The sequence below is a fragment of the Planktothricoides raciborskii GIHE-MW2 genome (assembly GCF_040564635.1).
Taxonomy (GTDB): domain Bacteria; phylum Cyanobacteriota; class Cyanobacteriia; order Cyanobacteriales; family Laspinemataceae; genus Planktothricoides; species Planktothricoides raciborskii.
Genome location: NZ_CP159837.1, coordinates 2,886,563 through 3,001,905 on the forward strand (window position 1 = coordinate 2,886,563; position 115,343 = coordinate 3,001,905).

Annotated in this window: 69 protein-coding genes, 1 tRNA gene, 2 pseudogenes and 1 CRISPR repeat array (2 of these 73 running past the window's edge); of the genes and pseudogenes, 42 read left to right on the top strand and 30 right to left on the bottom strand. The window is 43.4% G+C overall.

Going from position 1 to position 115,343, the window contains the following annotated elements; translation table 11 throughout:
* Positions 1–97, bottom strand: partial view of a hypothetical protein gene (locus ABWT76_RS12315; protein WP_072160788.1) — the 5' end (the start) only. It extends 326 nt beyond the left edge of the window; the window shows 97 of its 423 coding nt (coding positions 1–97); the start codon lies at positions 95–97; its stop codon lies off the left edge, out of view.
* Between the two features lie 382 nt (positions 98–479).
* Here ABWT76_RS12315 and ABWT76_RS12320 point away from each other — a divergent pair, with 382 nt between their 5' ends.
* Entirely contained in the window at positions 480–1,724 is a 1,245-nt protein-coding gene (locus tag ABWT76_RS12320; RefSeq protein WP_054466972.1) for an MFS transporter, read from the top strand.
* A gap of 537 nt (positions 1,725–2,261) precedes the next feature.
* On the opposite strand, the gene dut is transcribed toward ABWT76_RS12320, so the two are convergent.
* On the bottom strand, positions 2,262–2,693 hold the full coding sequence (gene dut, locus ABWT76_RS12325; RefSeq protein ID WP_082348897.1) for a dUTP diphosphatase: 432 nt from the start codon (positions 2,691–2,693) through the stop codon (positions 2,262–2,264).
* A gap of 86 nt (positions 2,694–2,779) precedes the next feature.
* Here dut and ABWT76_RS12330 point away from each other — a divergent pair, with 86 nt between their 5' ends.
* Positions 2,780–3,340: a dCMP deaminase family protein gene (locus tag ABWT76_RS12330; protein WP_054466974.1), complete on the top strand. Its 561-nt coding sequence runs from the start codon at positions 2,780–2,782 to the stop codon at positions 3,338–3,340.
* Positions 3,341–3,549: 209 nt separating this feature from the next.
* Positions 3,550–5,307, top strand: coding sequence for a VWA domain-containing protein (locus tag ABWT76_RS12335; RefSeq protein WP_054466975.1), 1,758 nt, complete (start codon positions 3,550–3,552; stop codon positions 5,305–5,307).
* A 207-nt stretch (positions 5,308–5,514) separates the two neighbouring features.
* Here the strand turns inward: ABWT76_RS12335 and ABWT76_RS12340 are convergent, their stop codons facing one another.
* Positions 5,515–6,051, bottom strand: a complete 537-nt coding sequence (locus ABWT76_RS12340) for a P-loop NTPase family protein (protein ID WP_054466976.1) — start codon at positions 6,049–6,051, stop codon at positions 5,515–5,517.
* Positions 6,052–6,436: 385 nt separating this feature from the next.
* Between ABWT76_RS12340 and ABWT76_RS12345 the strand changes: the two genes are divergently transcribed.
* The 3 genes from ABWT76_RS12345 to ABWT76_RS12355 are packed head-to-tail and all read left to right on the top strand — an operon-like array spanning position 6,437 to position 8,240.
* Positions 6,437–7,003 (top strand): adenylate kinase, encoded by a 567-nt coding sequence (locus ABWT76_RS12345; RefSeq protein WP_054466977.1) that lies wholly within the window; start codon positions 6,437–6,439, stop codon positions 7,001–7,003.
* 58 nt (positions 7,004–7,061) lie between these two features.
* Positions 7,062–7,787 (top strand): ribonuclease PH, encoded by a 726-nt coding sequence (gene rph / locus ABWT76_RS12350; RefSeq protein ID WP_054466978.1) that lies wholly within the window; start codon positions 7,062–7,064, stop codon positions 7,785–7,787.
* A gap of 36 nt (positions 7,788–7,823) precedes the next feature.
* Positions 7,824–8,240 (top strand): hypothetical protein, encoded by a 417-nt coding sequence (locus ABWT76_RS12355; protein ID WP_054466979.1) that lies wholly within the window; start codon positions 7,824–7,826, stop codon positions 8,238–8,240.
* Positions 8,241–8,281: 41 nt separating this feature from the next.
* Here ABWT76_RS12355 and ABWT76_RS12360 read toward each other — a convergent pair.
* Positions 8,282–9,403 (bottom strand): annotated as a pseudogene (locus ABWT76_RS12360) (acyltransferase family protein).
* A gap of 392 nt (positions 9,404–9,795) precedes the next feature.
* On the opposite strand from ABWT76_RS12360, the gene ABWT76_RS12365 reads away from it, so the two are divergent.
* Positions 9,796–10,818, top strand: coding sequence for an endonuclease/exonuclease/phosphatase family protein (locus tag ABWT76_RS12365; RefSeq protein WP_054466981.1), 1,023 nt, complete (start codon positions 9,796–9,798; stop codon positions 10,816–10,818).
* 507 nt (positions 10,819–11,325) lie between these two features.
* Here the strand turns inward: ABWT76_RS12365 and hppD are convergent.
* Positions 11,326–12,363 (bottom strand): 4-hydroxyphenylpyruvate dioxygenase, encoded by a 1,038-nt coding sequence (hppD, locus tag ABWT76_RS12370; protein ID WP_054466982.1) that lies wholly within the window; start codon positions 12,361–12,363, stop codon positions 11,326–11,328.
* Positions 12,364–12,916: 553 nt separating this feature from the next.
* On the opposite strand from hppD, the gene bchB reads away from it, so the two are divergent.
* The gene (gene bchB, locus ABWT76_RS12375; RefSeq protein ID WP_054466983.1) at positions 12,917–14,443 is read left to right on the top strand and encodes a ferredoxin:protochlorophyllide reductase (ATP-dependent) subunit B; all 1,527 of its coding nucleotides are present in this window, start codon (positions 12,917–12,919) and stop codon (positions 14,441–14,443) included.
* Positions 14,444–14,627: 184 nt separating this feature from the next.
* Here the strand turns inward: bchB and ABWT76_RS12380 are convergent, their stop codons facing one another.
* The 4 genes from ABWT76_RS12380 to ABWT76_RS12395 form a co-directional block, all read right to left on the bottom strand.
* Positions 14,628–16,100 (bottom strand): N-6 DNA methylase, encoded by a 1,473-nt coding sequence (locus tag ABWT76_RS12380; RefSeq protein ID WP_354636192.1) that lies wholly within the window; start codon positions 16,098–16,100, stop codon positions 14,628–14,630.
* A gap of 266 nt (positions 16,101–16,366) precedes the next feature.
* Positions 16,367–16,609, bottom strand: a complete 243-nt coding sequence (locus ABWT76_RS12385; protein ID WP_354636193.1) for a hypothetical protein — start codon at positions 16,607–16,609, stop codon at positions 16,367–16,369.
* Positions 16,603–16,953: a Uma2 family endonuclease gene (locus ABWT76_RS12390; protein ID WP_354636194.1), complete on the bottom strand. Its 351-nt coding sequence runs from the start codon at positions 16,951–16,953 to the stop codon at positions 16,603–16,605. The genes ABWT76_RS12385 and ABWT76_RS12390 overlap by 7 nt, the downstream gene beginning before the upstream one ends.
* Positions 16,954–17,679: 726 nt before the next feature.
* Positions 17,680–18,774, bottom strand: coding sequence for a Photosystem Q(B) protein 1 (locus tag ABWT76_RS12395; RefSeq protein ID WP_054466985.1), 1,095 nt, complete (start codon positions 18,772–18,774; stop codon positions 17,680–17,682).
* 542 nt (positions 18,775–19,316) lie between these two features.
* On the opposite strand from ABWT76_RS12395, the gene ABWT76_RS12400 reads away from it, so the two are divergent.
* The 5 genes from ABWT76_RS12400 to ABWT76_RS12420 all read left to right on the top strand — a co-directional run bounded on the left by ABWT76_RS12400 (position 19,317) and on the right by ABWT76_RS12420 (position 25,663).
* Complete coding sequence (locus ABWT76_RS12400; protein WP_354636195.1) at positions 19,317–21,407, top strand: NACHT domain-containing protein; 2,091 nt, start codon at positions 19,317–19,319, stop codon at positions 21,405–21,407.
* A 291-nt stretch (positions 21,408–21,698) separates the two neighbouring features.
* The gene (locus ABWT76_RS12405) at positions 21,699–21,896 is read left to right on the top strand and encodes a hypothetical protein (RefSeq protein WP_156331817.1); all 198 of its coding nucleotides are present in this window, start codon (positions 21,699–21,701) and stop codon (positions 21,894–21,896) included.
* Between the two features lie 498 nt (positions 21,897–22,394).
* Positions 22,395–23,444 carry a glycosyltransferase family 2 protein gene (locus tag ABWT76_RS12410; RefSeq protein WP_354636196.1) on the top strand — a complete coding sequence of 350 codons (1,050 nt, stop codon included), beginning with the start codon at positions 22,395–22,397 and terminating at the stop codon, positions 23,442–23,444.
* 63 nt (positions 23,445–23,507) lie between these two features.
* Positions 23,508–23,864, top strand: coding sequence for a multidrug efflux SMR transporter (locus ABWT76_RS12415; RefSeq protein WP_054466988.1), 357 nt, complete (start codon positions 23,508–23,510; stop codon positions 23,862–23,864).
* A gap of 98 nt (positions 23,865–23,962) precedes the next feature.
* Positions 23,963–25,663 (top strand): hypothetical protein, encoded by a 1,701-nt coding sequence (locus ABWT76_RS12420; protein WP_354636197.1) that lies wholly within the window; start codon positions 23,963–23,965, stop codon positions 25,661–25,663.
* Positions 25,664–25,913: 250 nt separating this feature from the next.
* Here the strand turns inward: ABWT76_RS12420 and ppk1 are convergent, their stop codons facing one another.
* From ppk1 to ABWT76_RS12440, 4 genes are all read right to left on the bottom strand, one after another.
* Entirely contained in the window at positions 25,914–28,094 is a 2,181-nt protein-coding gene (gene ppk1 / locus ABWT76_RS12425) for a polyphosphate kinase 1 (protein ID WP_190879609.1), read from the bottom strand.
* A 287-nt stretch (positions 28,095–28,381) separates the two neighbouring features.
* A complete protein-coding gene (locus ABWT76_RS12430) occupies positions 28,382–29,380 on the bottom strand; it encodes an alpha-E domain-containing protein (RefSeq protein WP_054466991.1) in 999 nt (332 codons plus the stop codon).
* Between the two features lie 392 nt (positions 29,381–29,772).
* Positions 29,773–31,206: a circularly permuted type 2 ATP-grasp protein gene (locus ABWT76_RS12435; RefSeq protein WP_190879611.1), complete on the bottom strand. Its 1,434-nt coding sequence runs from the start codon at positions 31,204–31,206 to the stop codon at positions 29,773–29,775.
* 555 nt (positions 31,207–31,761) lie between these two features.
* Positions 31,762–32,310 carry a peptidase C15 gene (locus tag ABWT76_RS12440; RefSeq protein ID WP_199317421.1) on the bottom strand — a complete coding sequence of 183 codons (549 nt, stop codon included), beginning with the start codon at positions 32,308–32,310 and terminating at the stop codon, positions 31,762–31,764.
* Between the two features lie 61 nt (positions 32,311–32,371).
* Between ABWT76_RS12440 and hisH the strand changes: the two genes are divergently transcribed.
* Positions 32,372–33,001: an imidazole glycerol phosphate synthase subunit HisH gene (gene hisH, locus ABWT76_RS12445; protein WP_054466993.1), complete on the top strand. Its 630-nt coding sequence runs from the start codon at positions 32,372–32,374 to the stop codon at positions 32,999–33,001.
* Positions 33,002–33,898: 897 nt separating this feature from the next.
* Positions 33,899–46,314: a CRISPR direct-repeat array (repeat unit 37 nt; unit sequence GTTTCAATCCCTGATAGGGATTCTATATAGTTGCAAC).
* Between the two features lie 331 nt (positions 46,315–46,645).
* Here the strand turns inward: hisH and cas2 are convergent.
* From cas2 to cas5d, 5 genes are all read right to left on the bottom strand, one after another.
* On the bottom strand, positions 46,646–46,918 hold the full coding sequence (gene cas2 / locus ABWT76_RS12450; protein ID WP_190879613.1) for a CRISPR-associated endonuclease Cas2: 273 nt from the start codon (positions 46,916–46,918) through the stop codon (positions 46,646–46,648).
* A 412-nt stretch (positions 46,919–47,330) separates the two neighbouring features.
* A complete protein-coding gene (gene cas1d / locus ABWT76_RS12455; RefSeq protein ID WP_354636198.1) occupies positions 47,331–48,335 on the bottom strand; it encodes a type I-D CRISPR-associated endonuclease Cas1d in 1,005 nt (334 codons plus the stop codon).
* Between the two features lie 74 nt (positions 48,336–48,409).
* A complete protein-coding gene (gene cas4 / locus ABWT76_RS12460) occupies positions 48,410–49,009 on the bottom strand; it encodes a CRISPR-associated protein Cas4 (protein WP_054466996.1) in 600 nt (199 codons plus the stop codon).
* Positions 49,010–49,375: 366 nt separating this feature from the next.
* Positions 49,376–50,206 carry a CRISPR-associated endoribonuclease Cas6 gene (gene cas6 / locus ABWT76_RS12465; RefSeq protein ID WP_190879616.1) on the bottom strand — a complete coding sequence of 277 codons (831 nt, stop codon included), beginning with the start codon at positions 50,204–50,206 and terminating at the stop codon, positions 49,376–49,378.
* Between the two features lie 99 nt (positions 50,207–50,305).
* Positions 50,306–51,010: a type I-D CRISPR-associated protein Cas5/Csc1 gene (gene cas5d, locus ABWT76_RS12470; protein ID WP_354636199.1), complete on the bottom strand. Its 705-nt coding sequence runs from the start codon at positions 51,008–51,010 to the stop codon at positions 50,306–50,308.
* A gap of 414 nt (positions 51,011–51,424) precedes the next feature.
* Here cas5d and ABWT76_RS12475 point away from each other — a divergent pair, with 414 nt between their 5' ends.
* On the top strand, positions 51,425–51,688 hold the full coding sequence (locus ABWT76_RS12475; RefSeq protein ID WP_054466999.1) for a type II toxin-antitoxin system Phd/YefM family antitoxin: 264 nt from the start codon (positions 51,425–51,427) through the stop codon (positions 51,686–51,688).
* Between the two features lie 221 nt (positions 51,689–51,909).
* On the opposite strand, the gene cas7d is transcribed toward ABWT76_RS12475, so the two are convergent.
* Positions 51,910–52,911, bottom strand: coding sequence for a type I-D CRISPR-associated protein Cas7/Csc2 (cas7d, locus tag ABWT76_RS12480; RefSeq protein WP_054467012.1), 1,002 nt, complete (start codon positions 52,909–52,911; stop codon positions 51,910–51,912).
* Between the two features lie 127 nt (positions 52,912–53,038).
* Between cas7d and ABWT76_RS12485 the strand changes: the two genes are divergently transcribed.
* On the top strand, positions 53,039–53,272 hold the full coding sequence (locus ABWT76_RS12485) for a hypothetical protein (RefSeq protein WP_190879619.1): 234 nt from the start codon (positions 53,039–53,041) through the stop codon (positions 53,270–53,272).
* Between the two features lie 352 nt (positions 53,273–53,624).
* Here ABWT76_RS12485 and cas10d read toward each other — a convergent pair whose 3' ends face one another.
* The 3 genes from cas10d to cas3 form a co-directional block, all read right to left on the bottom strand.
* Positions 53,625–57,104 (bottom strand): type I-D CRISPR-associated protein Cas10d/Csc3, encoded by a 3,480-nt coding sequence (cas10d, locus tag ABWT76_RS12490; protein ID WP_354636200.1) that lies wholly within the window; start codon positions 57,102–57,104, stop codon positions 53,625–53,627.
* A gap of 468 nt (positions 57,105–57,572) precedes the next feature.
* Entirely contained in the window at positions 57,573–58,289 is a 717-nt protein-coding gene (locus ABWT76_RS12495; RefSeq protein WP_354636408.1) for a Uma2 family endonuclease, read from the bottom strand.
* A gap of 383 nt (positions 58,290–58,672) precedes the next feature.
* Entirely contained in the window at positions 58,673–60,850 is a 2,178-nt protein-coding gene (cas3, locus tag ABWT76_RS12500) for a type I-D CRISPR-associated helicase Cas3' (protein ID WP_354636201.1), read from the bottom strand.
* A 202-nt stretch (positions 60,851–61,052) separates the two neighbouring features.
* Here cas3 and ABWT76_RS12505 point away from each other — a divergent pair, with 202 nt between their 5' ends.
* From ABWT76_RS12505 to ABWT76_RS12515, 3 genes are all read left to right on the top strand, one after another.
* A complete protein-coding gene (locus ABWT76_RS12505) occupies positions 61,053–61,937 on the top strand; it encodes a WYL domain-containing protein (protein ID WP_054467005.1) in 885 nt (294 codons plus the stop codon).
* A gap of 795 nt (positions 61,938–62,732) precedes the next feature.
* Positions 62,733–63,347 (top strand): hypothetical protein, encoded by a 615-nt coding sequence (locus ABWT76_RS12510; protein WP_156331820.1) that lies wholly within the window; start codon positions 62,733–62,735, stop codon positions 63,345–63,347.
* Between the two features lie 524 nt (positions 63,348–63,871).
* Positions 63,872–65,719, top strand: coding sequence for a penicillin-binding protein 2 (locus ABWT76_RS12515; protein ID WP_082348895.1), 1,848 nt, complete (start codon positions 63,872–63,874; stop codon positions 65,717–65,719).
* A gap of 188 nt (positions 65,720–65,907) precedes the next feature.
* On the opposite strand, the gene hisD is transcribed toward ABWT76_RS12515, so the two are convergent.
* Entirely contained in the window at positions 65,908–67,209 is a 1,302-nt protein-coding gene (gene hisD, locus ABWT76_RS12520; RefSeq protein ID WP_054467007.1) for a histidinol dehydrogenase, read from the bottom strand.
* A 596-nt stretch (positions 67,210–67,805) separates the two neighbouring features.
* Here hisD and rpsT point away from each other — a divergent pair.
* The 8 genes from rpsT (at position 67,806) to ABWT76_RS12560 (ending at position 83,073) form a co-directional block, all read left to right on the top strand.
* Complete coding sequence (gene rpsT, locus ABWT76_RS12525; RefSeq protein WP_054467008.1) at positions 67,806–68,105, top strand: 30S ribosomal protein S20; 300 nt, start codon at positions 67,806–67,808, stop codon at positions 68,103–68,105.
* Positions 68,106–68,219: 114 nt separating this feature from the next.
* Entirely contained in the window at positions 68,220–69,023 is an 804-nt protein-coding gene (locus ABWT76_RS12530) for a TatD family hydrolase (RefSeq protein ID WP_054467009.1), read from the top strand.
* Between the two features lie 401 nt (positions 69,024–69,424).
* On the top strand, positions 69,425–73,396 hold the full coding sequence (locus ABWT76_RS12535) for a hypothetical protein (RefSeq protein WP_231636813.1): 3,972 nt from the start codon (positions 69,425–69,427) through the stop codon (positions 73,394–73,396).
* A gap of 2,085 nt (positions 73,397–75,481) precedes the next feature.
* Positions 75,482–75,628: a hypothetical protein gene (locus ABWT76_RS12540; protein ID WP_156331967.1), complete on the top strand. Its 147-nt coding sequence runs from the start codon at positions 75,482–75,484 to the stop codon at positions 75,626–75,628.
* Positions 75,609–76,058 carry an HNH endonuclease gene (locus ABWT76_RS12545; protein ID WP_156331968.1) on the top strand — a complete coding sequence of 150 codons (450 nt, stop codon included), beginning with the start codon at positions 75,609–75,611 and terminating at the stop codon, positions 76,056–76,058. The genes ABWT76_RS12540 and ABWT76_RS12545 overlap by 20 nt, the downstream gene beginning before the upstream one ends.
* A gap of 14 nt (positions 76,059–76,072) precedes the next feature.
* Entirely contained in the window at positions 76,073–78,088 is a 2,016-nt protein-coding gene (locus ABWT76_RS12550; protein WP_054469096.1) for a DNA-directed RNA polymerase subunit gamma, read from the top strand.
* A gap of 93 nt (positions 78,089–78,181) precedes the next feature.
* Positions 78,182–82,357: a DNA-directed RNA polymerase subunit beta' gene (locus tag ABWT76_RS12555; protein ID WP_369817794.1), complete on the top strand. Its 4,176-nt coding sequence runs from the start codon at positions 78,182–78,184 to the stop codon at positions 82,355–82,357.
* A 338-nt stretch (positions 82,358–82,695) separates the two neighbouring features.
* Positions 82,696–83,073 (top strand): metal-sensing transcriptional repressor, encoded by a 378-nt coding sequence (locus ABWT76_RS12560; RefSeq protein WP_082349001.1) that lies wholly within the window; start codon positions 82,696–82,698, stop codon positions 83,071–83,073.
* Between the two features lie 287 nt (positions 83,074–83,360).
* Here the strand turns inward: ABWT76_RS12560 and ABWT76_RS12565 are convergent, their stop codons facing one another.
* Both ABWT76_RS12565 and egtC read right to left on the bottom strand, forming a co-directional pair.
* Positions 83,361–84,584, bottom strand: a complete 1,224-nt coding sequence (locus ABWT76_RS12565; RefSeq protein ID WP_354636409.1) for an ergothioneine biosynthesis protein EgtB — start codon at positions 84,582–84,584, stop codon at positions 83,361–83,363.
* A gap of 106 nt (positions 84,585–84,690) precedes the next feature.
* Entirely contained in the window at positions 84,691–85,509 is an 819-nt protein-coding gene (gene egtC / locus ABWT76_RS12570; RefSeq protein ID WP_190880201.1) for an ergothioneine biosynthesis protein EgtC, read from the bottom strand.
* 234 nt (positions 85,510–85,743) lie between these two features.
* Between egtC and ABWT76_RS12575 the strand changes: the two genes are divergently transcribed.
* From ABWT76_RS12575 to ABWT76_RS12585, 3 genes are all read left to right on the top strand, one after another.
* The gene (locus ABWT76_RS12575; protein ID WP_354636202.1) at positions 85,744–85,905 is read left to right on the top strand and encodes a hypothetical protein; all 162 of its coding nucleotides are present in this window, start codon (positions 85,744–85,746) and stop codon (positions 85,903–85,905) included.
* Between the two features lie 30 nt (positions 85,906–85,935).
* Positions 85,936–86,556, top strand: coding sequence for a DNA polymerase beta superfamily protein (locus ABWT76_RS12580; RefSeq protein ID WP_354636203.1), 621 nt, complete (start codon positions 85,936–85,938; stop codon positions 86,554–86,556).
* 340 nt (positions 86,557–86,896) lie between these two features.
* On the top strand, positions 86,897–87,628 hold the full coding sequence (locus tag ABWT76_RS12585) for a hypothetical protein (RefSeq protein ID WP_054469100.1): 732 nt from the start codon (positions 86,897–86,899) through the stop codon (positions 87,626–87,628).
* A gap of 726 nt (positions 87,629–88,354) precedes the next feature.
* Here the strand turns inward: ABWT76_RS12585 and ABWT76_RS12590 are convergent.
* Together ABWT76_RS12590 and ABWT76_RS12595 are read right to left on the bottom strand one after the other, a co-directional pair.
* On the bottom strand, positions 88,355–89,713 hold the full coding sequence (locus ABWT76_RS12590) for an ATP-binding protein (RefSeq protein ID WP_354636204.1): 1,359 nt from the start codon (positions 89,711–89,713) through the stop codon (positions 88,355–88,357).
* A 564-nt stretch (positions 89,714–90,277) separates the two neighbouring features.
* On the bottom strand, positions 90,278–93,151 hold the full coding sequence (locus ABWT76_RS12595) for a response regulator (RefSeq protein ID WP_190880197.1): 2,874 nt from the start codon (positions 93,149–93,151) through the stop codon (positions 90,278–90,280).
* A 342-nt stretch (positions 93,152–93,493) separates the two neighbouring features.
* Between ABWT76_RS12595 and ABWT76_RS12600 the strand changes: the two genes are divergently transcribed.
* The 7 genes and pseudogenes from ABWT76_RS12600 to ftsH2 all read left to right on the top strand — a co-directional run bounded on the left by ABWT76_RS12600 (position 93,494) and on the right by ftsH2 (position 102,787).
* Positions 93,494–95,098, top strand: coding sequence for a TM0106 family RecB-like putative nuclease (locus tag ABWT76_RS12600; protein WP_072160886.1), 1,605 nt, complete (start codon positions 93,494–93,496; stop codon positions 95,096–95,098).
* A 173-nt stretch (positions 95,099–95,271) separates the two neighbouring features.
* Positions 95,272–96,441 (top strand): esterase-like activity of phytase family protein, encoded by a 1,170-nt coding sequence (locus ABWT76_RS12605; RefSeq protein ID WP_354636205.1) that lies wholly within the window; start codon positions 95,272–95,274, stop codon positions 96,439–96,441.
* A 190-nt stretch (positions 96,442–96,631) separates the two neighbouring features.
* Positions 96,632–96,705: transfer RNA gene (locus ABWT76_RS12610), tRNA-Asp, on the top strand.
* A 200-nt stretch (positions 96,706–96,905) separates the two neighbouring features.
* Positions 96,906–98,336 (top strand): annotated as a pseudogene (gene gltX / locus ABWT76_RS12615) (glutamate--tRNA ligase); the annotation flags it as partial.
* 30 nt (positions 98,337–98,366) lie between these two features.
* Positions 98,367–99,095 carry a CAAD domain-containing protein gene (locus ABWT76_RS30680; RefSeq protein WP_375341525.1) on the top strand — a complete coding sequence of 243 codons (729 nt, stop codon included), beginning with the start codon at positions 98,367–98,369 and terminating at the stop codon, positions 99,093–99,095.
* 573 nt (positions 99,096–99,668) lie between these two features.
* Positions 99,669–100,265, top strand: a complete 597-nt coding sequence (locus ABWT76_RS12620; protein ID WP_054469104.1) for a hypothetical protein — start codon at positions 99,669–99,671, stop codon at positions 100,263–100,265.
* Between the two features lie 635 nt (positions 100,266–100,900).
* The gene (ftsH2, locus tag ABWT76_RS12625; RefSeq protein WP_054469105.1) at positions 100,901–102,787 is read left to right on the top strand and encodes an ATP-dependent zinc metalloprotease FtsH2; all 1,887 of its coding nucleotides are present in this window, start codon (positions 100,901–100,903) and stop codon (positions 102,785–102,787) included.
* Between the two features lie 575 nt (positions 102,788–103,362).
* On the opposite strand, the gene ABWT76_RS12630 is transcribed toward ftsH2, so the two are convergent.
* Both ABWT76_RS12630 and ABWT76_RS12635 read right to left on the bottom strand, forming a co-directional pair.
* Entirely contained in the window at positions 103,363–105,090 is a 1,728-nt protein-coding gene (locus ABWT76_RS12630; RefSeq protein ID WP_054469106.1) for a diflavin flavoprotein, read from the bottom strand.
* A gap of 158 nt (positions 105,091–105,248) precedes the next feature.
* Positions 105,249–106,979, bottom strand: coding sequence for a diflavin flavoprotein (locus ABWT76_RS12635; RefSeq protein ID WP_054469107.1), 1,731 nt, complete (start codon positions 106,977–106,979; stop codon positions 105,249–105,251).
* Between the two features lie 545 nt (positions 106,980–107,524).
* Between ABWT76_RS12635 and ABWT76_RS12640 the strand changes: the two genes are divergently transcribed.
* The 4 genes from ABWT76_RS12640 (at position 107,525) to ABWT76_RS12655 (ending at position 112,900) form a co-directional block, all read left to right on the top strand.
* Positions 107,525–108,052 carry a tetratricopeptide repeat protein gene (locus ABWT76_RS12640; protein WP_054469108.1) on the top strand — a complete coding sequence of 176 codons (528 nt, stop codon included), beginning with the start codon at positions 107,525–107,527 and terminating at the stop codon, positions 108,050–108,052.
* Between the two features lie 357 nt (positions 108,053–108,409).
* A complete protein-coding gene (locus tag ABWT76_RS12645) occupies positions 108,410–109,093 on the top strand; it encodes a Crp/Fnr family transcriptional regulator (RefSeq protein WP_054469128.1) in 684 nt (227 codons plus the stop codon).
* A gap of 253 nt (positions 109,094–109,346) precedes the next feature.
* The gene (locus tag ABWT76_RS12650; protein WP_054469109.1) at positions 109,347–111,149 is read left to right on the top strand and encodes a M61 family metallopeptidase; all 1,803 of its coding nucleotides are present in this window, start codon (positions 109,347–109,349) and stop codon (positions 111,147–111,149) included.
* Positions 111,150–111,583: 434 nt separating this feature from the next.
* On the top strand, positions 111,584–112,900 hold the full coding sequence (locus ABWT76_RS12655; protein WP_054469111.1) for a site-specific DNA-methyltransferase: 1,317 nt from the start codon (positions 111,584–111,586) through the stop codon (positions 112,898–112,900).
* A 100-nt stretch (positions 112,901–113,000) separates the two neighbouring features.
* Here ABWT76_RS12655 and argJ read toward each other — a convergent pair whose 3' ends face one another.
* Positions 113,001–114,242 (bottom strand): bifunctional ornithine acetyltransferase/N-acetylglutamate synthase, encoded by a 1,242-nt coding sequence (argJ, locus tag ABWT76_RS12660; protein WP_054469112.1) that lies wholly within the window; start codon positions 114,240–114,242, stop codon positions 113,001–113,003.
* 658 nt (positions 114,243–114,900) lie between these two features.
* On the opposite strand from argJ, the gene ABWT76_RS12665 reads away from it, so the two are divergent.
* Positions 114,901–115,343 carry the beginning of a serine/threonine-protein kinase gene (locus ABWT76_RS12665; protein ID WP_354636207.1) on the top strand. It continues 1,183 nt past the right edge of the window, so 443 of the gene's 1,626 nt are visible here — the first part of the coding sequence; it begins with the start codon at positions 114,901–114,903; the stop codon falls past the right edge of the window.

The window sequence follows — 115,343 nt, forward strand, 5'->3', positions numbered from 1 at the left end:
TTTGCGGATCTTGCAACAGTTCAATTAAGGAAGCCGTAGCCCCCACCGCCACACGAAATCCAGTTTGCACCGTTTCCATCAAGTTATCAGTGTTCATCAGTTTTAAAATGATTCTTTGTGTTTCTTCTCATAGTTTAAAGGTTTTTTTATGGGGAAAGGAGGTGCGGGGTGCTCTTGAGCAGGGGAGCGGGGGCGCGGGGGAGCGGGGGCGCGGGGGAAGCCGCCGTCGTGTAGGGTGTAGGGTGTAGGGTGTAGGGTGTAGGGTGTAGGGTGTAGGGGAAGAGAGGATGCATAGGATGCATAGGATGCATAGGATGCATAGGATGCATAGGAAAATTCTCTATTCTCTTTTCTCTATTCTCTTTTCTCTCTTCCCCCCACACCGATGGCGGCCGATGGCGGCCGATGGCGGCCCCAACCAACAACCAAAGAATCCCTACCCAACAACTAACAACCAACAACTAACAACCAACAAATACATGAAATTGCATCGGCAAATTTTGGCTCATTTGCCCAAACTTAACCAAAAAATTTGGATTCTAATTTTTGGCAGATTTTTATCGGGAATTGGGACGGGATTTACTTTATTTTATGCCCCAATATTTTTTGCTAGTGATGAATTGGGATTAACTAACACTGAGGTGGGATTTGCCCTGGGGAGTATTTCCGTTTCTGGAGTGATTGGCCGTTTTTTGAGTGGCTCAATGAGCGATTCTCCTCGGTGGGGCAGAAGACGCACTTTACTTTTGTCTACTTTAGTTTCCAGTTTGGCTTCTTTTATTTTAGCCAATACTCAAGATTTTTATACGTTATTGGCCGGAAATTTAATGATGGGTTTAGGCATCGGTTTATATTGGCCTGCCACTGAAGCAGTGGTGGCTGATTTAAGCACTGGAGAACAGCGCCATGAAGCTTATGCCATTACTCGATTAGGAGATAGTTGTGGGTTAGGTTTGGGAATTATCCTGGGCGGAATTTTTGTCTCTTTAATGGGGTCTTATCGGCTTTTATTTGTGGTGGATGCGATTTCTTTTTTGGTATTTTCCGGGGTTATTTATCAAGCCATTCCTGAAACTTATCAGTTCGATCGCCATCAAAAGCAGAAATTAGAAAAAAATGGCTGGTTGGTTGCTATGGGCGATCGCGCCTTATGGATTTATTGTGTCGTAAATATTCTGTTTACTACCTATATCTCCCAAGTTCACACCGCAATGCCAATTTATTTTAGTCAGTTTGTTGGCTCAGGTTTGCCCACGATCTTAATTAGTGCTTTATTTACTTGGCACCTCGTCCTTTCGATTGTTTTACAATTACCAACCGCCCGGTTTCTCCGCCGCTTTAGTCATACAAAAGCATTGATTTTTTCTAGCCTATTATGGGGTACTGGTTTTATTTTCACTGGCATTACGGGAATCATCAATTCTGGTCAAATTGTGGTCGCTTTATTGGCTTCCGGCATTCTGGCGATCGCCACCGTTGCTTATTTACCTTCTGCCTCTGCTTTGGTGGCAGACTTAGCACCCCCCTCCGGTCGCGGGGTCTATCTTTCAATTAACTCTCAATGTTGGGCTGTGGGTTATTTTATTGGCCCAGTCTTAGCTGGTTGGACATTCGATCGACCCCGTCCTTGGGCAGATTTATTATGGCCAGGCTGGGCGGTTACAGTGCTAGGTGCGATCGCGATTTTGCAACTCTTAGATCGAACCTTAAAAAGTAATCATTAATAGACTTAAAGGTGCGTCTAGCTGCATTCTAAAAAACCCCAACCCCCCCCTTTTTAGCCCTAATCTTGTAGGGGTTTATAAACCACGAAAAATCCTTCAACAGAAGATCGTTATTTCGTGTAGGGGCGAAGCATTCCCGTACAAAACTTACGCCTTCAGAAACCGGGTTTCTTGTAGGCTCCTAAGTGGTCGTCCCGGTATGAAACCAGAAACCCGGTTTCTCTTACGGGAATGCTTCGCCCCTAAAAGCCCCGATAGAACCGACCAATATTTATGGCCTATTCACTTGAAAACCGCCGTAAAATAACGATTTTTCCCATCCGGGCTTTCAACCCTCACAATATTAGCCCTTAGCCCCCTTTTTAAGGGTGGTTGGGGGGTTCTATCCGGTTTCGGGAAAGCAATCTGGTCTAATATTTTGTCTAATATTCTAATATATTATATAATAATTTATATAATATATTTTCGATATTTACCCAGAGTAAATCCCGCGTAAATTCCGCCTAACACACCCTACCTAATTCTGACTAATTCCTCCTAAATTCCCGTCGAACCAAATCCCTTAGCGCCTCTGGTAGTGGCGCTGATTTCTCCGCGACAAACCTCCACCTTTGGGCGGAAAACAGGGGCAATCACCATTTGAGCAATTCTCATCCCTTTTTCTACCTGAAAATCCTGCGGGGAATGATTGATTAAAATCACTTTAATTTCTCCCCGATAGCCTTCATCAATCGTGCCTGGAGTATTCAACACCGTAATGCCATGCTTGGCAGCTAAACCACTGCGAGGGCGAACTTGCGCCTCGGTTAAATGGGGTAATTCTATGGCAATTCCCGTCCCCACTAACCGCCATTCACCGGCAGGGATTAAAATGTCTTCATACGCTAACAAATCCATGCCTGAATCGGTGTCATGGGCATAGGTGGGAACTTGGGCATCAGCATATAACAGATGAATCTTCATGTTGATTTTGACCATAATTGCGCTTGTCTATATATAAATCCTGGTAGGATTTTTTTAGCCTTTTGTAGCGAAACATAAAAATTTTGATTATGATGGAAAATAAACCCCAAGTATCCCAACTCGACCTTAGACCTACCTGGGATGAATATTTTCTCATGTTGGCGAAATTGGCGGCTACACGGTCGAGTTGCCTAGCGTTTCCCGTGGGGGCGGTGATTGTCAAAAATAAGCAGGTGTTAGCGACGGGCTACAATGGCGCCCCGGCTGGTTCCCCCCACTGTACCACCCAAGGATATTGCTATCCGGGATTAAGTAGTTGTGATGCTTCCACAACTTTGCCCTCTCGCGCTGTCCATGCGGAGGCAAATGCGATCGCCCAAGCCGCCAAACACGGCATTTCCACGGAAGGGGCTTGTATTTACGTCACCTTAGAACCTTGTCTCTCCTGCTTAAAACTGGTGATTTCCGCTGGAATTCACGAAATTTACTATGAAACCTCTTTTAATAGTGGGGAAAAAGCCTTAGTTAGAGACTCTTTTATTGCTGAGGGATTAGTCACCCTTAAACAAATTCACTTATCAGAAACCATTGCCCAAAAAGCGGCGTCATTTCTATTAAATCCCACGTCAATTCCTGGAAATAAAAATTTTTGATTGGGAGCATTTCATCTTTGTCAGGGCGAAGCATAAAGCCTGACGGCATAGCTTCGCTTACCGGGCAGTTAATTCTCGGTTTTCACAGTTAAGATAACTGTCCGAATGCTTCGCCCCTACTATCCTGTTTGCAAATATCGAATGCTCCCTTTTGATTTACCTTGGCAAATCATGTTAGATCATTTTCCTATTTTATTTCTAATAATACCATGAATAAACCAATTTTTTGCTTTAAAACCTTGACTGTCACCCTGTTAGCTGGGTTAATTCCCGTGCTATTTTTGGCAGCTTGCGCCCCCAATTCCCAACAAACAAGTAAACCCGCTTCAAGGGATAAAACACTGGGCAGTGACGCGACAATAACACCAGGAGCAAGCACACCAGCACCAGCAACAACCACACCGGGTACTCCAGCCCCCGCAACTCCCCAGGAACAAGTAGCAAATGCACCGCAAATGATGGCGGAAACCAAAGCGGAATCCTTAAAAATGTCGGAGAATATTGCTAAACCCGAAGAAGGGGAAATTGAAGACTTTAATACAGAACAATATAATCTGATCGTAGAGAATCCATTTCAACCAGTCACGGTTAGCCCACTGTCTACATTTTCCATTGATGTAGATACGGCTTCTTATAGCAATTTACGGCGGTTTATTAGTCAGAAAACTTTGCCCCCTGTGGATGCGGTGAGAATTGAAGAGTTGATTAATTATTTCCCTTACGACTATCCCCAACCGGAAGGAGATAAACCTTTTTCCGTTACCACAGAAATTGCTCAAACTCCCTGGAATTCTAAACATCAGTTAGTCAGTATTGGCTTACAAGGAAAAAGTATCGTAGCGGAAGAACTGCCACCGAGTAATCTGGTATTTTTGCTCGATGTTTCTGGGTCAATGGAAGACCCGAATAAGTTGCCTTTGTTGAAGTCTTCTTTTCAGTTACTTGTGAATGAGTTAGGGGAAAAAGACCGGGTATCTATTGTGGTTTATGCCGGGGCAGCAGGTATGGTTTTGCCTCCCACACCGGGAAATCAAAAAGATAAAATTTTAAGCGCTATTAATGAGTTAAACGCCGGTGGTTCTACGGCTGGTGGAGAAGGAATTAAGCTGGCTTATGAAGTGGCAAAACAAAATTTTATTCCATCAGGAAATAACCGAGTTATTTTAGCCACTGATGGGGATTTTAATGTGGGAGTTTCCAGTGATGGGGAACTGGTGCGGCTAATTGAAGATTATCGAGAACGGGGGGTTTTTCTGACGGTGCTTGGCTTTGGTATGGGCAATTTAAAAGATGCCAAAATGGAGCAACTGGCGAATAAAGGTAATGGCAATTATGCTTATATTGATAGCTTGCTAGAAGCGAAAAAGGTGTTAGTTAGTGAAATGGGGGCGACCCTGTTAACTATTGCCAAAGATGTGAAAATTCAAGTGGAGTTTAATCCGGCAAAAGTGCAAGCTTATCGGTTGATTGGTTATGAAAATCGCCGCCTGCGAGATCAAGATTTTAATGATGATACCAAAGATGCGGGGGAATTAGGGGCAGGTCATTCGGTGACGGCACTTTATGAGATTATTCCTACTGGGGTAGAAAGTGATGTGAATTTACCCACTGTCGATCCGTTAAAGTATCAACAGAATGCGGTGGATGCGACGGCTTATAATAGCAATGAGTTGATGATGGTGAAGTTGCGTTATAAGGCACCGAATGAGAATGAGTCGAAGTTAATTCAACAGCCAGTGGTTGAGAACCAAGTGAGTTTTGCTGATGCTTCTAATAATTTGAAATTTGCGGCGGCAGTGGCAGAGTTTGGGATGATTTTACGAGATTCTCCCTATAAGGGTTCGGCTACTTTTGCTGAGGTGTTAAAGTTAGCGCAAGAGTCCCAAGGAGTTGATTTAGAAGGCTATCGGGCTGAGTTTATTCGGTTGGTAGAAAAAAGTCAGGCGATCGCCCCTAGAAAATCTTAGTAGTATTCGTAGGTTGGGTTGAGGCACGAAACCCAACTAATACCGTTTTTAATTAGGACTTACGCAAGTAATCTACATATAGCGTATTGGTGCGTTACGCTTTGCGCTAACACACCCTACGGATAGCTAGAAAATCTTAGTTGGGTTCAAAAGTAATTAAAAACCGGGTTTTTATCCAAGAAACCCGGTTTTTATAATTGCTCCTAATTAAGGTCGGTGACTGCGGCGAATTTGGGTAATTTGGTCAGCTTGATCTAATAAAGCATTCGGCATATTTGGCCCAGTTAAAATGATATCAACGTGACTGGGACGATTATCCAGTAGTTCGATCACTTCCTCTTCTGGAATTAAGCCAAAATGAATAGCCAAACTTAATTCGTCAAGCACGACTAAATCGTATTTTCCGGCCGTCACCGCTTGTTGGGTATGTTCCCACAATTCGCGTAAGGCAGCTACTTCGATTTCTTCCAGTTCAGGGGTGTCAATGCAGCGGGGCAGATTACATCTAATCCATTCTAAATTTTGCCCTAGGCGAACGGGATTTTCTTTCCCACCACCGATTCCGCCTTTGAGAAACTGTACCACTAACACTGGGGTTCCCTGACCGGCAATTCTCAAGGCTTGCGCCATGACGTTGGTAAAAAAGCAGCGGTGGGTGCTAGTGAACACCTGAACCAGTCCCGAAATCGCATAAGCGGGACGAATTGGAGTTTCGACAATCGGAGTTTCAAGCTGTGCAATCATACGGGCAGTTTTCCCTGTTAGAAGGTCTAATAGAAGGTCTAAATAGTAGATCTACGGAGACAAAAGCTGTGGAGCATGACCATGATAACAGACAATATGTAGCGTATTTTTGATAATTTAGGCAAAAATGAACACTAGATGTATGAAACTGAAGTGGCCTAGATCACCATCGCTTTTGATGATACTTGCTTTGGGATAAATTCTGTAAATTTATTTAAAATCCAAAATTTCTTTTTTTGTCATTCTTCCTTGGTCTTTTAACAAATAACATATAACAAATAGCAATAAACAAGTAACAAATAAAGAATGAAAAATAACTTTTTTAATGATGAAAGGTAAAATTTGTAGTAAAGTCTACTGTGGGTACGAGTAGGAGAGTAGTTTCGTGAGATTGGTAATTCTGGGCGGGCCGGGTGCTGGCAAAGGAACACAAGCAAATAAGTTGTGTAATTATTTTCAAATTCCTTTGGTTTCTATTGGCGATATTCTTCGAGAGGCGATCGCGGCAGAAACGAAGTTGGGAAAAAAAGCCCAACCTTATGTGGCAAAAGGCGAACTGGTGCCAGATATGACGATGATTAAATTTGTGCGCGATCGCCTGCTGCAACCAGATACGAAAAATGGCTGGTTATTGGATGGTTATCCCCGCACCGCTTTCCAAGCGGAAGAGTTAGATTTTTTACTGGATCATTTGCAGCAAAAGTTAGATTGGGCGATTTTTTTAAATGTGCCAGAGGATGTATTAATCCAGCGCTGCAAAAATCGAGAATATAGGCGGACTGATGACGAACCGGAAATCGTCAAACGGCGGATTGATTTGTTTAATCAGCGCACGATTCCCTTGTTGGAATATTATGAATATTACCAGCGACAACGCCTGATTTCCGTTCACGGAGAACAAACTCCCGAAGCAATATTTCAGGAAGTTTTGACCCAGATTAAGACTCAATAATGTCACAGGGTGAGAGGCGATCGCCCATATAATTTTTAAGAATTAATTGAATTTTTTTATGACTTGGCAACGTCCTGATGGCAGAAAAGCGGATCAATTACGTCCGATTTCTTTTGAGAAAGATTTTACTCGATTTGCGGCGGCTTCGGTGTTAACTCGATGTGGTGATACCCAGGTACTTTGTAATGTTAGTATTGAGCCTGGAGTGCCGAAATTTTTATTCGGTCAAGGGAAAGGTTGGCTGACTGCGGAATATCGAATGCTTCCCGGTGCTACGTTACAACGGCAACGCCGGGAGTTTATGCAGCTATCCGGTCGCACCCAAGAAATTCAACGGTTAATTGGCCGAAGTTTGCGGTCTTGTTTGGATTTTCAAGTGTTAGGAGAAAGGACGATTACGGTGGATGCAGATGTGTTGCAAGCGGATGCCGGAACGCGGACAACGGCCATTACGGGCGGGTTTGTGGCGCTGTCTTTGGCGATGCAAAAGCTAGTAGAAAAAGGGGAATTGGCGCGATCGCCGATTATTAATCAGGTGGCAGCAGTGTCCGTGGGACTGCTCGACGGTGAGGCATTTCTGGATTTAAATTACCCGGAAGATGTGGCAGCAGATATTGATTGTAATGTGGTAATGACCGGGGATTTAAACTTAATTGAAATCCAAGGTACGGCGGAAGCGGGTAGCTTTAGCCGAGGTCAATTAAATCAGATTTTAGATGTGGCGGAAAAAGGCATGAAAGAATTATTCGCCGCCCAGGGTAAGGTAATTAGTAATTCTGTCTGAATCATTTAATGATTAGAATTGCTTAAGGAGTAAACCATGTTACGCTACTTTCTGACTCTGATTTCTACAATGGCGTTCACAGGGGCGATCGCCATTTTTCCTAAATATTGGGGGGCGTTACAAGATAAACGTCTGAGTGGTCCTGTTCTCAGTGGTTTGCTATTCACTGCCTTGGCGATCTGGGTAATTTTTAGGCTGCTAAAAGAAGATTTTCCCCTAGGTGCGGCACCCGTAAAAATCTTTAAGCAATATGTGTTTTATGGTATTCAGTTTGGCAGTTTAATTGGATTTTTTTGCTTATCTGGTTGGTTATTATCTTTGGGTACGGATTGGCTATTTTCTAGATTTTTATCAGCAACCATTGTTAATGGATTATCTTTTCTTTGCTTTAGTTTATTTGCGATCGGGGTGATTCGCCTAATTACCTGGATGATCGATCAGAAAATTTTTTGATAGTTTCCGATCAGTATCTACTCAGAATTGAGTGAATTTTGCTAAGTCTGATTTGGGCGAGATGGATATAAGCGATCGCGTAACTTAATCACCGGATGTTCAATTAATTGAGCCATAAAAATTCCCAAGAGAATACTGCCGAATAGATAAAGCCAAAATTCAACAACAAAATGAATTTTATGCGGAGAAATTTCTTTAATCCATTCCACTACCCATTTCGCAACAGGCATATGCCAAAGATAAATTGAGTATGAATTTAAACCAATAAAAGCGATCGCATCAGTTGTCGCCTCAATGATTTTATGGATTGGATTTCCTTTAGGCAAATGAGGTTGCCAGTACAGTAGAAAACAGATCAGACCCCCAAACCCAAGATCCACGAAAGTGACACCAATTTCGTGCATAAAAACACTTTTTTACAAGTCTAAAACTAGACAAGGTGAGAGGAAAAAAATGCTGACTATCAGGATACTATTCATGCGTCGCTGAATAAACTGAGAAAATTTAGCCTGGTGAAAATTGTGCAAGTAAGCGAGTAAAACGCCAAAGCTGAGTGAATCTAACCGTAAATGAGTATGATGAAGATAGTGATTTGTATAGGGAATATACCACTCTGTGACGATCCGAACGAGTAGCATCAAAATAGCGATCGCTACAACCAGAGGAACGATCGCCTTAAATGGATCTGCTTTATCTTTAGAAAAGTGGCATAAACTGATTAAACAAATCGGTAAAACAATCACATAGAAATGCTGGTCTACAGCTAAATACCAAGTATGATTCCACAGACCTAAAAAATAATTTTGCACAAAGAATAGTTCAGCCCCTACCGACGCCAGCTTAAAAGGTTGTTGGCAAATCAGATTATATAAAATTGTTACGGCAATTAATAGATAAAATGGTAAATAAATTCTAATTCCGCGACGACTTAAAAAATCATAAAAATTGATTTTGCCAGTTTTTTTGTATTCTCTGAATAAAATTCCCCCCACGAGAAAGCCACTCAATAAAAAAAATAAGTCAACCCCTGTCCAGCCAGCGATATACCAAACCTCACTAATAAATTTATGTCTGCCTAGGACTAATAAAACCGCGATCGCTCTGAGAATATCGAGGGATTTAAATCTGTTATGATTTGGTTCATTTTTCTGATAATTTGTCATTTGATGAATCTATATTATATTATTGTTTAATTCCGTGCCTTGATCTAGACAATTCTGGCTTTGATAACGGATCGATACCCCCACCCCCCGATAAGCACGCCAATCGGATAAGCGAGAATTTGGCCACAAGTCTAGTATAGCAAATTCATAAAATCGTTTTCTGTTTATCGATCTATGCCAATCTATGCCAAATTTAAATTTGAGGTTAAGCCATATAAAAATCTATAAAAAATATTAAGATTTGCCCATATTTATCATATATATGTTAATATTGCAGATATCTTGGTTAATTAGCTAAAAGTTAATAGATGATTTAATAAATTCCTTTGATTAAAAAAACCACCCAAAAAATATCCTGTTTTTAGTAATTATTTTTCATTCTAAAAAATTGTATGTCTAATCATCGGTTTGTTACTTATAATATCCTCTCTAGCCATTTAGCTGAACCGGAACATTTTGTTAAGTGCGATCGGGCTGACTTAGACCCAGAAACTCGCCTCAACCGGATCGTGGCCAAATTATTACCGGAAATTGCCCAAAACTCGATTATTTGTCTCCAAGAAGTTTCGACATTGTGGGCTGGTGAGTTGCATCGGTTTTTCGCTAACCATAATTATTATTTAGTCACGGGTTTATATGGCCATCAGAAAAATGGTTATATGGGAGTAGCCATTGCTTTTCCTCTGGGAAAGTACCAAATGTTAGAGGCCAAAATAGAACGGTTAAGTGATAGCCGGGATTGGCCAAAGTTATCCCCTTTAGCCGTGGCTGCAAGAAATTTCCTCCAAGGATTTGTGCGTCTGTGGGACAAAAAAAAGGCCAAAAGTCTGGAACACGCGATCGCTCATGCCCAACGGCGGACGAATCAAGTGATTTTTCTGCGGTTAGACGATAAAGCACAAGGCGATCGATTCGGGGTGGCGACTTATCATATGCCCTGTGTTTATTATGCCCCGAAAGTGATGACTATTCATACATCAATGTTGGTGCAACGTATCCAAGAATTAGCCCAAAATGATCCCTTTGTTTTAACGGGAGATTTTAATATTCGCCCCGCCGAATCTCAATATCAGTTAATTACTACGGGGTCAATGGCTAGTAATCATCCAGCTTATCCACCAATCCTCAAAGGCGATCGCTGGCGACCTGAATTAGCCACACCATTGCGGAGTGCTTATCGGGAGGCATTTGGTCAAGAACCGGAATTTACCAACTATGCTCAAACCAGAAAAAAAGCTCCTTTTCAAGAAACCTTAGATTATATTTGGTTATCTCCTCAATGGCAGGTAGTTTCTGCTTTGCCCCTACCCACTCGCGACCAAGTAACCAGTTCTTTTCCTAATCCTGAACAGCCCTCGGATCATATTTTATTGGCTGTGGAAATGACATTAAAGAAATTGGGATCATCTATATAGATGATCCCAATCCCTGTAAATATTGTGGATTGTAGAGGCGAAGCATGACCGCAGAGATTTATGGTTAAAAGCAGAGATTTAATCCGGTCATGCTTCGCCCTTTCCGACAGGTATTTCTAGTTAAAAGCAAAAAATTTTTTTACGTTTATCCTCTCACCATTCCAAAAAAAAATCAGGTTATATTTATTGCCAAAAACCCAATATTTTGATTTTAATAGTCCTAAATAGGTGACAATCATGAAGATTTGGTCGCGATCAATTTATGGTGATTAAACAACCGCTAATTGGACAAACCCTTGCCCAGGATTTCCAGCACTCAAATCCCCACTTGTCTATATATAACTAATACCGTTTCCAATTAAAAATGCAACAGTAGAATAGCGGGGCGGGGCGAAGCATGACCGTATATAGGTTAATATTTTGAGCGGATACGATCTGCCGGAATGCTTTGCCCCTACTGTTGGATGATTTTTTGTAAATGGTATAATTTTCTAGGAATACCAGTCTTTAAGCGAAAACCCCTCGACGTTCTTGATCTAACTCAATTGACTCAAACAGCGCTTGGAAATTTCCTTCCCCAAAACCATGATTACCCTTGCGCTGAATATACTCAAAAAAGATTGGGCCGATACTATTTTTCGTAAAAATTTGTAACAAAAACCCGCCCCCCTGAGCTTCCCCACCATCAATCAGAATTTTATGTTTATGCAACTTTTCGACATTTTCAGTATGGCTGGGTAAGCGGCGATCGATTAATTCATAATAAGTATCTGGAGTATCTTGGAACTCAATGCCTTTATCGGATAAACCAGCAACAGTTTTGTATAGATTGGTACTAGCCAGGGCAATATGTTGAATTCCCTCCCCATTGTACTCACGAATAAACTCGGCGATTTGAGAGCGATCGTCTTTAGTTTCATTCAGGGGGATGATCACGTTCCGACAAGGACTGGCGACAACTTCACTATATAAACCTGTTTTTTTCCCATGAATATGAAATGACCGAATCCTTTCAAAACCGAAGACTGTTTCGTAGAAACGGCACATCCTCTCTACACCACCTTGGTTCAAATTATGGGTAAGATGATCGATACGTTCCAAACAGGTTTCAGGATTAATCTCATAACTACGTTGGTAATTAAACAGAGAAAATAACTTTTTCTCCTGTTCATCATCTACCAAATAAATTAGCGAAGCACCCACACCTTTAATTGCCGGAATATCATAGTCCGTTTTTTCCGCCGGGACAGCCCCCAAGGAAATTGCTTGGTCAAAAGCTTTCTGGGAGTCTTCTACCTTAAAACCCATCGCACTCGCACCCCGGCCATGAATACTGCGAAATATCTCCGTATTCCCCCCAACACCAGGGTTAGAGATAAAGTGAATATCTCCTTGACAATGCAGGGTAGCGGGTGCTTGACCAAATTCTCCCACTTTTCGCATTCCCATTTTCTCGAACAGAGCTAAAAGCAAGTGAGGACGACTACCGGAAAACTCTAAGAAGGAAATCGATGATACTTTAACTTGATCGGTTGTTTGTGGCATATTTGAAACCTATATAAATATAAAAAAGTCTGGCAGAAATATTGATAGCAAGCCATTGGCCATCTTTTTGGTTCGCTCGGAGGATCATATAGTGGCTTAATTTGCTAAATTATACCCTGTTTATTTATTAATTTTTAATAAAAATTTCAATATTAAGAATAATAATAAAATATTATTAGCTCGTTTTTATCGTATATAAATACTTACGATCGCCTCATACCATGACTTAACTGTTTATGCTTTTTGCTGGAGATATTTCCCTAAGGTAAACTCAATTTTGTCATTATACTTATTATTGGGGTGTAGGGTCTAGGGCCGCAATGCTTGCGCCCTAGGGTGTAAGGTGTAGGGGGGTTTTCCCGGATTGGACAGGAAAAAATGCTCCTTCTCCTGCCATTTTACCCTTCTCACATCTTAAAGAAATATGCCAAAACATTAAAAAACGTTAAATAAAAAACAAAACCATTGTTTTAGTTTTAGGCTAGATCAGAGACAACCAAGAATCTGGGCGATCGCCTAGAAACCCAGAAACCTAAATTAGGAGAATATACTTATGAAATTGGCTTATTGGATGTATGCCGGCCCCGCACATATTGGCACCCTTCGCATTGCCAGTTCTTTTAAAAATGTCCATGCTATTATGCACGCTCCTCTCGGCGATGACTATTTTAATGTGATGCGATCAATGCTGGAACGGGAACGGGATTTTACCCCAGTGACTGCCAGCGTAGTAGACCGCAATGTTTTAGCGCGGGGTTCTCAAGAAAAAGTGGTGGAAAATATTGTTCGCAAAGACCGGGAAGAAACCCCGGATTTGATTGTTCTCACCCCCACTTGTACCTCTAGCATTTTGCAAGAAGACCTGGAAAACTTTGTGCAACGGGCACAACTAGATGCCAAAGGGGATGTGATGCTGGCAGATGTGAATCACTACCGGGTGAATGAACTGCAAGCCGCCGATCGCACCCTGGATCAAATTGTTAAATTTTATATCAATAAAGCCCGGAAAAAAGGCGAACTGCCGGAAGGAAAAACCGACAAACCTTCCGTCAATATTATTGGAATGTCTACCCTAGGTTTCCACAACAATCACGACTGCACGGAATTGAAGCGCTTGATGGCTGATTTGGGCATTGAAGTCAACGAAGTGATTCCCGAAGGTGCTTCGGTTCATAATCTGAAAAACCTGCCCCGCGCTTGGTTTAACTTAGTACCTTATCGGGAATTAGGCTTGATGGCGGCCAAATATTTGGAAAGCGAATTTGGGATGCCATTAGTTGATATTACCCCGATGGGAATTGTGGAAACAGCCCGCTGTATCCGCAAAATTCAGCAAGTGCTGAATGCCCAAGGTGCGGATGTAAATTATGAAGAATTTATCGATCATCAAACGCGGTTTATTTCCCAAGCGGCTTGGTTTTCTCGTTCCATTGACTGCCAAAATTTAACCGGCAAAAAAGCGGTGGTGTTTGGGGATAATACCCATGCTGCTGCTATGACAAAAATTTTGGCGCGGGAAATGGGAATTCATGTGGTTTTGGCGGGAACTTATTGTAAATATGATGCGGATTGGTTCCGGGAACAAGTCAGCGAATATTGCGATGAAGTGCTGATTAGTGACGATAATGCAGCGATTGGAGATGCGATCGCCCGCTTAGAACCGGCAGCTATTTTTGGCACCCAAATGGAACGTCATGTGGGCAAACGTTTAGACATTCCTTGTGGGGTGATTGCCTCACCGATTCACATTCAAAATTTCCCCGTGGGTTACACTCCTTTCCTGGGTTATGAAGGGGCGAATCAACTGGTGGATTTAATCTACAATTCCTTTACTTTGGGCATGGAAGACCACCTGCTAGAAATCTTTGGCGGTCACGATACCAAAGAAGTGATTACTAAAGGAATTTCGGCGGATTCTGACCTGACTTGGACAAAAGATGCCCAAGCAGAATTAAACAAAATCCCTGGTTTTGTCCGAGGCAAAATTAAGCGGAACACGGAAAAATTTGCTCGCGATCGCGGCTTTGACCAAATCACCGTTGAAGTGATGTATGCGGCAAAAGAATCTGTAGGGGCATGACATAGAAACCGGGTTTCTCAAAGAAACCCGGTTTTCGACTGGGTAGGGTGGGCAAAATTTTGCCCACCCTACAATTGCTAAAATGTCTGGCTTATCATAAATTTTTGAATCTAATAAGCTGGGTAGGGTGGGCAAAATTTTGCCCACCCTACAATTGCTAAATTATCCGCTAATTTATATATAGCTAAATTGCTTGTAATATATTTTCTGAAAAATTGGTAATTATACTAATCGTTTCTGCGGATAAACTTAACTCTTGGTAAATGACTTGATTCACCGCAAATATATATTGCATTGCTGCTTGCGATGAGACTTTTTTTTCATAAGCTTCCTGAGCAAATCTTTGAAGTTTTTCTTTTCCCTTAACGCTAATTTCCGGGATAGGAATCCGCCCTACATAACCAGAAGTAATCATGTTAGACCGATTTAATATCCCCCGGACCATAAATGTCACCAAATGACTATTTAAGTAAGCAATCAGCCACCAAGTATCCCGATCGCTCGTAATAATATTGGCATTGACTCCATAAGTTGAATTAGCTGGTAAATAGCAAGCAGAAAAAGGAATTCCCATCGAAGAACAAGTTATTCCCGGTCGATATAATAGGTCTTGGTTACGCACCATAAAATTAGGAACTTTTTGGGCAATTGATAAGAAATTATCGGCTAAGTAAGCATTAGGATGAGTAAAAAACCGAGATTTACCAGGATTTTTATAGAAGGGTATGTTAAATCCTGGTTTTTTCTGTTTAGATAAATATTCGCGATCGCATCCGGTAGAAATTCCGGTGACACAAGGAAATAAAGTTCCTAACCTGGGATAAGAAAATAGCCCCTGGATTTCATCGGTCATGGCGATCGCAAATTCATAGCGATCTGATTTCCCTGACAGCAGAATTTGCTCTAAAGGTGCGGTGACAAATTTTTTCGCTTCTAATGTTGTGGCCAATTTTTGCATATTTAACGGACGATTTGCTATTTTAACTTGTTTTTGATACTCGCTTCCTTTTTGCAGAATCATAATACAAGTCCGCACGTCAGCCCCTTGAGCCAAAAACAGGTCATTGGGACAGAGAATCAGATAGTGAATTGCACAATTATTGATAATTTTTTGCCGCAATTCTGTATGCGCTTTAGCCGTCAGGAATGAATCCAGAGTAATCATCCCGATCAAAGCGCCATTCTTGGCAAAATCAATTAACGCCGATATAAAGATGGAATACATATTATGTACTCCTACGTCTGAGAAAAAACTCAATAGCTTAGATTTATTTTGTCTAATATAATCGACTTCATGGCAGTTATAAGGTGGATTAGCAATATAAAAATCGTAATTTAGTCCTATTTTTTGATTTAAAATACAGTGATTTTTTTGATTGATATAGTATTCTAAAAAATCTTGGGGGTGAAAATTTATGGTTTCTGGCAAATTGAAGGATAAAATATCCATCCCGTCTACGAATACACCCCGCTTCATCAGCGGAATTGCCATTTCCCCGCGACCCACACAAGGATCTAAGGCATAACTGCCGGTGGGATTAAGGTTTGTAATTGCCCAAGCAATGAACTCAGAAATAAAAGCCGGGGTCGAGTAGTAACCTGTTTCTCGCCGGTCTATACCTGTTTTTGTCTGAATTATTTTAGGATGGCGACCCATTTTTAATTATGTAACTTGCTTGCTATGACTATTGATTAATTTTAACTAATTTTTTGAAAAAAATCAAATTTAAAATAGCGATCGCGGCTTTGACCAAATCACCGCTGAAGTGATGTATGCCGCCAAAGAATCTGTAGGGGCATAGAGTTACCTTTGCTTGACCTAGCTGGGTAGGGTGGGCTTTTACCCTACAATTGCTAAAAAAGAGGATAAAATCGGCATTGAAAAGAAAGCACGATCAGCTATCACCGGCTGCGTAAAAATTTTCATTTTTTGTTAACGTCAAATAAAAAAAAATGCGAGAATAATCGCTCGCCAGCCTTAAATTTTTCTAGACAATATTCCTCATCGACTAGGGTACAAATAGTAATTGTTAGTTGTTTTGGTTTGCCTGTATATCGGGTGGCACCCAGCGCCAGAAAATCGCCTAACCAATATTCGGCAATTTGCAATTCTTCATCATCGTCAAACTTGGTTAAATAATCATCGCGCCAATTGGTACTTACCACCTCAATAACCAGGGCAATACTGTCACCTTGTGTACTGTCGATGCTTTTTTCCATAGCAACTCTTTCCCTAAAACATCTTGTTTGAGTACAATCACATCCGGGTTATAACCCGATCGCTCTCGAAAAGGTTTCACCACACAAGTTTTGGGAATCACATAAGGCAAACGACGCTGCCAAATTTCTACTTGCAGTTTCGTTGCCAAAAAACTACTAACTAATTCGTACGGGCCGGTTGGCAACATTTCAACTAAAATTCCATTGAGTAATTCATAACGTTGCCCATTTTCTGGATAGGCTTCTATAAATTCTTCAAAACTAATCAGGTCGGGGATAGATTGAATCATAATTGCTGTTTCAAACCCTCAGTCCTAGTCTAACACTTGGGGCAGATGGCGATTTTGGATTTGCCATGAAAAGGGACTGCTCCCTCGTACTCAGGGAGTATCTGAGTAGTTCCCGGGTGTATGGCTTAGATCCTTTCTTTACCAATTCAGGCTATACGCCCATATCGGTCGTCGCGGTCAGTATTTTTCCAGTATGGGTTTAATCAAAAAAACAACCGGTAAAAAAGGTATAACTCACATATATGAGCTAACACCGAGAGAGCAGTGGAAAAAGCCAGAATTTAATGACAAAGACGGATAAATAGAAGCCGAACGCCAAAAAGTCCAAGCGGCACTATCAAATGCCAGAAAAATGACCAGTCAAGACGAATTTTCAGTAAAAAATTAATCCAGTGAGCAAAATTTTGCCCACCGGATCAATAAAACCTGTCGCATATCAGCAACAGGTTTTTAATTTTAATGATTAATAAATCTGAGCGATCGCCTACAATAGTCAATAGTCAGTGATTTTCGCAATCCTGATTTAAAGCCAACAGTAAATCAGTTGCCGCCATTTTACCCAGGCAAAGATAATTTTTTTATAAAAAAATTATCTCAGGCTTACGAAGTCTATGGATTATGTTTTCGCCAACGAATTTCAGCCGATAAAAAAAAGCAGCGACTTAGGATAAATTACATAAGTCGCTGCTTTTTTTCATCGGTTATTTAAGCGGAAAATAACTAGCATTAGATCATCGCTGGAGCCGTTTTTAGGCTAACGGGAATGCCTTCACCGCCAGCAATCAAATTCGGGAAATGATGGGTATTCGGCGCGTGCATTGCCTGAATTCCCAGGGTAGCCCGATTGAGCAAATCCGCATCGGTGGAAATGACTTTGCCGGAAGCATCGATAATCGAATGGTTGAAGTTAAAGCCATTCAAATTGAAGGCCATCACCCCAATTCCCAGGGTGGCAAACCAAATGCCAATGGTGGGTAAAGCACCCATGAGAAAATGGACAGAACGGCTGTTGCGGATGCCTAATCCGGGAATTAATAATCGGCCTAAAAAGCCCGAATGTCCGGCTAAAAGATTGTAAGTTCCTTCTTGTTGGCCAAATTTATATCCCACATTTGTGGATTCTAAATCGCTGGTTTCACGAATTAAACTGCTGGTGACTAATGACCCATGTAAGGCACTTAACAAAGCCCCGCCAAAAATTCCGGCAACGCCGATCATGTGTAGCGGGTGCATTAACACATTATGTTGTGCTTGGAGGGACATCATAAAATAGAAAGTCCCGGAAATTCCCAAGGGCATTCCTTCAGAAAAGCTGCCTTGTCCGATGGGATAAATTAGCAATACGGCGGTGGCTGCGGATGCGGGGGCGGAAAAGGCGACGGCAATCCAGGGACGCATTCCCAGGCGATAGCTTAATTCCCATAAGCGGCCCATATAAGACCAAATGGCGATCGCAAAATGCAGAATTATCAGTTGATAAGGGCCACCATTGTAAAGCCATTCTTCAATGGAACTGGCTGACCAAATGGGATAGAAATGTAAACCGATCGCCGCTGAGGTGGGCACTACGGCGGCAGTAATCATATTTTGATTACCTAAAATTGACCCGAAAATAGGTTCGCGGATGCCTTCCATATCCACCGCAGGGGCAGCGATGAAGGCGATCGCAAATGTTGTCACTGCGACCAGGAATGTGGGAATCATCAAGACACCAAACCAACCAATATAAATGCGGTTTTCCGTGCTAACGATCCAGTCCACAAACATCGGCCACAAGTCACCGATATCGACTTCGCGTTTGGGTTGTAAAACGGTACTCATAATGACAAATCTCCTAATACTAGGAAAAATAAACTACTTCTTTGTTGAAGCTGTTGAAGCTGTTGTTGAAGCTGAATTGACCGCTGTTTCATTGCGGTCGATCGCGGGGTAATCCCATCACGCCTTCAACATGAGTGTTGCTCCTCCTACTTAATTCAAAACAATGAAAACAATGAGAACAACTTAATGCAAAACAACTTAATGCAAAACAACCCTTGGGTGATGGAGGCGATTCGCTTCTGCGCGATAGCGAAGCTATCGCGCAGAAGCGACCAAAGCATTTTGCTAGTGGTATAAACAATGCCTAAGCAATGCCCAACTTCCGCCGGATGAATTACCCACCCTGCTATACTAACTCATTATATACCGAAATAGTGATTAATATAAATTAAGTTTTATGTAGCTTGGGTTAACGATTGTGACGAAAGATGAAGTCAAGGAAACCCTTGAAACCCCATAAACCAGGTTTCTAAGGTTAGTTGACTTATGTCCTTTGGGTAAATACGCCACATCTTCAAGAGAGAGAATGTTTTCGATCACTGATGAACGGAATCGCCGCAACACTGTACATTAATCATTGGAGCAATCCTCAAGACATCTTTGCCCCTTGTATCCTCATGCTTAACGTTAATCAGGCTTCCTTTTCTGTGTCTATCTTATTCGTGAAGGGTTTATTTTCGCTGCCGATCGCCCAATTGACCCTACATCCTGCTCATAGTGGCATAATTTTCTCGCTATTCACCTTAGTTTCAGGCTTATTATATTTCTTCCTAACTCCACGGTTCCGCAAATGGATCGCCAACTATCAGGGGATTTTTGTCCCGGAACCACTGGATCGGTTGCCGATCCGTCGCGGGTTCTCGATCGCCTTCACATCTTGCCTGGGAATAGTGATGATGGCCGCGATCGCCATGATTCATGGCGATCGCGGCCATCATCTTGCCCTAACTGCGGCATATCTTGGTGTGATTTTATTCAGCCTAGGAACTGCATTTTTCCCTGGAGTAATGGAGCCAAAATTGCGGCAATTTTGGCAAAAAACCCCCCAGATTGGCCGGGATGAATTACTCAGCGCCATTCGTCAAGAAATTACCGAGCGATCACAACAGTCGTTACACCGGGCTGTATTCAATACTTTAATGTTTGACCCACACCAGGAAACAGAAACCCCCCGTCTTTGGAATGTGGATATTAAAATTGGACAAAACCCTACTCGCACCCTCAGTCCCACTGAAAAAATTATCGATGCTTTCCCCAATCAGAACCACTTAGGTCGAGTGATTTTGTTAGGGATGTCCGGTTCAGGAAAAACCACCACATTATTAGAATTAGCCGCCGATTTTTGCGATCGCGCTCTTGAGAATCCCCAAGTGCCAATCCCCGTTTTATTAGATTTACCCACTTGGCCATCTAGTCAACCATTGACTACCTGGGTTTGTGAGCAACTTCAGACTAAATATGGTGTGAGCTTTAATTTAAGCGAACTTTGGTTAAAAAACGGTCAACTCTTTCTGCTGCTCGATGGATTGGATGAACTCAAACCCTCAGATCAAGAAACCTGTGTTGCTGCCCTGAATCAATTAACATTATCCAATGGGCGATCGCCATCTTTCCTGGTTTCTACTCGCCTGGATTGCTACAAAAAAACTCGAAACAGACTAAAATTATCTGCCGCCATTGGCTTAAAAAACATCGATATAGCCCAAATTCAAAACTATTTATTAGCATCTCGAAGTCGAGAATTTTGGGAAAATATTAAAGACAATCCTCATTTATTAGCCCTAGCTAAAAATCCTTTGTTTTTAAATTTAATGGTCTTAGCCAATGAAGAAATTTTAATTCACTCTTGGAAACGCATCACCGCCAAATCCGATCGCATTGACTATTTATTTAATGCTTATATTCGCAGACAACTAAGCCGTCAAACTCCTAGCCAATCCTATCCCCCTGGGAAAGAACCTACTCCCGATCGTACCAAAACTTGGTTAAAAAGCTTAGTGATGCAGACTTCGCCAAAACAACAGATAGAATTTTCCTTGGACAGTCTGCCTAAACCCTTATTTCAGCCGAACATTGAACTAATTTATTTAACTATAAATTTAATACTGCCTATCGGCTTATGTGGGTTATATATTTACTTTTATACTAAAAAAATTAGCCTAATTCCAGGAATAGTTATTCTGGGAACTACCTGGCTGTTCATGCTATTATTTTTATTATCAATAAAACATAAAATTTTTCTTGGTAAAATTATTCCCCCAAGATATCATTTATTTTCCGCCATAAATACCATTATTTTATTTGGATTGGGACTGTTAAGTATTCGGCTAAATTGGCTGATAATTGCTCAAGCAGAAGGTCAAATTGGTGGCTTATTGTATGGATTATCTTTACTCATTTTTACCATCGCGATCGCCCCACTTTTAGGCTTAATTCCTAGTATTTATGCTGCGTTTCCTTGCCTGAAACCCCTGTATATCCACTGGAATCTCGCTCGCAATGGTCGGATTCCCTGGAATTACGCCAGATTTCTGGATTTTTTAACCGAACGCTTATTTCTGCAAAAAATTCGCGGTCACTACCGCTTCATCCACCCGCTTTTTACTCAGCATTTGCAGAATCATTTTGATTAGTTGTTGGTTATTAGTTGTTGATTCTTGGTTGTTGGTTATTAGTTCTTGATTAATCTTGTTTCTATGACCAACGCTCGAAGAGATGCCTAGAAAAGAGATGCCTAGAAAAGAGATGCCTAGAACAAGCATAACCATACTCTTTCCTCTCCACTATTTCCTCTCCACTATTTCCTCTCCACCCTCTCCTGACCAATAACCTTCCCCTGAATCCGACCGAGATGTTAAGATTCATTAAGTCAGGGCGAGTGCGATCGCAATTAACGCCCTTGACACCCCAAAAAATCTCGTGTGATGGCAAATTCAACAAGGATGCAAACAATGGAAGCGGAAAAATTACAAGCAAAAATGACCGAAATTGAAGGGAAGCGCGAATATTTGCTCAAGTTATTGGAAAGACCCAACCTAGGAACCTTAAGAATTGACGTAAATCAGGCGATCGAAGAATTAGACGATCTGATTATGGAGTTCAAGCGCACCTTTCCCGACTAAAACTAGGTGATCCAGAGGCCCTCCAGAGGGAGTCATACCCAACCCGATCTAACTTGTAGGGGTCAACATTGACTCCTACAACCACCGTTGACCCTTGCTCACCCAAGACCAGGAAAAATCAATCGATCGCCGTTTGGGATCATCTCTGAGAGAGCGATCGCCCAGTTCTCACCTCCTGTCCCCTGAAGCATCTAACAGACTACAAAATTAGAGAATTTCCCATTAGATCAACCATCGATCAAGAATACCGCCCTCCCGGATACGCCCCGGATAATTATTGGATTTGGATGCAGATTAACCGCTAAAAATCTTGGCTTAGACTGAGATTGACAACGGGTTATCCCAGGGCTATACTGAGTCACTAAATCATAAAAATAGGCAATTCGTCCGCGATCGCGTGACGGCGAACCTAAGTTTTTGGCAACTGGCTCAAGAGGTAAAAAATCTTAAAAAAGATATTTAACCAGATTTAATTTACATGATTAAACAAGATTAAAAATGAAATACTCCGTTGTAATTCCAATTTTTAATGAACAAGAAACAATCTCTGAGCTTTGGAAACGTCTGCTGGGAGTGTTTCAGGCAATCAAGGATGATTGGGAAATTATTTTTGTCAATGATGGCAGCACCGATGCTTCTCGCTCAATGTTAACCCAACTCAGTCAACAGCACCAAAATGTAAAATTTTTAAGCTTATCTCGGAATTTTGGCCATCAGCCAGCCATTACCGCTGGAATTGATTATGCCCAAGGAGATGCGGTGATATTAATGGATGGTGATTTACAAGACGATCCAGACGCAATTCTCACTTTTATCGATCTGTGGAAACAGGGTTACGACGTAGTTTATGCCCACCGCAAAAAACGCAAAGAACCCTGGCTAAAACGCCTTGCATTTAAGACGTTTTACTATCTGCAAACTACCCTATCAGACATCAACTTGCCTCGTGATGCGGGGATTTTTTCCCTACTCGATCGCCGAGTAATTCAAGCCTTAAGACAAATGCCGGAACGCAATAAATATTTGAGTGGTTTACGTGCTTATACCGGGTTTCACCAAATTGGGGTAGTAGTAGAACGGGGGCCACGGTATCATGGTCAACCACGAGTCTCCATTCGCAAGCTATTTAAATTAGCCTTTGATGGGATTTTTTCTTTTTCCACATTGCCTTTACGGTTTGTCACCTATTTGGGCATTCTGATTTCGCTCACCGCTTTGGCGATCGCCATGATTGGTTTAGTCGTAAAATTTATTTTGGGACTACAATTTTTCGATTGGCCTTTTGGCTTGACCAGCATTTTTTTCCTGGGAGGAGTGCAACTTTTATCTCTAGGAATCATTGGGGAATATATCGGGCGCATCTATGAGGAAGTAAAACAACGTCCTTATTACATTGTAGCAGAAGCAATAGGATTTGAACTATATAAAACAGTGGAAGCAACCCCCCCCGATGACCAGAACGAAAAAAAATATCACTTGACTCAATCATCCACTGAGTTACCGTCATCTCCCCAGGGAAAAATACCCCATATCGATGAAATTTATTGAGTGAATTATGAGGAATCTCATGGGATATGTGCCATCATGTATTTTACATTTTAACTCAAAACAATGAATCTACAATTCAGTGCTTGGTTTTATGTGTTTATTGCGGGAATTAATACTTGCATCGGCAATCTACTCTTAAAACAATCTCGGCGGGTTGCCCTGGCTGATTCGGGGATATTTTCTCTAATTTTTTCTCCTTGGTTTATCATGGGAGCATTATTTTTCGGCATCAATGTCATTTTGTTTACCAAAGCCTTAGAAAAACTCCCCGTCTCCGCAGCTTATCCAGTGTTAGCTGGTTTAGGTTTTTGTTTACTCGCTATTTTTAGTAGCCTGATTTTTAATGAAAGACTCTCTTTAAGTCAATGGTCTGGAGTCGCCTTAATTTTAACCGGCATTATTATTGTTTCTCGCCAGTAAATTATTACCCAATACCCGAAATGAATGATTTCTGAATGATGAAAAAAAATTTTTACAATTTTATTTTCTGGTGTCTTATATTAGCCCCGCTAATATTCATGGTGTGCATCTGTCTGAGTTATGGGTTAAACTTTCCCTATTGGGATCAGTGGACAACTCCAGGATTATTATTTGCCAACAAAGTTTACGAAAATCAACCGATTACCTGGTCAGATTGGCTCTCGCAACATAATGAAAGTCGGAAGTTATTTCCTCGGCTGATTTTTGTGGGCATGGCCAGTTTAACGAACTGGAATATCAAGGTTGAATTAATGGTAAACTGTTTTTTAAATACAGTCAGTTTAACCACCTTATATTTCCTCGCCAAACAGACATTAAAAAACAGTCATATCCGGAATATTTGTTTGATTTTATCAAGCATATTGCTGTTTTCCCTGGTGCAATATGAAAACTATCTTTGGGGAATTCAGATTTGTGTATTCTTGTCCCTAGCCGCTTTTGTGCTTTGCTTAGGTCTATTTCAACAAAAGTTACCGTTGGCGGTAAAAGTGATAGTCGGGGGAATTCTTTGTATTATTAGTACATTTTCTTTCGCCAATGGAATGCTCAGTTGGGTTGTAGTCATGCCCGCTTTAATCATTGATGAAAAATTGACTATTGCTGATTTAAAAAAACGCCTGCCTTGGTTGCTATTCTGGCTGCTTTTGATGGGGACAAATTTATGGATTTATTTCCATGATTATGTAAAACCTGGGGGACATCCCGCGTTTTCGGTAGCCGTAGAAAACCCCGCGACGGCAATTCTTTATTTTAGAATTTTCTTCGGCAGTATATTAGGAGGTTTTGACAAGGATCAAGCCATGATTGCCGGAGAAGTTATTTTAGTATTATGGTTGTTTTGTGTGGGGATGATTGGCTATCGAGCTTTACGAGATGACAAAATATTGCCCCAAACCAAAGGCTGGATTTTATTAGGAGGATATAGCATTGCCAGTGGGTTAATTACCACCTTCGGACGAGTCGGATTTGGGGCACAGCAGGCTTTCTCCTCTCGCTACACGACCTTTTCTGTATGGTTATATATTTCTCTAATTTTTCTGATCGGAATCCTGCTACAAGAATTTCGTCTCAGTCAGCGATATTCTCGCATAATTAAAGGAATGATTGGGGGCTTGATTGGTGTCGGGCTAATTTTGCATATTTCTACTAGCCAAAATGCCTTTACTCAACTCCAGTCCCACCGTTTTAGCAAGCTTCAGGGACAAGCTTGTGCGGTACTGAGTCCCGTGCTAGAAGATGCGGAATGTTTAACAACTTTCGTCTATCCTGACCTAGAATCTTTACGCCATTTAATCGTCAACATTAATCGCTTGGGTTATCTTCATCCTCCTCCGTTAGAAACTGCTGAAGTTGAAAGCTTTGCGGAGGTGAATTCAACCCCAGAAACCATCGGCTACTTCGATGAACTTTCCCCGATTTCGGAGACGGTTTACCATATTCATGGTTGGGCTAGACTCCCTCAACGAAGAGAACCGGCTGATGCAATTTTACTGAGTTATCAAGGAGGGCAAACTCCCGCCCAAGTGTTTCATCGCGTCCAACGAGCGACCCCACGAGAGGATGTGACGGATTTGTTTCGCGATCGCCCATCTTCTTGGCTTTGGGGTTGGGACGGCGACTTTCCCGTGTCAAAATTGCCCCCAGGACAATGGACTATCAAAGCTTGGGCTTTTGATACCATGAAAGCCAAAGCTTTTGAACTTTCGGGACAATTTTCTCTAACGGTAAAACCTTCCTGAATTCAGGGTATTAGTTATTAGTTGTTAGTTGTTTTTTGTTGGTTGTTAGTTGTTAGTGATTATTTATTATTTATTATTGGTTATTTGTTGTTAGTTGTTGTTGGTTGTTAGTTATTAGTGATTTATTGTTGGTTGTTTGCTTCAAACAACCAATAACAACCAACCAAGAACAAATAACTAACAACTAACAACTAACAACAAATAACCAAAGAATCCCTACCCAACAACCAACAACCAACCAACAACTAATTTATTGAGCGGCCATTTCCATTAAAATATTCTGGCTGCTACATTCACCAAAAGTATCTTTCATGGGCGATCGCTGCACATAAGTGCCATCAGCTTGTAAATCCCAAGCTTGGCGATTATCTGACAGCATAATCCCCAAAATTTCTTGCAAATCTTTCATTAAATCTGGATCTTCTACAGGCGTAATTGCCTCGACCCGACGGTTAAGATTTCGCGGCATCCAATCCGCCGATCCAATAAATAACTCTTCCTCACCGCGATTGTGGAAATAAAAAATGCGAGAATGTTCTAAATAACGACCCACAATGCTCACCACTCGAATACTTTCACTCAGTCCGGGGACTCCAGGACGCAAACAGCAAATCCCTCGGATTAGCAAATCAATTTGCACTCCCGCTTGAGAAGCTTGATAAAGTTTGAGGATAATTTTTGGATCTACCAACGCATTCATCTTGACCACTATTCGGCTATGATAACCATTTTTCGCGTGTTCCGTTTCCCGGTCAATTAAAGCTTCCATGCGATCGCGGATATTCACCGGGGCTACCAATAATTTCCGATAAGACCGCTGCCGAGAATATCCCGTCAAAAAATTAAACAAATCGGTCAAATCTGCACCAAGTTCATCCCGACAAGATAGCAAACCCAAATCTGTATAAAGTCTGGCGGTCTTAGGATTATAATTCCCCGTACCAATATGAACATAACGCCGAATGCGATCCTGTTCCCGTCGGACGACCATCGCAATTTTCGTGTGAGTTTTTAACCCCACCAAACCATAAACCACATGAACTCCGGCTTTTTCTAACTTTCGTGCCCACTGAATATTATTTTCTTCATCAAATCGGGCTTTCAGTTCCACCAATGCCGCCACCTGCTTGCCATTTTCTGCCGCCGTAATTAAAGCATTAATAATCGGCGAATCTCCCGAAGTCCGATACAGTGTCATCTTAATCGCCAACACTCCAGGGTCATGGGCCGCTTGAGTAATAAAACGTTGCACCGAGGCGCTAAATGAATAATAAGGATGGTGCAGCAATATATCTTTTTGGCGAATTAAGGCAAATAAATCTTCCCCTTCCTCTACATCCAGGTCTACTTGGTCTACGGGTAAATCATGGAGACGACGCAAACGCGGGGGAACGACCGGGTTCCAGGGTCGATCTTTGAGTTCTGGTTTGGGCAATCCCATGAAACTCATTAAGTCCCCTAAATTCAGTAATCCTTGCACTTCATAAACATCCGACTCTTCAACGTCCAGTTCGTGCATAAGCATTTCCCGAATGCTGGGCGGCAAGTCCACGGGTATTTCCAGGCGGACCACGGAACCCCCAAACCGTCGTTTCCGCAGTTCTTTTTCAATCGCTAATAACAAGTCATCGGCTTCGATCTCTTGCAGTTCTAAATCCGCATCCCGCGTAATTCGGAATAAATGATATTCCTGAATATTCATTCCGGGAAATAAAAACTCTAAGTTATGAGCGATGACTTGTTCCAGGGGGACAAATTGGTAGATGGTTGGCGGTGTTGCTGCGGTGACGGGGGTCTGAGAAGGTTTAATCGGGTCTGGAGGCAAGGAAATAAATCTGGGTAAGACTTTGGGGACTTTGACGCGAGCAAAAAATTCCTCCTCGGTTTCTGGATCTTTAACCAGTACCGCTAAGTTTAAGCTGAGATTGGAAATATAGGGGAACGGATGACCCGGATCGACGGCTAAAGGAGTGAGCACGGGAAAGATTTGCTCTTCAAAGTAGCTCTGCATATAGAGCCTTTGTTCTTGGTTGAGATCGATGTAGTCGAGGATATGAATTTGGTTGGCGACTAATAGGGGTCGGATTTGCTGTTGAAAGTGACGATGCTGCTCGACTACCATTGGGTGCAGGCGATCGCTAATCGCATTCAGTTGTTCTTCCGGTGTCCGTCCATCAGGGGTTAACCGGGCAACCTTGGCTTCTACCTGTTGTTTTAAAGCGGCAACCCGAACCATAAAGAATTCATCCAGGTTGGTGCTGAAGATCGATAAAAACTTCAGTCGCTCCAGTAGGAGTGTCCGAGCATCCAAGGCTTCATGTAAAACCCGGTAGTTAAACTCTAACCAGCTTAACTCGCGATTAATATAATACTGCGGATCTTTGAGGTTAATCTCGCTGGCCGTGGGATCTACTGTTTTGGTTTTGGCCATAATATTTTTTGATGGGTGTCTTATTCCGTTAATGTGCTTAGATTACCAAATTTGTTGCTCCTACAAATCCAAATTATTTGTGAATTTTTGTGACGTTCTAAACTGTTCAGGAAACCCCCTTCTTGAGACTGGTCTGCCAAGTCATCCGCTGATTATTTATCGGTACTACATCCCATCTATCTGGGTTCTGATATGATCCCAGCCAAAATCATGGGGGAATTGTCCAGAAACATTTTCCCCCATGATTTTGCCTAGATGCAAATTTGCCCCCGCCTGCCTATAGATGCCTACAGACTGGCAGCGATCGCACTTTGATTACTGGTCATGGATGTTTTTTCTATGGGTTTAATCGCAAAGAAATTATCAAAGATATTGTCGCCAATTTCATTCATTTTTTCTTGTAAATCATTGAGAAATTCATGCAGACCAATATGCATAATTTCATCAATGGTAATATACCCTAATTCAGACCGCAACCGGCCTAATGTCCTTTCCACGGGATTTTGCCAGGTGCCATGAGGGGTGCCGGTAATTTGATGCAGCGATCGCTCTGCTTGCAACAGACAAAACTGAATTGACCGAGGAAATTCGCGATCTAAAATTAAAAATTCCGCCACTCCATCCGGGGTAATCCGATGTTGACTCCGTTTCCGATACATTTCATAAGCACTTGCCGATCGCAACAAAGAAATCCACTGTAATTGATCCAAAATTGTCCCGACGTGCTTCACCGAAGGCAACAAAATATAATACTTCACATCTAAAATTCGACTGGTTTTATCAGCCCGTTCTAATAACCGGCCAATTTGACCAAAATGCCAGCCTTCATTATGACTCATGGTGGCATCCATCACGCCCGCAAATAGATGAGAAGCGAGTTTTACCTCCGTGAAAAAATCTTGCAACCCAGAAAGGGATTGGTCCGGAGCCGCAGTCTTCACCATCCAATAAAAAGCATTAATTTGTTCCCACATTTCTGAAGAAATAATTTCCCGCACGGAACGAGCATTTTCTCGCGCTATTTGCAAACAAGATAAAATAGAATTGGGATAATTACTATCAAAAGTGAGAAACTGAATCACGTTTTGGGCATTTCCTTCCCCGTAGGCTTGCTCAAAAAGTTCTTGATCTCCCGTGGTATAAACTAAAGGTTTCCACTGTTGTTCAATTCCTCTGGGAGAATCCAACATTAAGTTTAAATTAGTTCCCACGAACCGGGCAATATTTTCCGCCCGTTCTACATATCTGTTTAGCCAGTAGATTGAATCGGCAACGCGACTCAGCATAAGCACTATTCCTAATTTACTATTCAGTTATTCAGGTTAACCGTCAGAGGAGAAAGGAGAGAGGAGCAGAGGAGCAGAGGAGCAGAGGAGCAGAGGGGCGGAGGGGCGGAGGGAGGGGCGGAGGGGCAAAGGAGAAGTGAAAAGTTAAAAGTCGTGGGGGCGAATGGCCAAGAGAGAAAAGAGAGGAGAGAAAAGAGAGGAGAGAATATCTTTCCTCTTTCCTATGCATCCTCTTTCCTATGCATCCTCTTTCCTATGCATCCTCCCTTTCACTATTCACTCTCCCCTCATCCCCCCTGCACCCCCGCACCCCTGCACCCCTGCTCGATGGCGGCTCCCCCGCTCGATGGCGGCTCCCCTCTCTTTTCTCTTCTGACTATTATTTACTCCGCCTATTCAAACAAAACCCAGGTATCTTTTGAACCACCTCCTTGAGATGAATTGACTACTAAAGAACCTTTTTTCAAAGCTACACGGGTTAAGCCCCCCGGATGTACGTAGATTTCTTTTCCATAGAGAATATAGGGACGTAAATCTACATGGCATCCGGCAAATTCGTCCTTGATTATGGTAGGAACTCTGGATAAACAGAGGGTGGGTTGGGCAATATAATTCCGGGGATTTTCTTGGATCCGCCCCGCAAAGTCTTCCCGTTGTTCTGGGGTGGCATGAGGGCCGACTAGCATCCCATATCCTCCCGCTTCATTCACCGCTTTGACTACCAATTTATCTAAGTTGGCTAACACATGGTTGCGATCTTTTTCTTCCCAACATCGATAGGTCGGCACGTTGGGTATTATTTGGTCTTCACCAAGATAATAGCGAATAATATCCGGGACATAAGTATAGATTCCTTTGTCATCAGCGACCCCAGTTCCTAACGCATTGGCGATCGCGACTCGGCGATTGCGGTAAACTTCCATCAGCCCCGGAACTCCCAGTAAACTATCGGGACGAAATGCCAAAGGATCGATAAAGTTATCATCAATTCGCCGATAAATTACATCGACTCTTTGTAGTCCTTTGGTGGTACGCATTCTTAAGTAGCCATCCACCACCACTAAATCTCTACCTTCGACCAGTTCTACCCCCATTTGTTGGGCTAAAAATGAGTGCTCAAAATAGGCCGAATTATAAATTCCTGGGGTGAGAACCGCTACTCTAGGATTGGTTAAATGGGGTGGGGCTAAGTTTAGCAGAGTTTCTAGGAGATGACTGGGGTAATCATCTACGGGTTTAATGCCCATTTTGCCAAATAATTCGGGAAAGCAAGATTTCATTACCCGGCGATTTTCGATTACATAAGAAACCCCCGACGGACAGCGAAGATTATCTTCTAAAACATACCAATGACCATGTTTATCTCGGACTAAATCTGTCCCCGTGATGTGACACCAAACATCTGCCGGTGGTTTTAATCCAATACAAGGTTTGAGAAATCCTGTAGCAGAGGCGATCGCATATTCGGGAATTATCCCATCAGCAATAATTTTTTGTTCCCCATAAATATCACCAATAAATAAATTTAATGCCGCAATTCGTTGTTTGAGTCCTTTTTCTAGCCATTGCCACTCTAAAGCTGAGACAATGCGGGGAATAATATCAAACGGAAATATCCGTTCGGTTCCTTGGTTGTCGCTGTAGACATTAAAGGTTGCCCCTAGCTTCATCAGGGCATTTTGGGCTGCTTGTTGTCGCTGTTCCAGTTCTCCACTCGGTAAGGAGTTGATTTTGGCAATCAATAACTGGGCTTCTGGGCGGGGTTTACCCTTTTCGATGAACAGTTCATCGTAAAAATCCCCTGGATCGTAAGTATTAAATTGCACGGTTTAGCTACCCGATTTTTTAACGACTATTGGCTACTGTGTGGTTAATGCGGTGGCTGCTTCACTGAAATCACAGATTTCTGGGAATTGACACCCTTTTAGGCTTCTCGGTCAGTAGCCGACTCTAGACTCTGAATTGGGTATAGAGTTTTTTCCGTTTCTTTAACTGTAGCGGTGGATACAGCCGGTGAGAAAATTTATAATAATTTTTTTAACAATAGACAATTCTGGCTTCGATCGCGGATCGATTCCCCCAACCTCCCTTTTTTAAGGAGGGCTTTTTCGCCAGGGAAAGCCAGAATTGTCTATTCAGTATGTTGATTAACTGTGTTGATTAAGTATATTCTCCGATCGCTCTTATTTCTCAGCAATTATGGCCTAAAAATGCTGTTTCTGAGTTAAGATTTTTCAGAATCTTCCAAAATCTTTACACTTTGACTCAGGTAGGGGTATGGTCTGATGGCTGATATGATTATTTCAATTGTAATTGAGACAATACATCAGGGGCGCAGCGGCTTGCGCCCTACATAATTGTATTAATCTTAATTTAACTAACTATACCGGGGGTTTGGCGGCCAGCCTCTGGACGATCGCCCGAAAATCAGCAGCGATCGCTTCGATATTTTCTGGGTGCAATAAGGGTACATGAACAAAGATACAAGGAATGGGCGATTTTGCCTGGGTTTGCAGATAGTTTAAAACCGCATAGTACAGCGCTTCACAGACAAATTTACCCGCGTCATGGCTGATTTCTGTGTTAGGTAACCCGGCGATTAATTGGGGCAAATTTACTAAAGTTTTGCGGCAATTTTTCCCGGATAAAGCTTGAGATTCAACGGTTAATTTTTGCCGAGTTTCTGCCATACCCGCGCAAATCACTGCATGGGGTTGGACTTGGTTGATTTTGGCGATCGCCTCTTTTGGGGCTGCTTCGGGGTCTACGGGTAATTTTCTTAACAGAATCAATGAATCCCCGAAAAAATCCCCTTGAGAAATTTTTACTAATAAGTCATCGGAGGCATTGGATTTTTGATGGGGCATCCAGGTATCAAAGGAAGTGAGTAAGATTTTGCTAGTGATATGAGTGATAATTTTGCCAGTCATAGAAAATTTGGGCGATTAAGAATTACAATAGCGATCGCGGTATCGTAAGGAAAACAGGGCAATGGCTGTGATTGCCATCGTAGACTATGATATGGGGAATTTGCACTCGGTGTGCAAAGGTTTGGAAAATGCGGGGGCAACCCCAATAATTACCGATTCACCCGCAGAAATTTTGGCTGCTGATGCGGTGTTGCTGCCCGGAGTGGGTTCTTTTGACCCGGCAATGCAACATTTGCGATCGCGGGATTTGGAGTTGCCGGTGAAAGATGCGATCGCTTCTGGGAAACCATTTCTCGGCATTTGTTTAGGGCTGCAAATTCTTTTTGATGGCAGTGAAGAGGGGAAAGAACCGGGTTTAGGGGTAATTCCGGGGATGGTACGTCGGTTTAAAAGCGAACCGGGATTAACTATTCCTCACATGGGTTGGAATCAGTTAGAATTGGCTCAACCGGATCTGCCATTGTGGGGCAATTTGCCCGCTAATCCTTGGGTTTATTTTGTTCACTCTTATTATGTCGATCCCATAGATGCATCGGTGAAGGCTGCTACAGTGACTCATGGGAGTCAAAATGTCACTGCTGCGATCGGGAAAAATAACCTCATGGCGGTACAATTTCACCCGGAAAAATCTTCTACTGCTGGGTTAAAAATGTTAGATAACTTTGTGGATTTTCTGCACCGCAAAAGTTAGAGGTAATCTAATAGTAGGGTGGGCAAAAAATTTTACCTACTATACCATATACGATGGTGTATGCCCACCCTACAATATAAATAATTAACATTCGGATGGTGGGCAAAAAAGCAAAAAAATTTATCCACTATACCATATACGATGGTTTACTTTTGCCCACCCTACAATAGAAATACTACAATATAAATACTGCGGGGCATGAATTAGGTCGTTTTCTGTCAGAAAACCAGATTTTGCTCAAGCATTTTGTGGTGGTCTGGCTGACTGCTTCAACTTGTCTTTATAAGTATGATGATTGGGCAATAAAACAAAAACAACGTCGCCAAAAGTTTAAGCAAGGGTAACAAGTGGCAAAGGTGAAATATACGCCCACTTCTGTTGATGTAATTAGTGTTGAGTTGAATCAAATGAAAGGGAGTATGGGAATTACGAAAATGGGTTCATTTAGGCATAAATTTGCGGATAAAACTAAAAAAAAATTAGTCATTTAATACCAATTTTACAACCTATTGCTACAATTATAATGTTTATTTAGACGGTGATATGTAGCGCCAAAATTGCATAATGTTTTGTAAATAATATTACCAATTTCTAAATAATCCAGAGTCGGTTTTAACCGACTTGCGCTATTAGCCGGAGGTTTTAACCTCTGGCGGTTTATGTACCCCCGCAATTAACCGACGATTGCGGGGATTAAAATTCGGCGATGATTAAAATTCGGCGATGATTAAAATCCGGCGGGGATTAAAATTCGGCGGGGATTAAAATCCCTGTAGGGGTCAACGGCCGTTGACCCCTACAGGCGGTTAAAACCGACTACTTGACCAATTTTAAAAAGCTACAATTTCAAGGTTTACTTGGGCGATCGGACGTAGCGCCCAAATAAGTGCGATCGTTGTTTCAATCCCTGATAGGGATTCTATATAGTTGCAACCAGAGTTTGACCGCTCGGACGCTGATCAAGAAATCATCGTTTCAATCCCTGATAGGGATTCTATATAGTTGCAACTTTCATTAATTTAAGGTGTAGTCTTCTTCAATCGCGGTTTCAATCCCTGATAGGGATTCTATATAGTTGCAACCTGGCCAAAGCTTTTGCTTGAGTCATTTTGTAATTGTTTCAATCCCTGATAGGGATTCTATATAGTTGCAACAATTCACCCCGTTTTTAAGTAAAGTCAAGGTTGGCGTTTCAATCCCTGATAGGGATTCTATATAGTTGCAACTCGTCAAACTGAAATTTAATCTGAGAAGAATTAAAGTTTCAATCCCTGATAGGGATTCTATATAGTTGCAACATCCAAATTTGTTCCAAAGGAGGAGATGAATTTATGTTTCAATCCCTGATAGGGATTCTATATAGTTGCAACCAAGCCAGATGATTGCAGTAATTTAGTATTACCTGTTTCAATCCCTGATAGTGATTCTATATAGTTGCAACTCGTAATTTTTTACTCGGTGACTTTCGATTTGCTGAAGTTTCAATCCCTGATAGGGATTCTATATAGTTGCAACGTACAGGCAGAATTATTTGGAAATTTTGCCGGAGAAGTTTCAATCCCTGATAGGGATTCTATATAGTTGCAACCATCTTGATTAAAGCGAATTTTCAAGCTTTCAGGTGTTTCAATCCCTGATAGGGATTCTATATAGTTGCAACTTGCTGGATTCTGGGGTGAGCGATTCTGATATTCTAGTTTCAATCCCTGATAGGGATTCTATATAGTTGCAACTGAATTCCTCCTCTTTTTCCCCACCAGAAAAAGTCTGGTTTCAATCCCTGATAGGGATTCTATATAGTTGCAACCGGGACTCACTATCTCGCCTAAAAATTCCCACTCGTGGTTTCAATCCCTGATAGGGATTCTATATAGTTGCAACAGACCGGCTCTTTCCAGGGCCGCCCGAAACCAGCGATCGTTTCAATCCCTGATAGGGATTCTATATAGTTGCAACATCAGCCAGCCACCGCGACTAACTTTTTCGCACCCGTTTCAATCCCTGATAGGGATTCTATATAGTTGCAACATCTCTGGTTTACTAAAATCCCACTCTTTTTTTGAGTTTCAATCCCTGATAGGGATTCTATATAGTTGCAACATTGAATTAGCGATCGCCGATGGGAATGTGATCGTGTTTCAATCCCTGATAGGGATTCTATATAGTTGCAACAATAGCCATAATTTTCACAATAAAACACAATTTTTGTTTCAATCCCTGATAGGGATTCTATATAGTTGCAACCAAGCGATCACTACAATAATCCCAGGCACGGCGGAGGTTTCAATCCCTGATAGGGATTCTATATAGTTGCAACTCTTCCGCCGGTGTTACCTGCCCAAGTGGTCAGTTAGGTTTCAATCCCTGATAGGGATTCTATATAGTTGCAACTGGGCGTATCACGGTGCCCTCGATTTTGGCTTTGGTTTCAATCCCTGATAGGGATTCTATATAGTTGCAACCAGCCCAGGGGCTTCAGAAGAGTGAAACATAAACCACTGTTTCAATCCCTGATAGGGATTCTATATAGTTGCAACCGGGCAATTCAATTAAGGGATCAAATTCGTTTGATTGGTTTCAATCCCTGATAGGGATTCTATATAGTTGCAACCGAAACCGCCGCCGAAAAACCCCCCGCACCACACAAGGGTTTCAATCCCTGATAGGGATTCTATATAGTTGCAACCCCAAAAAAACGGCCCCCGCGAACGAGGCGCTCGCGGGGTTTCAATCCCTGATAGGGATTCTATATAGTTGCAACACAGAATGAAAAGCAGTTGCAATGCTTCTATTATCTCGTTTCAATCCCTGATAGGGATTCTATATAGTTGCAACTTTCTCTCGTGTAGCGACTCATATTGCTACCATATCAGTTTCAATCCCTGATAGGGATTCTATATAGTTGCAACCTTTCTTTTGAGAGACGCCGGTGACAGCCACCTTTTCAGAGTTTCAATCCCTGATAGGGATTCTATATAGTTGCAACTGTCACCATTGTTTTTTGTGGCAGATACTATGCAAAGTTTCAATCCCTGATAGGGATTCTATATAGTTGCAACCAATCACGATGTGCCGATGTTACTGGGCCAGTGGCAAAGTTTCAATCCCTGATAGGGATTCTATATAGTTGCAACTAACTTACATCGTAGCGAGATTTAGAGCGCAGGTTAAAGTTTCAATCCCTGATAGGGATTCTATATAGTTGCAACTTTCTAAATCAATTTCTATCCGATCGCACCGAGATTTGTTTCAATCCCTGATAGGGATTCTATATAGTTGCAACGTGAGAACTGTTGCCGCGTGGTTAGCATCTTTTGGGCTGTTTCAATCCCTGATAGGGATTCTATATAGTTGCAACCAGCAAAATCAGGGCGATCGTCGCCCAATTCCATCAAGTTTCAATCCCTGATAGGGATTCTATATAGTTGCAACCTTTCTTCTAGCAAGCCTGTATGCATCCGATTTATCTCGTTTCAATCCCTGATAGGGATTCTATATAGTTGCAACCTTAATCGGTATTTCCTTTTAATCTCCAGGTAAAGTTTCAATCCCTGATAGGGATTCTATATAGTTGCAACTACTTTGTACTTGCTACCGGGTTTGGCTGCATCCACCCAAGTTTCAATCCCTGATAGGGATTCTATATAGTTGCAACTAAGGCTGATGAAATTCGATCAGCGGGAATGCTTTCGTTTCAATCCCTGATAGGGATTCTATATAGTTGCAACGTATATGGATTAGTACGCAGAGTTAGATCAAGTAATGTTTCAATCCCTGATAGGGATTCTATATAGTTGCAACCGAATAGGAATTTGCTTAATTGTCAAATTTTTTGGTGTTTCAATCCCTGATAGGGATTCTATATAGTTGCAACTCGATATGCCAGTTATGCTGGTACTCCGTGCCCTTTTCGTTTCAATCCCTGATAGGGATTCTATATAGTTGCAACTCCTTTTGGATCATCTCGTGTCCCAGGTTCTCAGAGTTTCAATCCCTGATAGGGATTCTATATAGTTGCAACCTGAAAATCAAGGTGATGGTTGATTGCTCATCCGCGTTGTTTCAATCCCTGATAGGGATTCTATATAGTTGCAACTCTAGTACAAAAGAAGCTGGTAAAGCTAAAGGCTGTGTTTCAATCCCTGATAGGGATTCTATATAGTTGCAACTAGCGGGATTGTTAGACACCTACCAATTTTCCTGGGAGTTTCAATCCCTGATAGGGATTCTATATAGTTGCAACCTTACCTAGATTAAATATAGCCCAAGCCCAGGGCTGTTTCAATCCCTGATAGGGATTCTATATAGTTGCAACGTAGTTGGGGTAATAGCACTGCCGATCGCATTCCGCGTTTCAATCCCTGATAGGGATTCTATATAGTTGCAACAACTCCACCTCATCAGCTTTAGAAACAGCAACGGCGTGTTTCAATCCCTGATAGGGATTCTATATAGTTGCAACGCTCAAGTTTGCCCCCAGTTTGGCGGCACCGGCACCCGTTTCAATCCCTGATAGGGATTCTATATAGTTGCAACTGATGTTGGCCGGAAGTTCATATCAAATTTATTAGCCGTTTCAATCCCTGATAGGGATTCTATATAGTTGCAACGCTTGTCCGTGGTACTCGGAGCGAAGCCCCAAAGCAGTTTCAATCCCTGATAGGGATTCTATATAGTTGCAACCGGCGATAAAAGCGCTTACCGAGAAAATGCTCAGGTGTTTCAATCCCTGATAGGGATTCTATATAGTTGCAACAAAAAATGCTTAAAGGCGGGAGGATATGTGTTTAATGTTGCGTTTCAATCCCTGATAGGGATTCTATATAGTTGCAACCAGCTTGATAATGTTCGGCGCTAAATGCGGGAGATTTTGTTTCAATCCCTGATAGGGATTCTATATAGTTGCAACAACCTTTTCGGTGCCGAAATCACAAAGCGAGGTAAATCGTTTCAATCCCTGATAGGGATTCTATATAGTTGCAACATTCCTTGCCACCGGATTTTTTGCGGCAAATATCGCCGTTTCAATCCCTGATAGGGATTCTATATAGTTGCAACAGTAGATCGGGTATTTCTGATTCATCCAACTCAACTGGTTTCAATCCCTGATAGGGATTCTATATAGTTGCAACTGGAATAAATTTGTAGCCCACAAAATTGACAAGGGCGTTTCAATCCCTGATAGGGATTCTATATAGTTGCAACGGTGCATCACCACCAGGGAGTCATTCCGCGTATGCGGTTTCAATCCCTGATAGGGATTCTATATAGTTGCAACTCGTTGTGCAGGACAATATTCGCCAAATTGCTGCCCTTGAAGCGTTTCAATCCCTGATAGGGATTCTATATAGTTGCAACACCCATGCGGGTGGAGATGATATTTACATTCTGTCAGCGTTTCAATCCCTGATAGGGATTCTATATAGTTGCAACTCAGTTCAGTTGCGGTCAAATTTTGGTACATATCAAAATGTTTCAATCCCTGATAGGGATTCTATATAGTTGCAACTTTAAATACATCTCCACGAATCTGCCAATCAGTCTGTTTCAATCCCTGATAGGGATTCTATATAGTTGCAACCCTGTGCATTTGCAGCAATTTCTGCTAATTTATCCGATGTTTCAATCCCTGATAGGGATTCTATATAGTTGCAACTTGATTTGCATGAATTAAATTTCCCAGCTTATATGTTTCAATCCCTGATAGGGATTCTATATAGTTGCAACAGGAATCACAGAAAGCGGAGAAGGCTCGGATTTTCTAGGTTTCAATCCCTGATAGGGATTCTATATAGTTGCAACTACTCTATCTTCGTATATGGGGCCATAGGCGTAAAGGTTTCAATCCCTGATAGGGATTCTATATAGTTGCAACCCATCAAATTTCATCTCTATCAATTCAAAGCTATCGTAGTTTCAATCCCTGATAGGGATTCTATATAGTTGCAACCTTAGGCTCACAATTTTCTTCACCAAAAACCGATCTAGTTTCAATCCCTGATAGGGATTCTATATAGTTGCAACTTGGCCAATGCTGCCAAAGTTTACGGTGAGTCAGGGTTTCAATCCCTGATAGGGATTCTATATAGTTGCAACTCTTGGCATACATGGTCGGCACATGAATTTAGCCATGTTTCAATCCCTGATAGGGATTCTATATAGTTGCAACCGACGGTCCAAGGATGTGCAGTCGGGTCTACGAATCAGTTTCAATCCCTGATAGGGATTCTATATAGTTGCAACCCTAGGGGATAGCCCGCGCAACATCGTAATCGCGTTTGTTTCAATCCCTGATAGGGATTCTATATAGTTGCAACGGGCTATGGGGCTACATTCATTTGAGGCAAAAAATGGTTTCAATCCCTGATAGGGATTCTATATAGTTGCAACTTTACCTTTAATCAATCGCAATGGGAAAATGTTTCTGTTTCAATCCCTGATAGGGATTCTATATAGTTGCAACCAAAAGAAAATCCCTGGGCTTTTGCCGGGGAATTTGTTTCAATCCCTGATAGGGATTCTATATAGTTGCAACCGGTCAAATTTTGGTAGTTCATTAGTTCATTGCGTGTTTCAATCCCTGATAGGGATTCTATATAGTTGCAACCCAAAAATCAAGAGATTCCCCCGTGATTTTACGGAGTTTCAATCCCTGATAGGGATTCTATATAGTTGCAACAAGGCCGTGGCACTTTATGATTACTTGTGCGAAGTTTCAATCCCTGATAGGGATTCTATATAGTTGCAACATCGCATCTTCAGAGTCACAGTCGATCGCCAAAAGTTTCAATCCCTGATAGGGATTCTATATAGTTGCAACCTCTCGTCTTTGAGCCAGCATGGATTTCTCCTCACTCGTTTCAATCCCTGATAGGGATTCTATATAGTTGCAACTTGTAGCGATCGCAGATTTCCTGGATTGCCTTTTTCGTTTCAATCCCTGATAGGGATTCTATATAGTTGCAACAATTAAAATTGTTGAATCCACCAAAAGTGGATGCAGTTTCAATCCCTGATAGGGATTCTATATAGTTGCAACCTTTAAGTCGCGTGTATCGCGAAAATTCTTGGTTGGTTTCAATCCCTGATAGGGATTCTATATAGTTGCAACATCGTGGCTGAAATTCTCAAGCCTGAGCACTTTTCTTTGTTTCAATCCCTGATAGGGATTCTATATAGTTGCAACAAACCCAAACAACGGATTTTGGCTAGGCGCGATCGCCGTTTCAATCCCTGATAGGGATTCTATATAGTTGCAACCAATCCAAAACCGAGTCCAAAACCGAGCCTAAAATCTGTTTCAATCCCTGATAGGGATTCTATATAGTTGCAACCTGGGAGTTGTTTTGCCGGTTGTGGCAGTCGGGATTGGTTTCAATCCCTGATAGGGATTCTATATAGTTGCAACACTGGCGGCTGCTAAAGCCGCACCGATCGCCTTCGACGTTTCAATCCCTGATAGGGATTCTATATAGTTGCAACCATGCTGTATCGAGATGAATACTACAATCCCGAAACGTTTCAATCCCTGATAGGGATTCTATATAGTTGCAACAAACGATCGCGGCTAGATTTTGCGTCTGTAGAACGGTTTCAATCCCTGATAGGGATTCTATATAGTTGCAACTGTTTTTGGATTACCTATCTCAAGTAATCCGAATGGGTTTCAATCCCTGATAGGGATTCTATATAGTTGCAACAATTACCACCCGGAATCACGGGCCGTTACCACCAGTTTCAATCCCTGATAGGGATTCTATATAGTTGCAACAGAGGTATTTTCCGCCACTTACCCCCGCGTCAATGATGTTTCAATCCCTGATAGGGATTCTATATAGTTGCAACTCAATGCTTTTAAAGCCGTTCCAGTCGGCTCTACGCGTGTTTCAATCCCTGATAGGGATTCTATATAGTTGCAACTCGCAAATCCTTCGTAAATATCCCCTGCCTGAAAGTTTCAATCCCTGATAGGGATTCTATATAGTTGCAACATTTTCTCAAAGTCTGGTAAATTTTCGTAAAAATTAGTTTCAATCCCTGATAGGGATTCTATATAGTTGCAACCCCTCATTCATGCCTTCGGCCCTTTCTCTCATTCCCAGGTTTCAATCCCTGATAGGGATTCTATATAGTTGCAACACATTAATTGATTGTGTTAGTCTAATGTTGCGTTCTTTGTTTCAATCCCTGATAGGGATTCTATATAGTTGCAACCAGTTTTTGAGGAGGGCAATACACCCAAAAACATCAGTTTCAATCCCTGATAGGGATTCTATATAGTTGCAACTCGGATGCCTGTTCATCAGTCGAAACCCGGATATATAAGTTTCAATCCCTGATAGGGATTCTATATAGTTGCAACATTATGTACCAACAACAAAATCTAAGCCATATCGTTTCAATCCCTGATAGGGATTCTATATAGTTGCAACTTTGCCTTTATAGAGTGTTTATTAATTGCAGATTGCCGTTTCAATCCCTGATAGGGATTCTATATAGTTGCAACATTCCAGATGGTCTATGAGCCATAAAAGCTTGCAAGTTGTTTCAATCCCTGATAGGGATTCTATATAGTTGCAACGAACTGATAGCCGCCGCCGTGCCGATAGCAAAGGTACGTTTCAATCCCTGATAGGGATTCTATATAGTTGCAACTCCGCGTGACATTGCTTATATCCCTTTACTAAATCTGTTGTTTCAATCCCTGATAGGGATTCTATATAGTTGCAACAATGATAGCTTTTGGTGGATTCTCTCGGTCCTGGGAAGTTTCAATCCCTGATAGGGATTCTATATAGTTGCAACTCCCGGTATCGGGAAGTGAGGCGATAATCTCAGGGATGTTTCAATCCCTGATAGGGATTCTATATAGTTGCAACTGGCAGTGGCGTAACCAGTGAGCGCTTACCTTATCCCCTGTTTCAATCCCTGATAGGGATTCTATATAGTTGCAACGGCTTGTCCACCACGCGATCGCTTGTTGCCCCTTCTTTGGTTTCAATCCCTGATAGGGATTCTATATAGTTGCAACTTGATGCCCGCAACCCTACTTGAAATCATGGGTTTGTTTCAATCCCTGATAGGGATTCTATATAGTTGCAACGGTTGCCACTTATCTTATCAGGAATCGAAAAAGAAATGTTTCAATCCCTGATAGGGATTCTATATAGTTGCAACTTGCAGTGCAAAGCTGCCGGATTAATGAACAGCAAAGACGTTTCAATCCCTGATAGGGATTCTATATAGTTGCAACAGCCGGTACTGGATTCAGATCAAATTGATTTGGCTTTGTTTCAATCCCTGATAGGGATTCTATATAGTTGCAACCTCCTTTTTATTGTTATCTAATTTGATATTATGCAATTTGTTTCAATCCCTGATAGGGATTCTATATAGTTGCAACTACTACTAACCCGTTGGCGATAAAATTGTGATGTTTGTGTTCGTTTCAATCCCTGATAGGGATTCTATATAGTTGCAACACTCGAAATAGAGCGGGCAAGCTATCAGAACGCCCTCGTTTCAATCCCTGATAGGGATTCTATATAGTTGCAACCCAAACTCAGATAGAGCAATTGATATGATTTTAGTGTTTCAATCCCTGATAGGGATTCTATATAGTTGCAACCGGGTCTGGTCTGCACCACGATGCAAATAGGAGCGCGTTTCAATCCCTGATAGGGATTCTATATAGTTGCAACCATGTAACTGCGCCACTGTGTAAGCCTCCGTATTTAGTTTCAATCCCTGATAGGGATTCTATATAGTTGCAACAATTAACTTATGCTATACTTGAGAAACAAAAGTAATGTTTCAATCCCTGATAGGGATTCTATATAGTTGCAACGTGGGGGTGGTAGTACCTCTATGCCGCGATCGCCACTGTTTCAATCCCTGATAGGGATTCTATATAGTTGCAACATCGCATCTCTTGAGTTTCCGCCAAGGGTATCGGTTGGTTTCAATCCCTGATAGGGATTCTATATAGTTGCAACTTGGTGACGGATTGGTGACGGATTGGTGACGGATACCGTGTTTCAATCCCTGATAGGGATTCTATATAGTTGCAACATCGCATCTCTTGAGTTTCCGCCAAGGGTATCGGTTGGTTTCAATCCCTGATAGGGATTCTATATAGTTGCAACTACCGAGGCAATTGGGCGCGGGCGTGTACCGAGAAAGTTTCAATCCCTGATAGGGATTCTATATAGTTGCAACTTCGGTGACGGTTGGTGATGCGGTGTCACCACGTCAAAGTTTCAATCCCTGATAGGGATTCTATATAGTTGCAACAAGATTTGAACAAAGAATCTGCATTATTGCAGACTGAGTTTCAATCCCTGATAGGGATTCTATATAGTTGCAACGTGATTGAAGCTGGGCTGGTATATCTTCCTAAAAATGTTTCAATCCCTGATAGGGATTCTATATAGTTGCAACCCTGGTCAGCGATCGAGCGTTGCCGGTTCGGGTACTGGTTTCAATCCCTGATAGGGATTCTATATAGTTGCAACGTGGGGCTTTAATTTATTTTCCCGGATATCGAAGTTTCAATCCCTGATAGGGATTCTATATAGTTGCAACATCTGGAATCTCAGGGAATAGAGATTCCAGAGATACCGGTTTCAATCCCTGATAGGGATTCTATATAGTTGCAACGTGATTTCAGCTATGGCAGCACAGGCATTGATATCGCTGTTTCAATCCCTGATAGGGATTCTATATAGTTGCAACGGTAATCCGAATCCAAATCCACCCTCTCAATATTTGTTTCAATCCCTGATAGGGATTCTATATAGTTGCAACATGACATAGAAGCTGCCGCCATCATCTCTTATACGTTTCAATCCCTGATAGGGATTCTATATAGTTGCAACATCTCTGGTTTATTTTTGCCTGATTTCTTACTAGCTAAGTTTCAATCCCTGATAGGGATTCTATATAGTTGCAACGATTAAATCGGTTTATTCGGTTCTCAATCGGTTAGAAGTTTCAATCCCTGATAGGGATTCTATATAGTTGCAACGGCCCCGGCGATCCCCCTAAAGACTTCAGCGAGTCCAGGTTTCAATCCCTGATAGGGATTCTATATAGTTGCAACTATCCGTGATGGTATCCGCGTGTGATGGCAAAACCGATGTTTCAATCCCTGATAGGGATTCTATATAGTTGCAACTTTGGGGATTTCGTTTAAGTCAAAGCTGCCATCGATTGTTTCAATCCCTGATAGGGATTCTATATAGTTGCAACTAGGCTTGTTGTTTTCCGCTTTTAAGATGGCAATCTGCTGTTTCAATCCCTGATAGGGATTCTATATAGTTGCAACTCGCGAGATGTATTTCCTTATCTACTTTTACCAACAAAGTTTCAATCCCTGATAGGGATTCTATATAGTTGCAACCGAAGCTGCAAATCATCATTAAAAAATTGCAATATCGAGTTTCAATCCCTGATAGGGATTCTATATAGTTGCAACTTTGGGGCGTAGTTTCCGGTTGGGGTTGATTTTCCAAGTTTCAATCCCTGATAGGGATTCTATATAGTTGCAACAAAAGCATACTGGGAATCTTTAAATTTATGGTGAGGTGTTTCAATCCCTGATAGGGATTCTATATAGTTGCAACACTCGTTGGATCTGCAAAGTGAAGCGATCGCCATTCCGTTTCAATCCCTGATAGGGATTCTATATAGTTGCAACCGCACTCCTGGATCTGAAATCGGCACCAATCCATGTTTCAATCCCTGATAGGGATTCTATATAGTTGCAACAATAGCTTTTGAAGCTTGCCTGAAATTGTGGCTTAAGGTTTCAATCCCTGATAGGGATTCTATATAGTTGCAACCCTTGCAATGTTTGATTTACTTCTTTTCTCTTTTACCTGTTTCAATCCCTGATAGGGATTCTATATAGTTGCAACTCTTAGATGTAAACCTGGCGACTTGCTTGGATGGGATGTTTCAATCCCTGATAGGGATTCTATATAGTTGCAACATCGCCTCTACAATTTACCAGGATATTCTCACCCCGGTTTCAATCCCTGATAGGGATTCTATATAGTTGCAACGCAATTCAGCCTCACCCCGCTTTATTGCCCAAAAGTTTCAATCCCTGATAGGGATTCTATATAGTTGCAACCAAGATTAAGCGCTGATGCGGGTTTTACAGTTTTTTGTTTCAATCCCTGATAGGGATTCTATATAGTTGCAACCTCACACCCTCAGCCTCGATCGCCACGGATGACACTTTGTTTCAATCCCTGATAGGGATTCTATATAGTTGCAACTTGATAAATGATGCCTCTCACTATAAAAAAAGGTATTGTTTCAATCCCTGATAGGGATTCTATATAGTTGCAACTTGGCTAGAATTTGCGCCTCTGCCCAATAGTTACGGGTTTCAATCCCTGATAGGGATTCTATATAGTTGCAACCGCATCCGCTGATACGGATCGGCTTTATCCGCCAAGTGTTTCAATCCCTGATAGGGATTCTATATAGTTGCAACTCCAATTATTTAGTGTTAGCAGTGGGGGCGCCGGCCCGTTTCAATCCCTGATAGGGATTCTATATAGTTGCAACGAATGGTTTTTTGTCCGATCGCATTCTCAACCCCAGCACTGTTTCAATCCCTGATAGGGATTCTATATAGTTGCAACATGGTTTGGCAGATTCACCGCGTCCCACAGCCCAAATGTTTCAATCCCTGATAGGGATTCTATATAGTTGCAACGTTTCTATAATATATATTATATAGAGAGTTTGGGTTTCAATCCCTGATAGGGATTCTATATAGTTGCAACCTTGCAGCCCAATGGTCAAATGAAATCGAGGCCCGTTTCAATCCCTGATAGGGATTCTATATAGTTGCAACTTATTGCCCGATTCAGCTTGCAATCGTCGCCGGTGGCTGTTTCAATCCCTGATAGGGATTCTATATAGTTGCAACACGAAAATTCGCCCAAAGTAAGGGATTTATCGTAGCCGTTTCAATCCCTGATAGGGATTCTATATAGTTGCAACACAAATGTTTTTGATGAAACTGATAGAAATATCTGTTTCAATCCCTGATAGGGATTCTATATAGTTGCAACTAAAAAGATTTTTCTGCCTTCTTTTAAGGCAGTTTCGTTTCAATCCCTGATAGGGATTCTATATAGTTGCAACCTCTTTAGCTACTGCTAGATTATAGCCAGCTTGTGTTGTTTCAATCCCTGATAGGGATTCTATATAGTTGCAACATAACCAACCGCCAAAGTCAGCGGCGATCGATGATTTAGTTTCAATCCCTGATAGGGATTCTATATAGTTGCAACTGCCGGGGTTCGGAACCCTTAATCTATTTAGTTTTCCAGGTTCGTTTGCGCGAATCGAGTTAATCATACCATGAAAACCCCAAAACTTGTCAATATGCCTCAAACACGAATCAGGGGAAACCTAAGCGGGGAGAGAGTTTCAGCATTTGCGCGAATCGGTTCACCAATCCTAAAGCCCCAAACCTTCACCCTGTAAAGGCTTCAGAGGAAAAAATCCCCTGGGCTTATTTTACAGCCACCCCTCCGCGCAAATTACCGCTTCATCTCATCCTCAAACCGAAGCTTCCGGGAAAGCCGGTTAGCCAGCCACTCCAGGGCGCCGGTCATGGGATCAGGCAAAAAATACCGTCGTATCCATTGGCTGTTCGCCCCCAATTCGTTCTATTTTACCCTGGCAGCAGCCACAAAGAAAATAAAACCGGATACTATCCTCCTCTGACTTAATCAACTTACTCAATCTTGCCCGTAACTTCGCATACTCCGTCTCACTCAGCGAGCATTCAAACAAACTATACTGCATCCACTGTCCATAAGAACTGAGAGTTTTATGGATTTTGGTGCGCCGTTTATCATCAGAAATATCATAGGAGACAACTATATACATCGGTTGGTTGTTGGTTGTTGGTTGTTCGTTGTTGGTTGTTGTTCGTTGTTCGTGGGTAGGGATTCTTTTGTTCGTTGTTCGTTGTTGAATCTGTAGGGGCGAAGCATAAAGCCTGACGGCATGGCTTCGCTTACCGGGCAAAAAATATATAGGAAAAAACCAAAAATTTATTACCCGAATGCAACGCCGCCCTGACATATATCAGGAGCAACCGTTGTTGTTCGTTGTTCGTTGTTGGTTGTTGGTTGTTGGTTGTTGGTTGTTGGTTGTTGTTGGGCAGGGAACGGGGAACAGTTATCGGGGAACGGGGAAATATTTTTCTCCTCTGCTCCTCTGCTCCTCTGCTCCTCCGCTCCTCTGCCGATGGCGGGCTCCCCTGCCCCCCTGCCCCTCTGCTCCTCTGCTTCTTGCATTACTTCAACACCAACGGCGGATATTTATCGGTTTCTCCCATTAAATACTTGGCTAAAAGTCGGGCTTGCCATTCAAAAGCCTCCTGATAAGTGCATTGCCGTCCCATCACCGGATGCTTAAACTTTGACTGCTTTTTCTGTTCATAAAGGCGCAGAAAAATTTTCAACCCATCCGGGGTCAAAGAAACCGCATTACTAATCGGTTCGCTGACAAAATCTGCGGGAGATAAAGCCCCTTTATTAATCGCCGCTAATACCATCGCATCCACTACTAAAGGGCGAAACTCTTCCATTAAATCTAAGGCTAAAGAAGGGCGACCATAACGTTCCACATGAAGATAGCCTAAATATGGATCGAACCCCACAATATTTACCGCACTTTGAACATCGTGACGCAGCAACGCATAACCAAAACTCAACAGGGAATTTACCGGGTCAGTGGGAGGTCGCCGGTTGCGGGTTTTAAAAGTAAATTCTGGATTGCGAATTAAGCGATCAAAACAACCAAAATACGCCGCACTTCCTGCCCCTTCATATCCCCGCAATGAATCAATCAATTCGGTATTTTCCAGAGATTCAATACTTTGCTTAATTTGGGCAATACTTGAACTTAAATCTACTCCCAAATTTTCCCGTTGACAGCGCATCAAACTACTGCGGTAATTCTTCAACTTGCCTCGGACAAAAGCCCGCACCAAATGCACTGCTTGCTCAGAATCTCCTGCGGCTTGCCATTGGGCTTTACGGACAAAAATATTCTTGGTCACTTCTGGTTCTAAGCGACCTAAATATTTACCATTTTTGGTTAAAAAACTTAGGGGTATTTTCCGGGTGAGTAACTCTGTCACCACCGCTGGGGAAACTGTCGCCCGACCCAAAACCACGACCCCATCAATTTTAATCAATGGCACATCTAATAACTTCTCTTTTTGGAATTTGACGTTTAATCGTTCATCGGTTTTACCAATTAACGCATCTTCTTGCGTAATGTACACGGTTCCCATATTTTTTTCTCCTTGGTTCCAGAAACCGGGTTTCTTGAAGAAACCCGGTTTCTATGATTCAAAAAACCCGGTTTCTATTCTTGATATCGCCCAACTTTTTGCACCGCTTGGGGCAAACATTGACTGAATAAACTACACCCTTGACACCGTTGGCTATACACCGCTGGGGGCATTTTTCCGGTGGTAAATAAGGCTTGAATTTTCCCAATAATCGCGATCGCTTCTTGCCGCATTTCCGGGGAAATATCCACGGCGACTCGCTGATGGGAATGGGCATAATAGACAAAACCTTGGTGAATTTTTTTGCCGGTCATTTCTTCCAAACATAACGCTTGACCCACCACTTGCAACGCATCATTATCCCACTCTCCCCGGTTGCCTCGTTTATATTCCACCGGATATAATTGCCCATCTTTCGACTCAATTAAATCCGACTTGCCAATTAACTGATACTGCGCTGACTTTAACCAAATTGCCCGGACTTGTTCCGTTTCTTCTCGGTTATTTTCACTGGTTATATAGACCGTTGTATGGACGCGATCGTGTAAACTGGTTCCCTCAATAGTGTACTGATTTTCGCTAAATTCGCCAGCACAAAACATCCGCCAACAACGGTGTTCGCAATAGGCATAATGATTCAATGCCGCAATGGGAATATATTCTGATTCATTCATGGATTTTTACCTGACTTAATTAATCAAACCGCCTGGGGTTAAAACCCCCGTCTAATAGCTAAAGTCGGTTAAAACCGACTAAAAATATATAATTTTGTAGGGTGTGTTAGGCGCTGGATTAACTTAATTATTCCCAGGGAATAAATTAGATTCAGCGCCGTAACGCACCATTGACAATCGGTGCGTTACGGCGGTTTAATAAACCTTGATAAATGTCTGGGAAAACTGACCGCCTAACGCACCCTACCGCTGTTTATCAGGGCGAAGCATTCGGGTAAAAAATTGTTAATGTTAACCGATAGATTGTTTGCCCGGTAAGCGAAGCTATGCCGTCAGGCTTTATGCTTCGCCCCTACCAGGCAAAAATTATCGGTTAAATCGCCGAACCATGCCCATACCCATTGTGGTTTTTCGACCCACTCCGGCATATAACGCAAAGTCAGCTAGGGCATTGATTTGTTTAACGATTAACGAGTCAATATTGCCCATTATTTGATAACCAACTTTGCCCACACAACCGATAAACTTACTCCGATGATCCTGGACTAATTCCGTTTTAATATCAAAAAAACTGGGAAATATCTGGTCAAATGACTCTGAATTAAACGGCATCAGACTATATTTATTCCAGCGATTAATTAAACTCTGAAACACCGCCTCTCGGTTGGGCAAAGCGCAATCATATTTTCCCTGACGAAAACTCGTAGGGGTACAAAAAATTAAGCTAAATTTGCGATCGCTTTCTGAGGCTTCCTGATAAATTTGCTGATAACTCATGGCTTTTGCCCAAGGCTGATTGGGGTTAGGATTGGTTAAAATACTGGTAATTTTCAAAACCGCCGATCCTAAATGCCAAGAATTTTCTAAATCCAGGGATAACCACAAATGAGTTAATCGCTGAAATAGGCGATCGTCTAACAGAGAAATTCGCCACCAGCAGGGAGTTCCGGGAGAAATTGGCTGAGAATGTTGCCACTGTAAACAATGGATATAATTCTCAGGTTTAGGAACATGAGTCACTTGCAACGGACTCAAGGTAAAGGCTTTATCGCTATTTGACTCATGCAATAAATCCCCCAATTCTTTATCAACCGCAGATACCAAAGTTAAAAATAAAGCGTGAAAATGTCGCCCAGTTAAATACTGAGGATAAATTGGGGAAGTAGGGATTAAATTCAAAACTAAACTATAGGGCATAATTTGGGTGTGGGTGTTTAGAGGATAGAGGATAGAGGAGAGAGGAAAGAGTAATCAACAATCAACAATCAACCAACAAAAATCAACAATTCACAATATTTAACTACTAAAACAATATGCCATATTTGCCGGTATTTTACCCCAGGGAGTGTCATAATATTGCCCTCGCAACTTGACATTTTTAATTAAACTTACTGGGGGCATATTAATGGTATCATAACTAAAGACTTGATGGCTAAACATCACATCCAATGGATTCAAAGGATAGGGATAGAGAAAATCCGTTTCAGACTGCGATCGCTTTACCTCTTCTTTCTTGACAATCGTCACTTTTGCCTTACTCATCCATTTGCCTAACCGAATCCACCGGGGTAATTTTAATTCCCGATTGGCAATAATAAAACATTCAAAAACACTTTCTGGGGCAATTTCTTTTGTCCGACCAAAACTGGGAATATTTTTCTGGGTTTTCTGCATTTCCACATGATAGCGATTATCCGCATATTTCCAAGTATTTAACACAGTCTTATGAGACAGCGATCGCCCTGGAGTGACATAAATTTGCTGTTGATTTAACGGGTTTAAATGTGCGGCATATTTCGGGACTTGGGTCGGGCAAAAATAGCGATAACTATCTTCCTCGGATACCTGAGTTTGGAAGCGATCGCTGTCTACCAGTCCCAAAGCATAACAGAGGGAATAATTATGTAACACCGTCTCAGTTTCATATAAGCGACCAATTTCTCTCGTAGCAAAATAGACGCTATCATGTAACTCGATTTCACACTGATGAATAATTGCCATAATTTTTTTCCTGATTTAATTGATTTGATAAGTATTACCAAATATTACCAAATATTACCTTGTAGGGGCGAAGCATTGGGCAGATACCTCATGGGGAAAAACCCAAATTTTTGCCCCAATGCTTCGCCCTAATTTATGGAATAGAGAACCAACCAAAAATTAAGTTAAGGGCGAAGCATTCGGTGCGGAATTTTTTAGTTGTGATTCAGATATATTTTGCCCGAATGCTTCGCCCCTACAGGAATAAACCAGCCCCCAAATCAGAGAATTGTCGGGGCGAAGCATTGGGCAGATACGTCATGGGGAAAAACCCAAATTTTAGCCCCAATGCTTCGCCCTAATTTATGGAACAGTAACCCTCCACTTTATTCCACTATGCTATAATCGACGTAATTACCAATTTTCATTATAAAGATGTCCAAATATTTAACGATTGCTGAAGCCCAAGAAAAACTGCCCGAATTAGCGGATGATTTGACCTGCGAACCTGCCATCATCACTAAAGAAGGCAAACCTGTGATGATTGCCATGAGTTGCCAGCAGTTTGATTCTCTTTTGGAAACAATCGAAATTTTAAGCGATCGAGAATTTATGGCCGATTTAAAAGAGGGAATTAGACAAGCTGATTCAGGAGAAACCATTAGTTTAGATAACCTCAAAGCTGAATTAGGATTTTAATCAAAAAATGGACGATATTAACGAGTACGAAGTCATAAAATAACCAAAAAATGAGCAAATAATGGGCAAATAATCGGCGATCGCTGCTGGTTTATTTTTTTATCTTTACCAATTTTTTATTTAAAGGAGATTTATGGGAAGCGATCGATAATTTGATTTAAAAGACTGATTTAATCCTAGGGTGGGCAAAATTTTGCCCACCCTACGGGATTTTTTACGGGTTATTTGGCCGCCCTTGCTTCTTTAATATACTTTTTAGCATAAGCTTTCGCCTCATCATCCGCTTGCTTTAACAACGCTTTCAAACTTTCCTCATTGCCAATAATTGCCTTAACCTCCTGTAACAATGGGGTAAAACTTTCGCCAATAAAATCCGTATGCACAATAAACTCCTCTGCCATCAATTTAACAATAGCCTGCGTTGCTGCTGCGAATACCTCATCCTCATTTAATGGATCGGGAGAATGCAACATTTGCCCCGCTTTCATCTCATCATAAATAGCCTGAGTCCATTGCAAATTACTGGTAATTTCGCCATCGGCAAATATCACCCCAATTAACTCATTGCGAACTCGTCCGGTTCGGGTAGTTTGTGCCCCATAATGCCGCGTCCGCAAGATATTATTAAACACATACAAGAAACTTGCCTCAGTCGGGTCTTTCAACGTGACAATACTGGGGAAAAATACCTGGGGTTTAATATGGTCTTGTTGGTTAATTCGGCTGGTGACTTCTCCTAATTTAGCACCCCCTTCTCCTTTAGAAGCCATTGTACCATTTTCAAACGGCGCATTCAGGGTAAAATTCTCGTGAGAATCATCAAAAGCAGTAATCGAAAAAGCCGTATCTACCACCACTTTTGATTTTTCTGAACCCGACTCCCCGATCGCAAATCCATAGATAATACAATCAGGATTCTTCATGGCAAATTTGACATTATATTCGCATTCGTCTGCGGTCATTAAGCCATAATTCCGCAACAATTCCCGACCGACTAACCGTTCTGGGGTAGACTGTTTCCGCTTAAACATAGTTAAACGGCTGATAGGTTGCGGGTTAGCAATTCCTGCCCGAACTCGCGCCTTATTTAATTCCCCATCAGTTTGGAATAAAGGATAAGATTCAGTAATCCGCAGGGTGAGAAAATGGGCATATTTTCCCATCGGTTTATAGGGAATTTCACTGTGGAATTTTTGAGAATTGACGGTTTTTAGGAAAGACATAGTTTTTTTCTCCTGTTCTAAAACTTTCAACATTGTTCAACATTGTTCAACTTGTAGGGGCGAAGCATTGGGCAGATATTTTATGGGGAAAAACCAGAATTTTTGCCCCAATGCTTCGCCCTGATTTATGGAATTAACCAGCCCCCCAAATGAGGGATTTGTAGGGGCGAAGCATTGGGCAGATATTTTATGGGGAAAAACCCACATTTTTGCCCCAATGCTTCGCCCTGATTTATCCATTGGGCAGATATTTTATGGGGAAAAACCAGAATTTTTGCCCCAATGCTTCGCCCTGATTCATAGCGGTTATTGTCCGAATGAAGTACAGAGATTTTCTGGATTCCCGCCTTCGCGGGAATGACAAATTTTTTTGTAATTCATAACTATGACAATCGCTATAGCAGTCCTAAATGATTTATAAAATCTGTCTTCTCCCCTCTCCCTCTCTGGGAGAGGGGGTGGGGGTGAGGGTCTTCCACAACTGATTTAGGATCGCTATAAAGAATAGGCAACAACCCAATTTGGGGGTTAGGGCGAAGCATTCGGGGCGGAAACTTGGGTTTTAATTCAGAGATGGTTTGCCCGAATGCTTCGCCCCTACGGGACGGGGATATCTCTGAAAATTTGGGGTTAGGGCGAAGCATTCGGGGCGGAAATTTTGGTTTTAATTCAGAGGTGATCTGCCCGAATGCTTCGCCCCTACGAGACGGGGATTAATCATCCTCATTTAATGGCTGATTTTCTTTATTTTCCTGGTTTTCCTTATCTTGGGCTAAACGATAGAGAAACTCGCAAGTATCGCGAATCAAATTAATTTGCCGACCGGCTAAACGACCGCGATCGCCTGCGAAAGATTTCTCAAACACTTCCTCCACAAAATAGCGGGCAAACTCTAAAATTTTCTGCCGTTCTATATCCCGTTCTTTGCTATTAAACATCCAGCGACCTTCCGCAGTAGAAGAATGAACCCGATCCATTAGCTTAGAAACTGCTGCTGCCACCGCATCAACTAACGCCTCACCCTGAAAACTAGGGTCAGCATTTAAAATAGTATTTGCGGCAATATCAATCGGTTTTAATACGGCATTCGCTTTGGGGCTAAATTGCTTATTTGCCCGGTAAAACTCGCGATAAAGTTCGGTTAATTTTTTCGGATGATTGAGTGGAGACTCTGGTGACTTAATTTCTAGGGACATTAAATCCTCCTGATATTCTACATAAGGGTCAAAACAGGGATAAAACGCATAAGCATAAAGCTTAATTTTCTCAATTCGCGCCGTCTCTACCCCCTGACGGCGAACCCAGCGATTCAGATAATTAAAAACATAAAGAGGGCTGGTTTGAAAATTCGTGGCTAACTCGACTAATTTACCCCAATTTGCATCATATCCCCCTTTACCTTGTTTAGCATTCACATCTAAATGAATGGCATAAGCAGCAGTTAGCACATTTAACGGGGCAGGATATTTTTTCTGGTTTTCTTCCCACCCTTCTTCCCACCCTTCTAAGATATAATCCAACCGGAAGCGATCGCGCTGAGTCAAGGCTTGAATAGCTTGGGGTGGACTATCTAAAAACACCGTTTCTTCAAACTCTGCCCCATCATTAAACGGGGGAATAGGGGACTCAGAAACTACGGTTTTGACATCCAAAATCATGGGAAAAGCAAATGCTAACCAACTTGGCATTACCCAAGACTCCGTATCTTTAGCATCCTTTCCTGGAGGCAAGGCAATAAAATAAAAAGTCAGCGGTTGGTCTTCGGGATAAGATAGCTTAAAAGTGCGGTCTTTTTCTTTGTCCAATTGTTCATCAATTAAGAAACTATCCACCGTCTGATATTGAATGCGATCGAATTTTGCCTGCCACTCCTTAGTAATAAAGTGATTCCGCAATGGGGCAGTAAACCGAGTTTGCGAAATATTGGTATAAGCAGCTTGGAGAAACTTATTCGTTTCTGGAGTAAAGTAATAAGTAGGATAAAAATAAAGATAGCGATAATTTCCATCTTCAAACCTTTTCCCTACTGCCTGAGTTTGGTTCATTAAAATTTGCCGCAGCATCATTTCTACTCCAGCAATACTGGAAATATTCCGCTTGGCATTAGAACCCCCCAACATTTGCTTATTGGTGTAAACTTGCGGAGTAAACAAAACCGCTGACTCCATTTGTTCTGTCACCGTATAAGCAGAATGGGAAATCGAACAAATTAACTGCCGTCCCCGTCCCGGTTTCTTTGCCAATTGATAACGGTCTAATTCATCAAGAAATACCTCCGCATTCTGAGTTATTGGGCTGGTTTTTCCTGGTAAAATAACCACCCGTTTTACCCAGTCCCGTAAATCATCCCAACCATCGGGTAATTTATACTGATTGAGAATAGGTTGAATCAAATTAGCCACATATTGAATTAATGTCTCGCAAGTATCGCGAACATCCTCAAGTCCGGGATTTTGTTGGACATATTTGGCAGCTAAATAATACCACTCATAAGGAACTCCTCCGGTATTTCCTTTTAGTTTATGTTCTTTCAGGCTTTCATTAATTCGCTGAATTTCCCGAATAGGGTTTAAATAGGCTGACAATTGCCAAAATTTGGCAACTTCTGCCACAATATCCGGTAACTCAGGCAGTTGTTGCTGAGTCTTTTTATTCTGTTTACACAGTTTCTCGATTTCCGTGACGCGATCGCCCCATATTTTTCGAGTAACTAAATCCCCAAACTCGGCAATTTGGTCAATGCGAATATCATCATCAAAGCGGAAATCATACTCTGGGGATAATATCTGATTTTGCTGAAACTTGACTAAATTATCACTGCGACTTTTTGCCACCGAAGCTTTAGTCCCATGCAAAATCCTTAAAGTGGCAGCGAGTCCCACTTGCATCAAGCCAAATTCATCAAAAAATTGACTATAATATTCGGCATATTTCATCCCCTTGCCGTCTCGACCAAACCCGGTTTGTCTGCGTTGCAACTGACCCCCACAAAGTTGTTTAATTTTCTTGACAACTCGTTCGGGAATATCCGTTTCGGGAATAGCTGGCGCCTGCCGCATTGCCAGATAAATTACCCCCGTGGGCAAGTACAAAAGCGGTTTATAGTAACAACATTCGGCGGTATTTATCGCTTCGTATGTTTCAATTAAAGCATTATTTACCACATTTGTTAAAACTCCGCGATTTTCCGCAATCCCATGATAGGTAAATTTTAAATTGCCATCACTGAGATTATGGAGAATATCATTTAATGTCCGATGTTCTGCATCTTGGGGATGTTTAATCACCGAAGCCATTAAATCAGCAATTCTAGTTAAATCCGCCAAACTTCTTAGGGTTTTATCCCGGAGTTTTGGCTGTAACCCGTGTACAGAAAGATTCAGATTTGTATCATTTTTTGCTTGGGCATTATAGGCAACAAATAACAGATCGTCCAGATATTCTGACCAAGATTCTGGATTGGTGGAATCGATCAATTGATTAATCCCTAATTCGCGCACAATGACCGAAATAATTTCTCGGTGTTCTTCTAGGGATAACTTGCGAATATCCTGGGTAAAATCCCGCCGAATTGCCCGATATTTTTCCGGCATTTCCGGGAATAAGTCATAGTTAAATTTTTCAAAGTCATGGAGAATAAACCCAGCTACTAATAACCGACGTTCTCTGTCTTTGACTACCCGACAAACAGTAGTGTCAAATTGTTGTAAACGTCGTTCAATTAAATTAGCGGGAAATAGTCCATTAAGTAGGTGAGTATTCAGAGATTGATCGCCCGCATTATCCCGTCTTATTTTATCTTTTCCTGCGGCTTCTCGCTGCTGGTCTATTTTGTCGAAAAACTTACCACCTTTGGCAGTAACTCCAATGGCAACCCGCAATAAGTTTGGCAGCACATATTCGGCAAAGTCTGCCATGACTAAATCATTAGGATTTTGGGCGGTAATTGCCTCTCGTAATAGTTTCAGGGTGAGAAGTTCTGAGGGTGTTTCTATGGTGCGATCGCTGCTTTCTTCCGTAATTCCTGACTCATCATAATCGATATCATCCAGGTCAACCTCATCATAATCCTCGATTTCTGCTTCTATTTCTGCTTCTATATAATTAGAAGCTGGATTTTCGGTTGCTTGATTTAAGTCAAACAACGAAAGTTGTTCGGTTTCCGTTTCTGATTGTTTGCGTTTTTTAGCCATTGTCTGTTTCCCATGAATGTAAATTTTTCCAGATAAATGTAGGGTGCGTTGGGCGGGCAAAATTTATAGATTATTTACAAAATTCATGTATCCGCCGTAACGCACCGTAGTTAGCGGTAAGTAAATGTAGGGTGTGTTAGGCGGTGATAATTTATCGATAATATGCAAAATTTATCTATCCGCCGTAACACACCTTAGTTAGCGGTAAATAAAATAGTTTTTCCTCAATAGACAAGTTTAAACGAATGAGTGAGAATTTTTTGGCGAATCTATATTTCGGAAATGGTGCGTTACGGCGGATAATAAAATATTTGATTAGTTTCAAAAATTATCACCGCCTAACGCACCCTACCATCCTGTTAAGGATTCAGAAACCGGGTTTCTTCTGAATTACAGCAAAAATATCGGCTTTAAACCACAGAAACCCGGTTTCTTTTATCGGTTTCTTTTTTCAACCCATATTTTTGGTTACATCGTATCAGGGTCAATCCCTAATTCTCGGAGTTTTTCCGCAAGGCGATCGGCCCGTTGACGTTCGATTTCTGCGATTTGCCGTTCGGTTTCAGCCCGTTGACGTTCGGTTTCTGCCAGTTCTTCCGCGAGTTGCCGTTCGGTGTCTAATTCAATATAAGTTGAGAATTTTCGACCATCAGGACGATAAAGCTCTAACCCTTCATCACCCATTGCAAATCGCACTCCTAAGCGGGGAGAAACCCAACCATTGATAGTTTCAATTGCCTCGAATTTTTCCCCTTGCCTCAGCCAACCGCAAAAGTCTATTTTATCCGGGTCATAGATATAGTATTCATCGACGCCATAGCGGAGGTAAAATTCCTGCTTTTTGGCCATTTCCGTCAAAGTATTGCCCGGAGATAATACCTCAAAAACCACTTGAGGGGCAATATTATCTTCTTGCCATTGCAAATAGGAACCGCGTTTTCCTTTGGGTCGCCCAAAAGCCACCATAGTATCTGGGGCTACGCGAATTTTATTGTTGCCCTCTACGGGATACCAAAGTAAATCCCCGGCGACAAATACGTTAGGGTCATCTTTAAATAGGGCATCAATTCCCCCTTGAATTGTGACAATCCAGCGAAATTGTTCGGTGTTGTCTGCCATTGGTTGACCGTCGCTTTCAGGATAGATAATTTTTGTCTTGGCAGTGGGCTTAATTTCCGTAACCATTGCTGCCTCCATTTGGTGAATTATGACAATATTTTACCATATTTAGAAACCGGGTTTTTTCTGACTTTGGACAAAAAATTTCTGTATTTGAATAACAGAAACCAGGTTTCTTTTCTTTACAGCGTTTTTCAGATGACTAAACCAAGATCGGGCGAAGCATTCCGGCAGTAGGGGCGAATGGCCATTCGCCCGTACAATATTCTAAGTAATAATTTATCTGCCGGAATGCTTCGCCCCTACAGGTGTTTGTGGTTTATTTAATCAAAAATTGCTATAACCATAATTCAGAAACCGGGTTTCTTCTGAATTACAGCAAAGAATCTCGGTTTTAAGCCACAGAAACCCGGTTTCTTTTCTCAACTCAAAAAACCGATATATTTTTTCTAACAAATCCATGAATTACCCCCTTGACCCTTGAACCAGTCCGCTAAGATATCCACCAACAACGCGGACTGACCAAAGGCGATCGCATACGGGGGGGTGGAGTCGTGGATACTATAGCGATCGCATATCGGATAAATCTGAAAATGCATGGGCAACCGCAAACGAGCCCGAACTTCTGCCAAAGGACGACCCAACACATAACTGACCAAAGGTTGCTTTTTCAGCTTTTGATTAATCTCGCGGATCCAGGGATTATCCGGTTGCCACACCTCAACCCCGGTTAAAACCTGCACTTTCCAAGCATCTGCCACTGGTTGCAAGTCCCCAGAATAGGTAAATTTCCAATTTAAGCGTTCCTCCCGATAACTTTGCAATTTCACAAAGGCCAAACAATGTTTAGGTTCAAACCGACCTTTGGCAATGGGTTGTCCGGTGCGATCGACCGTTGCTTGCAACTCCCGCAAAAATGCCGTTTTGGTCATCGGTTCAACCGTTAAATTACTCAAAATTCCCGGTAAATCGTAAGTTTTAAAGCGATCGCCCTCCTCTGGTTCCGTTAAATCATAAATCCCACATTGCAAAGGACTGGAACCGCGAAAACTACTAGCATCCTCAACAATAGGATTACCCTTTTTTCCCGATAGCTGTTTCCACTCGTCTGCCCATTCGCGCATCCGACCCGCTACACTCTTTAATTTAGTCTGAAAAATGCGCTGGGCATCGGCGGCAAATGCCTGTTGACTGCCCTGATATTGCTGTTTAATAATCGGATTACTTAACTGGTAAGAAATTTTTAGAGATTGCACTGCCCCCCAGCGACGATAATAACCGCGAAAATCATTAATTTGGCGATATTTTTCCCGAATTTGCTCATGGAAAAAAGCCCGGTCATAAATTCCCCCGCTTTCTAGGGCTGGTGACTCTCCTAAAAATAGTCTTTCAATCAAATATTTTGGGCATAAAGCATAAGCGGTAAACCTTTCAAATCCATCATGGCGACCCAACCGACCCAACCGCTGAATAAAGTTTCCGGCATCAGCGGATTCAAAAATAAGTAAATTAATCTTAAAATCTACCCCCACATCAATGGTACTCGTCCCCAAAACTAAGTCACAAGAAAGCAATCGCTCTTTTTGTTTCTTCCCAGATAACCCCGTATTTTCTTCCACAGTTAACCCCGCAGAGGCGAATAATTCCTTAAAAAATGGGATTAACCGCTTCACTGATGCAATAGAATTAAGAATAATTGCCCCTTGACTGCCCGGATATTGGCGAAAATAATCTAGAATCAGATTACCGGATGCTTTTAACCAAGTTTCTGCCGCGCTAGAGGTAGCGGTTTTTAACTCAATAAAATTTAAATTAATCCCCCGTGTCACAGGTCGCCACTGTTCTGCTTTTAACGCTTTTTCTTGTTCCTCATTATCGGGAAACAGATATTTGCCCTCTGCCAGAGGATTAATCAGACAGCAGCGAAAATTAGCCGCCTGTAACCGGGCGATTAACTCATCATTTGGAGTTGCGGAAAGAAAGAGAAACTTTTTCTGCCGCTTGGTATGCCGAATCAGCAACATAGTATTTAAAACACTGGCAACTTGTGGGGCAGCAAAAATATGAAACTCATCAAATATAAATAGGTCAAAATCTAAATCAATCCGTCCCCACAACTTATCGGGATTATCATTCCCAGTTAAATAAGCCCCGCGATGCAAATAATGGAAAATATCCGGGTTAGATAGCAAAATATCTGATTGCCCCGTCCGAGTGGCGATCGCGTCTGACTTTCGCAAACCCTCATTGTCCGCATAAATTTCCAACTCTGGGCCACTGAGTTGGTTGACGCGAGGGCAAACCTCTGGTTTAAACTTCTCGATATATCCTTGTAATTGTCGATACTGGTCTCTTGCCAATTCATTGGTCGGATATAGCCCCAAAGCACCCAAAGCATCACTTTGTCCGTAAATAGTATCCAGATAAGCGGCCAAACTTTTGCCATCCCCAGCCATGGCTACATTGACCACAACATCAATATTTGGGTCGCGCAATGCCTTGATGGTTTCTACCTGATGCCAGGAAAGCCGCCAATTTTCAGGCAGTTGCACCCCAGATAGAAAATCCTGGGTTTCCGTTGCCGGACCAGAGTAAACGGGCTTAAGATAAATATAGTATTCGCACATATCCTTAAATTTTTTCTTAATGTCCGTAACTTGTTGCTTTTCACAGCATAACCCGGCAAAATAGAAAATGCCAAGAGATAACCGGATAAAGTGTCCGTATAGTTTTTAGGGCGATGTAGAGGTGATTCGCGAATCACCCCATATATGGGTTTGATGCCAAAATGCCTAAATCCTCTTATCCCACCATCAAAGGAACTCAGCCATGACTCGCAAAGGTCAATCGATCACCTTGTCAATTTCTGCCAGAGATAAAGCCAAATTAGAAGAATTAGCCGTAGAACTAGGGAAAACCTGGGGCGATCGCCCGAATATTTCTAAACTGGTAGCAGCGATCGCCCGTCGCGAACTCCTAGTAAAACGCAATAATGACTGGGAAACCAGCCGCATTGATGCCTTAGAACAAGCCATGAACGCCCTAACGGACAATGGCAAAATATTAGAAGCCCAAGAAATTGCCCGTTTACTATTAGAACGTAGCGAACTTTCTATCCCCTTGCGGCGAAAAATCGAAAATTTTCAAAACTCTCCACCCCCTGCTTGGCGAGTTACTTTAGATCGCTATATTACTCGCCAACAACCCTTTCAACTTTCCTACCAAGATGCCACGGGACGACCCTGGACTTTTACGGTCAGACACGCCCGCATTACCCTCCATGAAAAACGCCAACATCTTGATTGCTGGTGTGAAGAAACAGAGGGCAATTTAGACTTACCAGAATTACATCATAACTGGTCTTTACGCTTAGACCGAATTCCCGAAGCGGGCATTACGCCTATTGCGGGGAAATGGCAGCCGAATTTGGATGAAATTGAGGTAGAAATGCACTTATTTGGCTGGTTTGCTTTTAGCTATGAAGGCACCCAAAGCGATATCGAAACGGAATTAATTAATCCCAAGCCACCAGTTAAACGAGTAATTAGAAGAATCTATAATACTTACTGGTTTATCCGAGAAATTCTTAGTTTAGGCAGCAATTGTTTACTGATTGCTCCAGAAAATTTAATCGCTAAAATAAAAAAAGAAAGCATGAATTTGTATCAATTATATAATCTTCACAATCATCGTGAACATGATTTTGAAGATTAACCCTTCAACCGCGATATTTGACCAAAAACCCACAACCCATAAATGTAAAAAAAGTCAGGGTATTTCCAAGATTTAACTCATCAAGACTGAACAGAATTTGTCATTGGTTATTTGTAGGCAAATTAGACAAGAATGCTTTCCCAAGCTAAAAAGCCCCCCTTGAAAAAGGGGGGTTGGGGGGGATCGATCCGTCCTGTATGCCCTCTTGTCTATTATTTATGGGCAAGTTGTTCCCTTGACCAAATAACTTTCCAACAAATAACAAATAACCAACAAATTAAGTTTCAACATATCGGGCGCCATTTCATTGACAGAAGTCCTGATTCTTTTCCACCCTCAACCCCAGTGTTAGGATGGGTTTAACTGAATTTTTATCGTCAAATGAAGTACCTGAATTGTGTTTAAGACCATAGTTCTGAGATGAATGTGAGATGAATGTGAGATTAATTAGTAGAGATTGATAAGCTGCCAAACTCAAGCAGACTGAGGCACCACCGTTTTCTGAGACAGAGGTTCTCAGTCCGGGAAAAAGCGTAATTGCGGAAAAGAAACCCTAAATCCTGTTCCATACCAATTAAGATGATTAACCCATTAATTGTCAGAGGATAAAAATAAAACTTGTAGGGGTATATTGCATACGCTCCTACAAGCCACAACAATTGTCGTTATTAGTGATTGGTAATCTATGGGTCAACCGCCGTTGACCCATAGACAGGAATAACCAGTAACATATAACGAGTCACAATTCCCCTGGGACGAAAATTACGACCTTCGGCTGATATAGGAGAAAACATTATGACGGCTGCTTTGAGAAAAATTGATTCGCCTCAACCACGCAGATATCGGCAACGAGTATCGGCACAAAATTCCCGCAGTAAGGTGACATATCTGCCATTAGTTTCACCGGCAGAATTCTTGAACCCATCAGAGAGGTTTCAGGGTCGTCGCGTACCCACAAAGCCCTCATTAGCTAATAGTGAGACTCCAGGTGAGACTCTAGGGTCAATCACAGGGGAGAATTTGAAGGGAAAGATTGCTATGGGGAATCCCTGGGCGAAACCGATCTGGCTGCGATCGCTTCTAAGGATGAAGACCGGGACGGCGATCGCTATGTTGATCCTCGTAAGTGCAGTGGTCGGACTATACAGCAAAGTCGTTTACACCAAACAACATTGGGGTCAAGAGTACCGCAAACTAGAACGGCTGCAAAAGGAAGAACGGCAAGTGACAATTTTCAATGAAGCGTTGAAAAATGACATTGCCCAAACCGCGAAAAAAGGCGGAACTGGCTTAGTCCCTCCCAATGGCAGCCAAATGATTGTGCTAGAACCTAGCCCAGTACGTCCCTGGCAAGAAACTGCTTTGGCACAACCAGAGAATTTTCAAAGCGGACAACCTTTGGGCTATTAGGAAATAAATCTCTGGCTAACTTAAAACAGCCGGGGATTTATAACTATAAATGGACAGTGAATAGTGAATAGTGAATAGTGGATGCTAGATAGTAGGCAACAAATATTAAATAGTAAATAATAAATAGTGAATAGTGAATAGTGAATAGTGGACAATTTTCTACTCATTTATTATAGACTTTCTGATAAAGGCACTTATTTTTCTCTGTCCCGAACCGCTTCAGGCGGGAATCCACAGAGCTAATACACCTCACAAAAGTTAAAATATATCAATTATTCATTATAATGTTTCATTGATATTTATATATTTTAGTTAGATATTTTTTAAAATATTATTTGGTTAAATTTATGGACAAAAATAAAGATTCAAAAAACAGAAAAAAAGTTCAAAAAGAAAATATTACATATTTTAATAATCGAGTCAATAGACAACAAAAATATTCGGATTATACCACAGGCTCAAAAATAGCAAAAAATAGCAAAAATTCTAGGTATAAAAATATAATAATCTCATTAATCTCGTCAATGAGATTAGTATTAAATTTATTCAAAAAAACGTTCAAATACTCCGCAAATTATCACCGCCACCCAATTAATCGCCATTCACAAAGGAATCGGGGCAATGCCGCCCGCCCGCGATCGCCACATCGCCGACAGTATCGGCAAAACTTGGCTAATTCCCGCGTCCGCCTATTTATAGTCTGGGGCATTTTGCTGGCGGGGATGTTCGGTTTAATTCTCAAATTATATTTACTGCAAATCGTGCAAGCAGCGGATTTGCGGACGACAGCCCAGGAGCAACAATCTGTCAAAATTGAACCATTTGTCCCACGGCGAAAAATCTTGGATCGAAATGGCAACGTGATTGCCCTAGATCAACCGGCTTATCGTTTATTTGCTCACCCGGGATTATTTCAAGAATCTAAAACTGAAATTGCCGAAAAATTAGCCCCAATTTTGGAGCGATCGCCTGCCGAATTGTCCAATGAATTTAACCAAAAAGAAACCGGCATTTTAGTTAAAGATGACCTCACAGAAGTGGAGGCAAAGAAAATCAAACAGCTATTTTTAGATGGACTAGAACTTAGTCAATATCAGCGGCGGTTTTATCCCCAAGAAAAACTATTTGCCGATGTCTTGGGCTATGTGGATTTAGAAGGGAAAGGCCAAGCCGGGGTAGAATATAGTCAAGAAAAACTATTAGATCGCTCCTTGTCCCGACAGACCCTCACCCGTTCTGGGGAAGCGTGGATTGCGGATCTCGTCCCCGACAATTTCCTGAAACTGGATGATTTAACGATCGAACTAACCTTAGATAGTCGCCTGCAACGAGCGGTTCGGGAAGCTTTGGACAAAAAAATTAAAGAAACCAAAGCCAAACGGGGGACAGTAATTGTCATGGATGCGGTTGATGGATCTTTGCTCTCTCTCGTGTGCGAACCAACTTACGATCCGAATCATTATTATAAATTTGCTCCAGAATTGTATAAAAACTGGGCAATCACCGATTTATATGAACCGGGATCGACTTTTAAACCAATTGCCGTCGCGATCGCCCTAGAAGCGGGTGTAATTAAACCCGACAGTGTGTTCTACGACGAAGGACGAATCTATGTCGATGGCTGGCCGATTTCCAATGCTGACTATAATTACTCAGGGGGGAGAGGCACGATCGATATTAAAGAAATCTTGAAATATTCCAGTAATGTCGGCATGGTTCATATTGTGTCGCAGATGCGCCCCCGTGCCTTCTACCAGTGGTTAAAACGCTTAGGACTAGGAGAAACCGTCACCGTTGACCTGCCCTTTGAAACCCCCAGCGACATCAGACCGGACTGGGAATTTATCGCCTCCCCGGTTCACCCAGCTACCACCGCCTTTGGTCAAGGGTTTGCCCTAGCGCCCATCCATCTAGCCCGATTACACGCCGCCTTAGCCAACGGGGGCTACTTAATCACCCCCCATGTCGTCCAAGGACTTTACGACAGTCAAGGCAACGCCAAATGGACATTAGACTTGCCCGAACCGCAGCAAATTTTTTCCGCTGATACGGCGGCCAGCGTAGTGAAAATGATGGAAAGTGTCATTCACGACGAAGATGGCACCGGCAAACAAGCGGAAATTGCCAATTATCGCATTGCGGGCAAAACTGGCACCTCACAAAAAGTCACTGCGGATAGTGGGGGTTATTCAAATTACGCTAGAATCACCAGTTTTGTGGGCATTTTGCCAGCGGAAAATCCTCGCTATGTCGTCCTCGCGGTGATCGATGAACCAGAAGGTGGCTTTGGCGGAACCGTAGCCGCCCCAGTGGTGCGATCGGTCATGGAAGCCCTGATCGGCATTGAAGGAATTCCTCCTGCAACAAAATAAACCCGATCGACTGATAGATGGCCTTCTTAGGGGCGAACGGCCGTTCGCCCCTACAATTTCTCTCCAAATTGCCCCTCTAGCAGCCGCTTGCCCATGCCTACAAGAAACAACCGACATGACACCTAAAAACAAGGGCGGTCATGTCGGTTTGACGTTTCCATCGGATGATGGTTTATGTTCTGAATAATTCAGTGTGATTTTTTCACTCTGAGTCTCACCGACTCCGCATGAGAAGGTAAACCTTCGGCAGTCGCAAGCAGGTCAATGGCGCTGGCTACTTTTTGCAAAGCCTGTGGGCTATACTGAATTAAACTGGAACTTTTCATAAAAGTTTCCACCCCCAAGGGGGAAGCATAACGAGCCGCCCCGGAAGTTGGTAAGGTGTGATTTGGTCCAGCTAAATAGTCTCCCACCGCTTCCGGGGTGGAATTCCCCAGAAAAATTGCCCCCGCATGGCGAATGTGGGGCAGTAAATCCCACGGTTGAGCCACTTCGAGTTCCAAGTGTTCTGGAGCAAATTGATTTGAGAGTTCAGCGGCAATTTCCAGGGACTCTACGACGATCGCCAAACCATAATGAGCGATCGCCTTTTCCGTTAGAGTCCGGCGCGGATGTTCTGCCAACTGGCGATCGACTTCCATTGCCACCTGTTTGGCCAAAATTTCATCGGTCGTAATCAAAATCGCCGCTGCCATCGGATCGTGTTCCGCTTGGGCCAATAAATCGGCGGCCAAATGAGCGGGGTTAGCAAGGCTGTCTGCAATAATCAGCACTTCCGAAGGCCCAGCCAAGGAATCGATCCCCACCGTGCCATAGACTAGCTTTTTCGCCAACGTTACATAGATATTCCCCGGTCCTGTAATCACATCCACTTTAGGAATGGTTTCCGTCCCATAAGCCATCGCCGCGATCGCTTGCGCCCCGCCAACCCGATAGATTTCCGTAACCCCGGCTTCTTGGGCAGCCACCAACACCGCAGGAGCGATCCCTTGTGCTAGGCCTGGTGGAGTACAAATAATAATTCTTGGCACCCCAGCCACTTTGGCTGGAATAGCATTCATCAGCACTGTACTCGGATACGCCGCACGACCCCCAGGGATATAAAGACCCGCCCGGTCTACCGGGGTGTAACGTTTACCCAGAACCACTTCATCTTCGGCAAATTGTACCCAGGACTTTGGGGTACGCTCGCGATGAAATGCTTCGATTTTTTGCCGAGCCAAGCGAATGGCGTCTAGTAAGTCCTTATTAACCTGCTGATAAGCAGCATCCAGGTCAGATCCGCTTACTCGCAGGGAGTCAACATTTAAAGAAAGACCATCAAACTGAGCAGTATAATTTAGGAGTGCCTGGTCACCTTCGTGCCTCACGGTCTGAAGGACATCTCTGACCATTGATTCTTTTTGAACCACTTGGTCATCGTGGGTGCGTTCGCAGATCCGTGCGATTTCTGCGACTGCGTAGGTTCGCTGAGTAATGATTCGCAGCATGGGGTTTGGAAGTTATCAAAAGTATGCGCCCATACGAGAACTCGTCTGGCATGACTCAGAGGGGCCGATCCCATGATGCTTATTTAGATTAAATAAGATAGGACTTGCGTTTTTATCCCTCTGACTAGCAAGTAAAAATGAGTGGCTCGCCTCGGGGGGAGCGAAGCATAAGCGGACAAGGTTACTCGTTATCTGCGAGAAATAAAAGCGCTTATGCTATCGCCCCTACCTGTATCTAGCTTAACGTGGAATCTTGTTTACTGACTTGCCTTTTCTATAATCTTGACCCAGGGGAGGCCAATTTCTCTGGATCCTCAGAGAAACTTGCTGCTAGGGGCGACGAATAGAGGCGACGAGTTGATTCTTCCGAGGCTCATCCTCAAGTATCAAAGAGGCTGACCCAGGGTTCACTCAAGGTTAAAATCACCCCTGAAGTAACGGAGCGATCGCGATCGCCGATGTATTCCCGTGACTTCGCCGCCATCGATCAAGAAATTAGGACTCCAAATTTGTAAATCAGCCGACTTCAATGCTACAATGTGGAGTCTAGTATTTTGTATGTCTTTGAAGCGTAAAGAGTTTTATTAGAATCTGCTGTGGCCAATATTAAGTCTGCTGAAAAACGTATCCAAATCAACGAGCGCAACCGTTTGCGCAACAAATCCTATAAGTCGGCGGTCAAGACCCTGATCAAGAAATGCCTCGCGCAAATCAGCAAGTACGAAAAGAATCGTAGCCCTGAAGTGCGACAAGAAGTCAGTGAGTCGATCAGTGCCGCTTATAGCAAGATTGATAAAGCCGTGAAAACCGGGGTGATTCACCGTAATAATGGCGCTAGAAAAAAATCTCAGCTAGCAAGAGCACTCAAAAAGGTCGAAACTTTGGCGGCTGCATAAGCGTGTGTGAATTCCTCCACTGCGAACAGGGGACAGAGAAAGTCTCTGTACCCTGTCCTCTATATCGTGTATTGTAAACAAAGATAACCTTATTCTTAAAGCGACGCCAAGCAGATGCAATTGATCGATACCCACGTTCACATCAACTTTGATGTGTTCCAATCGGACATTCAGGCAGTGTGCGATCGCTGGCGTTCTGCTGGAGTGGCTCGTCTGATTCATTCATGTGTGACCCCAGATGAATTTGCCAGCATTCAAGCCTTGGCGGATCGCTTTCCCGAATTGTATTTTGCCGTAGGATTACACCCCCTAGACGCTCACGAATGGCAGTCTGACACCCAGGATCGGATTCGCTATTTAGCGGCTTCGGATCCCAAAGTAGTGGCGATCGGTGAAATGGGTCTGGATTTTTACAAAGCTCAGAACCAAGATCATCAAAAATTCGTCTTCACCAGCCAATTACAAATTGCCCAAGAACTAAATAAGCCAGTGATTATTCACTGTCGAGATGCCGCCCTAGTGATGGCAGAGCTATTGCGAGACTTTTGGGAAAGTTCCGGGTCTGTGCGAGGGGTGATGCACTGTTGGGGCGGCACCCCAGAAGAAACCCAATGGTTTTTGGACTTGGGATTGTATGTAAGCATTAGTGGCATTGTCACTTTTAAAAATGCCCATCAGGTGCAAGCCTCGGCAAAGATGATCGCCTGCGATCGCCTCCTGATCGAAACCGATTGTCCTTTTCTGGCTCCAGTTCCCAAACGGGGAAAACGGAATGAACCTGCTTACGTTCGATATGTCGCTGAAGAAGTGGCGAGACTCAGGAATGTTACTTTAGAAACTTTAGCTGAACAAACTACCAAAAATGCAGAAGAATTGTTTGGACTCCGATCGTCGGCGAGTCAAGTTCCCGATAACTGATTTTATGATAACAGCTAATTAAGACACTAATTAAACAATCGCCAACCATCAACCACCAACCATAACAGTTAGTCTTCCCCTAAGCCAGAACCTTTAAAAGTGTCTAGTTATTTGCTGGCTAAATAACCCAAAAAAGGTACTAATGAAAGAGATGCTAATGAAAGAGGAAATAGCAAAGAGGAAATAGCAAAGAGTATGGTTATGTTTATTCTCTCTCCTCTCTCCTAAGAAACTCTATCCTAAGAAACTCTCTCTCCTCTCTCCTAAGAAACTCTCTATTTGAGTTAAACGGATTTGCCAATCTGTCAATATCCGCTCATTGATTGGTAAATCTCTATAGAAGTCTACGATCGCACACCACAACCTGCACTCGAATTTACTCTTGGAACGGTTCACTAATAATGGATAATCAGACCTACAGAACACCGGCATTCACGTTACCAGATTTGGTCGAAATCCAAAGAGCCAGCTTTCGGTGGTTTCTTGAAGTGGGACTCATAGAAGAACTAGAAAGTTTTTCCCCCATTGCGGACTATACGGGCAAGCTGGAACTTCATTTTATCGGCAAAAATTATAAACTGAAGCGCCCCAAATACGATGTAGATGAAGCAAAACGCCGTGATGCCACCTACGCGGTACAAATGTATGTGCCAACTCGCTTAATTAACAAAGAAACAGGCGAGATTAAAGAGCAGGAAGTCTTCATCGGCGACCTGCCTTTAATGACTGAACGGGGCACGTTCATTATCAACGGAGCCGAACGGGTAATCGTCAATCAAATTGTGCGATCCCCTGGGGTTTACTACAAATCAGAAACCGACAAAAATGGTCGGCGCTGCTACAACGCCAGCCTGATCCCCAACCGAGGGGCATGGCTGAAATTTGAGACGGATAAAAACGATATTGTCTGGGTGCGGATTGACAAAACTCGGAAACTGTCTGCCCATATTTTACTCAAAGCTTTGGGGCTGACGGATAACGAAATATTCGACACCATGCGTCACCCAGAGTATTACCAAAAAACCATCGAAAAAGAAGGGCAATACACCGAAGATGAAGCCCTGATGGAACTCTATAAAAAGCTGCGTCCCGGTGAACCCCCCACGGTTTCTGGCGGTCAACAACTGCTCGACTCGCGCTTCTTCGACCCCAAGCGCTATGACTTGGGCAAAGTCGGTCGGTACAAGCTGAATCGCAAATTACGCCTATCCATACCCGACAGCGTGCGCGTCCTGACACCCCAGGATATTCTCACCGCGATCGACTATCTGATTAACCTGGAATTTGACGTTGGTTCTACCGATGACATCGACCACTTGGGCAACCGTCGTGTCCGCTCGGTTGGCGAACTGCTGCAAAACCAAGTCCGCGTGGGGCTGAATCGATTAGAACGGATTATCCGGGAACGGATGACCGTTTCTGACTCCGATGCCTTAACTCCTGCTTCCTTAGTCAACCCCAAACCCTTAGTCGCCGCGATTAAAGAATTCTTTGGCTCCTCCCAACTGTCGCAGTTTATGGACCAAACCAACCCTCTGGCGGAACTGACCCATAAACGGCGGCTGTCTGCCCTCGGCCCTGGCGGTTTGACTCGCGAACGGGCTGGCTTTGCCGTGCGGGATATTCACCCGTCTCACTATGGCCGGATTTGCCCCATTGAAACCCCAGAAGGACCAAACGCTGGACTGATTGGCTCCTTGGCCACCCATGCGCGGGTAAATGACTATGGCTTTATTGAAACGCCATTTTATCCAGTGAAAAATGGCCGAGTCGATCGCTCTCAAGCACCCATCTTTATGACCGCTGACGAAGAAGACGATCGCCGCGTCGCCCCAGGGGATATTCCCATTGATGAAAATGGCTATATCCAAGGGGAAACCGTACCCGTGCGCTATCGCCAAGACTTCACCACCACCACCCCGGAACAAGTGGACTATGTGGCCATTTCCCCGGTGCAAATCATCTCCGTGGCCACCTCCTTAATTCCCTTCCTAGAACATGACGACGCCAACCGCGCCCTCATGGGGTCTAATATGCAGCGCCAAGCGGTGCCCTTGCTCAAACCGGAACGCCCCCTAGTCGGCACCGGACTCGAAACCCAAGCCGCGCGGGACTCTGGCATGGTCATCGTCTCCCGCACCGATGGTATTGTTACTTATGTAGATGCGACTCAAATTCGGGTACAGCCTCTTCCTAAGATTGAAGTAAACACAGGCAAACCAAAACTAGATGAAGTTTTGGAAGCAACTTCTGAGTTACTTGGTCAAAAACTGGCTTGGATGGTGATGCAACAACTCACAATGTCCGCAGTTACTGCCAGTAGTGGAATAGCAGTATCTACTCTAACTACCATTGATCCAAAGTTGTTATCAAACATTGATACTACTTTCCCATCTTTGATGATTGATAATCTCAAAGAGCATTTACTGGGTTTAATTCCCAACAAATTTCTGAAAGAACAATTTACACAGGTAATTGATTGGCTTTTTGAGCAGATCAAAAAGTACATCAGTAATCGCATTTATGAGGTGGTTAAATCTGTTGGAAATATCTTGCCACCAGGTTTGGCTCCAGCGGAAATAGAAATTGCTTTAGCTCGTTCTTTTGCTGCCTGGATTTTGCTTCCAGCACTGAGTTCTATTGCTGGAGTTTTGAAGGATATACTTTCTACGCAAGTTTTTGACCAACTTGTAGAATTTACTTGGAAGGCTGTAGCAACTTTTCAACATGGAGGCTGGAAACTGCTTCAGCAAGTTCCTCAGCTAATCAATGACTTAGCGCAACTACTTGCATCAGTCACAGATAGCCTGATCAAAGGACAACTGCTGAAACCTGCCAATATCTCACCAATAGTTCAGCCACAATTAGCTGAGATTACCTACGAACTCCAGAAATATCAACGGTCTAACCAAGATACCTGCTTAAATCAACGGCCTCTGGTCTATGAAGGCGACCAAGTTGTGCGCGGCCAAGTGTTAGCCGATGGTTCCTCCACCGAAGGCGGCGAACTAGCTTTGGGTCAGAATATCCTCGTGGCTTATATGCCTTGGGAAGGCTACAACTACGAAGACGCCATCCTAATTAGCGAGCGCTTAGTCTATGACGATATGTACACTTCCATTCACGTGGAAAAGTACGAGATTGAAGCCCGTCAGACCAAACTCGGCCCTGAAGAAATTACCCGCGAAATTCCTAACGTCGGGGAAGATGCCCTGCGGCAACTGGACGAAGGCGGCATTATTCGCATTGGCGCTTGGGTCGAATCCGGGGATATTTTAGTGGGTAAAGTCACCCCCAAAGGTGAATCAGACCAACCCCCAGAAGAAAAACTACTGCGAGCCATCTTCGGGGAAAAAGCGCGGGATGTGCGGGATAACTCCCTGCGGGTGCCCAATGGGGAAAAAGGTCGCGTCGTCGATGTCCGGGTATTTACCCGCGAACAAGGGGACGAACTGCCCCCCGGCGCCAACATGGTGGTGCGGGTGTATGTCGCCCAAAAACGCAAGATTCAAGTGGGCGATAAAATGGCTGGACGCCACGGCAACAAAGGGATTATTTCCCGAATTTTGCCGGATGAAGATATGCCCTACTTGCCCGATGGCACCCCAGTAGATATCGTCTTAAATCCTTTGGGTGTACCATCCCGGATGAATGTCGGCCAAATCTTTGAATGCTTGCTCGGTTGGGCTGGCCAAAATCTCAACGCTCGGTTTAAAGTCGTACCATTTGATGAAATGTACGGGGCGGAAATGTCCCGGAAGACTGTGCATGGCAAATTGCAAGAAGCTGCCAGTAAAAAAGGGAAAAATTGGGTTTACGACCCGGGAAACCCAGGCAAAATGGTGGTCTATGATGGCCGCACCGGAGAACCGTTTGATCGCCCCGTCACCGTGGGCAAAGCATATATGCTCAAGCTGGTGCATTTGGTGGATGACAAGATTCACGCTCGTTCCACCGGACCTTATTCTTTGGTGACACAACAACCCCTGGGTGGCAAAGCCCAACAAGGGGGTCAACGGTTTGGAGAAATGGAAGTGTGGGCTTTGGAAGCTTTTGGGTCTGCTTATACCCTCCAAGAACTTCTGACGGTGAAATCCGATGATATGCAAGGTCGGAATGAAGCCCTGAATGCGATCGTCAAAGGTAAAGCAATTCCTCGCCCTGGCACTCCAGAATCTTTCAAAGTGTTAATGCGAGAACTGCAATCACTTTGTTTAGATGTGGCTGTGCATAAGGTTGACACATCAGATGATGGCACTTCCCGCGATGTGGAAGTCGATTTAATGGCCGATGTCAATCAGCGCCGCACCCCATCTCGTCCTACTTATGAGGCAATTTCTGCCACTTCTTTTGCGGAGGACGAGGAAGATTAAAAATTAGCTGTTGGTTGATTGTTGATTGTTGATTGTTGTTAGTTGGAAAGTTGGTGGGTAGGGATTCTTTGGTTGTTAGTTGTTAGTTGTTAGTGCGATTCGTTCAGGCGGAAAGTCTAGGGATAAAACCCAAAACGTGCGTCTGGTGTAGGTTCTGACCTACATAACTCTGGGGGTGTACAGGATAGTCCTGTAGACAAAGATTCCCGGAGGGTTTTTCCTCCGAGGTCATAGACACCTCACCCCACGGTAAAGATTCACTATCTTTACTCGTGAAGCGGGTAGGAAAGCTGATCATCCCTAAGCAGATGGGAAAAATCAGCAAGTCAAGCGCTCATGGGCAGCGAGAGCGAATTCCCGGCTTGAACCCTCTCCAAACAAAAGTAGCGAAACTGCTTGTTACGCTGCGTCCAAAATGGCATAGGGAAAGGTGACGAATTTAACAAGTCAGTCACAAAGGAATCCCAGAAATACCTAGGGGGACAGGGAAGACCCTAAAAGCGCATTCAACCACCACTAGGGAACGAAGTAAACCCATATTTCTCTTACCAGTAATGGTAAGTAGCGATAGTGTGTAAGCGGATGAAATATTGGGAATGGGATGTGGCAAGAAAGCTCTTTTCCGCCGGTTTTGCCAGTGGATATGCAGACGTGCCACGGCTGTGAAGTTAGCGATTATTAGTAAGTCCAAAGGACGCACAAAACCAGTCGCTTACGACATGGTGTGATTTTAAAGGGACAAAGGATGAACGCTATGCCAAACGGGAACGTTTAACGACTTCCCCATTAGGATGCTATTGGTTTAGCAAGCGCAGCTAGGAGCGGAGTGCCGCGAAAGTGGCACGCTCCGTTCTGAATGGGAGGTGGGAGTTGTGAAGCTCCCATCGACCCCTACCGTGCGATTCGTTCAGGCGGAAAGTCTAGGGATAAAACCCAAAACGTGCGTCTGGTGTAGGTTCTGACCTACATAACTCTGGGGGTGTACAGGATAGTCCTGTAGACAAAGATTCCCGGAGGGTTTTTCCTCCGAGGTCATAGACACCTCACCCCACGGTAAAGATTCACTATCTTTACTCGTGAAGCGGGTAGGAAAGCTGATCATCCCTAAGCAGATGGGAAAAATCAGCAAGTCAAGCGCTCATGGGCAGCGAGAGCGAATTCCCGGCTTGAATCCTCTCCAAACAAAAGTAGCGAAACTGCTTGTTACGCTGCGTCCAAAATGGCATAGGGAAAGGTGACGAATTTAACAAGTCAGTCACAAAGGAATCCCAGAAATACCTAGGGGGACAGGGAAGACCCTAAAAGCGCATTCAACCACCACTAGGGAACGAAGTAAACCCATATTTCTCTTACCAGTAATGGTAAGTAGCGATAGTGTGTAAGCGGATGAAATATTGGGAATGGGATGTGGCAAGAAAGCTCTTTTCCGCCGGTTTTGCCAGTGGATATGCAGACGTGCCACGGCTGTGAAGTTAGCGATTATTAGTAAGTCCAAAGGACGCACAAAACCAGTCGCTTACGACATGGTGTGATTTTAAAGGGACAAAGGATGAACGCTATGCCAAACGGGAACGTTTAACGACTTCCCCATTAGGATGCTATTGGTTTAGCAAGCGCAGCTAGGAGCGGAGTGCCGCGAAAGTGGCACGCTCCGTTCTGAATGGGAGGTGGGAGTTGTGAAGCTCCCATCGACCCCTACCGTTTAGCTAACAACTAACAACTAACAACTAACAATCAAGTTTCTAACAATCAACTTTCCAACTTTCCAAAAAAGAACAATCAACTAATAACCATCAACCACCAACCACCAACAAACAACAACCAACCACCAACAAAGAACAGATTCAAACTATGCCAAAACTAGAGCAACGCTTTGATTATGTAAAAATTGGGTTGGCTTCACCCGATCGCATTCGGGAATGGGGCGAAAGAATTTTACCGGCGGAGTTGGGCTTGTGTACGATCTGCATACCCGCCCCCCCGTATAGTTAAAATGCTGATTAAAATGCCTATTAAAATGCCCCAGTCGCGCAGTAAACACGGCTGAGGCGTTACCAACGTATCGAGTTAAGGACCAACGTTGATATGTCCCATTATGTCACAGTTCCTCCTCAACTTCTAGGAGAATTAGTCGAATCTGGTTGTATTATCTATATCGGCCCAGGCAATGGTAATGGCTACGGCGTTAAGCGGGTTCAGGGCAAAAAGTGCTATGCTCATCGATTGGGCTAAGTTAGGAAGACCACTAAAGCAGGGATACTGCGCCTGTCACACCTGTGATGTCCGTAACTGCATCAATCCTGAGCATCTATTTGAGGGGACTTACTCGGAAAATACCTTAGATGCGGTTAAAAAGGGTCGATATTGCAAGCATAGTCAAAAGTTATCGGAGTCAGAGATTTGGGAAATTAGGCGGCAGTTATATATGAAAAATAGCCATACAGAATTGGCGCAAATGTATGGTGTCACTGTAGCTCGGATTGGCCAAATCAATAAACTTTATTTTCCTGAAACTGTAGTTAAGCCGAAACTTAATAAGGAGATAGCTGATGAAATTAGAGGGCGATTGGCGGCAGGAGAAAAAGGTTCTCATTTGGCTAAGGCTTATGGCGTTAGTGACAGAATGATTCGGAAGATTAAAAACGGTGAGGTTTACAAGTAATTGCAGGACGAATTATGCCAAAACTAGAGCAACGCTTTGATTATGTAAAAATTGGGTTGGCCTCACCCGATCGCATTCGGGAATGGGGCGAACGCATTTTACCCAATGGCCAAGTAGTCGGAGAAGTCACTAAACCAGAGACTATAAATTACCGCACGCTCAAACCTGAAATGGACGGTTTGTTCTGTGAGCGAATCTTTGGCCCAGCAAAAGATTGGGAATGCCACTGCGGTAAATACAAAAGAGTACGCCACCGGGGAATCGTCTGTGAACGCTGTGGCGTCGAAGTCACCGAATCCCGCGTCCGCCGCCACCGCATGGGCTACATCAGACTAGCCGCCCCCGTCACCCATGTTTGGTATCTCAAAGGCATACCTAGCTATATGTCCATCCTACTGGATATGCCCCTACGAGACGTAGAACAAATCGTCTATTTCAACTCCTACGTCGTCCTCAGTCCGGGGAACGCGGAAAACCTGGCTTATAAGCAACTACTCACAGAAGACGAGTGGATGCGGATTGAAGATGAAATGTATGTGGAAGATTCCGACCTAGCCGGAATCGAAGTAGGCATTGGCGCCGAGGCAGTGCAGCGGTTGTTGCAAGACTTGAACTTGGAGCAAGAAGCCGAATCCTTGCGCGAAGAAATTGCCAACTCCAAAGGCCAAAAACGGGCAAAGCTAATTAAACGCTTGCGGGTAATTGATAACTTTATTGCCACAGGTAGCTGCCCCGATTGGATGGTATTGGAATATATCCCGGTGATTCCTCCAGACCTGCGCCCAATGGTGCAGTTAGACGGGGGTCGCTTTGCCACCAGTGATTTAAATGACTTGTATCGGCGCGTAATTAACCGCAATAATCGCCTCGCCCGGTTGCAGGAGATTTTAGCCCCAGAGATTATCATCCGTAATGAAAAGCGGATGCTCCAAGAAGCCGTCGATGCCCTGATTGATAACGGTCGCCGGGGCCGCACGGTGGTGGGGGCAAATAATCGTCCCCTGAAGTCCCTGTCAGACATTATTGAAGGGAAACAAGGTCGTTTTCGGCAAAATCTCCTGGGAAAACGGGTGGACTATTCTGGCCGTTCGGTGATTGTGGTCGGCCCAAAACTGGCCATTCACCAGTGTGGTTTACCCAGAGAAATGGCGATCGAATTGTTCCAACCCTTTGTAATTCATCGGTTGATTCGCCAAGGACTGGTGAACAATATTAAGGCGGCGAAAAAACTGATTCAACGGGGCGACCCAACGGTCTGGGATGTGCTCGAAGATGTGATTACCGGCCATCCGGTGCTGTTAAACCGTGCCCCGACGTTGCACCGTTTGGGGATTCAAGCCTTTGAGCCGATGCTGGTAGACGGACGAGCGATTCAGTTGCACCCCCTGGTCTGTCCGGCATTTAATGCGGACTTTGATGGCGACCAAATGGCTGTCCATGTCCCCTTGTCCTTGGAAGCTCAAGCCGAAGCCCGTTTGTTGATGCTGGCTAGTAACAATATTATGTCTCCAGCGACAGGTCAGCCGATTGTGGCGCCTTCTCAGGATATGGTGTTGGGCTGTTATTATTTGACGGCAAATAATCCCCAGGGTCAAGAAAGTGCTGGCAAGTATTTTGCCAATATGGATGATGTGGAAGTTGCCTACGACCAGAAACAGGTTTCTTTGCATACTTTGGTCTGGGTGCGCGTTGACCCAGAGATGGAGATGGAAACCGATAAGCCAGAAGAACCACCGGAAGTTACCCAGTATCCAGATGGCACGGTGTTAAAGCTTTATTGGATGCCGTTAGAGATTAATTTGTTGCCTCAGTTGACCGAAGCACCCCAGCAAATACAGCACTCTGATGGCACCGTGGAGCAATTGACCAGTTTGTCCCGGGTAATTACTGATGCTACAGGTCAGGTGATTGCGTCTTATATTAAGTCTCGCCAAGTTCGAGAAGTTAAAGGACGGCCAGCTTCTCAGTATATTTTGACTACCCCTGGGCGGATTATCTTAAATCAGGCGATCGCCCGCATTTTGGCTTAGAAACCCAGCCTTGGAAATTCGGAAAAAAACCGGGTTTCTGGAGGGTTTCTGGAGGGTTTCTGGAAACACAACTAACTAAGAGAACTTAAGAGAATTAAGATGCAAAAAATCCGTTTTCTCAACCGAGTTATTAATAAAGGGCAGCTAAAAAAGTTAATGGCCTCAGCCTTTATTAATTATGGGACGGCTCGTTCAGCCCAGATGGCCGATTGCTTAAAAAATTTAGGATTTCACTACGCTACAAAGGCAGGAGTTTCTATTAGTGTAGATGACCTAAAAGTTCCGCCGTCTAAACGGAAATTACTCCTAGAAGCAGAACAGGAAATTTCTGAAACCGAAGCCCGTTATAGCCGAGGAGAAATTACCGAAGTCGAACGATTCCAGAAGGTAATTGATACTTGGAATGGCACCTCTGAAGCTTTGAAAGATGAAGTGGTGAAATATTTCCGCGCTTCTGACCCGCTCAATAGTGTCTATATGATGGCATTTTCTGGCGCCCGGGGGAATATTTCTCAGGTGCGGCAGTTGGTGGGGATGCGGGGTCTGATGGCTAACCCCCAAGGGGAAATTATCGATTTGCCGATTAAAACTAATTTCCGCGAAGGACTGACGGTGACGGAGTATATTATCTCCAGTTACGGGGCGCGGAAAGGTTTGGTGGATACCGCTTTGCGGACGGCAGATTCGGGGTATTTGACCAGACGTTTGGTGGATGTGTCCCAAGATGTGATTGTCCGGGAGGTGGACTGCGGCACGGAACGCGGCATTGTTCAGCGGGCCATGACTGATGGTTCTAAAATCTTGATTCCTTTGAAAGACCGGCTGCTGGGGCGGACGGTGGGCAAAGATGTGCTCCATCCCCAAACCGGAGAGGTTTTGGTAGCCCGAAATCAGGTGATTACTCAAGAGTTGGCTGGGGTAATTGATAAGGCAAAGGTGCAAGAAATATTGCTGCGATCGCCCCTAACTTGTGAATCGCCCCGGTCGGTCTGCCAAACTTGCTACGGCTGGAGTTTAGCCCATGCTCACTTGGTAGACCTGGGAGAAGCGGTGGGGATTATTGCTGCCCAATCCATTGGCGAACCAGGAACACAGTTAACTATGCGGACATTCCACACCGGAGGGGTCTTTACCGGAGAAGTAGCCCGCGTGGTGCGATCGCCAATGGCGGGAACGTTGCGCTATGACAAACAATTGCGGACTAGACCATTCCGCACCCGTCATGGAGATGATGCCTTTGTGGTAGAAAATCTCACTGGGGAAATCGTGGTGGTAGGGGCAGGAAATGCAGAGGAACAAAGTTTCACCGTAACCCAAGGGACAACAATTTTAGTCAAAGATGGCGGCGCCGTAATCAGTGACCAAATCTTGGCGGAAGTGCCTTTTTCGGGACGCACCGCCCGGAAAAATACAGAAAAAGCTACTAAGGATGTGGCCTCGGATTTGTCTGGAGAGGTGTTGTTCGCCGATGTGGTGCCAGAAGAAAAAGTTGACCGCCAAGGAAACTCCACCCGGATTGCCCAGCGCGGTGGTTTGCTGTGGGTTCTCTCCGGGGAAGTTTACAATTTACCCCCAGGGGCAGAGCCAGTAGTGAAAAATGGCGATCAGGTGGCTTATGGCACTACTTTGGCCGAAACTAAGCTGGTTACGGAAAATGGCGGGGTGGTGCGACTGCCTGCGGAATGTCCAGAAGGAGAAATCCCCCGCGAGGTGGAAATTATTACCGCTTCGGTGGTGCTCGACCAAGCGAAAGTCAGAGAGGAATCTTCCGCTGGTCGGGAAATGTACATGATCGAAACAGTCCACGAGCAGTTATTTTCTCTCAAAGCCGCCCCAGGGACTAAGGTTCTTTCTGGGCAAGTGGTGGCCGAACTGATTGACAATACCTATCGCACCCAAACCGGCGGCATGATTAAATATGCCGGGGTGGAAGTGGCCAAGCGGGGTAAAGCCAAACAGGGTTATGAGGTGGTCAAAGGGGGTACGCTGTTGTGGATTCCCGAAGAATGCCATGAGGTGAATAAGGATATCTCTCTGTTGCAGGTGGAAGAAGGTCAATATGTGGAAGCCGGCACAGAGATTGTTAAGGATATCTACTGCCAAAATAATGGGGTAGTGGAAATTGTCCAGAAAAACGATATTCTGCGCGAGGTGATTATTAAGCCCGGTTCAATTCATATGTCCGATGACCCAGAGGAGATGATGAACCTGGATGGTCAGTTCGCCCAAGCGGGTGAGGAAGTTCTGCCCGGACTGGTGGCAGAAAACCTGAGTTATTTGGAATATGTGGAAACTACCGAAGGGGCAGCTATCTTGCTCCGCAAGGTAGAAGAGTTTGCGGTTCCCGACGAGCCGTCGGTGCCGTCCCAAGAGTCGATCGCCGATAGTACCGGGCGATCGCAGATTCAGTTGCGTTCGGTGCAGCGGATTCCCTACAAGGATGGCGATCGGGTTAAGTCCGTAGAAGGACTGGAACTGCTGCGAACTCAGTTGGTGCTGGAAATTGGCAAAGATGTGGCTCAATTGGCCGCCGACATTGAAATTGTCCCCGATGAAGAAGATGAAACTATCAAGCGCCTACAGTTGGTGATTTTGGAATCATTGGTGATTCGTCGGGATGTGATGGCCGATGCCACCAGCGGCAGCACCGTCACTCGCTTATTGGTGAAAGATGGCGACCAAATTGAGCCGGGTGCCTGTGTAGCGCGGACAGAAATTTTAGGTAAGGAAGCTGGGGTGGTGCGCGGTATTCGTCAAGGGGCGGAAGCTGTGCGCCGGATTTTGGTGATGCGATCAGATGACCAAAAAACTATTTCCGTGCCGACTAAACCTAAAGTAAAAGTGGGCGACCTGGTGGTGGCCGGAACCGAAATTGCCCCGGGCGTGCCTGCGGAGATTTCTGGGGAAGTTTTACAGGTTAATCCGTCGGCGACGGATTCGGGCAGCAGTTCGGGGGGCAGTTCGGGGGGCAGCTATCAGCTATTGCTGCGAGAAGGCCGTCCCTATCGGGTGTCCTCTGGTGCGGTGTTGCACGTGGATGATGGGGCACTGGTACAGCGGGGCGATAACCTGGTGTTGCTGGTGTTTGAACGGGGTAAGACCGGGGATATTATCCAGGGTTTGCCTCGGATTGAGGAATTGCTGGAAGCCCGCAAACCCAAAGAATCTTGCGTGTTGGCCAAGCGCCCCGGTACTACAGAGGTGGTCTATGACCAGGATGAAAATGTCGAGGTCAAAGTCATCGAAGATGATGGCACGGTGACAGAGTATCCCATTAGCCCCGGGTTGAATGCGATCGTTTCAGACCATCAATTAGTTGCCGCTGGGGAAGCCCTGACTGATGGGCCAATTAATCCCCATGAGTTGCTAGAAATTTTGTTTAACTGGCAGCGGGAACAAGTGGGGAATTTTGAAGCCGCGTTGAACAGCTTTGAACGAGTGCAGCACTTCTTGGTGAATGAGGTGCAGTCGGTGTATCAGTCTCAGGGGATTGATATTTCCGATAAGCATATTGAGGTGATTGTGCGCCAGATGACCAATAAGGTGCGGATTGATGACGGCGGCGATACCACCATGTTGCCGGGAGAATTGATCGAACTACGTCAGGTGGAACAGGTGAATGAGGCAATGTCGATCACTGGCGGCGCCCCGGCAGAATATACGCCAATGCTGTTGGGGATTACTAAGGCTTCGTTGAATACCGATAGCTTTATTTCCGCAGCTTCTTTCCAAGAAACTACCCGCGTTCTGACTGAGGCGGCGATCGAAGGTAAGTCCGACTGGCTGCGCGGTTTGAAAGAAAACGTGATTATCGGGCGGTTGATTCCCGCTGGTACGGGCTACAACGCTTATGACCAACTTGCTGGTGCGATCGATGTGGAACCGGACGATGAGGATATTATCGAAGATTACTTTGATGACGACCAGACCGGCTTGCTAGACGACCAGACAGCCCGCAATTATGGCGCTTGGGCGGAAGATGAGTCTGGGCTGACCTTGGTAGGCGAAGAACCCGGAAAAAATCGGTTTTCGACTTTGAGTTACGACGAAGAGTCAGAATTTGACTTGGGAAGTTCGGCGACGACTCGCAAGTCTAAGGGACGCGGGAAAACCAGCCAAAAAGGTCGGCGAGCAGGGCGATCGTCTCGGTTTGTATCGATTGTTGACAGCGATGAAGATTTGCTGCCACAAATCCTTGATGATGAGGATTTAGATGATAAGGATGACGATTTCTTTGATGATGATTTCGATGAGGACGACGATATGTAATTCGTTGGGCAAATAGTGAAGAGTAAATAGACGTAGGTTGGGTTTCGTGCCTCAACCCAACTTGCAGAGAGTAAAGAGTGAATAGTTAAGAGTGAAATGAAATATCACTATTCACTCTTCACTATTCACTCTTAACTTTTCACTATTCACTCTTAACTTTTCACTCTTAACTTTTCACTATTCACTCTTTACTCTTAACTTTTCACTATTCACTCTTAAATTTTCACTTTTCACTCTTAAATTTTCACTTTTCACTCTTTAATCTTAACTTTTCCCTCTTAACTTTTCCCTCTTAAATTTTCACTTTTCACTCTTAACTTTTCACTGTCTAAATCACCATGAATCACCATGACCACAATCAGAAGAATCATATACACGAGGAAAATCAAGAAAAAGACGGGGAAATTGCCGGTGTGGACGAAAAAAGGTCTGATTCCTCTCATGTTCATGTTCATAGTGAGGAATCTTTGCGGTCAATTGTTAATAGATTATCCCGAATTGAGGGACATATTCGGGGGATTAAAACAATGGTTCAAGAGTCGCGTCCTTGTCCAGAAGTGTTGATTCAAATTGCGGCAGTCAGAGGGGCTTTGGATAAGGTGGCTAGGGTGATTCTGGATGAACATTTAACGGATTGTATTGCCAGAGCCGCTCTTGAAGGGAATATAGAACAGGAAATTGAAGAATTAAAGGCGGCTCTTGACCGTTTTTTATGAAATGTTATTTGTTGGGTAGGGATTCTTTGTTTGTTGGGGAACGGGGAACGGTTATCAGGAGCCACTGCGATCTTGGGGTCTCCCCAAGTCTAGCAAGTGGCGTGGAACGGGGAAAGTGAAAAGTGGTAGGGGCTTTCTGGCCATATAGCCTGACGGATTATGCTTCGCAAGGACGCCCGTACAAAAAAAATATCACTCTTCACTATTCACTCTTCACTATTCACTTTTCCCTCTTCACTCTTCACTATTCACTCTTCACTTTTCACTTTTCCCTACACCCTCTCTTTTTATTTGGCACAGCGAAATCCGACAAAGATTTGCCGAATCCAAGGCTGATACCAGTTGCGAAAACTGCCCCGAATAACCCAAGGACGAGTGACACAACTACCGCCTCTAAGGACTTGGTGTTGATTGTCAAAATATGTCATGGAATATCCCGGATAGGGATAAGCTTCAAAACCTGGATATCCGGCAAATTTGCTGGCTGTCCATTCCCAGGCGTTGCCCATCATGTCATAGCAGCCGTAGGGACTGATGCCCTGTGGGTAGGCATCGACTGGGGTGGTGGGGGGATTAAAGGGGGAGTTAAGAGAACGATTGTGGTTACAAAGGTGCGGTTGAGGGGGTTCTTTGCCCCAGGGATAGATTTGCTTTTGTTGGGTTTTTGGATTCCAACAGGCGGCTTTTTCCCATTCCGCTTCCGTGGGTAGTCGTTTGCCGACGAAGTTGCTGTAGGCTTCGGCTTCATACCAACTGACGCCACAGACTGGGTGGAGATCGAGGGAGTCAGAAACCGGCTTTATTTCAGAGAAATCCGGTTTCGTCCAGTATAGGGGTTCGGTGATTTGTGCTGCTTGGCGCCATTGCCATCCTTCTTTTGACCAAAATTCAGGATTTTGGTAGCCTCCATCGCCGATAAATTGGCGATATTGACCTCGGCTTACTGGGTAGCGATCGATGTAGTATGTGGGCAAATACTGAAGATGACGGGGGCGCTCGTTGTCGAGGGCGGCGATCGCATTTGACCCTTGGGCAAATTCACCCGCAGGAATTTCTATCATTTCGTCCAGGACGGGTTCAGAAACCGAGTCAGAAACCTGGTTTCTTGTCTGGTTCTTTTGGAGTTGTAGCAGAAACAAAATAGTTTCACAGTGTTGACTTTCATGTTGGACGATGAAGTGCCAAAGCCTTTCTTGACTGTCTATAGGCGCAATTTCTAGGTACTGCAAGACTTTTTGCCGAATGAGTTCTAGGTTTTGGCAGGTTTCTGCTAAGGTGGGCAGGTTAATTCGTTGATTTTTCGGTAAGCCATCGGCAGCATAAAGTTGATGATATTGAGGAAACATCGGTGGCTGTTGAGCGCAATGTTGGAGCAACCATAAGGCTTCGGTGTGGCCAATGTGACCTAGGTGCCAGCCTACGGGACTGAAGTCGGGGTGGATGTGCTGACAAAATATTTCATTATTTAAGGAGGCAAAAATTTTTAGGGTGCTGGCGCGGCATTGCTGCATTGCTTCCCGGATTTGCGATCGCGATGACTGGGTAAGCGATGACTGGGTAAGCGATGACTGGGTGGGCGATGACTGGGTGGGCGATGACTGGGTGGATAGGTTGGACTCAGATGGGTAGGACATGGGTCTCCATATTTTCTGTGATGGTGAGAAAACTTTGTGGGGCACAGAGATGCCAATCCCCAATGAATAAGGGTTCTGAGGCAATGATGGCAGAGTGGGGAAAGGAGTTATGGTGAGATAACCAGTAAAGGGTTGGGGGTGTGGCACCTAGGGAGTAGCGAGTAGCAACAAGTTCCCGTCCGTTGCTGATGATTAGGTTGGCGGATATTTTGGTGGGGTTTGAGTTGGCTAGGTGGTTAAGGCTGTGTATGGTGTCTTTCAGGGCTGCGGTGATTTGAGCAATGTTGGCAGGTTGCTGGGGGCTATGGGCATTGCTGCGAGTTTGTAAGTGGTGGATGAATAGGGCAAAGATATGTTCTGAGTCGGTGCTGCCTTGTATGAGTTGGTAGGCGGTGTCGTTGAGGCGATCGCGAATTGGTCGGTAGAGAGTTTGGCGGAAGTTTTCAATAAATCCGTTGTGGGTGAAAAGAAGACGGCCATGCTTGAAGGGCTGGCAGTTACTCAGGTCTACGGGTTGTCCGGCGGTGGCGCTGCGAATATTAGCAAGTATGCAGCCTGACTGGATGTAGCCGCTGAGTTCTGGGAGGTTGATGTCACTCCAGATGGGTAGGATGTTTTTGTATATAAAGGGGTCGGTTTCTGCGGTTGAGTGATACCAGCCAATGCCAAAGCCATCAGCATTGACGACTCCAGAAGTCATTTCTCGCGGCTGATAGCTTTGAACAATTAGAGAGTGTTCTGGTTGGTTTAGTAGGCGATCGAGGGAAATTGGTTGCCCTAAGTAGCCGAGTAAGCGACACATAATTTTGTTGTTGGTTGTTGGTTATTGGTTATTGGTTGGTGGTTGTTGGTTGTTTGGGTTGGCTGAACCTGTTTGAGTTTGGCAAAGCATTGTACGACATAGAGGGAATTTTGCTGGAAAAGCGATCGCATATTTTTAGATTTACTTGACTAATGGGGTTGACATAATACAGTATGTGCTACATAATAATACATAGCCTTCCAGCACATAACCAGCACATAAAAGCACGATTTTATGGTTGAGACGGTCTATTGGTCGCAAGGTGCTTGGTCGGAAGGTGCTTGGTCGGAAGATGATTTGATGCAATTCAAGAGCGGTTTAAACTGGCGATCGCGATATCAAACCAGCTTGATTATTCCTGAACTCGCCAACCCCCAAAGAACCAAGAACAAATAACTGTCTAACAAATAACTAAAACTAAAATAGATGAATCATAAAAATCAGGATTTATTAAAAGTGCTTAATCGTCAGCCCTATCCTTTGCTATTTATAACCATTAGTGGCTCACATTTATATGGATTTTCATCGGCGGATTCGGATTATGATTTACGGGGGGTGCATATTTTACCCATCCGGGAAATTATTGGATTAAATCCCCCAAAAGAAACCATAGAAATCTGTGAAGTTCAAGAACATGGATTACCAGTTGATTTAGTCACTCACGAAATCAAAAAAATTTTTGGACTTTTTCTGAAAAAAAATGGCTATGTTTTAGAACATTTGTATTCACCTCTGGGGGTGATCCACACTCCGGCATCCGAAGAAATCAAAGAACTAGCCAAAAGTTTTATAACTCGTCACCACGCCCATCATTATCTGGGATTTGCTCGGAACCAATGGAAATTGTTTGCACAAGACAATCCACCCAAAATCAAGCCACTACTCTATGTATTCCGAGTTTTACTTACCGGGATTTATTTAATGCAAACTGGTAAAATAGAAGCAAATATTATCGAATTAAATCAAGAGTTTAATCTCAGTTATATTGCTGATTTAATTGCGAGAAAAACCGAGTCATTGGAAAAATCTGTCCTTGCCTTGACCTAGGCTTCTACGAATCAGAATTTCAGCGACTTTCCTGGGAATTAGAAAAAGCTTATGATAAAAGTCACTTACCGAATGAACGAAGTTCTAAAATTTTACTCAATGATTGGTTGATTAGAGTGAGATTAGAAAATTTTTCTGGTTTTAATTAACAAGATATTTTTCTGTCTAATTATTAAATTATAAGCAATTAATTATAAGCAATATTTATTTTTTTATTCAGTAATAATTAACCATTCAACAACAAAAAACAATTGGGGAATAAATATTAGACTAAAATTTTATCGTTATTTAACAATAATGATAAAATATCTAAATTAATTTATAAACAGGAGATGGAATAATGGCAAAATTAAATCAGATTATTGCGATAGAAAAAGGAATTAAAAGCCAGTCGGTTCAGCAAGTAGCCGAAACTCAACGGACACTGCAAAAGTATTCGTTATTTTCTGGGATTAGTCGCACCTATCGACCAAAAGATGAAGAAGGTGAACAACTTCCCCCAGAGTCAAATAAAGTTCAGGTGACGGCAGATGAGATTATTCACGAAACCCGAGAATTTTTGACGAAACTTTTTGATATTACTGCAACTAAAGACTGGACTAATTGCCATGCACGGGCTGATGTGGTGGTGAATGGTCAAACGTTGTTAACCCAAGTGCCGGTGAGTTATTTACTGTTTCTAGAAAAGCAGTTATCAGATTTACACGCTTTTATTAAAAAGTTACCAATTCTTGATGCTTCCGAGCGTTGGACGTTCGATCCAAATTCTGATTGTTGGGCTACCGAACCTGTGCAAACTTTGAAGACTTTTAAGATGCCGCGTAACCACGTTAAAGCGGAGGCGACGGAACATCACCCAGCCCAAGTTGAGGTTTATTATGAGGATGTGACGATTGGCTATTGGCGGACGGTAAAATTTTCTGGGGCTTTACCAGCCCAACGGATTCACGAGTTGTTGAATCGCTTAGAAAAGTTACAACAAGCGGTTAAGTTTGCCCGGGAAGAAGCAAATAATGCTGAAGCGGAAGAACAGAGAGTTGGAGACAGAATTTTTAATTATCTGTTTTCCTGATTTTTTTGGATAATTGCTCCGAAAATTGAATGAGGCTATTCCGCAAAGCGGATCGATCAAAGCGAATCGCGGCCTTATGTTATTAGAGCAAATTTATTCTGCAAGGAGCCCACGATAGTGGGCTTTTTTATGCCTGAAAAATTTTTGTCAAATTTGACAAAAATATCTAGATTTTCTTGTATTTTTTGATAATTTAAGCTATGATGATATGAGAGTACAAGCTAAAGCTAAACCTTTAACTTAAACCGTACTGACGTTACAGTGTAGGTTCGACTCCTACCCCTGCACAAGAAACCGGGTTTCTGCTTTAATTTATGCCGAAAATCAGAGTTTAAATTAAGAAACCCGGTTTCTGGACTCCGGGGTAGCCCAATTGGTAGAGGCGGCGTCCCGTACAAATTCAAAATCAGCTTATTACTCTAAGTTAAATATTCATCGCCGATCGCCTAAACAATCGTTGGGTTATTCCAGTGTCGAGATGCTGGCTCATCTCCAGCCTGGGGCTCCAACTTGCCCCGGTAGTTTAATTGGTAAAATACGACTTTAATTTTAAGCTAAACCCTGACTTAAATGTGAGGGCGTGTGCAAATGGGCGATATTTTAAGACCCGTAGCAGGACAGCGCTACGGGCCTTTGTTTTTGGTTGTTGGTTGGTGGTTATTGGTTGGTGGTTGTTGGTTGGTTGTTTGGGGGTGGAGGAAAAGTTAGGAATAACGAATGACAAATTTAAGTTAACGGTAGTAAAATTTCAAATTCAGTGCCCATCCCCAAGGTTGAGGTAAAGTTCAACTGACCACGGTGTTTTTCCGTGATAATTTGATGGCTAATGGCTAATCCTAATCCGGTTCCTTTCCCGACTGGCTTGGTGGTGAAGAAGTTGTCAAAAATTCGTTGCTGAATTTCTGGTTTGATGCCAGGGCCATTATCGGCAATTTTAATGGAAATCCAATGATTTTGGTTAATGATTTTTCTAGCGGTGGTAATTTCAATGGTTGGTTGCCAGCTATCTTCGGTGGCAGGCTTTTCGACTTTTTCCATTAAGGCATCTAAGGCATTGACAATTAGATTCATTAAGACTTGGCTGATTTGCCCAGAGTAGCAGTTGAATTCTGGTAATTCTGTGTAGTTTTTGTTGATTTTAATGCCTTTTCTGATGCGGTTGTTTAAAATTAATAGGGTGCTGTCTATACATTCATGCAGATTGGCCGGTTGACTTTGGTTGCCATCCATGTGCGAAAAGTTTCTCATGCCGTCGATAATTTTGGTTAAGCGATTAGTGGCTACGTCCAGGGTTTGCATCACTTTTGGCAAGTCTTCTTGTAAAAAATCAAACTCTATTTCTTCTTTGAGGTTGAGAATTGCTTCCGGTTCCGTTGATAACTCTTGTTTGTATGTATTGACTAGGGTTAGTAAGTCTTTAATGTAGTTGACTAAAAAGCCAATGTTGCCACTAATACATTGAACTGGGTTCCTAATTTCATGGGCAATTCCGGCAACCATTTGACCTAAGCTGGCGAGTTTTTCGGTTTGAATCAGTTGGGCTTTATTTTGTTCTTTGATTACTTTGGTGGCGAGTTCATGAATTTGTGATTGGGCGACTAAGAGTTGATGCACATCCAATATTCGGTGACATCCGGGCGTTAATTCAACGATAATCGGTTCATTGAGGAGTTCCGGCGATCGCTGTAACACCCGACGGGCAGCCATGACAATTAAGGTGTTTGCGGGAAATACGAAAAACTCCGATTGGGTAAACTTATGTAAAGTTTTTAAAGGTCGGCGGGAAAATAATTCTATTCCGTAAGGCCGACTCATGTGTTCTAAGAATTTCCACCGGGAAATTATACCGACTAATTGGTTGCGATCGCTTAAAATTACCCCTGGAATTAATGGATTGCTATAAAAAACTTGGGCGACTTCTTGACCGGGTTTTTCCCAGTCGATTTGAAAATCATAAAGCTCTAGTTGGTCAATGGTTGAGTCTAAGTGTAATTCTTTCTCTGGGGATGAGGGAGCGATCGCTCCCTGATGAGAATTTGGTGACGGATAAGTCTGGCAAGGAGCGGGGAAAGTTAATCCGACCATAAGTAAACCTCAAATATACAAATATAATTTTTTCTTTAGATTCATCGCTTAATCTTAATATTGAATTTTATCAAATTTATTGGCAAAAACGCAAATTTGCTCTTTTCTTTAATCAAAGATTAAATTTAACTATTGCTTTACTTATTTTTAACCCTTTGAAGCAAAAAAATACCTATGGGTTATAAACCTGTTTTTTATCCCACCAAAGAAATTAAGCAACATAAATTTATCTAAAAAAGCCGGTTTATTGACTTGGGGTTTTCAGTTGGCTATATGCTGCGGTTTGGTCAAGTTTGGTTAAAACCGCGATCGCCTCTTGTTTGATATTTTCCATAATTTCATCTCCTATCTATCTATATATGAATCAGGATAGTCCACAATCCGATGATAACTCTACACTATTTACTCTACTGTTTACTCTTTCCTTGGTGATGTTGGGTAACAGCCAATAGCCCAAGTACAAAAAACTGAAAAGCTGATAGCTAATAGCTGACCGCTGAATAGGTTCATATGTATGACAGTTATTCGTTATTCGTTGTTTGAGAGCAAGGGCGATCGCCCTGATTATCCTTTATAGGCTTCAAACATAGATTTCACGCAATAAAATTCAGCTTCTAACTCAGAAAATGCTTTTTCTGCTTTCAATAAAAAACCTTCATTGCCTAATTTTTGCAGGGTAAAACACAAATGATACATTTTTCTAATTCCTAAATTTTTTGTACTACCTTTCAACGTATGCACGGCATATCTGAATAGGGCAGAATCTTCAGTTTTAATCGATTGTTTAATCGTGGCTATTAACGAAGGAGTATCTTCTAAAAAAAAATCAATAAATTTTCCTATCAAATCATTATTTTCTTCCGAGGTTAATTCTTGGCGTAAATTTTCCAGCACAGTCCAATCTATGCTGGCAATTTCATCATAATTTATTTCTGTTTGTAACTCATTTTTAACAATATTATTCAAATTTAATTTTTCTGAATTCGCTGATAAACCAGACTGATTTGCTACCAATATATCGGCGGTGATAGTCTGAGAATCAGTAGAATTTGATCGCTCACTTAACTGCTCTAATACTGTTTGTAATAAATCAATATTAATCGGCTTTTTCAAATAATCATCCATGCCTGCTTCTAAACATTTCGTGCGTTCGGCATTAGTTCCCCCTGCGGTGATAGCAACAATCCAAGGTTTTTTTTTCGTGGCATAATTATGAGTATTGCCCTCTGCCCATTGATAACAAATTTGGCGAGTGGCTTCCAGTCCATCCATCTTGGGCATTTGTACATCCATCAGTACCAAATCATAAGGTTTTTCTTCCAAGGCCGCGATCGCCTCTAAACCATTTTTAGCTACATCAGCCTGATAACCCAAAGTGCGTAAAATTCGCAAAGCAACTTTTTGATTCACCACATTATCTTCCGCCAGCAAAATTCGCAATGGTAAGCGATCAGCTAACTTATCAGGTTGTGCCTTTTCGTCCGGTGGTTTATTGGGGGGATTTATCGTCGGTAATGGCACAAACAAATCCATCATCACTTGATAAACTTGAGTCAATTTAATCGGCTTTGTCAAACAAATAAACCAATCGATATCCGGTAACTTCACCGGACAATCCATAGCACTCATAATCACGATTTTTAGATGCGGTAAATATTTATCCTGATGAATTAAACGGGCTAAAGACAGTCCATCAATCTGTGGCATCAGCATATTCACAAATGCCACATCAAACTCATGTCCTTGTTGAATTAATTGCAAAGCTTCAATTCCCTTGATCGCTGCTGTAACAATCATCCCCCATCTTTCGGTTTGCTGGCGCAGTATTTCTCGACTGAATTGATGTGGATCGACAATCAATAGCCGTTTTCCTTGCAAAGCTGGCTGCCATTGATTCAGAGAATCAGAAGGATTGTCCAGAACCCCAAAAGTGATTGTAAAACTAAACGTTGAACCCACTCCTAATTGACTTTCTACCCAGAGTCTTCCGTTCATCCGTTGGATCAAGCGCTTACAAATCGCCAAACCTAAACCCATTCCTCCATATTCTCGGACATTCGAGCTATCTAATTGGGAAAAAGAACGAAATAGTTGATTAATTTTAGCTTCGGGAATTCCAATGCCCGTATCTCTAATAGAAAATTGAATTTCTTCGTAACGTTGGGATGGGATTGATCCACTGTTGGTTTGATTGCTTTCCAATGACCAATGCCCCAAATCCACCGAACTGACAGAAACCAAAATTTCTCCCTGTTCCGTAAATTTCACCGCATTGGCCAAAAGATTGACTAAAATTTGTCGCAACCGAGCATAATCCCCCAAAATATGAGTAGATGTGGGTGTCTCGATTTGATAAGCCAAATCAATTCCTTTCAGGGCTGCATTCACCGCCACCATATCGAGGGACTCTTCAATACATTGGCGCAAGTCAAATGACTGATGAGCTAACTGCAACTGACCGGCTTCGAGTTTGGAGAAATCCAAAATATCGTTAATCATTTGTAATAAAATGCCACCGCTTTGATGAATGGTGGCGACAAACTCTTGTTGCTGATAATTTAGTGGTGTTGCTTGCAACAAACTGGTCATCCCCAGCACTGCATTCATCGGTGTCAGGAGTTCGTGACTGATATTGGCCACAAACTCTGATTTGATTCGGGTTGCGGAGTATGCCTGCTCTAAACTGCTTTCCAGTTCAATATTTTGAGATTCTAATTGTGCGGATAATTCAGCAGCTTCGGTTTTGGCCGCTTCAATTTCTGTAATATATTCGTCGATCTCCCTTACCCCTGGATAAAAAATCAAAAAAGCTTCTAACAGCAACACCAACAAGGTGATGCTGAGTAATAACCATTGAATCTGAACGATTTTAGTTACCCGGGCTTGGGCTTCTTCCTCGTATTGATGCACGATCGCATCCATTCCCTGAAGAAAATTCGCTTCATGGTTGATAATTTTGGCGAGAAAAATCGAGAAATTTGGGGATTCAGCGGGAGAATTCCTGTTAGTTTTGCCTAGCTTCAATATGCTTTTAGCCGCATCGAGCATTGTGGTATGGGCAACGGCAATTTCGGCAAACATTTGCTTCACTTTGGCACTGTTGTTTCCCGTCAAACCCAAGGAAGCATCCCCATGTTGCAAGCCTTGATGAGATGTTTCCCACAGATCCACGACGGTTTGAAGTTCTTGCAGATAAGACCCCGCGATCGCCGGATCTTTGCTGGTTTGGATGGCTAGGGTGGCTTTGGTCAGTCGTTGACTGAGCATCCGTTGCCGTCCCGCAATGTTGATCGTCGCCGCATCACTATACTGACGTTTCGTAGAAAATTGAATGCTGACCTGTCCAGCGATTAAAAGCAGTGCCACAACAGTTAGAGCCTTAATATAGCGACTGATCAGAGTATCCGTCGGGGATTTGGGTTGCAATTGCATAGACATAATCATTCATTAATTAAAGATTCGTGCTTTATTGGTGATTTAATGGTCTGGATTGATTGGTACTAGAGACATTTGTCACCATGAGAATGCTTTTGTTTATTTTGTCCAGCTTCTTTGCTGACTTGTCTCTTTCTCCGATCTCAAACGCCGATCGCCTAACTTATAAAATAAACCATCAGGAGCGATCTGATCCTCCCTCATTCCAGATTATTCCCTGTTTTGCTCCCCAGAAAATCAATCCCATCAGTTTTGTTTGGTGCAGGCGATCGCGTTTATGCTGGAAAGAGATTCTCTCTGTGTTATTACTATCCGATCGCGGGTCAATCCCATCATCCCAACTTCATGCTAATCACTGACAAAATTCTCTTTAATTATCAACGCTGCCAAAGAAAATCATATATGAACCTTTATGGCAATCCGAGCGAACAGTCGCCCTTAAGCGATCTGATGGAAAAAATCCATCAAGATAGTTATGCTTACCGCCAAAGCATTCTAGATCAAGTGGCCTATCAAGAACCCTTGTATCAACCGGGGGACTGGTCTAGCGGCGCCCAGGCTACCTTAGACCTAATGAAACAAGGAGTTGACTGCATTGCTAACGGCGTGCTGCTAGTTGACGCCCACCCATTCCAGGAAGTTTCTGCCTTATCCTCCGTTGCCGAACCGATGAGTTTTTCTCATCGGGAAATGCCGATTTGGTTGCTGGGAGACTTAGACGGCGTGACTTTAGTCAGTTTTCCCAGCTTATTAATGAAAAAAACCGGGGCTTCTGACTTGGGAGATTGGTATTACCAACCCATTGATATTAAGTTTAGCAAACGACCCAAGCGCGATTATCAAATGATTGGCGCTTTTCATGCCCAGTTACTAGCGGCCATTCAAGGGTTATTGCCCGATGCTGGCTTAATTTTACGGGAGAAAGGACATTATTTTGTCGATGTGACCAAATGGCTGAACCTGATGCAGCAAACTTTTTTCGATTGTTTGCAAATGCTGCAAACCGCCACCGAACCAGAAGTTTTTATCAGCCGTCATCCTTGCGAAACTTGCCAATGGTATGACAGTTGTTATGCGATCGCCTCAGCAAATCGTCACCTTTCTCTATTGCCCGGAGTCACCCCTACTCGTTATCATGCTTTAAAACAACTCAACATTAACACTTGGGAAGCTTTGGCCGCAGCGAACCCCGTTGATTTGATTCCTTATTTTGAAGAAACTTGTCAGAATCATCCCGTTGAACAAGTGACTCAAGCAATTGTTTTACAAGCCCAAGCTTGCCTACAAAATCAGGCGATCGCTCTGACCAACTCTGAAAAACACTCTAATTCTTTTACCCCCGAACAATTGCCCGTCGCCCAGATTGAATTATATTTTGATATTGAAGCCCAACCGGAGCTAAATTTATCCTTTTTACATGGAGTTTTAAAAGTAGATCGCACCCAAACCACCCCAGATAATAAACCCCTAGAAACCTTTCATTATTTTCTGGCGGAGACACCGGCTGATGAAGGACTAATGTGGGAAAATTTTTTACAATTTGTCTGGGAATATCCCACCGCCCCGATTTTTCATTTTTGTCCCTATGAAGCCCAAGAAATTAAAAATCTGGCCAAACGATATCACACTCCTGCCAGCCGCTGGCGACCCATCATCCCTCGCTTAATTGATGTTCATGCCCTCGTCACCCGTCATGTGGTGATGCCCGTAGAAAGTTACTCCCTGAAAGCGATCGCTCGTTCCCTAGGGTTTCAATGGCGCGATCCAGCATCCAGCGGCGCTCAATGTATTGTTTGGTACGATCAATGGTTAAAAACTAAAACCGAAAATCTAGCTGATCCTGCCTCACAGACTAAGAATGAATATTTAGAATCCATTCTGATTTATAATGAAGATGACTGCCGAGCCACTTATGTGGTTAAAGATTGGCTGGTAAAATTTTTAACTTAGTTGTTTTTTGGTAGGGGCGTGGCGGAAAAGCGCCCCCTTGCGCCCGCTTGCGCCCCCAAAAATTAGTTATTTGTTATTGATTATTGTTTCTTATATTGTTGATTTTATTAATTAATTAATAACGAATAATCAATCAAAAAATAACTAAATAACCCATCGGAGGAAAAATTAAGTTGAATTATCAAAAAAATTTTTGGGCTATTTTCATTCTGACCACAGTTGCTTGCACCCAAGAACCATTAGCATCGCCAAAAGTTAGTCCTCCAGACCGGGAAATATCAGCAATTTCAGAAATTGTCGAAATGTCAGGATTAGAATTTATCGGCGAAGCAAGATTGCCCACGGGTTTAATTTATCAAAATACAGAATTAGGCGGAATTTCGGGGATTACTTATGATGCTAATCAGCAAAAATATTATGCGATTTCTGATGATCGCAGTCAAAAAGCTGCTGCTCGGTTTTATGGGCTAAAAATAGAATTATCACCCGTTCGGGTATTGCCAGAAATTAACGTAAATACTTTATTAGATGAATCGCAACAACCCTTTGCCCCTGGTACGCTAGATCCAGAGGCAATTGCTTTAAGTAATCAACAGACTTTATGGATTTCATCGGAGGGCGATTCCGCTTCATCGGATCGCTACGCGAATCGCAATGGACAAATTATCCCCTGGATCAAAGAATTTTCTCTGAAAGGGGAACATATCAAAACTTTACCTATACCCGAAAAATATATCCCATATGCCCAAAATACCAAAGGAGTCCGCAATAATTTATCCTTAGAAAGTTTAACGATTACTCCAAATCAACAATGGTTATTTACCGCCACAGAAAATGCCCTAATCCAAGATGGTTCACCGGCAGATATTAACCAAGGCAGTCCTAGCCGCATCTTACAATATAATTTGCTCACTAGAAAGCCAGAAAAAGAATTTCTTTATGTAACCGAACCTGTCGCCGATGCGCCCAATCCCCCAGAGAGTTTGCACACCAATGGTCTAGTGGAATTATTGGCGATCAATGAAACTCATTTGCTGAGTTTAGAGCGTTCTTATTCTAATGGCGTTGGCAATACCATTTTACTCTTTGAAGTGTCTTTAGCCAATGCCAGCGATATTCAAACAATTGATAGTCTCAGTTCGGTAGATATTAGTCAAATTAAACCGGCGGAAAAACGACTTTTATTAGATTTGCGATCGCTCAATATTCCCCTGGATAACATAGAAGCCATGACCTTTGGCCCAATTCTACCCGATGGGAGGCGATCGCTGATTTTAATTAGCGACAATAACTTTAATCCCCTTCAGGTGACACAAATCTTAGCTTTTGCCCTGAGTGATTAGTAGCAGAGGAGCAGAGGAGCAGGGGTGCGGGGGTGCGGGCTTCCCCACACCCCTGCACCCCTACACCGATGGCGGCCCCGCACCCCCGCTCCCCGTTCCCCGTTCCCCAAAAAACTGAATCAAAAAAATTTTTTGGCAAAAGGGTTGACAAACCAAAAAACATCTGCAATGATACTAAAGGCTTCAACAAGGGACTGTAGTTCAATTGGTTAGAGCACCGCCCTGTCACGGCGGAAGTTGCGGGTTCGAGCCCCGTCAGTCCCGTTCTAATCTAAATCTTAAAGAGTGAAAGTTTCAAGGTGAAAATATCAAAATCTTTGATATAGTTTCACCTCTTTTTCCCTCAATTAGATTTTTTACGGGCATCAGAGATCAACCGAAACGACGATATATCAAGGGTTAGAACCCCTTCAGTCCCGTTATAAGGTAAGATAAATAGTCTATCTTATTCAGAGAGTAATCAAGTGACGGTTAGAGTTCGGATTGCTCCCAGTCCTACTGGGAATTTACACATCGGCACAGCGAGAACCGCTGTATTTAACTGGCTGTTTGCCCGCCATTATGGTGGTCAATTTATTTTACGGATTGAAGATACCGATACGGAGCGATCGCGCCCGGAATATACCCAGAACATTCTCGATGGACTCACTTGGCTGGGTTTAACCTGGGATGAAGGACCATTCTTTCAGTCAGAACGGCTGGAATTGTATCGGGATGCCATTAAAACCCTTCTGGATCGGGGTCTAGCTTACAAATGCTACTGCACCCCAGAAGAACTGGAGCTTATGCGATCGGCGCAAGTGGCTGCGGGAGAAGCCCCTCGGTATGACAATCGTCACCGGAATTTGACCCGCCAACAACGGGCGGATTTTGAAGCTGAAGGGCGCACCGCTGTGATTCGCTTTAAAATCGACGACGATCAGATCATTCGCTGGAATGACTTAGTACGAGGTCAGGTAGTTTGGAAAGCCAGTGACCTCGGTGGCGATATGGTGATTGCTCGCGCTGCCACCGCTGGTGATATCGGGCAACCGCTATATAATTTCGCGGTGGTCGTGGATGACATAGATATGAAAATTACCCATGTGATTCGTGGGGAAGACCACATTGCCAACACCGCCAAACAAATTTTGCTTTACGAAGCGTTTGGGGCAACAGTGCCACAGTTTGCCCATACCCCGCTGATTCTGAATCAATCGGGTCAAAAACTCTCAAAACGCGATGGGGTGACATCGATCGCCGACTTTCAGGGGATGGGTTTCGCCGCTGAGGGGTTGGTCAATTATATGACCTTGCTGGGATGGTCGCCCCCGGATAACCAAGAAATTTTTACTCTGCCAGAAGCAGCCACTAAGTTTAGCTTTGAACGAGTCAATAAAGCTGGGGCTAAATTTGACTGGGATAAGTTGGATTGGATTAATAGTCAATATCTCCATGCTATGCCCGCAGAGAAATTAACCGACTTGTTAATTCCTTACTGGCAGGAAGCTGGATATGCCTTTGATCCAGTAAGCGATCGCCCCTGGTTAGAAAAACTAGCCGCCCTGATTGGCCCAAGTCTGACTCGTTTAAAAGATAGTGTAGAACTGAGTCGGATATTCTTCGTCGAGTCCGTTGAACTGAACGAAGAAGCCCAACAACAACTGGAACAACCGGGCGCGATCGAGGCAGTCAACGCTATACTAGGATCGCTGGATCTGGCTCAACCTTGGACCGATGACTTAGCCCAAGATATGATCAAGGGCGTCACCAAAGAGCAAAAAGTCAAAAAAGGACTGGTGATGCGATCGCTGCGAGTTGCCCTCACAGGGGAAGTTCACGGCCCTGACCTGATCCAATCTTGGGGACTACTCCACCAAAAAGGGTTAGATCGAACCCGCTTGGCAACAGTCTTAAAGGTTGATCCAACAGAAGCCAACCCCGTAATGGAAAATCCTTCTGTGGCAGAAGCCGAAAACAACTCCCAGACTGAGGCCGTTACGGAGCCAGTTTCAGAACCCTCGGTCTCAGACAACCTGGTGACTGAGGTTGAGGCAGCAACCCCTGCCACTCCATCAGCGGTTACAGACGTAGTGGAAACATTCCCTACTCCCAAAATATCTAGACAAGAAGCAGAATTGGCCGAAAGCCCTAGCGGAGAAATCTCTGACCAACAGGAAGCAGAATTGGCCGAAAATGCTACCCCGGAAACACCTAAAGAGGAAGAAGTCGTGACTGAAACTCCTACCCCGGAAACACTTAAAGAGGAAGAAGTAGAATCATCTGGCTTTGAAGCATCAGCATCTATCGATGAATTCACCGCTTCCCCACCATCCGCATCTCAAGATCAAATCAAAAATATCGGCCAAACCATCGTCGAGGTTTTATCCAATCTACCTGGTTATGTCACCACCTTTTTTGGTGAATACCAAAAGCCATTAATTACCATTGGTTTAATTGTGGTCGCATTAGTCAGCATCAAAGTTTTGGTGGCTGTACTAAATGTGTTTAACACCATTCCACTGGTAGCCCCAACCCTGGAACTGGTTGGCATAGCCTACTCACTCTGGTTTGTTTACCGTTACTTACTCAAATCATCTACCCGCCAAGAATTATCAGATCAGATAACGGCTTTCATCGAACAAATTGCTGGCCAAAATTCCTCCAACTCCTAATTATCGGAATTGTTTTGAGGCGGTCAATATTGTCGTTGTTGTTCTGGTCTGTGTCATCACTGGTGATATCATTCATCACCCGATCCACCCTGGTTCATAGAAACCAAATCTAAATGTTTAGGCTTTGAGGGGAAAAGCCTAAACATTTGTACCATCCCCTCACACTTCTTATGTCACTGAAGATCCAATCGTCGCAATGGTAACGAACCATTGAATGCGAGGTGATAATAGGTGAACAAAATCCTCATCATTATTTGCTATATTTTGCTAAATCTGGTTATAATTTACCATGTCACCTAGTAACAATTCCTTTCGGAAACAGTCCGGTAGATCGAATGCCAGTTGAAGTGAAAACCCTGGATGTCACCAGTATCCATACACTCAACAAAAAAATGGTAGATCTACCCCTCTGAGAAAAGAAAAAGGGGAAGAAGGGTAATAACGCGCTAATCCTTAAAGGATTAGCTTTGATGGCAGCGTCCTTCACCCTTAAAGGTGATGCCTTACCTAGATTAAGTTGGCTTAGTTATGAGCAGATTTGGTCAGGTTAAATGCTGCACACGATCACTCTAGATGCATAAACATAGACCATTATCGTTAATATGGGCGCACACCCGTGCGCCCATATTATCAATTACAATTGCCCTAATCCTAGTTTTTCATGGCTTCTGGCGCACGCCAGCCGGTCAAACACAAACATCTTTAGCCCAAGAAACCACCAAGAAACCCCGTGAAGATCCGAGAAATCTGGGCATCTTTGAAAATATCACCATTAGCCCTCGGTTTTCTCCAGATCCGATTATCATTCGGGGGATTAGTGGTGGTTCAATTCCTGCCGCTAGAATAGCGGGTCGCGACCAGTCAATCACCGGCCCTTGTGTCGGGTTGATTGATGAAGAACCGGATCACCGTTTAGAATTAACCTCATTTTTCAACTATCTTAGTCTTCAGGTAGAAAGCGCACAAGATACCACTTTAGTGATCCGTGGTCCCGGTGGCAGTTGGTGTAATGATGATTTTGAAGGGAATAAAAATCCCGGAATTGCTGGTCAATGGCAAAAAGGCATTTATGAAGTTTGGATCGGTTCTTACACTTCAGAAGAATACTATCCATATACGATCAGAATTACTGGCGCCCCACTGCTCAACCCGGCTCCCTTTGGTCGATAATCTCAAGAATTCGGCCTTGATTTTTCTCCTTTCTGAGTTTTTTGGAGAATTTTTATTTTTTTCTTTTAGTTGCAAGTTAGCTACATGATATATATCAATAAGTCTTGACTAGATTACGACTAATTTGAGGAGCAACCGTTAAATCATCTCAGACATTGGCGACGATTCACCGAATATATCATCGGCAAAATGTATTAAATAGTTATGAAAAAAATTAGCGGTGGGCTAGATGTTTTCGGGAATAGATCGGACCTGCCCCGACCATTAATCAGTAATTATCCAGGATATCGTGGATAATCTAGACAAAATAATCGCCCTAGGGCATCATCCCCGGTTTGGCAACGGTTTCTGGGAATGATTTCAGTTGAGTATATGACAAGCGAGAAAAAAAATAGCACAAAATAGGACAAAGCAGTTGCCCTAAGTATGAGAATTACGTTAAATTATATTAAGATTTAGCCGGGAACTTGTAACGGATGCAAGTCCCTACACCCGACGATCGCCTCTATGGGGCGAATCGCGCCAAAATGCCATGTTGTCAGGGCGACATAAATTCTCATTTACGAATTTGGTTAAAAACCCGACCGGATCAAAAAAAACTAGCTGTTCTACTTTGTATATAGAGACCATCGCTTATGAAAGCTTCCTGGAGAATCATCTTACTTTGGGCATTACCTGCATTAGTCATTGGATTTTTTGTGTGGCAAAGCGCATTTGCTCCAACTGGCGCTGAGTTGACGCAAAATACCGCCAGTGCGCGGATGAGCTATGGCCGATTTTTAGAATATCTGGACGTGGGTCGAGTCACCAGCGTCGATCTATTTGACAGCGGTCGCACCGCTATTGTTGAAGCGGTCGATCCAGATTTGGATAACCGAGTTCAGCGTTTCCGGGTGGACTTACCGGGGAATGCGCCCGAACTGATTAGCCGTCTGCGAGAATCGGAAATTAGTTTTGATATTCATCCGATGTCTAACAATGGCGCAATTTTAGGCATTTTAGGCAATTTAATTTTCCCCGTTTTGTTAATCGCTGGATTGTTCTTCCTATTTCGTCGTTCCAATGGCGTTCCTGGCGGCCCAGGTCAAGCCATGAACTTTGCTAAATCTAAGGCACGGTTCCAAATGGAAGCCAAAACCGGCGTGATGTTTGATGATGTAGCCGGAATTGAAGAAGCTAAAGAAGAACTCCAGGAAGTGGTGACTTTTCTGAAAAAGCCCGAACGGTTTACCGCTGTGGGTGCGCGTATTCCCAAAGGGGTGCTGTTAGTCGGCCCGCCGGGAACCGGGAAAACTCTGTTGGCTAAGGCGATCGCTGGTGAAGCAGGCGTACCTTTCTTCAGTATTTCTGGTTCTGAATTTGTGGAAATGTTTGTCGGGGTTGGGGCGTCTCGCGTCCGTGACCTGTTCAAGAAAGCCAAAGAAAATGCTCCTTGCATCATCTTTATTGATGAAATTGACGCCGTAGGTCGTCAACGGGGTGCCGGTATTGGCGGTGGTAACGATGAACGGGAACAAACTCTCAACCAGTTACTTACGGAAATGGATGGGTTTGAAGGCAATACTGGGATTATTATTATTGCCGCTACCAACCGCCCAGATGTGCTGGATTCGGCTTTGTTGCGTCCCGGTCGCTTTGACCGTCAAGTCACTGTGGATACCCCAGATATTAAGGGTCGCTTAGAAATCTTGGATGTCCACGCTCGGAATAAGAAATTGTCCGATGAAATTTCTTTGGAGGCGATCGCTCGTCGGACTCCTGGTTTTACGGGTGCTGACCTGGCTAACCTGCTCAACGAAGCCGCCATTCTCACCGCCCGTCGCCGCAAAGAAGCGATTACCATGCTGGAAATTGATGATGCCGTTGATCGCGTCATCGCCGGGATGGAAGGCACTCCCCTAGTGGACAGCAAGAGCAAACGCTTGATTGCTTATCACGAAGTTGGACACGCGATCGTGGGCACCCTGGTCAAAGATCACGACCCCGTACAAAAAGTCACCTTAATTCCTCGTGGACAAGCCCAAGGTCTGACCTGGTTCACCCCTGGGGAAGAGCAGTTTCTCATTTCCAAATCTCAACTCATGGCTCGGATCATGGGTGCTCTGGGCGGTCGGGTCGCCGAACAAGTCATCTTTGGGGATGCGGAAGTCACCACCGGCGCCGGAAATGACCTGCAACAAGTCACCGGAATGGCTCGCCAAATGGTGACTCGCTTCGGGATGTCAGATTTAGGCCCCTTATCTTTAGAAACCCAACAAGGTGAAGTGTTCTTAGGTCGGGATTTAATGACCCGTTCGGAATACTCTGAGGAAATTGCCGCCCGCATTGATGCTCAGGTGCGAAGCATTGTCGAACATTGCTACGACATGACCACCAAAATCATCAAAGACAACCGGGTAGTCATGGATCGCTTAGTGGATTTATTGGTGGAAAAAGAAACCATTGACGGTGAAGAATTCCGTCAAATCGTGGCTGAATACACCAATGTTCCCGAAAAAGAGCAGTTTGTGCCCCAACTGTAGAGTAGCTTCCGGGGCTTCCGGGGCTTCCGGAGCTTCCGGGGCTTCCGGATCTTCCGGAGCTTCCGGGGCTTCCGGATCTTCCGGAGCAGAGGGGAGAGTGAATAGTGAATGGTGAATAGTGAATGCGGTTTTTAGATTAATAAACCACAGCCGGATGGGATTTCTATCTCCGCCTCATAGAGCAAGTCGGTTAAAACCGACTAGGAAGCTTATACCGTTTCTAATTAATAATGCAACTTCTTTGGGCGCGGCGGCTTGCGCCCAAATTAACCTAGTAAATGTAGCAATAATTTTTAAAATTGGTTTTATATTAAAAGAATTTTAGTCGGTTAAAACCGACTGTAGGGGTTGTATGTCACTATACCATCGCGAACTGCTATATTTTTTTGGCAAAAAACCGATATGGTTGTTATTGGTTATTAGTTAGTTGTTATTTGTGGTTATTGGCTCGTTGACCCCGTACCAGTCAGCCAACAACCAATAACCAACAACCAATAACCCCACCTTAGAAGGGTGGGCTAGGGGGGCTAGGGGGGGCAACAACCAACAACCAATAACCAACAACCAGTAACAAATTAATAATGGCTGCCAGTATTGCGATAATGCACGGCAGTTACGCCGTTGTCGTTGAGTAGTTTGCCATTTTCAACCACCGCATAGATCACCCAATGATCGCCACATTCGATGCGGTCTTTGACCACGCATTCTAAATACGCCAGAGCGTCCATCAAAATGGGACAACCATTTGCTGCTTCCGTGGTGTTTAAGCCACTAAAACGGTCTTCCCCTGGGGCAAAGCGTTTCATAAAATGCTTTCGCAATTGCCGACCTTCGGCCAAGATATTTAAAACAAATTTATCCCCATTATGAGTTAGGGATTCCATTGCCCGGTCTTTGGCTACGGCAATGGTCAGTCCGGGGGGATTAAAGGTGGCTTGGGAAACCCAAGAGGCTAACATTCCGCTGGTGACATCTCCCCGTTTGACGGAAACAACGCACAGGGAACCGACGATGCGACCTACAGCTTGGGCGGTGCGATCGCTTCCTCCGGCAGTCACCGAGGGTTTGGCGGTGCGGAGTTTCTGCGATCGCTTCAGGGTTTGGGCAAAGTCAATGGCGGCTTCCTCGCAGGTTTGCAAAGTAACATCGGTGGGGGTAAATTTGACGCGAATGGGGTCAAAGCCAAATTGATAGCCCGCGTCTTTTAGTTTGCTTTCCAGTAAGTCGATCGCTTCCCCACTCCAACCAAACGATCCAAACACCCCGGCTAATTTATTTTTGGCTGCCGTATTCAGGACAATTCCTAATGCACTTTGAATTTGGGTAGGGGCATGACCTCCCAGGGTGGGCGAACCAATAATAAATCCGTCGCATTGTTCGATCGTCGCTTGAATTTCTGATGCTTGGGCAGATTCACAGTTAATAGAATCTACATCAATTCCCGCACGAGTTAAGCCTTTGGCGATCGCCCCGGCAACGGTGGCCGTATTGCCATAAGCGGAAGCATAAAGTAAGGCAACTTTTAACGTTTGTGACTTTTGTTGACTACACCATTCGCGATAATTTCTGGTTAATTCTGTCATCCCATAGCGAACTAATGGGCCGTGACCGGGGGCATATAGTTTAATCGCCGGTAAATCGGCGATTTTATCCAGCGTTGCCATCACTTGTTTCGCTTGGGGGGCGTGCAAACAATCAAAATAAAAACGCCGATCTTCGTCATAAATTGTCCAGCCTTCATCGGCAATTTGATCCCCGCAAATATGAGCGCCAAAAAACTTATCGGTAAATAGTATTTGGGTCAGGGGATCGTAAGTGATTAAACTATCGGGCCATTTGGGGGTGGGGTTGGCAATAAATTGTAATTGATGGCCTTGACCTAAATCGAGGGTATCTTCCCCTCGGACTACTTGAATATTTAATGTTTCTTCGGCAAAATATTCTCGTAGTTTAATCGCCGCTGGATTGGAGCAAACAAAAGTAATTTGCGGCGACAAGGCCAATAAAGCTTTTAAAGTTGCTCCCCGATTGGTATTGAAATGTTGAATAATCACATAATTCAACGAATTCCAATCTAACCGTAACTGCAAAGATTCCAGATAATTTTCGGTGAATGATTCCCCCGGAGGGTCAATGATGGCGCTTTGGTCAGCTTGAATCAGATAACTATTGGCGGTGGTGCCTTTGCCTAAGCTATATTCTACTTCAAATTTTAAGCGATCCCAAGTGCGCGATCGCAAAATCTTCGTTTCTCGTTCTATAACGGCAATTTGTAAATCTTTTGGTTTGGTATTTTCTGTCATAAATTCACCAGAATTATTGGCTAATATGTCAATCAAAGAGGATAGAGGATAGAGGATGCATAGGAAAGAGAAGAGAGGAAAGAAAATAGAGAATAGAGGAAAGATATTCTCTCTTCTCTCTTCTCTCTTCTCTCTTCTAGGCATCTCTATTTTGGCAATTAGTAATGATTGCCCACTTTACGGTGGTGAACCGCTGGAGAAGCATCGGGGTTGCTCACCCGACCATCGTCAACGGTGGCATAGACAATCCAGTGATCGCTTAAATCCATCCGTGTGGCCACTTCGCATTCGAGATAAGCCACCGCTTCACTAAGAATGGGAGAACCATTTTTCGCCGGTTGGGTTTTCACTCCGGCAAAGCGATCGGCCCCTGGGGCAAACCGCTTTAAAAAGTGCTTCATTAAGCCTTGATAGTTATCTTCAGCGAGGACATTGAGAACAAAGGTATCGCCTACTTGCATCAGGGCTTCGATCGCCCGGTCTTTGGCCACAGCAATGGTAATTCCCAAGGGTTCAAAACTGGCTTGAGATACCCAAGAAGCCAACATCGCACTATTCAAATCGCCTTTTTTGGCGGTAATAATATAAAGTCCGCCGCTGATGCGTCCTAACGCTTTATCCAACTCACTATCGAGGGACTTCATTTGTTTGATTGCTTTCTTCAGTCCCACCTGTTGGCCTATATCTGTTCCCGCTTCATCACACTGTTGATAAGTGGCTTCCGTGGGAACTTCTTTGATCTGAATATTCGGAAAGATTTGTTTCAATCCCAACTCTTTAAAATCATTTTGCAGGGGATAAATTGATAGGTCATTGCCACCCCCAGATTCAAACAAACCAAAGACTTGCTTTTTATTTACCGACGCTTTGATGGTGCCGATCGCCGCTTCCGCAATGTCTGCACCAACCACCCCGGAAATTGGTGGCGAACCGATGACGATACCTGCGGCTTCACTGGCTAATTCTCGGACTTCGTAGATATCAGCAGTCCGTAAATCTAGCATTTCCACCGCCACCCCGGTTTTGGTGATACCGTGGGCGATCGCTTGGGAGAGGCGATCGCTATAGCCATAGTCAGAGAAGTAAAACACCGCCACGGTGGTTTCCCCTTGGGTTTGGGTTTCACTCCAGGTTTGGTAACGGCGCACCAATTCTTGTAAATTGTGCCGCAACAGTGGCCCGTGACCAGTGCAAATGGTGGTAATTTCACCCAAAGTTTCCATGCGTTTGATGGCACCGAGTACGGACCGAGCATTGGGAGCCATTAAGCATTCATAGTAAAAGTGGTAGTCCGCTTCAATGGCTTTGAGGTTTTCATCGTAAGTATGATCCGAGCAATAGTGCATCCCAAACACATCACAAGTGTACAGGGTTTGGGTTTTGCGATCGTAGCTCAAAATGGTGTCCGGCCAATGGAGGTTGGGCGCGGAAACAAATTCAATCACGTGACCGTTGCCTAAATCCAAGGTATCGCCGCTTTTTACTTGGATGCGTTCAAAAGACCTGTGAATAAAGCCTTCCAAAAATTGAATCGCCACTTTAGACGCCACCACGGTAATCTGTGGGGCCAGTTCCAGCAAGTCTTTTACCAAACCACTGTGGTCGGGTTCCGTGTGGCTGATAATTAAATAATCAATCTCCTGGGGGTCAATCAAGCCTTTCAATATGGCGAGATATTGCTCGCGGAACTTGGCATGAGAGGTATCAACCAGGGCAGTTTTTTCCCCGCGAATTAAAAACGAGTTGTAAGTAGTGCCATTTTGTAGACCAAATTCAATGTCAAAGCGATCGCGATCCCAGTCCAGACAGCGAATAGTCTGGGTATTCTCGGCGATCGCTTCAGTGGCGATCGTCAGTCTGGGTTGGGCCTTCTCGGCAAGCATTACCATCTATGGCCTCCTAAAGAGTGATTTTGTTTATCTGCTGCATTTATTGTTACATATCGTAACATATAATGTATGCTTAAATATTTTATGATTTTGATAAAGTTAATTTAACTTACGCGCCAATTCCTCAGCATATCAGCATAATCAGAGATTAAAGGATATCGAAGGCGATCGCTTCGGCGTTGCGGATGCAACCGAAGCGATCACGTTGCGTAGCAATCTCGCACTGAATATTCCATTAGAGGTGGGAAAAAATTAGAAATCATTATTTGATAGATAATCCAACTCACTTCGACACTGAATCCCTTCGACACTGAATGTATGCCCTGAATGTATGCCCTGAATGTAAACATTCTTGCCTAAATCATAAACCAAAGGAGAAATGATTATTGCTTTTGCTGCCTATTTTTGCGGATTTTTTTTGCGTAAGTTGGGTTTGACTTCGTGCCAGCCAACCTAAAAATACGAGAGATTTTGGTTGACATTCGTCGATCAACGATTCCAGGATATTTAATTTTATTGTAAAACTTATTGTAAAACTTCATTCGATGAATTCAGAAAAATTAGAGCGAATCCAAAATGAGTACAAGACAGGTCGCTATGCCTTTGAACGCGGTCAGTACCGCCAAGCCATCAAACACCTAGAAACGGCGACTGGTTTGGTGGAAAAAACCACTCGGTTTGGCGGCGAAGTGCAAATATGGTTGGTGACGGCTTATGAAGCATCAGGAGAAGGGGCAAAAGCGATCGCCCTTTGTCAAACACTGACTCGTCATCCTTATATTGAAACCCGCAAACAAGCCCGTCGGTTATTGGCAATTTTAGAAGCACCCCAATTGCGGATGCACCCAGAATGGCGGGTAGAAATTCCCGATTTGAGTAAACTCGATGAAAGTGAGGCCAAATTTCGCCAAGTCAGCGAAGCCCCAAAGCCCAAACGCCGGGAACCCAAGCGCCCGCCTGCGGAACCCGAACCCGTGGATCTGTCCCAAGTGAATACCAAAGATAATCAATTTATTTGGGTCGCCCTTGGTGCCAGTGTGCTGATTTTAGGTGGGTTAATCTGGTTTAGTTAACCACCTCGCTGCGATCGGGGCGGAGAAATTTCTCGGACATAAATATTACCGGCATTTGATCGTTATTTTTGATCTAGCCTGAGTGACCGGGGATAAACTCACTTGACAACCGCACCTACAAGGTAAAATGACACACAAGAATGCTTGTACTAGAACAGGAAATCCCTAGGACACCCCTGATCGCGCTGTACAGCAATAAACAGATAACCCCAAATTGATGAAAAAACCGACAGCGCTAGTTTCCTGTAAAAGATTCATCTGGAAAGTTATCTGTAGCGTGTGGAACCCGACAATTTAAACTGTCGTCCACCGGAAATTCTGGCGACCTTATATTTTAAAACAGTTAAAACAGCTTTCATGGACACCGAAGCTTTTAGTGAGCTATTTCCCCTCTTTAATTCCGCCAATCCAGAAACCTTGGAATGGCTATCGTCTGTCACCGATGAACACGAATATCCAGCCAACCGAGCCGTCTTAATGGAAGATTCCTGGGGCAATGCCGTTTACTTTGTGGCATCGGGCTGGGTGAAAGTTAGACGACTTTCTGGAGATAGTGTGGTGACATTGGCCATTTTAGGTCGAGGTGATTTCTTTGGCGAAATGGCAATTTTAGATGAATCGCCTCGTTCTACGGATGTAATTGCTTTATCTCCTGTGGAGTTACTCAGCCTCTCGGCCCAGAGATTTATTCAGATTTTGTTTAAAGACGCTCAACTTCATCATCGAATGTTGCAGCTAATGGTCAAGCGACTGCGGCAAACAAACTTGCGGTTTCAAATCCGTAACCGTCCCCCAGCGGTTAAGTTGGCTAATACTTTGGTGAATTTAGCTGAAAACTATGGTCAACCCACGGAGAAAGGAACGGAAATTTATAATATTCCTTTCACAGATTTGGCCGATGTCACCGATATCGGTTTGGAAGAAACCAAAAAAATTATGCAAAAGTTACTGGATAAAGGCTGGATCAAAATTGATGAGTCACAAAAGGCTATGTATTTAATTAATCTGAAGCAGTTAACTCAGTTAGCTGGCCACGTTTAATCTGCTTCTTCTGAACAGAACTGACTGGACTAACACAAAAACCCGGTTTATTCCTTCACCTTTGGGATGAGATTGCCCCCTGATGGCTTACAACCGGGTTACCTGAACAGATGAATTTGCCACGATAGCATTTAGTGTTTAATTGACCGTTTAATTGACCGTTTAATTGAGTGTTTAATTGAGTGTTAATTGAGCGCTAATTGAGCGTTTAATTTAGTATTATTTAGCCTTGTAATCTTTTTTACCAAATCCCATGACAGTAGTAAAGAAAATTCTCTCAGATAGCCCCGCAAAAATCACCCCGATGATTTCCTACCAGGTGGCGATGCATCAGCCTGAATCCCATCTTTATGAGGTAAGGTTGCGAGTGCAAGATTGGCAGGCATCGGTGATGGATCTAAAAATGCCGGTGTGGACTCCTGGTTCTTATTTAGTCCGCGAATATGCCAAGAATCTCCAAGATTTTACGGTGTTAGATATCGATGAGCGATCGATCCCCTGGTGCAAAAAAAGCAAAAATCACTGGCAAATTGACACTACGGGCATTACGGATATCACGGTGCATTATCGGATATTTGCCAATGAACTGACCGTTCGCACCAATCACTTGGATCAAACTCATGCTTATTTTAACGGCGCGGCCACTTTTCTGTATCTGGTGGGATTTGAAAAATATCCGATTCAAGTAACTATTATTACGCCAGAATCAAGCTGGCGAATTTCCTGCGCTTTACCCCCATTGCCGGAATATCGCCATACGTTTATTGCGGCTGATTTTGATACATTAGTTGATAGTCCGTTTGAGATTGGCACCCATGAATCCCATTACTTTGAAGTGTTGGAGAAACCCCACGAACTGGCGATTTGGGGACAAGGGAATAATTTTCAAGCCAGAACCGCGATCGCAGACATAGAAAAAATTATCAAAGCGGAAGCGGAATTATTTGGGGGGTTGCCTTATGAAAGCTATCTGTTTATCCTGCACTTAACCAGCGATGGCTATGGGGGATTGGAACATAAAAATAGCTGCTCATTAATTTATCAACGCTTTGGGTTTCGCGCCAAAGACAAATATAACCAATTTATGCAGCTAGTTGCCCATGAATTCTTTCACCTGTGGAACGTCCGGCGGATTCGTCCCAAAGCCTTAGAAGTATTTGACTATGACCAAGAAAATTACACCTCTTGTCTCTGGTTTTGCGAAGGCACTACCAGTTATTACGATGTCATATTACCTTGGCGATCGGGAGTTTATGATGCCAAAACGTTATTAGACAATTTAAGTAAGGATATTAACCGCTTTTTGAATATTCCCGGAAGACTGGTACAGCCATTAAGTGAGTCCAGTTGGGATGCTTGGATTAAACTTTATCGCCGCGATGCCAATAGCGACAATTCCCAAATTTCCTATTACTTAAAAGGAGAACTGGTGTCATTGTTGCTCGATTTGTTAATTCGGGAACGGCACAATAATCAGCGATCGCTCGACAATGTAATGCAAATCTTATGGCAAAAATTTGGCATTCCCGAAATCGGCTATACCCCAGAACAACTCTGCAATATCATTGAATCGGTTGCTAATGTCAATTTAGACGATTTTTGGCAACTCTGTCTGCATAGCACTGAAGAATTACCCTTAAATCAATATCTTAAACCCTTTGGGCTGAAAGTTCAAGCTAATGGAAACTCCGAAGCAATTCCATTTCTGGGTTTAACCGCTAAAACCGAAAATAGCAAAACCATCGTCAAATTTGTCGAAACCGGATCTCCAGCCCAAAAAGCCGGAATCGATCCCGAAGATGAGCTACTTGCTATTGAGGGAATTCGTGTCAATGGGGAACAACTTCTGGAACGACTGAAAGATTATCAACCCGGTAACACCATTTCCATTAGTTTGTTCCATCAAGACCAACTGCGGACAGTTTCAGTGGTTCTCGGTCAACCCAAACCTAATTCTTATAAATTAGTTCCAGTAAAAGACCCAACTACTCAGGAATTAAATAACTTTAAAGGTTGGTTAGGGGTTTCTTTGTCATCAGTGTTTCCATCTTCGTAGGGTGCGTGTTTGCTGGCAATTAACTTTGGCATAAAAAATTAACTTTTATTCCAGCCGTAACACACCTTAGTGGAAATAAACACATCATTTAATCCCCCCTTTCTCACCCTTTGCAAGGGGGGATGACAAAAATAAAATTGCAGTTGAATATTCTTTAATTTTTTATTTAATTTATAGAGATAAAAAAATACATAAACATAGAGATATGCTAAATAAAATCATGTCAAACTCAAGATTATTTTTCTAAATGATAGGCCAGGTTTGATCCTGGGATCGATGTGGAATGATTATGCAAATTTAGAAAATTATTGGCCTGGATTAGTTAAAGTAATTACGCTGAGAACGATCGAGGAACGTTTAACAGTCGATTGGCTTCTTGCTTAAGCATTCGCAATTAATTGATAATTAGAGCAAAGATAATTAGAGCAAATAATATGGCAATAGGTATTCCCAGGCAAAAAACAGAAGTTGACAGCCCCCCGTTGACTCTGCAATACCCGGATAAAAAATCCAGACAGCAAGTGCTTGAGGGGAAAACAATCCCTTTGTTAAAGATACATCAAGGACTAGATCAAAAGCGATTATACTTTGGCGATAATCTGGATATTCTCAGATGTTTGCTCAAGGATGAATCTATTAAAGGGCAAGTTAAGCTAATTTATATCGATCCACCGTTTGCTACTCAAAGTGAGTTTGTTTCACGCAAACAACGGCAAGCTTACTCAGATAATCTTACCGGCAGCGAATTTATCGATTTTTTACGCGATCGCCTAATTCTGCTCCATGAAATTTTATCTGACCAAGGCTCCCTATACCTTCACCTTGATGAAAAAATGATTTTTGCCGCTAAGATTATTTTAGATGAAATTTTCGGAGCGCCAAACTATAGAAACCTGATTATCCGCCAGAAATGTAACCCAAAAAACTATACCCGCAAAGCCTACGGAAAAACCGCTGATTTTATTTTATTCTACACAAAAACAGATCGATATATCTGGAATCTTCCTGTAGAGAAACTTTCAGAAAAAAGTCTCAAAGAATATCAATATATTGAACCTGAAACTGGGCGGAGATTTATGAAGGTGCCGCTTCATGCTCCGGGTACTAGAAATGGGGAAACAGGTAAACCCTGGCGAGGTATTTTACCACCTCCTGGAAAACACTGGCAATATCCCCCAGCAAAATTAGATGAAATGGATGCCAAAGGTGAGATATTCTGGTCTAAAAATGGCAATCCGCGCAGGAAAGTTTATCTGGATCAACATCCAGGAGTGGGGGTTCAAGATATTTGGCTAGATTTTCGCGATGCCCATAATCAAAATATCAAAATTACGGGATATCCCACTGAGAAAAATCCAGATTTATTACGTCGAATTGTGGCAGCTTCTTCCAATCCAGGGGATTTGGTTTTAGATTGTTTTGCTGGTTCTGGCACAACTTTAGCGGTGGCTGATGAACTGCAAAGAAATTGGATTGGGGTTGATAGTAGTCCTGAAGCTTTTGCGACAATTCTAGAACGATTTCACCGTGGTCTTAAACCAATGGGAGATTACAGCGAACACCGCCGACAATGGGAAGATCAATATATTCAAAGGAGTTTGTTTGAATTAATGAGTAATGAAGGAGTCAACGAAGATGAAACAAATATCCCAGAATCTATTGTGACTGATTTTTCGGTGTTTACGCATCGCGATCGCATCGCCGAAATTAGGCAGATTATCGATCCTTGGTTGGGTCATACCCCAGTTTAAACTTCGTGTCCTCTGTGTCTCTGTGGTAAATTTCTAGAGAAAAAAACCACAGAGACACAGAGGAACACAGAGAAAAAATCGAGAAATAAATTATCCCCAATTAAGTGGTATATTCCGCATTAATCTTCACATAGTCATAGCTAAGGTCACAGCCCCAGGCAACCCCAGAACCAGAACCATTGCCAATGCTGACGGAAATTAACACCGTATCTCCTTTCAGATATTCACCCGCTGCCGCTTGTTTGAGATAATCGCTGGCAGCTTGGCGGTCAAAAGTTTGAGGTTGTCCGTTTTCCATTAATAGGAAATTTCCTAGTTTAATCTGTAGGTTATTTTGATCGAAAATTACCCCAGCGCGACCTGCCGCCCCCGCAATGCGGCCCCAGTTCGGGTCACGACCAAAAACCGCTGATTTGACCAAAGAAGACCCAACTACGGTTTTGGCAATTTGGCGGGCAGCCGCATCATCAGGCGCCCCGCTGACTTGGCATTCAATTAAACAGGTTGCCCCCTCTCCGTCACGGGCGATCGCCTTTGCCAAATGCTGACAAACTGCGGTTAACATCGCCTCAATTTTATCCGCATCGGGGCCTGGTTCGGTAATCGCTGGAGTCCGAGATTGACCATTTGCCAAAGCAATCAGCGTATCATTGGTGCTCGTATCACCATCTACAGTAATTTGGTTGAAACTGCGATCTGCGGCCCGTTTCACCATGTCTTGCCACAGATGAGAGGACACCATTGCATCACAGGTGACAAAGGCTAACATGGTGGCCATGTTAGGATGAATCATCCCGGAACCTTTGCAAATGCCCCCAATGCGAACGGGTCGCCCATGCAGAGTGGTTTCTAGGGCAATGGATTTAGTGACTAAATCCGTGGTGACAATGGCTTTTGCCGCAGCATCAGACCCGGTTTCTGACATGGCAGGAACTAATTTAGGGATGCCACTACGCATGGCATCCATGCGAATTCGTTGACCGATGACCCCAGTAGATGCTAATAATACGGAATCCGGGGAAATGGCCAAAGCGTTTGCCACCAGTTCCGCACATTCAATCGCATCTTCCCACCCTTGGGCCCCCGTTGCCGCATTCGCTTGACCCGCATTACACAAAATTGCCCGGGCTGTATGTTTATCTTCTAATTTTTGGCGGCAATAATCTACGCAAGCAGCGCGAACTTGAGACGTGGTAAACACCCCCGCCGCGATCGCATCCACTTCCGACCAAATCAAAGCCAAATCCGGTGCCCCAGAAGGTTTCAGCCCTGCAATAATCCCTGCTGCCTTATATCCTTTTGGCGCCGTAATCCCACCCGGAATCTCTTGCCAGTCTGTCATGTAATTTTCTCCAGCCTGTTGATCAACCTTTTATGTATCGCAATCGGGATTATAGATCAACTTGCTCGTTGTTGGTTGTTTGTTGGTTGTTGTTGGGTAGGGATTATGCATGTTGTTCGTTGTTTGTTGTTCGTTGTTTGTTGTTCGTTGTTGGGTAGGGATTCTTTCGTTGTTTTCCTTAGTTCCCAGGGAGCAGGGGTGCGCCATACCAGCCCTAGGGGAGCAGGGGTGCAACCAACAACCAACAACCAACCACCAACCACCAACCACCAACAATCAACAAACAACAACCAACAACCAACAAAAAAAGGGAGAGTCTCCTTGGCGACTCTCCCTACCATCAGGGTGCATCTACATATCACAATATATCACTTTTGGGGAGAGGGGTCAAACCATTTATATAAAGATTTCTTAAAGATATCCCAGAGCCAAGAAACCCGGTTTCTTCTAGCTTACCCCCGCTTGACCTTAAGGAAAGGCGATTGCTTGAGTCTCGGGTTCTGGAGTCCCTGAGTCCCTGGGGTCTGGGAAAAGGTAAAGGGAAAACCACCCCGGTTTCTGCCCGACAAAACTGGCTCAAGCTATCATGGGTCAAAGAAATAAAATCACCTTGATACTCAATTAAATTGCAAGCATTCACACCCATTCACGGCCAACTATGAGTTTGTGTATCAATCCCAGTTGCTCAAAACCAGACCACCCCGACAATATTAATCACCGCTATTGTCAAAGTTGTGGTTCTGACCTACTGATCAAAGACCGCTATCGGGTGAAAAGACTCCTCACGGATAATAGCGGTTTTGGCAAAATTTTTGCAGCGGAGGAGCAAGGAAACCCCAAAATCCTCAAAGTCCTGAAAGAACATCTGAATAATAATCCGAAAGCGGTCGAACTATTTCAACAAGAAGCCAATGCTTTAAGCAAGTTACAGCATCCCGGTATTCCCAAGGTGGATGGTTATTTTCAGTATCAAACTAGACATGGGTTGATATTGCATTGCATTGCGATGGAAAAAATCGAGGGACTAAACTTAGAAGAGTGGCTGCAACAACAGGGCAATCATCCGATTTCTGAAGCACAGGCGATCGCGTGGTTAAAGCA

What these genes read in the sequence shown, in the direction of transcription:
- ABWT76_RS12365 (WP_054466981.1), top strand. Translation starts at nt 9,796, where the DNA reads ATGTCTAATCATCGGTTTGTTACTTATAATATCCTCTCTAGCCATTTA.
- ABWT76_RS12550 (WP_054469096.1), top strand. Translation starts at nt 76,073, where the DNA reads ATGCCAAAACTAGAGCAACGCTTTGATTATGTAAAAATTGGGTTGGCC.
- ABWT76_RS12355 (WP_054466979.1), top strand. Translation starts at nt 7,824, where the DNA reads ATGTTACGCTACTTTCTGACTCTGATTTCTACAATGGCGTTCACAGGG.
- cas1d (WP_354636198.1), bottom strand. Translation starts at nt 48,335, where the DNA reads ATGGGAACCGTGTACATTACGCAAGAAGATGCGTTAATTGGTAAAACC.
- ABWT76_RS12390 (WP_354636194.1), bottom strand. Translation starts at nt 16,953, where the DNA reads ATGATTCAATCTATCCCCGACCTGATTAGTTTTGAAGAATTTATAGAA.
- ABWT76_RS12380 (WP_354636192.1), bottom strand. Translation starts at nt 16,100, where the DNA reads ATGGGTCGCCATCCTAAAATAATTCAGACAAAAACAGGTATAGACCGG.
- ABWT76_RS12510 (WP_156331820.1), top strand. Translation starts at nt 62,733, where the DNA reads ATGACGGCTGCTTTGAGAAAAATTGATTCGCCTCAACCACGCAGATAT.
- ABWT76_RS12545 (WP_156331968.1), top strand. Translation starts at nt 75,609, where the DNA reads ATGCTCATCGATTGGGCTAAGTTAGGAAGACCACTAAAGCAGGGATAC.
- cas6 (WP_190879616.1), bottom strand. Translation starts at nt 50,206, where the DNA reads ATGCCCTATAGTTTAGTTTTGAATTTAATCCCTACTTCCCCAATTTAT.
- egtC (WP_190880201.1), bottom strand. Translation starts at nt 85,509, where the DNA reads ATGTGTCGCTTACTCGGCTACTTAGGGCAACCAATTTCCCTCGATCGC.
- ABWT76_RS12590 (WP_354636204.1), bottom strand. Translation starts at nt 89,713, where the DNA reads ATGGTCGGATTAACTTTCCCCGCTCCTTGCCAGACTTATCCGTCACCA.
- cas10d (WP_354636200.1), bottom strand. Translation starts at nt 57,104, where the DNA reads ATGGCTAAAAAACGCAAACAATCAGAAACGGAAACCGAACAACTTTCG.
- argJ (WP_054469112.1), bottom strand. Translation starts at nt 114,242, where the DNA reads ATGACAGACTGGCAAGAGATTCCGGGTGGGATTACGGCGCCAAAAGGA.
- ABWT76_RS12575 (WP_354636202.1), top strand. Translation starts at nt 85,744, where the DNA reads ATGGTTGAGACGGTCTATTGGTCGCAAGGTGCTTGGTCGGAAGGTGCT.
- ABWT76_RS12595 (WP_190880197.1), bottom strand. Translation starts at nt 93,151, where the DNA reads ATGTCTATGCAATTGCAACCCAAATCCCCGACGGATACTCTGATCAGT.
- ABWT76_RS12600 (WP_072160886.1), top strand. Translation starts at nt 93,494, where the DNA reads ATGCTAATCACTGACAAAATTCTCTTTAATTATCAACGCTGCCAAAGA.
- bchB (WP_054466983.1), top strand. Translation starts at nt 12,917, where the DNA reads ATGAAATTGGCTTATTGGATGTATGCCGGCCCCGCACATATTGGCACC.
- ABWT76_RS12515 (WP_082348895.1), top strand. Translation starts at nt 63,872, where the DNA reads ATGAGATTAGTATTAAATTTATTCAAAAAAACGTTCAAATACTCCGCA.
- ppk1 (WP_190879609.1), bottom strand. Translation starts at nt 28,094, where the DNA reads ATGGCCAAAACCAAAACAGTAGATCCCACGGCCAGCGAGATTAACCTC.
- ABWT76_RS12330 (WP_054466974.1), top strand. Translation starts at nt 2,780, where the DNA reads ATGGAAAATAAACCCCAAGTATCCCAACTCGACCTTAGACCTACCTGG.
- ABWT76_RS12560 (WP_082349001.1), top strand. Translation starts at nt 82,696, where the DNA reads ATGAATCACCATGACCACAATCAGAAGAATCATATACACGAGGAAAAT.
- ABWT76_RS12630 (WP_054469106.1), bottom strand. Translation starts at nt 105,090, where the DNA reads ATGACAGAAAATACCAAACCAAAAGATTTACAAATTGCCGTTATAGAA.
- cas3 (WP_354636201.1), bottom strand. Translation starts at nt 60,850, where the DNA reads ATGTGCGAATACTATATTTATCTTAAGCCCGTTTACTCTGGTCCGGCA.
- ABWT76_RS12410 (WP_354636196.1), top strand. Translation starts at nt 22,395, where the DNA reads ATGAAATACTCCGTTGTAATTCCAATTTTTAATGAACAAGAAACAATC.
- ABWT76_RS12485 (WP_190879619.1), top strand. Translation starts at nt 53,039, where the DNA reads ATGGAATTAACCAGCCCCCCAAATGAGGGATTTGTAGGGGCGAAGCAT.
- ABWT76_RS12585 (WP_054469100.1), top strand. Translation starts at nt 86,897, where the DNA reads ATGGCAAAATTAAATCAGATTATTGCGATAGAAAAAGGAATTAAAAGC.
- cas7d (WP_054467012.1), bottom strand. Translation starts at nt 52,911, where the DNA reads ATGTCTTTCCTAAAAACCGTCAATTCTCAAAAATTCCACAGTGAAATT.
- cas2 (WP_190879613.1), bottom strand. Translation starts at nt 46,918, where the DNA reads ATGTATATAGTTGTCTCCTATGATATTTCTGATGATAAACGGCGCACC.
- ABWT76_RS12430 (WP_054466991.1), bottom strand. Translation starts at nt 29,380, where the DNA reads ATGCTGAGTCGCGTTGCCGATTCAATCTACTGGCTAAACAGATATGTA.
- rph (WP_054466978.1), top strand. Translation starts at nt 7,062, where the DNA reads ATGACTTGGCAACGTCCTGATGGCAGAAAAGCGGATCAATTACGTCCG.
- ABWT76_RS12580 (WP_354636203.1), top strand. Translation starts at nt 85,936, where the DNA reads ATGAATCATAAAAATCAGGATTTATTAAAAGTGCTTAATCGTCAGCCC.
- ABWT76_RS12620 (WP_054469104.1), top strand. Translation starts at nt 99,669, where the DNA reads ATGCATAAACATAGACCATTATCGTTAATATGGGCGCACACCCGTGCG.
- ABWT76_RS12340 (WP_054466976.1), bottom strand. Translation starts at nt 6,051, where the DNA reads ATGATTGCACAGCTTGAAACTCCGATTGTCGAAACTCCAATTCGTCCC.
- ABWT76_RS12440 (WP_199317421.1), bottom strand. Translation starts at nt 32,310, where the DNA reads ATGACTGGCAAAATTATCACTCATATCACTAGCAAAATCTTACTCACT.
- ABWT76_RS12505 (WP_054467005.1), top strand. Translation starts at nt 61,053, where the DNA reads ATGACTCGCAAAGGTCAATCGATCACCTTGTCAATTTCTGCCAGAGAT.
- ABWT76_RS12540 (WP_156331967.1), top strand. Translation starts at nt 75,482, where the DNA reads ATGTCCCATTATGTCACAGTTCCTCCTCAACTTCTAGGAGAATTAGTC.
- cas5d (WP_354636199.1), bottom strand. Translation starts at nt 51,010, where the DNA reads ATGGCAATTATTCATCAGTGTGAAATCGAGTTACATGATAGCGTCTAT.
- hisH (WP_054466993.1), top strand. Translation starts at nt 32,372, where the DNA reads ATGGCTGTGATTGCCATCGTAGACTATGATATGGGGAATTTGCACTCG.
- ftsH2 (WP_054469105.1), top strand. Translation starts at nt 100,901, where the DNA reads ATGAAAGCTTCCTGGAGAATCATCTTACTTTGGGCATTACCTGCATTA.
- ABWT76_RS12645 (WP_054469128.1), top strand. Translation starts at nt 108,410, where the DNA reads ATGGACACCGAAGCTTTTAGTGAGCTATTTCCCCTCTTTAATTCCGCC.
- hppD (WP_054466982.1), bottom strand. Translation starts at nt 12,363, where the DNA reads ATGCCACAAACAACCGATCAAGTTAAAGTATCATCGATTTCCTTCTTA.
- cas4 (WP_054466996.1), bottom strand. Translation starts at nt 49,009, where the DNA reads ATGAATGAATCAGAATATATTCCCATTGCGGCATTGAATCATTATGCC.
- ABWT76_RS12405 (WP_156331817.1), top strand. Translation starts at nt 21,699, where the DNA reads ATGGCAAATTCAACAAGGATGCAAACAATGGAAGCGGAAAAATTACAA.
- ABWT76_RS12400 (WP_354636195.1), top strand. Translation starts at nt 19,317, where the DNA reads ATGAACGGAATCGCCGCAACACTGTACATTAATCATTGGAGCAATCCT.
- ABWT76_RS12420 (WP_354636197.1), top strand. Translation starts at nt 23,963, where the DNA reads ATGGTGTGCATCTGTCTGAGTTATGGGTTAAACTTTCCCTATTGGGAT.
- ABWT76_RS12415 (WP_054466988.1), top strand. Translation starts at nt 23,508, where the DNA reads ATGAATCTACAATTCAGTGCTTGGTTTTATGTGTTTATTGCGGGAATT.
- ABWT76_RS12320 (WP_054466972.1), top strand. Translation starts at nt 480, where the DNA reads ATGAAATTGCATCGGCAAATTTTGGCTCATTTGCCCAAACTTAACCAA.
- ABWT76_RS12650 (WP_054469109.1), top strand. Translation starts at nt 109,347, where the DNA reads ATGACAGTAGTAAAGAAAATTCTCTCAGATAGCCCCGCAAAAATCACC.
- hisD (WP_054467007.1), bottom strand. Translation starts at nt 67,209, where the DNA reads ATGCTGCGAATCATTACTCAGCGAACCTACGCAGTCGCAGAAATCGCA.
- ABWT76_RS12395 (WP_054466985.1), bottom strand. Translation starts at nt 18,774, where the DNA reads ATGAGTACCGTTTTACAACCCAAACGCGAAGTCGATATCGGTGACTTG.
- ABWT76_RS30680 (WP_375341525.1), top strand. Translation starts at nt 98,367, where the DNA reads ATGGAAAATCCTTCTGTGGCAGAAGCCGAAAACAACTCCCAGACTGAG.
- ABWT76_RS12530 (WP_054467009.1), top strand. Translation starts at nt 68,220, where the DNA reads ATGCAATTGATCGATACCCACGTTCACATCAACTTTGATGTGTTCCAA.
- ABWT76_RS12655 (WP_054469111.1), top strand. Translation starts at nt 111,584, where the DNA reads ATGGCAATAGGTATTCCCAGGCAAAAAACAGAAGTTGACAGCCCCCCG.
- ABWT76_RS12335 (WP_054466975.1), top strand. Translation starts at nt 3,550, where the DNA reads ATGAATAAACCAATTTTTTGCTTTAAAACCTTGACTGTCACCCTGTTA.
- ABWT76_RS12640 (WP_054469108.1), top strand. Translation starts at nt 107,525, where the DNA reads ATGAATTCAGAAAAATTAGAGCGAATCCAAAATGAGTACAAGACAGGT.
- ABWT76_RS12535 (WP_231636813.1), top strand. Translation starts at nt 69,425, where the DNA reads ATGGATAATCAGACCTACAGAACACCGGCATTCACGTTACCAGATTTG.
- ABWT76_RS12635 (WP_054469107.1), bottom strand. Translation starts at nt 106,979, where the DNA reads ATGGTAATGCTTGCCGAGAAGGCCCAACCCAGACTGACGATCGCCACT.
- ABWT76_RS12495 (WP_354636408.1), bottom strand. Translation starts at nt 58,289, where the DNA reads ATGGTTACGGAAATTAAGCCCACTGCCAAGACAAAAATTATCTATCCT.
- ABWT76_RS12475 (WP_054466999.1), top strand. Translation starts at nt 51,425, where the DNA reads ATGTCCAAATATTTAACGATTGCTGAAGCCCAAGAAAAACTGCCCGAA.
- ABWT76_RS12565 (WP_354636409.1), bottom strand. Translation starts at nt 84,584, where the DNA reads ATGCAGCAATGCCGCGCCAGCACCCTAAAAATTTTTGCCTCCTTAAAT.